Source organism: Clostridium sp. DJ247, from assembly GCF_014231265.1.
Genome location: NZ_JABAIW010000004.1, coordinates 57,672 through 157,351, shown reverse-complemented (window position 1 = coordinate 157,351; position 99,680 = coordinate 57,672). Strand labels below are relative to the sequence as shown.

Here is a 99,680-nt window from a genome sequence, read left to right as displayed (position 1 = left end):
CTTTAGACTAATTAAAAATATTTAACGTGACGAAACATGGTAATATATCCTGGAGTATAAGTTAAATTTCGGGCGTGATTATCTATGCAATAATTATTTTTAGTGTTTAAAGTGTCTTATCCCTGTGAATACCATGGAGATACCATGTTTATTACATCCATCTATGGAATCCTGATCCCTCATGGAACCACCAGGTTGAATTATAGCTTTTATTCCGTATTTAGCAGCCTCTTCAACTATATCTCCAAATGGGAAATAAGCATCTGAAGCAAGAACTACTCCATCTCCTGCTCTCTGCATAGCATCACAAGCTGGCCATATTCTGTTAACCTGTCCTCCGCCTATACCTTTTGCCATTCCGTCTTTAACTACAACTATGGCATTTGATTTAACATACTTACATACTTTCATTCCGAATAATAAATCCTGCATTTCTTTTTCAGTTGGAACTTTTTCTGTTACTACCTTTAATTCATCTACTAATTTGTCGTCTGCAGATTGAACAAGAATTCCTCCATCCACTTTTGCAAGTTCTATGTTGCTTACAGGTTTTACAGCACATTTTATAACTCTCAAATTCTTTTTAGCTTTTAAAACTTCTAAAGCAGCTTCATCAAATTCAGGAGCTATAACTATTTCAAGGAATATTTTAGCAAGCTCTTCTGCAGTTTTCTTATCTACAGTTCTATTAAATGCTACAATTCCTCCAAATATTGAAGTTTTATCACATTCAAAAGTTTTTAAATAAGTATCATATACGTTATCTCCTATAGCTGCGCCACAAGGAGTATTGTGTTTTACTGCACAACAAGCAATTTCTTCAAACTCATTAACAACTTTCCAAGCTATATCCATATCTTTTATATTGTTATAGGATAACTCTTTTCCATTTAGTTGTTCAAAATCCTTCATAGCTCCACTTTCAACTGTTGATGTATAGTAAGCTGAACTTTGATGAGGATTTTCTCCATATCTAAGATCCATAGATTTCTTATAGGAAATAGTTAAATATTCAGGGTATTCCTCTTCTAATAGGAAATTACTGATTGCAGCATCATAAGCGGACATAAGATTAAACACTTTACCCGCAAGCTTTTTCCTTGTATTAAAATCTACATCTCCATTTTCCTTAATTTGATTAATAGTATTTTCATAGTCATTTACATCTGTAAGTACTATTACATCTCTGAAATTTTTAGCAGCAGCCCTGATCATTGTAGGTCCGCCAATATCTATAAACTCAACTTTTTCGTCAAAAGCCAAGTCTTCTTTTACCTTTTCAAAAAAAGGATATAAATTTACTACAACTAAATCTATTGGTTTTATATTCTTTTTTTCAATGGTTTCCATATGTTTTTCGTTATCTCTTATAGCTAAAATTCCACTGTGTATATTAGGATGTAGAGTTTTCACTCTTCCATCAAGTATTTCTTCAAATCCAGTTATATCTGAAACCTCTACTACTTTTAATCCATTTTCAATAAGATATTTGTAAGTTCCTCCAGTAGAAACTATTTCAACTCCCATATTAGATAAAAAACTAGCCAACTCTAGTACTCCAGTTTTATCAAATACGCTAATTAAGGCACGTCTTATCACTCTATATACCTCCACATTTTAATAATCTTTATGATACTTACACTTTGTTAGCTTTCTTTATATTATTGCTCAATTAGTACAGTTCTTCCTAAAACCTTAACTTTACCTTGCATAATAAGCTTAATAGCTTCTGGAAGAGCTATATGTTCTTGCTCCAGAACTCTACTTTGCAATGTTTTAGGAGTGTCCTCTGCATAAACCGGTGCAGTTTTTTGAATCAATATAGGTCCACTATCTGTCCCCGAATCTACAAAATGTACAGTACATCCACTTACTTTTACACCATACTCTAAAGCTTTTTCATGAACCTTCAAACCATACATACCAGCACCACAAAATGCTGGTATTAATGATGGATGAATATTTATAATTCTATTTTCAAATTTATTAATTAATTCACCTTTAAGTATAGAAAGCCATCCTGCACAAACTATTAAATCTACTTTTCCGTAAAGCAGCTTTAAAATTTCATCAGAAATGTTATCTTTATATTCCTTTCTATCAAATACATAAGCAGCTATATTACTTTTTTTAGCTCTTTCCAAAGCATAAACATCATGCCTATCGCTTATGACAGCTTCAATAGAACATCCTGATAAATATCCACTGTTAACTGCATCTATTATGCATTGAAGATTTGTTCCGCCACCCGATACAAGAACAGCTATTTTAAACATACTTCCTTGGCTCCTTTTTTCACATATCCAATTTTATAAGCTTTTTCACCTAAGTTGTTTAATTCTTCAATAACTTTATTTGCATCATCTTCTTTAACGCATAAAACAAATCCAATACCCATATTATAAGTGTTAAACATGTGTGTTTCTTCTACGCCTAAACTCATTATATGCTTAAGTATAGCTGGAATCTCAAAGCTATTCTTATCAATAACTGCAGTAAAATCTTCTTTAAACATTCTTGGTATGTTTTCAAAGAATCCGCCACCTGTGATATGAGCCATTCCTCTTATTTCAAACTTTTCTAGAATATTCAATATAGGTTTAACATATATTTTTGTTGGAGTTAGTAATACATCTGACATTTTTCTTCCATCAAATTCATCTTCTAAATTGGTTACAAGCTTTCTAATTAATGAATATCCATTACTATGAGGACCACTTGAAGCTAAACCTATCAGCGTATCCCCTTCTTGAATCTTGCTTCCATCTATAATCTCATCTTTTTCCGCTACTCCTACTGCAAAACCAGCTATATCATATTCACCTTCTGGATAAAATCCTGGCATTTCAGCAGTTTCTCCTCCAATTAGAGCACAGTTTGCTTGAGTACATCCTTCTGCTACACCTTTAACTAAATCAGCTGCAACCATTGCATCAAGCTTACCACAAGCTATATAGTCAAGAAAAAATATAGGCTTAGCTCCATGACATAGTATGTCGTTAACGCACATAGCAACACAATCAATACCAACAGTATCATATTTTTTTGTTTTAAAAGCAAATTCTAGCTTTGTTCCTACGCCATCAGTACCAGAAACAAGCACAGGATTTTTATAACTACCAAGTTCAAACATCCCTGCAAAACTTCCAAGACCATTTAATACTCCTGGTATAAATGTTTTAGCTGCATGTTGTTTTATAAGATCTACTGATTTATATCCTTCTTCTATATTAACTCCAGAATCTTTATATGTTACCATTCTTTCACCCCTAATTTTTATCAATTGTTATTCTAAACGATTCTTTGATACTTCCATTGGTGCTGATACTGGATATACACCACCGAAGCATCCAACACAAAAACCTTTATCTTTATTTAAAGACTCTAATAATCCGTCGATGCTTATATATCCAAGACTATCTGCGCCTATTTCTTGTCTTATTTCTTCTAATGTTGAATTAGCTCCAATAAGTTCGTTTCTATATCCAGTATCAAGACCAAAGTAACATGGATACTTTACAACTGGTGATGATACTCTAAAGTGGACTTCTTTTGCTCCAGCTTTTCTTAGAGAATCCACCAATCTTCTACTAGTAGTTCCTCTTACTATGGAGTCATCTATAATAACTACTCTTTTACCATCTATATTAACCTTTAGTGGATTAAGCTTTACTGAGACTGCTCTCTCTCTCAATTCTTGAGATGGAGCTATAAAGGTTCTTCCTACATATTTATTTTTTACAAAGCCTACATCATATGGTATTCCAGATGCCTCAGCATATCCAACTGCTGCACTGATTCCTGAATCTGGAACGCCAATAACCACATCAGCTTCTGCTGGGCATTCCTCATACAGTTTTTTACCAGCTCTTACTCTAGAATTATGCACATTTATGCTATCAATAGTACTATCTGGTCTAGCAAAATAAATGTATTCAAAGGCACAAGTCTCACATTTAGTTCTCTCAGCAAAGTTTATAGACCTAATTCCTTCTTTGTCTATAATTACAATTTCTCCTGGATCTACATCACGTACAAATTCTGCACCTACGGAATCTAGAGCACAGCTTTCCGAACATAATATATAACTATTGTTTATCTTTCCTATACATAGGGGTCTTATACCATTAGGATCACGTACACCTATAAGCTTATCTTCAGTCAGGATTACAATTGCATAAGAACCTTTTACAGCTTGTATTGAATCTACTACGGCACTTTCTATTCCTTTTTTTGCCCCTCTAGCTATAAGATTTAAAATTACTTCTGAGTCTATAGAGGTTTGGAATATACATCCACCATCTTCTAAAAGTTCTCTGATTACATCTGCATTTACAAGATTACCATTATGTGCAATAGCAATACTTCCTAGCTTATATTTTACAATTATAGGTTGAGCATTATTTACAGTACTTGAACCTGTAGTTGAATATCTTACATGTCCGATGGCTGCTGTTCCTTTTAGGTCACTTAGAATTTTCTCATCAAAAGCATCTGTTACTAAGCCCATATCTTTATGACATTTTAACTCTTTACCATCTGATACAACTATACCAGCACTCTCTTGACCTCTGTGCTGGAGAGCATATAAACCATAGTATGTTATAGATGATACGTCTAAATTATCTTCTGAAAATATTCCAAAAACTCCACATTCATCTTTAATCTTATCTTCTTCGAAATCTAACGATAGAAGGTCATAGTTTTTATTTTTTAAGCTGCTCATTAACAACCTTTCCTTTCTGAAGAACTATTTTTAATACATAAAATCTCTAAAAATATAATACCATATTCTTAATTTTTAATTCTTAGTTCTTATAGATTATTTGCTTATTCTATTAAGAATTTCTATATAAGCTTCTTTAACATCTCCAAGATCTCTTCTAAATCTATCCTTATCTAGCTTTTCATTAGTTTCTGCATCCCAGAATCTGCAAGTATCTGGTGATATTTCGTCTGCAAGTAGAATTTCTCCATTAAATCTTCCGAATTCTAACTTAAAGTCAATTAGTTTTATACCTTGTTTTAAGAAGAATTCTTTTAAAACGTCGTTAACTTTTGCAGTCATATCGTAAATGACTTTAAGTTCTTCAAAAGTTGTTGCTCCTATACCCACTGCATGATAGTCATTGATTAATGGATCTCCTAAGGAATCATCTTTGTAGCTTAATTCAAAAACTGTTGTCTTAAGTTCAGTTCCTTCAGCAAGCCCTAATCTTTTTGCCATACTTCCTGCAGCTACGTTTCTAACAATAACTTCTAATGGAACTATCTCAACTTTCTTACATAACTGTTCTCTGTCATTTAGTTTCTTCTCAAAATGTGTTTTTACTCCACTTTTCTCTAAAAGTTCAAACAACGCAGATGTTATAGCGTTATTTAATTCTCCTTTATCTTGAATCTGACCTTTTTTTTCTCCATTGAATGCTGTAGCATCGTCTTTATAATAAACTATTACTTTATCTTTATCATCAGTAGCATAAATTTTTTTTGCTTTTCCTTCGTACATCATTTCTCTTTTTTCCATTTTATAATTCCACTCCTTCTTCATTTTCCTTTATGAATTTTTCTTTCATATCAACTCTGAAATTATTTAATTTTTCTTTTAGTTCTGGATATTTTATAGATAATATTTGAACTGCAAGCATACCAGCATTATAACTGTTGTTTATACCAACTGTTGCAACAGGAATTGATTTAGGCATTTGAACTATGGATAACAAAGAGTCTAACCCCTCTACTGCAGCGTTAATTGGAACTCCAATAACAGGAAGAGTTGTGTGAGAAGCAATAACACCTGGAAGATGAGCGGCTAACCCTGCTCCTGCAATTACACATTCATATCCTTCTTCTTCGATATTTCTAATAGTTTCCATAAGCTTTTCTGGAACTCTATGTGCTGATAATACAAATGCTTTATATTCTATAGAGAATTCCTTTAATGCATTGGCAGCACCCTTCATCTTTTCTGTATCTGATTTACTTCCAAAAATAATAGCAACTTTCATATACAATCCTCCTAAACTTTAATCTATCCATTTACTAGCAGCCGTAAGATTACTACTTTTAAATACTGCTGTATGGTAACACCTATTTTATTATAATATAAAAAGTTTCGCTAGATTTCCATGGAGAATCCGATAGCAAAACTCATATAGCATGTTTAATGTAGTCAATTATATAATTGACTACTAACATCTTCAGATTCACCCATAGACAGAAAATTTACGGTTTCCTAGTAGAGACTCCTAAACCTTATTATTAGGATTATATGGATGTAATATTTATTTATCGTGCATTTTTATGTTAACATATCATCTTCAACAAATCAATATATTTTCCTCATTTAATATATTATCATTCGTTTAGATTAAAATAATAACGTGGTATTTTATTATTATTATTCGTGTTTACATAAATCATTTAATATATTTTCTTTGATATAGCTAATGTTTATCTTATTAAATGCTATATAGTTCTAATAAACATATGATATAATTGGAATAAAATTAAATAAAAGAACATAATTATAAATTTTATTATTAGTATTTATTATATTATTTTATCTATTCTACTAATTTGGAGAAATAATTGAACGAAAAGAGAAGGAGTATGGTGATTGTTCATGAAAATAGTTTGTATAGGCGATAGCTTGACATTTGGATATGGTGTACCTAGAAAAAATTGTTGGGTAGAGCTTATTAAAAATAAATTGAATATAGATATATTTAATAAAGGTATAAACGGAGATACTACTACCGGAATGCTTTCAAGATCCTATAAAGATATACTTCAATTAAGTCCGACTCACGTTATAATTCTAGGAGGGGATAACGATTTTCTAGGAGGTCGTTCTTTAGAGCTTGTAGAAAGAAACATTGAAGAATTAGTAAAAGAAGCCATTCAAAGCAATATTGTCCCTATTATTGGTATACAACCACCTATAGATACATATATAGCAGAAAAAAAATGGAGTAATAGTATTAACTACAATATTGTTAACACTAACATCAAAGACTATAGGCAATGGATACTTTCTTTTACCGCTGCTAATAATTTAAATTCTATAGATTTTTATGATTGTTTTATCAAAAGCCTTGAGCTAGTAGACTCAAAAGATATATATATAGATGGTCTTCACCCAACAGTTCTCGGACATAAATTAATGGCTGATTGTGTAATTAATACTTTTAATGAAAAAAGAATACTATAAGAATATAGAATCCTATAGTATTCTTGAGTAAGCTTTTAACATATAATATTTTACAAATGCTGGTACTTCTCGAATGTATCCCTTTATTTCATGAGCTTTATAATCTTTTACAAAAACCCCTGAATAACTAGCATTTATATTTTGTTCCTTCGCCATTAATGATGCCCTTTTTAAGTGAAACTTATTAGATACTATTACAGCAGTATTTAGATTTTTTTCTTTCATTATTATTTTCGAATTTATTAAATTTGCCATAGTGGAGCTTGATTTATCTTCTACTAATATCTTAGACTGATCCATACCTTTAGATATTAAATATCTTCTCATAGCTTCCGCTTCCGAAATATCTTCTCCTGGACCTTTACCCCCAGATACTATTATATATTTACCATAGCCTTTATTATATAACTGCAATGCATGCTCTGTTCTCCAAACTAAAAATGGGCTAGGAACTGTTCCATATACACTACACCCAAGCACAATTATGCAATCGGATTTTTGTGCTTTAGAAGATTCACCAAAATAAATAATATTAAAAAGAATATATGTAGTAATTACTACTAATAGAAAAAAAATAAAATTAAGCATTTTAGAAAGTTTACTCATAACTTAACCATCCTAATTTTTAATAATGGTATAATGTTAAATTATATTGCTATGGTATTCAACCTATTTATTATATTTTTAATTGAATGTTAACATTATAAAAATATAGCTATCCGCCGTTAAGATTTAACTTATACTCCGGAATATGATACCAATTCTTAGTCATGCTAAATACTTTTTAATGAGTCTAAGGTTCTGATTTCAGAAAAACCTTAGATTGTTTGAGAGAAGCGAGTTTATCGAAGGTTCTTAGGTTTTCTAAAACACGAACTTTAGAATGATTAAAAGTTTTTAACGTGCTGAAGTTTGGTAACATATCTCGGAGTATAATTTCAGTTTTGCCAGTGGATCTCTGTACAATGCAAATACAAATGAGCAGTATGAATGAAATTCATACTGCTCATGCAATAAACTATATATTATTCAGGTAATAAAGTAAATCTTAGTATAAACAATAAAGCTAATACATATACAATTGGATGCACTTCCTTTTGTTTTCCAGTAACTACTTTTACTATAGGATAGAAGATTATTCCCGCAGCTATACCGTTCGCTATACTAAAACTGAAAGGCATGATAGCGATAGTAAAGAATGCTGGTAATGCTTCAGTAAAGTCGTCAAAATTTATCTTTGTTACAGCTCCCATCATAAGAACTCCGACTATAACAAGAGCTGGTGCTGTTGCTTCTGGTGGAACTACTCCAACAACCCCTCCAAAGAATAATGCTAGTATAAATAGCACCCCTGTTGTAAAGGAAGTAAGTCCAGTTCTTCCTCCTTGTGATATTCCTGATGTAGATTCTACGTATGTTACTACAGTACTCGTACCAAGGATTGAACCAGCAGTTGTAGCTATCGCATCTGATAATAGAGCCTTATTCATATTTTTAACTCTTCCATTTTTTTCTAACATTTTAGCCTTTTGAGCTGTTCCTACTAATGTTCCTATAGTATCAAATAAATCAACTAAACTAAATGTTATAACAACCATAACCAAACTTGCAAAAGCTCCAACCATACCAGCTTCACCTAATCTTAATAGACCTTTGAAATCAAGAGCAAAGAAAGTTGGTGCTAATGATGGTGGTGCACTAAATACATTTATTCTCTCAAGATGAGTTATTCCAAAAGGAATACCTATAATAGTAGTAATTATAATTCCTAATAATATTGAAGCTCTAGCTCCTCTTGACATTAAAATTCCTGTAACTACTATACCAATAAGAGTTACTAATGCATGTGGATCAGTAAATCTTCCAAAACTAACCAATGTAGCCGGACTACCTACAATTATTCCTCCACTTTTAAGACCTATAAGGGCTATAAATAGACCTATACCGCCTGATATTGCAAGCTTAAGATTATGTGGAAGTGCATCTACTATCTTTTCTCTTATAGCTGTTACTGTAATAATAATAAATATTATTCCTGATACGAAAACTGCTGCTAGTGCTTGTTGCCATGTATAACCTAAAGTTAAACATACACTATAGGTAAAGAATGCATTAAGTCCCATACCAGGTGCTTGTGCAAATGGTAGATTAGCATATAATGCCATTACAAAAGTACCAATCGCTGCTGATATACATGTTGCAGCAAAAACTGATGCTACAACGGGGTCATTTACGGCTGATAGTCCAGCCTTAACTGCTGCATCACCCAATAACCCCTTAGAGTTCATACCAGCTTGCATTAAGATATTAGGATTTACAAAAATTATATATGCCATAGTTATAAATGTAGTAATTCCTGCTAATATCTCTGTTTTTGGTGTTGTGTTATTTTCTGTTAGCTTAAAAAATGAATCTAAGAATGATTTCCTTGTATTTTCTGGCTTTTCCTTCTGTGAATACATTTTAAAATTCCTCCTAATAAATAAAAAAGTCCTAAAATATGTTATCACTATTCTAAAATATAATCAATATATTTTATCTTTATTTAACATTATTGTTCTTATTGATATTTACTATTAACGTTTTTTTTGCAACCATATTCGATTCAGTGCGAACATTACTTTCAAACTATTTTATATATTAAAAATAGTTTACAAAGTACAAATTGTTAAAACTAACAGAATTTTATCAATATAGTAGTTTCAATATCATTATAATATCTTTTTCATTTTCATTAGCTTAAATAAAGCGAAACTTAAATCAGATGGGGTTTTGACCCCACCTGATTCTTAGTTGAACGAATCCTGGGACGTAGCCGCTCTTTACTCTTAGTTAAGCAGAGAACCAAAATCTGTGATTTTGTGCCAATCGGTTAATCAGACATACAAAATCTGCGATTTTGATATGGTCGCTTACTCTGTGAGTACTCCTCCGAAGAGGAGTTTCATATAAAGATAAGAGTATTAGAGCGGGTAGTCGTTGGATAAATTTTAATTCTCTTATTTATTATTCATTATTTATTTATTATTTATACAATATAAAAATATTAAAAGAATTATTAGTACAAGAAACGGAAGTGCAAATATAATTTTAAATATAACACCTATTATAGCAAGCACAACTGCGAAAAATATTACTATACCTACTAGCGGAAGTACTACTATACCAACTATAGAAAGAACTACATATACTATAAATCCTATCATAGCTAAAGTAATTAAGGTAAACATCATAAATCCCCCCTGATTTTATATTGATTTAGTGAGTCCATTATAATTTTCTGTTCTTTCAAACTAATATCGTATACTTTAAAAACCTCTCTGTCTAGTTCAAGTTGTAAATTATTAATTTTTTCATTTGAAAGTTCTTTTTTACTATAACTTATCACTTCTGACATGATTATATCAACTAGTCCTTCTATATTCTTTTGCATTTTAAGACTACAGCATTTAATAGGTATCCTATCTAAACTGTATTTTTTTATTTGAGGAGTAGAATTTAAGTTTGTTATTAGATAATTCAAATAGTACCATTCCATTAACTTTGAATTTATTATACCCAATATATATTTATAAGAGAATTCATTACTCAAGTTTATTACGCCATAAAGAGACTGCTCTATTATATAACCGCTGCTGTCTAGAGTAGCTATTAATCTATTTCCAGTTTTTCTAATTAATATCTTTAGTGGACATGCAAGTTTCGAAATATCTTTTGTGCCCCCTATTATATTTTCAGAAGAAAACTCATAATAATAATTTTCTAAAACCTTAAACCTTTGAATATTTTCTCCCTTTAATATTTTCACTTGGGAATCACTTATTTTTTCTTTTGTTATCTTTTTAGTACTACCTATAAAACCCGTAAAAGTTGTTGTTATATCTCCAAGAAACTTGATTTTATCTTCAATCTTATCCTTAAGTAATTTATAACAATCACTATTACCCTGTGTAAACTCATAATTAGCGTTTAATAAATATTTTTTTTGATGAAGAAAATATATCTCTTTATTATGTATTCCTAACTGCATCTCATTATTCTCTTTATATTCTTTCTTAGCTATGAAAATCATGGTATCAGTATTTATCTTAGGAAACACTACTTGAAAAACTATATTTAATATACTATATTTTTTCAAAATTTCCTCTCTTAGTGATTTATACTGAAGATTTTTAGAAAATCTATCTGGTATTATAAATGCAACTATTCCTCCAGTTCTTAATAGTTGAAAAGCCCTCTTTATAAAGTATTCGTATAAATTAGGTAAGTATAGATTTCCATTATACTTATTAACATAATAACTTACTAACTGACTTTCAATATTTTTACTATGTTTCCTACTTAGTGATACCCAAGGCGGATTTCCTATAACATAGTCATATTTATTTCTCCAAAAATTACATTTTTTTATTAAATTGTTTAGTTCACTTTCATTTAGTTTTATTTCTTTACTTTCACTATTTATATCCCTATATTTACACCTAAACATGCCATCATGGCTTTTTATAACCTCATCCCAATCATAATCTTCTTCCCACTTTATTAGACTATCACAGCAGATTATATTAGTTTTTATACTTAGCTGATTATTTTGTTTAAGTAGTAAGCTCATTACAGTTAAATCAACTGCATTTTTATCAATGTCAGCTCCATATATACAGTTTTTTATTATATGATAATGAATATTTTCTTTTTTCCAGTAATCTTCTCCCTTTAATACTAGTGTTCCTCTATATGTTTCTATAAAATACTCTTCACTGCTGTATATCTGTCTAAGAATCTCAATTTTTTCAGTGAATTTTTCTGTAAGCACATCGTAAACCTTGTTTAAAAAATACCCACAACCACAAGCTGGATCTAATATTTTTATAAAAGGATTTTCAATAATATCTGCACATTTAATAGTACTCTCTACCATGTAATCCACAATATATTCTGGTGTATAGAAACTTCCATAAACTTTACGTTTAACTGGATCCATGTTAACTTCATATTCTTTCGATTCTAACTCTATGTTTCTGTTGTATATAAACATTTTGATACCTTTCCTTGAAGATTAATTATAATGAATTTTCTCAATTATTATATTTTAACATACATTTATTAAAAGTATAAATTTTTTTTACAAGGAAACTATATACAATATGAAAGGAGGTGGAGAACTGATTTCTGTAGTGTTAACCCTAGTAGTTGAATCCTGTAATACTACCGTTCTATTTAGTAAATAGAATGAAAAACTATGCGAAAATCAATTTTTCATGGTATTAGAAATCAGGATATGAGATGCATAGAGAAAGTAAAAAAGCCACAAAACCACAAAATAAAAAACTATCAAAACCAGACATAATTTATGAAGAAGAAATGGAAAAAAAGCCACCTAAAAGTGCTCTAGATATTGATAGAATAAGTAACTCATAAAAATTCCCCTCAGGATACCTGAGGGGAATTTAAGTTTGAGTATAGAATAAGTTTCACTTTAAGCATCTGAAAAATCTTTTAATGGTTTTAACACTTATTCCACAAAAATGTTATACGTAGTTAACATTTTTGTCATTAAAATGACACAATATAAAATTATTATAAGTATATAGAAACTATTTAATGTTAGGAGGAATAATTTATGGATAACTTTAATAATAAAAATAATGAAACATATGAACTTATCACTGGAAGCTCTGATTTCCAGAAAGAAAATGTGGTTAATACTAATTATATAGATGTGAATAAATCCTATGACAAAGAATCAAATAAGAAAAGTAAAGTACTTTCGTATGTAATTATAGGATTAATTTGCAGTATAGTAGGAGGAACTGCTTCCACTGCTGCTTCTTTATATTTATTGCCTAAATCTCAATTGTTTAAAGATACTCCTTTATATCAAAGTATAGCTCAAAACCAATCGGCTTCTTCTTTTAACGCCTCACCTATGGTTTCATCTACTGGTGCGTTAACGGTTTCTGAAATAGCAAAAAAGGTTGGCCCTGCGGTAGTAGGTGTATCCGTTAAAAGTGCTGCTCAATCTGATTCCTTTGGCTTTAGTCAAAGAGCTGAAGAAGGAATTGGATCTGGTATAATAATTAATGAAGATGGATATATTCTAACAAATTATCATGTAATAAATGGAGCTCAACAGGTTAGTGTAATACTTAATAATAAAAAGGAAGTATCTGCTAAAATAATAAACTATGATGCCGAACTTGATTTAGCCATAATAAAGGTAACTGAAAATATAAAAATGCCAGCTGTAGCGGAGCTTGGAAGCTCAAAGGACCTTCAGGTTGGCGATTCAGTAGTAGCAATTGGAAATCCTTTAGGGAAGGAATTATTAGGTTCTGTAACAACAGGAGTTATAAGTGCTACAAATAGAGAAATACAAGTGGGTAATACTAAACAAACCCTTCTTCAAACCGATGCAGCTATTAATCCAGGAAACAGTGGTGGTGCTCTTGTAAATTCTGCTGGTCAAGTAATAGGAATAAATTCTGCTAAAATGGGTGGTAATGGTGTTGAAGGTCTTGGTTTCGCTATACCTATTGATATAGTAAAACCTAAAATCAACGGGTTACTTAAACCTATTTTAAAGATAGGAATTACAGGTAGAGACATAACTTCTGATCTATCAAAACAATACTCTATACCTGAAGGAGTATACGTAGTTCAAGTACAAGAATTCAGTGCTGCTGAAAAAGCAGGACTTCAAACCGGTGATATAATTAAAAAATTTGATGGCAAATCTATTATATCAGTAAATGACATAAATAAAATTAAATCCCAGCATAAGTCTGGTGATGAAATAAATCTAGATATAGTTAGAAATGGTAATCAAAAGACCCTTAAATTAAAACTTTCTGAATAGTATTTTTATATAGATACCCATGCCCCAAATTTAACATCTCTAGACAAAAAACACTGAAGTATAATTCTCTAACACTTCAGTGTTTTTATTTACTGCGCGAAAACCAACACTCATGAATTTTATCTGGCCAGCGAGATAACCCAAAACTGTCTTTGTTATATCTAATTATTTCTTTATAGTTTCTATGTAACGATTTATTTCTCACATATATATTCCAGCTTTCAGAGTAAGCTGTCAGTATATTTTTTAATTTATCCGAATGTTTGCTTTCAAATTCGTAGTTATCAAGTATAGATAAGATATCTTTATAATTTTCAATATCTTTCATAAGCATTGATCTAATTTCTTCTATAAATAGGTAATTCTGGTTAACTTCAAGCAAATTTTCTACCTGTTTTATAACAAGCTCGTATATAGCATTTATTAAATCATTATAAAATTCGTTTTTGCTATTTTTACTTTTCTTAAATCTATTATTCTTAGTGTTTTTATATTTATTTAATCTACCTTCGATTAAATTTATTTCCTCTGATGTAAAACCATATGCTTCATATAGATGATAATTGGCATCTTTAATATATTTATTGAGTAACAAATTTAAGCTTATTTGTTTTTCTTTTGCAGCCTTATAGTTATGAATAATTTTTTCATAATTATTTTTAGATAATCCCTGATTAAATTCAATATTTTTTATTTCATACTTTATACTAATTATTTTCTTTACAATATCTTCAAAGTTTTTGTTACCTATAAGTTTTTCATTTATAGGAAGTTTTTCTACATCATAATGTTGTATATATGGATATGCTTCTGGATTAGTTATCAAAACTTCTTTAAAATAAAAATTACATATATTTGACTGAACCTGCCCAAGAATATTATAAACTTTATTTTTTTCTGAAGGTATTATTAAGTATGCAGATTGTTCTGCTAATATCCCCTTCTCATCTAAACTTGCTACTATACTACTACCTGTTTTTCTTAGTAGAATTTTAGGATATTCCTTATGTTTCTTTAAGTCTTTTGTTCCACCGAAAATTTCCACATTATTTATGTCACAATATCTTCTATCATGCTGTATTATATATTCTCCTAAATCACGTCCTATAACAATTCTATTTTCATTATGCAAAAAATCTTGACTAAAGCATTGATTCTTATTCTTTATCATCATTCCTACATGTATGTTTGATAAATTCCTAAGTGGTTTAGATAGGTTATCTATTTTTTTTACTACTCTTCTATATTCATCCTTTGTAATAATATTTACTACAGACCTTTTATCTTTAATTAAATTACTTTGATTTATTTTAGTGAGACAGTAATTCTTTTCATTAACATAATTTAACTTAATACTTATATCATGAGTATTATCATACGTACACCTTTTTCCTATATATAAAGCAGTTCCCACAATTGCATCCTTGAATACTTTGTTTGAAAACTGTGTTATATTGGTAACTTTTAGGTTACTTATTAGTTTCTTTCTGGATTTAGTATAACTACTAGAAAAGAAATATCTATCTGGAACTATAAAACTATGAGTTCCATTCTCTTTAAGTTTTTTTAGCACTCTTTCTATAAGTAAATAAAATACGTTTTTTTTATATCCTATAGTTCTATAGTTATTAACAATATAGCTCCAATAATTTTTATTTAAATTAGATTGGAGCAGTACTACGTAAGGTGGGTTACCAATTATAAAATCAAAACTGTTATTCCAAAAATCTTTTAATTCAATAATTTTGTTACAAATATCTTTGTAGTCTAATCTCCCTATATTATTATAAACGGAATATCGCTCTATAGCTTTTTCATCAGTAAAATTCGATATTTCCTCCCATTTTATCAAGCTATCACCTTGAACTATATTCATACATATGGGTGCCTTTGACAAATCCTTACGTAGTAGATTCTTCTTGACAATTTCGATAGCTGCAGCATCTATATCTGCACCATATAAGCAGTTCTTTAAAATATGATAGTGAAGGTTATCCTTAATCCAGTAATCATATCCTTTTACCTCTATGGGTGTATAGTTATTTTTTTCTGCTACATCCAGTAAATATATATTGTTAGAATATTTTTCTCTCAAAATTTCTAGGTTATCTAGAAATTTTTCCTTTAAGATGTCATATGCTCTTGTTAAAAAATACCCTGCTCCACAGGATGGATCTAACAATTTTACCCATGGATTTTCTACTATATCAATTTTCATAACAGTATTCATAAGCATATAGTCTACTATAAAATTTGGAGTATAGTACATACCTATTGATTTCCGAACTTTTTTATCAGTTAACTTTTCGTACATTTCACCTAACTGATTTCTATAAAGATTTAAATAGGACTTCTTCATAGATGCTGTTCCTCCAAAAGTTATTACGCAGATTTTTTCTTATTAATAACTAATAAAAATGCTATAGAAACTATAATTCCTAAAACACTTATAAGTTGAGCCACTCTTATGCTTCCAAACATCAAACTGTCTGTTCTTAATCCCTCTATAAAGAATCTTCCAAGAGAGTATAGTCCAATATAAGTAAGAATAACGGAACCTTTTTTTACTCCTTTTCTTAAAATATACACTAATATTATACAAACACATAGATCCCAAATAGACTCATAGAGAAATGTAGGGTGATAATATATACCGCCTATATTCATACCTTCCTGTATAAACTTTGGAAAACGCTGAATAAATTCATATGATACCGGTCCGCCATGTGCTTCTCCATTAAAGAAATTTCCCCAGCGTCCTACAGCCTGCCCTAATATTATTGAAGGCGCCGCTATATCTGCCGCTTCTATAAAATCTATTTTCTTATACTTCGTATATAAATATGCTGCAGCTAATCCAAATAATACACCCCCATGTATGGCAAGTCCTCCTTGCCTTATATTAAATATATCTATTAAGTTATCCTTATAATCATTGAATTGAAAAACTACATAATAAACTCTTGCACCTATTACAGCAGCAGGAAAAGAAACTAAAAATGTATCAATTAGTGTGTCAAAATTATAGTCTTTGGCTTTAGAATTCAAATTTGCTAAAGATAAGGCTAGAATAACTCCAAAAGCTATAATTATACCATACCACCTGACTTCAAATCCATTTATTGAGAAAGCAATTGGATTCACTTTCCTCACACTCCTTTACTTTATGAAATAATAGTATTATATCATTAAATATGTATTAATACAAAGGTTTATAAAAAACAAAAAAACACCAAGGTTAAACCTAGTGTTTAATAGTAACGACTAAACCTATAAGCCGAGTTCTGTATTTGACAATCATCTATCTAGGTCCATTGTTACCAATGAACTCAAGCGATACTACCCGGAAGCGGAGTGGGCCACCCCTTAAATGCTTCCCTATTTGATCTTGCTCCAGATGGGGTTTACATAGCCGCAAAGTCGCCAATGCGCTGGTGAGCTCTTACCTCGCCTTTCCACCCTTACCGAAAATATATTCGGCGGTATATCTCTGTTGCACTTTCCTTCAGGTCACCCTGACTGGGTATTACCCAGCACCCTGCCCTATGGAGCTCGGACTTTCCTCTCCTGTATTTATACAGCAGCGATTGTCTGGTTTACTCGCAAGTATTATAATAACATACTAAAGATGAAATTGCAAATATAATTTTTTATATTTCTATTTAGCATGTTTTAAGTTCTTCATACTATTATAATAAAGAATTCTTCCACAGTTATCACAGAAAACTATCTCCTTGCATTTATTAATGCTATCTATAGTAATAGCTGAAACCTTTATTCTACACTCTGAGCATGCTCCATCTTTAAGTTTTGCTGCCCCAGTTCCTCTAAGCTCTGAAATGCTATTATATTCTTTCATGAGCTTTTCTGGAATAAGCTTTTCTAACTTTTCTATATTACTTTCTGCTTTCCTTATATCTTCTTTTGCCTTATTAATCTTTTTACTACTAGTTTCTTTATAACTATTAAAGTTATCTCTTAACTCTGAAAGCTTTGCTCTTAGATTTTCTCTTTCAAATTGCAGCTCTTCCTCTTTCTCTAGAAGTTCTAAGCTTTTATCCTCTAATTCTTTTATAGAACACTTTTTATTTTTAATTTCTCTTTGTATTTTTTCTATTAACTTGTAGTCTTTTATAACTTCATTATAAAGTCTAAACTCACATCCATCTATATATTTTTTAATGTTGTTTATATCAGTAATTATACTTTCAATGGAGGCTCTTATCTCCTTTAATTTATTTTCTTTTATACTAAATTCTGCTTTTTCTTTTTCAAATTCATGTTTGATTTTTTTTAGTAAATATATATACGAGCCGTTTTTTAATACCTTGTTACATTCCTTTATAACTTTTTGGTTATCCTGGATTTCAATAAGCATATTTAACACGCTCATGTTTTATTCCTCCTCATAATTATTTATTAGATTATTAGACTCTACTAGGTAAAATGCTAAATTTATGTATTAAATAATGCGAGGTAAAATTTATATATATATAAATTTTACATTCTCTACATTAAATTTATATTAAGTTTTGGTTATAAAAAAATAGAAATAAGTTTATAAACCTATTTCTATTTAATCTTATAGGGATTTCTATTACACTCTGATAGAAATACAGAGTTACTAAATCCCATTGATTCTATTTTATTTTTCAACCATTTTGCAACAATTTCCATAGCAGGCCATTCAGTTCCAAAATGTCCAGCGTCAATAACTGCTACACCTTCTTCTTGAAAATCACTAACATAATGATATGTAGTATCTCCTGTAATTATGCAATCAGCTCCTAATCTCTTAGCTGCATTAAAATAATCCTGACCACTACCATTTATTACTGCAACCTTTTTTACATTCATGTCTTCATCACCAGAGTACCTTATATAAGGAATATGTAGACGATTTTTAATTATATCACATAGCTGACTCAAAGTTACAGCTTCATCAAGTACTGCAATTCTACCTATTCCTGTATCTTTGTCTGAGTCATCCCTTTTATCAGCTAACTCAATTGTTTTAAAGTTATTAAACCATAATAGCTCCATAATAATATGGTTTATACCACCAACTACAGAGTCTAAGTTTGTATGACTAGAGTACACGTTTATATTATTTTGTATAATTTTAATTATTTTCTTGCCTAATAAAGTATCAGTAGTTATATTTGATGGCTTTCTAAATAAAATTGGGTGATGTGTAAATATTAAATTGCATCCTTTTTTACTAGCCTCTTCTATAACTTCTAAAGTACAGTCTAATGCAACAAGTATAGAGGTTACTTCACATAAACTATCCCCTACCATAAGCCCTACATTATCGTAACTTTCTTTAAATTTTGAAGGAGCATGCTCTTCCATTATTCTATGAATATCTTTTACTCTTAAATTCATCTAATAAATCCTCCAATCTTAGGATGTTTCGTTTAAGCTCCAGCTTTCTTTTATTTGCTATTTCTGTATCTTCATTTATATTGTTTAATATCTTTCCATATTTATTTAATTTAGACTTAATATATTCTTCTAAAAGAGGGTGTTTTTTTTCTACAAGAATCTTTCCAATCTCATAAAAAACTTCGTTAACATTTTCACTGTTAAGTCCATATGTTATCTTTATTATTTCGTAAAACCGACCTTCATCAATGCATAACTCTTCATCAACTATTTTATACCCTTTTTTATAAACATATTCTCTTAGAACTTCTGGATTTTGAACAGGCTGAAGTATAGCAAATTCAGCTTTTCTAAATACATCTTCACTTTCTTCTAATATATTACTTATTAGATTTCCGCCCATACCAGCTATTACTATTCCCTGTACCTCCCCAGGCATTATAGTAGTAAGCCCTGGTCCTAATCTACACTGAACTTTATCTTGTACATTCTCAAGTTCCACGTTAAACTTCGCCTTTTTTACTGGGCCTTTATTTATATCTGATGCTATAGCTCTGCGGCATATATGATTTTTTACTAAATATATTGGTATATAACCGTGATCTGTTCCAATATCTGCAATACAGTCACAACTATCTACCATTGCTACAATATTTTTAAGTCTTAAGCTAAGCTCCATTAGAATATTCCCCATTCCTTAAAATTATTTTATCAAGTTTTATTACCTAAATGTCACTAATATCCTAATTTGCATTATAAGAAAAACTGTAGATAATATTAAAGGTATATAAATAAACTTGTATGCTGATTTTCTATCATATCTTGCACAAAAATAAGCGGCATAATACATACAAAAAAGTACAGCCATATTTAGTATACCATAAAACATATGTTTAAACGCAAATTGCTTTCCTGTACCAAATTTAATAGCAATAAATTGGGAATTAAAGCTCAAAGGCATCATAGGTGGCAGCTTGTGGTATAGATAAAGTACTATAGGATTTAATGTTACTAACAGCGTTATTATAGTAACAATTATAAGGGGGATGTAAAATCTTTTATCCTTGTAAATGTTTATTCCCTTATTGATTTTGTAATCCCAATTCAAATAACTGATATTATTCTCGTTTAGTTTCTTTTCAAAGTCATCTATATTTTCTGGAGATATTCCATAGCTAGTTTCATCGGTTTTAATATAGATAACATTTTTTGTAGAAGTTACAAACATATAAGTATTTCCTATTTTATCAATTATAGATCTTCCTATAGCAAAATTATTTTTGCCATATCCTGAAAGCCTTACCCCTTTTATATATCCAAAATCTCTTCTATATCCCTGTATGCAATTAAAAGGAATTTTTATTTTCTTTAATCCCAATACACTAGTAATATATAAATTATCCTTGTCCATAAAAAAGCTTAAAGAACTATAAATAAGTATATAGTAAATCTGGTATATATTAAATATAACTATAGCTACCTTAAGGAGTATTGATATCTCATAGGAGTTTATTAGGAAAAATAATGCGATTAACAACGTATTGTATAAAATAGTTATACCCAGTATAGAATATATTCCTAATCCTTTTGTAGATTTATAAGTTTCCACATCATCACCTTCCCATGATAATTATAACATACTTTATATTAGGATATTAGTTTGAAAAGTTATATTTTTTTAACTTTGATCTATCTAATGTGCTATGCTTTTCACCATATGACAAAAGCACCTTGTCTCTGGTGCTTTAATCTAAATAATCCTTTAGCTTTTTACTTCTGCTCGGATGTCTAAGTTTTCTTAGTGCCTTAGCTTCTATTTGTCTTATTCTCTCTCTAGTAACATTAAACTCTTTTCCAACTTCCTCAAGAGTTCTCGCTCTTCCATCATCTAATCCAAATCTCAATCTTAATACTTTTTCTTCTCTTGGTGTCAGAGTATCTAGAACATTTATAAGTTGTTCTTTCAACATAGTAAATGCTGCTGCTTCAGCTGGAGCTGGTGCCTCATCATCCGGTATAAAATCACCAAGATGGCTATCTTCTTCTTCACCAATAGGAGTTTCTAAAGACACTGGCTCTTGTGCTATTTTCATTATTTCTCTTACCTTATCTACCGGCATTTCCATAATTTTAGCTACTTCTTCTGGTTGAGGTTCTCTACCTAATTCTTGTAAGAGCTGTCTTGACACTCTTATTAGCTTATTTATAGTTTCAACCATATGAACAGGTATTCTTATAGTTCTTGCTTGGTCTGCAATAGCTCTTGTAATTGCCTGTCTTATCCACCATGTAGCGTAAGTACTAAACTTGTAACCTTTTCTATAATCAAACTTTTCAACTGCCTTTATAAGTCCAAGGTTTCCTTCTTGAATAAGATCAAGGAAAAGCATTCCTCTACCAACATATCTTTTTGCTATACTTACAACAAGTCTTAAGTTAGCTTCAGCTAGTTTCTTTTTAGCTGCTTGATTTCCATCCTCTATTTTTTGAGCTAATTCAATTTCTTCTTCGGGAGAAAGTAGTGGAACTTTACCTATTTCCTTCAAATACATTCTAACTGGATCATCTATAGCAATACCTTCTGGAACCGATAAATCCAAATCTTTTTCGTCTACTTCTACATCCTGAATATCTCCAATAACTTCAATTCCCATAGATTCTAGTACTTCATATATTTTTTCTATCTGTTCCGGACTTAAATCTATTTCATCTAATTCGTCCATGATTTCTTTATAAGTTAAAGTGCCAGTCTTTTTTCCCTTTTCCAAAAGTTTCTTGACTATTTGCATCTTTGCACTTTTATCTTTCATTATTTTGCCTCCTTCAACCATTACTGCATACCACCTATCCTTTTCTGTATTTCTATAAGTTCCTGTGCTAGTTTCAAGGACTCATCAAGCCTTCCTTCTAATTCGCACTGTTTAATTTTATTCATAATATTTTTTTTAGACTCCTCTAGCTTGTATTTTCGTATCATTTTTATACAATCATCTAATACACTTTTATAGTCATGTTCCCCCTGCACTAAATCTGTTTCCATTATATTTATCCATTCTTTAGACGTATCTATATCATTGCATTTATATTCTATATGCTTTTCTTTCTCAGCTATTTCTTGCTTATTAGCTTCTAAAATGTACTCGTATATCTTCATATGACTTTCTAAAGCCATATGTTCTTTTTTAACTATACCTAATGCATATTCAAAAGCTTTATTATCAATAACCATAAGCTTTAAAAGTGTTCTCTCAGCCTTTAAATATGCAGGGTCTAAATATAATTTTTGTCCAAAAACCTGATCAATATTCATATTTTCATCTTTTTTTGCAATTTTTTGAATTTTATTATTTAACATGTCATATAAGGCCTGATCTCTTATTTTTGTATCCTCTGATAGTCTTTTTAGATAAATTTCTCTCTCTATAGGATCTAGACCTACTACTATTTCTAGAGCTTTTTCTGCAAACTTTGCAAGTTCATTTGCATTTTTTAAATCTATGCCCTCCCTGAGTTTATTTATCTTATAATCTATCAATGGAAGTGCTTCATCAATGAGTTTTAAAAAAGCATCTCTTCCATTATTTCTTATAAATTCATCAGGATCTTTGCCCTGAGGAACCGTAAGAACTCTCACATCCAATTCAACCTTCTTTAATATATCAAGTCCTCTTAAAGTAGCTGCCTGCCCTGCAATATCAGAATCATATGAAATTATAACTTTATCAGCATATCTTTTAATAAGTCTTGCCTGGTTGATTGTAAGCGCTGTTCCTAGCGAAGCTACTACATTAGTTATTCCATATTGATGAAGTGATATACAATCCATATATCCTTCTACTATTATTAATATTCGAGAACCATTACCTTTTATTGCAAAATTTAGACCATAAAGATTTATTCCCTTTTTAAATAAAAGAGTTTCTGGTGAATTTAAATATTTAGGCTTTGAGTCATCTAATACTCTACCTCCAAAACCAATAACTTTACCTTTATAATCAAATACAGGAAACATAACTCTATTTCTAAATCTATCATAATAAGATCCCTTTGGGCTTTTAATTATAAGCCCAACATTAAGCATATCTAACTCTGTAAAACCTTTTTTCTTTAAATAGTTTAATATACTATCCCATCTGTCCACAGAATAACCAAGTCCAAATCTTCTAATTATATTCTCAGTTATACCTCTATTTAGTAGGTATCTCTTTCCACTGCTATTCTCTTTCAAGCAGCTAAAGAAATATCTAGCAGCCTCTATATTTACTTTATATAATCTTTCAACGTTCTCTCTATATGTATTATTCTTATCTCCATCTAATTCTAATTCTATGTTAACTCTATCAGCTAAAAACCTTACTGCTTCTGGAAAGTTAAGATTCCTAGTTTTCATAATAAAAGTTATAACGTTGCCTGCTTCACCACATCCAAAACACTTATATATTTGCTTATCCGCAGAAACACTAAAGGATGGAGTTTTTTCATGGTGAAAAGGACATAATCCTAAGTAGTTTCTTCCGCCTCTTTTTAATTTTACACTTTCAGATATTACATCTATTATATCATTTTCCTCTTTTATTCTTTGGATGACATCTTCCGATATCAATAATTATTCCCACCTATCTTTCTTAGTTATTGTTTCACTAGAAATAAATATATTCGACATAAAATTCTACATTCCTTCTGCAAAATTAAATATTTTTATTTTTAGTTTGCAATATATATTTATATTCTTTATAATTGTTGAATATCCTTCAATAACTAAATTTTTATATAATATTTATTTTATCTTAAAAATGTATGACAATTTTTATAATCTTAGTAAACAGTACACTTGTTATTTTACCCATTTACTTAAAAAAATTATTCCTAATATATAACTATTTTAGGTACATATATATTGTTAAATGTTATTAAACAATAGTCATCACTCATACCAGAAATATAGTCAGCAACCCCTCTATATAGGCCCTCTTTTTCAACAATACTTATATAAAACTCTGGCATTTCTTGAGGATTTTTTAAAAAATAACCAAAAACTTGCTCTAATATAAATTTTGCTTTATCTCTTTCTGCTTTTAGAACTTTTCCTAGATATATATTTTTGAACATAAAACTTCTAAGTTCTGATAAAGCATCCCCAATCTCATCACTTAATGATATTCTAACTATACCTTTATTGATATTGTGTAAGGTTGTATATATGCAGTCTTTTACTAAAGTACCTATTCTTTTTCCTTCCGTATCACCTAATAATTTTATTAGGTGACTTGGTAGTTTTTCTTTTCTTAACAATCCTGCTCTTATTGAATCATCTATATCATGATTGACATAAGCTATTTTATCGCTATACCTTACTACTTGCCCTTCCAAAGTAAATGCTTGTGCTGTAGAATTTGAAAAGCCACTGTGATGTAAAATTCCATCTAAAACTTCTTTAGTCAAATTCAGTCCCAATCCCTGCTCCTCTATTTTAGTTAGGATTCTTATACTATTTTCATTGTGCTTAAAACCAGCTGGAAGTAATTTATCTAGTACTTCCTCACCATTATGAGCAAAAGCAACATGTCCTATATCGTGACCTAATGCAATAGCTTCTATCAAATCCTCATTTAATCCAATTCCCTTACCTATAGTTTTAGCTATTTGGGTTACTTCATCATCCTCCTCAGAGATACTTCTTCCTTTTGTACTCGAAGAGAAGGCTGCTTGTGATATTAACATTATCTTTTCATTATTCTCTATCTTTTCTCTTAAAATCATATAAATCACCTTATAAGATTATTCTATATACCTATACAAAACTCCTTTTTTTAATGTATATTGTAGTAGATTTTATAATATTATATATGGAAATAGGTTTTTGAGGAGTGTTTTCAATGCCTTATGCGGCTAAGGAATATAGTTTAGATTTATTATCTGAAGAAAATATAAAAAAATACGTTTTACCTGAGTATAATCTGGAGAATTCTCAGTTAACTAGAATAAAATTTAAAGATACAGATAAACAAAGAGCTGTGTATAAATTAGATTATCTGAATAATACTTATTGCTTGAAAAAGGTTTACTTCTCAAAAGAAGAATTACTCTTCATTTATTCAGCAATAGAATGGTTACATAGGAATAATATATGTGTTCCTAAAATCCTTCCTACTAAGGACAGGGGAAGATTTGTTGAATATAATAACATGCTATTTATACTAACACCATGGATAAACGGAGTAAAGTGCAGCTATGATAAAAAAGAACATGTATTGGCTTCTATAAATAACTTATCTCATATGCATTATGTATGTAAAAATTTCAATCCCATAAATGAAAGTAAGATAAGAAAAGGTGAAGAAGATATTCGTTATTCGGTAACTAAACACTTTCAACAACTACTTTCCTGCTCAAATTCTGCTTTTAAATATGGCGATAGGTTTTCAAAACTATTTTTACAACACTTTGAAACAAACTTACTACTATCTGAAATTTCTGTACGTGTTTCTTCTAGTATAAATGTTAGAAATTTAAGTCTTTCATTATGCCATTTAGATTATGTTAACAAAAATATACTATTTGATTCTAATAATAAAGTATGGGTTATCGATTTTGATAAATGTTGTATAGATTATTGTACACATGATATATCATACTTCTTAAGAAGACTATTAAAAAGAGAAAAGACTAATTGGGATTTAGATCTTGCATTACAATGTCTTAATGTATATGAGAATACCAACATACTCAATTTAGATGAATATAAATATATTCTTGCTTATTTATCTTTTCCACAAAAGTTTTGGAGGATATCAAGAGATTATTACAATAACATGGTAAAGTGTAATCACAATTCCTTTTTCTATTTGCTTGAAAAAGCTACTCAAGCAGATAAAGAACACTTAGATTTTATCCTGAAGTTAGGAAAATTCATAGAAAATAGATTTCAGATTAGAATAACTTAGCTATAGACAACCACGCCCGAAATTTAATTTATACTCCGAGATATATTACCATGTTTCGTCACGTTAAATATTTTTAATTAGTCTAAAGCTCAAATTTGATAAAAATCTAAGAACTTTGATAAACTCGCTATGCTCAAACATATCTAAAGTTCTAAGATTTTTTATCAAATTTTCGCTAAGAATAATAAAAAATATTTAAATGTGACTTCAACATTGGTAATATATCCCTACGCATAAATTAAATTTAAGTTGAAGTTATCTATATAGACTAAAAAACTCCTATGATTTTACTCATAGGAGCTTTTTAGCCTACTTTCTTGGATTTTTAACTTCTGCCTGTGCTGCTGCAATCCTAATAGACCAACCCACTTTTTTAGTATTATGATACACTTTTTTGTTATACATGAGAACTCTGTTTTTATTGTATCTATATCCGAATAATCAAAATATGTATCTAATAAACTTAATGAAAAATTCCTTCCTTATTATTATACATGTATTTTCTTCACCCCTAATATAATAGCTTATAACATGTCCTATTATTTAAAAATTATCTTAGTGCCTTTAACTTATCTTCTATTCCTTTTAGTTTTGAGGAAAATGTATTGTATTTCATGATTTCTAACTATTACGTAACATAGTATTAATAATTTACCATATAGTAAAACGTGAAAGTACTACAATGGATACCCACGAAATAATATTCTTTCCAATCCAGAACGACTCAGATTTTCCCATATTACCATTCCAACATCTAAAATTTCCTCTCGAGCTTCCTCACAGCTTATATCATTTTTGCCTATCATCCATTTCTCGGGGACCCAATTTAACAGTATGATTTATTAGCCCAGAAGAATGTCTCTCTTCCATTGGCTCTTCAAACCAAGTTCATCAACCCGGGCTAAAAAATCCTCATATCTTAACAATTGATCCAAGTTACCTTGCAGATTTTAATGATGCAGGGATATACACTCAAACAATGTCTTCATATGATGAGGTTAATCAAAGTGCTTCATGGTTGCAATACAAAAATGTAATTTCTATAACCGGATTAATTTTCAAACTGATTTTAGAAAGAACCGATTAAATCTCCTCACCATTAAACTGATTAAAATATAAATTATAGTAAAACCCTTTCTTTTCCAAAAGTTCCTCATGGCTACCGCGTTCCACAATTTCGCCATTGTTAATGACCACTATAAGGTCAGCGCTTTTTATAGTAGAAAGCCTATGGGCAATCACAAAGCATGTTCGATTTTTCATTAAATTTAACATTGCTTCCTGTATCTTACGTTCAGTACGGGTATCAACATTGGACGTAGCTTCGTCCAGTATCAAAATGGAAGGATTTGCGAGTATAGTACGTGCGATGGCTAGCATTTGTTTCTCTCCTTGGCTCAGGTTGTTAGCATTCTCCGATAATTCTGTATCGTAGCCGTGGGGGAGACGCCTGACGAACTCATGGGCGTTTGCTAATTTTACGGCTTCGGTGATTTCATCATCCGTAGCGTTGAGCCTGCCATAACGGATATTTTCTTTTACAGTACCTGCAAAAAAATAGGTGTCCTGAAGCACAATCCCTAAAGCTGAACGCAGAAAACTACGCTTAATCTTCTTTATATCTATGCCGTCGATGGCAATGTTTCCACTGCCGATGTCGTAAAAGCGTGATAGAAGGTTGATAATAGTCGTTTTGCCCGCTCCAGTGGGACCTACTAGTGCAATTGTTTGACTTGGTTTTGCATAAAGGTTCACATTCTTTAAAACATGCCTTTCCACTGCGTATCCAAAACTTACATCCGTAAGCGTTACGCTGCCACGTAAATCGTCTATAATCACTGCGTCGTTGCTGTCCTCCGGCTCCGTTTCTTCATCTAGGACTTCAAATACCCGTTCCGCACCCGCCACTGCAGAGAGGATCATGTTGAATTGCTCTGCAAGCTTCAAAAGAGGCCAGGTAAATTGCCTCGAATATATCGTAAAACTGGCAATTATACCCACTTCAAAATACCCCCTTAAACAGAGTATGCCGCCTATTGCAACTAATAGCACATAACTGATGTTATTCAGCATATTCATTACCGGCCCCATGATCCTCGAATATATTTGCGCCCTTATGCCCACTTTGTTAAACTCGTCATTAATTTTTTCAAAGGCATCGATTTCGATATTCTCATGGGAAAAGACCTTGACAGCATGATGTCCAGAAATATTTTCCTCGATTTTACCATTTAATTCACCTAATGTCTTTTGATTTTTTTCAAAATATTTAAGGGCGGGCTTGGTAATCATTTTTGTTGTTAACATCACCATTGGAATCATAATAAATGAAACCAGCGTTAAAAGAGGATTGATGTACAGCATAAATGCTAATGTGCCAACAACTGTGACAACGCTCGATACAATTTGCGCAATGCTCGTGTTCAGCATATTACTGACATTATCAATATCGTTTGTTACCCGGCTCATAATTTCGCCGTGTGTTTTAGAATCAAAAAAACGCAGGGGCAATTTCTGGAGTTTGGCAAACAAATCTCCACGAATATGCGCCGCGGTGTCTTGAGCGATATAAGCCGAAATATACGTTTGCAAATAAGAAAGCAGACTAGAAATTAAGTATACAACCGTTAGCAGCGTTAGAATTCCGAACAGGCCGGAAAAATCCGATTTCAAGATATAATCATCAATGGCGATACCTATCAAATACGATCCCCACAGACCAAACAGCGTAGAAATCACAATGCACAACACTATAAATATAAGTAAACTCTTTTTCAAATAACCCCATAATCTTTTTACGGTATTGTTCAGATTTTTTAGTTTTTGAGCCGACGTTATCATACCGGGACCTACCATTCTAAGGCCACCCGACCCCGAACCCCTATTTGATTTATCCTGCCTTTTGTCACTCATTTACCAACACCTTCTCTTTCTCTTGGGATGAATAGATGTCTCTGTATACCTCACTGGTATACAAAAGATGCTGGTGACTGCCAATAGCCGTTATCGCTCCGCCTTCCAACACAATTATTTTATCCGCTTTAATAACGGAAGAAATGCGCTGCGCGATGATAAATTTCGTACAATTACCAAATTCATTCCGCATAGCCTTTTGCAGCCGGGCTTCGGTTACTGTATCCACAGCACTGGTAGAATCGTCCAATATCAATATCTCAGGCTTTTTTAATAATGCCCTTGCTATTGCCAAGCGTTGCTTCTGACCGCCTGACAAATTGATGCCTGCCTGCTTTATTTCAGTATTATATCCGTTTTCTTGTTGTAGAATGAACTCATGGGACTGTGCTATTCTTGCCGCTTCTTCCACTTCATTGTCCGTGGCGTCTGGGTTTCCCCATTTTATATTTTCTTTAATGGTACCTTTAAACAATATGGATTGCTGTAATACAAAGCCGATCCGTTTTCTGAGGCTTTCAAGGTCATATTCCCTAACATCCAGGCCGTTTACCAGTACAGCGCCCTCCGACACATCATAAAGCCTGGGTATCAGACTTACTAGCGTAGTTTTTCCCGCACCAGTCTGCCCTAATATCCCTACTGTTTCACCTCTTTTTACAGAAAAGCTGATGTTTGTAAGCACCGGATTCCCTGTTGATTCGGGATAGCGAAACAAAACGCTTTTAAACTCCACTTCGCCGTGTCCCGTGACCCTGGCGGAAGGAGCAGCTGGGCTAATAATATCAACTTTTGTATCTAATACCTCATTAATTCGGTCGGCAGACACCTTGCCCCTTGATATGCTGACGATCATATTACTTAACATTGCCACGGAGGCAAGTATCTGCGTTAAATAATTGATATACGCCATTATAACTCCTACGCTGACCGAGCCGCCACTTACGCGCATACCTCCGAACCATAGTACCGCAACAATGGACAAATTCATAATTGTCATGGAAGCCGGAGACAGAACTATAGCCACCTTGATAGTTTTGAAACTGATTGCTTTTAAATCTTTATTTGCGGCTCCAAACTTCTCTTTCTCCAGAGTCTCTCGCATAAAAGCTTTCACGACACGGACACCCGCCAAATTTTCCCGAACAACGAGGTTCAGCCGGTCAAGTTTTTCCTGGGAGGCCTTAAACAACGGAAGTCCTTTTATAATAGTTACAATCAAAATCAAAATTATAAAAGGTATGATAACCCAAAAGATAGAAGCAAGCTCTTTATTCAAGCTGTATGCCATAACAATACCGCCAATAATTAACAGCGATGCACGTACCATCATACTCAACAGTGTCATAACAATCTGCTGTATCTGCGTGACATCGTTAGTTAGACGAGTTATTATCGAAGCGTTAGAAAGTTTATCCACATTAGTGAAAGACAGACCCTGCACTTTCTTAAACAGTGCGGAACGTACATCCCTGCTAAAATACTGCCCGGCAAGCGTTGAAAAAATAATGCCGCCCATACCGCTTGCAACTCCTATAAGAGATATTATCACCATGTATACACCCATTTTGAGTACATAATCAAAATCCCTGTTTACAATGCCTACATCAACGATGTCGGCCATAAGCCGGGGCAGATATATATCCATTAGCACTTCTAATAACATGAATAAAGGAGCCGCTATTATATATGGCAGATAAGGTTTTAAAAATCTTACTAACTTTAGCAAATTAAATTCTACCCCCTAATCCTGTCTGAGTTTCCACGAAAATGCGAACTCCTTAAAATCAATGGTCTGAGGAAGCTAGAAGAGTGTTCTCCCACTACGCGCAAAATAAATGGAATGTAATTAGCATCTCGCCCTGAACAGTTTACTTTGCTACTTTAATCTTCCATTTTCTGTGTTAAACTGATTTCTTGTTCCGAATTGATATTCGAAGCAACAATATCTATTATTTTTTCATAGATAAATAATGAATCAATCTTTTGTGACATCTATTATGACCTCCCTATTATAATCGTAGATTTTTTTAGCTTAATATTACTTAAAGTTTCGACAAAGTTAAAATAGATGAAAGAACATGCGAAAGCACCATGAGGGAGAATTTGAGAACTGCCATTTTCTGCGCCTGATGATAAAATTTTTAATTTAATTAACTCAAAAATGCTTTTTACAACTAGTCTTATACCTCGGACACTCAGCATACGTGTCATTGAACTTTCCCAATATCAGCTTCCTCTCTGATTACGTCGTTAGCTCCAGCTCCTCTATCTTACTTTCCGCCCTCTCTGTTATCTGCTCTAGGATCTTTATATAATGATCCAGAATCCTTCTGGCGCTTTCTTGCCTATACAGTGCCGTACAATATTCTAACTCCACCGCTAACTCATCATATTCATATATATTAAAAGATAAATCAGATTTCGATATCTTGCTTCCTGTATTTATGTATTCAATTTCAATTCCTTTTAACTCATATCGCACTTCCTCATTGTTCTGCAATACTAGCATTACATCAAAAAGCGGGGTCCTCGCCATATCCCGATTAACGTTTTACTGCCTCGTATATACCCAATTTTTATATAAAATCACCGCCAAAACCAATACAGTATATTTTTAATCATTTTATTACATTTATTCCATTATAACATTAATTTTTAGTTTTATCACCAATTTTCTAGATAATAAGTGTTCCATAATTAGACTATAAAAACTGTTCTAAAATATCCTATTTTTATCTAAAAAAATATTTCAGAACACAAATTTAATATAAAAAAGAGATATTGCACCTAAAATCAGTTTTTTGATTTTAAGCAACAATATCTCTTACTTTTTCCTAGTATTTATAGCTAAAAACACCTAACGTATAAGTTATTTTAATCTATATTTATACTACTTTATGGGTACTAAGCTTTATCTTGGATTCTTAACCTGAGCTTGAGCAGCAGCAAGTCTAGCTACGGGTACCCTGAACGGAGAACAGGACACATAATCTAAACCTATGCTGTGACAGAATTCAACGGATGATGGATCTCCACCATGCTCACCACATATTCCAAGGTGAATATCTAATCTGGTTTTTCTTCCTAGTTCAGCAGCTATTTTAACTAGCTTACCCACTCCATTTTGATCTAATTTTTGAAATGGATCGAATTCATATATTTTCTCATTATAATAATCTTTTAAGAATTTGCCAGCATCATCTCTTGAAAAGCCGAAGGTCATCTGTGTTAAATCATTGGTACCAAATGAGAAAAACTGTGCCTCTTTGGCTATTTCATCCGCTGTAACAGCAGCTCTAGGTACTTCAATCATAGTACCGACTAAATACTCCATATCTATTTCAGCTTTAGTTATTATTTCATTAGCAACTCTTACAACTATATCTTTAACAAATTTTAATTCTTTTACTTCCGCAACAAGGGGTATCATTATTTCGGGAACTATATTATATCCCTTTCTTCTTCTAACATCTATTGCTGCTTCTATTACAGCTCTAGTTTGCATTTCAGCTATTTCTGGATAGGATACAGCTAATCTGCATCCTCTATGACCCATCATTGGATTAAATTCATGTAAAGATTGAACAGTTTCCTTAAGCTCTTCAAAGGATATACCCATTTCTTTAGATAAGTCTCTTATATCTTCATCTTCATGAGGCAAAAATTCGTGCAATGGTGGATCTAGAAATCTAATTGTAACAGGTCTTTCCTCCATAGCTTCATAAATTCCTATGAAGTCTTCTTTTTGCATTGGCAATAATTTTTCCAGTGCCTTTATTCTTTGCTGCTGTGTCTTTGAAAGTATCATTTCTCTAACTGCTGTAATTCTATCCTCATCAAAAAACATATGCTCAGTTCTACATAAGCCTATACCTTCTGCGCCGAATTTTATAGCTTGTTCCGCATCTTTAGGAGTATCTGCATTAGTTCTAACCTTCATTGTTCTTATTTCATCAGCCCAATTCATAAATACTCCAAAATAACCACCGATTTCAGGTGAAACCGTTTTAATTGCTTGGCCATAAACATTGCCTGTACTGCCATCTAAGGATATATAATCTCCCTCTTTATATATCTTTCCCCCAACTTCAAATATTTTCTGATTTTCATTTATTCTTATTTCTCCACAGCCAGCTACGCAGCACGTTCCCATACCTCTAGCTACAACTGCCGCATGTGAGGTCATTCCTCCTCTTACAGTAAGGATACCCTCAGCCGCTACCATACCTTCTATATCTTCTGGTGAAGTTTCAAGTCTTACTAAGATAACCGTTTCACCTTGTTCGTGATGTTCTTTTGCTTCTTCAGCCGTAAAATATATTTTACCACAAGCAGCTCCTGGAGATGCTGGAAGCCCTTTAGCTATTACTTGTGCATTTATTATCTCTTCTTGATCAAAATTTGGGTGCAAAAGGGAATCTAGTTGCTTAGGGTTAACATTAAGCATTGCTTCTTCTTTAGTTATAAGACCTTCTTCAACCATATCTACAGATATCTTTAATGCAGCTTGAGCAGTTCTTTTTCCGTTTCTTGTTTGAAGAAAGTATAGCTTACCCTGCTCAATTGTAAACTCCATATCCTGCATATCCTTATAATGCTTCTCTAATCTATTCGCTATGTCAATAAATTGTTTATAACAGTTCGGTAAATCCTGCTGCATTCTTGTTATTGGTAAGGGAGTTCTTATTCCAGCAACCACATCTTCACCTTGCGCATTTATTAAATATTCCCCAAATATTTCTCGTTCACCTGTAGCTGGATTTCTTGTAAATGCAACTCCTGTTCCTGATGTTTCTCCCATGTTTCCAAATACCATAGACTGTACGTTAACAGCTGTTCCCCAATCGCTAGGTATATCATTTAATCTTCTATAAACTATAGCTCTTGGATTATTCCAAGATCTAAATACTGCTGTAACAGCTTCACGAAGTTGTTCCCTAGGATCTTGTGGAAATTCTTTTGCAAGTTCTTTTTTATATAAATTTTTAAACCTCTTAACTATATCTTTCAAATCTGAAGCATTTAAATCAGTATCAAATTTAACATTTTTGGACTCCTTAACTTCGTCAAGTATATCCTCAAAATTTCTCTTCTCTATCCCCATAACAACATCTGAGAACATTTGAATAAATCTTCTATATGAATCATATGCAAATCTATCATTATTAGTTAACTTTGCTAACCCTTCTACTGTTTCATCGTTCAAGCCTAAATTTAAAATAGTATCCATCATTCCAGGCATTGAAGCTCTAGCTCCTGATCTAACTGAAACCAGTAAAGGATTTTCAACACAACCAAGCTTTTTGCCTGTGATATCTTCAACTTTAGTTAATGTTGAGTATACCTGACCAATAATGTCTTCTGATAAGACTTTTCCATCTTCATAGTATTTTATACATGCCTCTGTGGATATAGTAAATCCTTGTGGCACAGGTATACCTAAATTAGTCATTTCCGCAAGGTTTGCACCCTTGCCTCCAAGTAGATTCTTTAAGCTTGCATTGCCTTCATTAAAGAGGTAAACATATTTTTTACTTTCCATACAAGTAACATCCCCTTTTTATAGTATTTAATATATATGTCAACGGATATTTCTATCCGTTTACTTAACCTGTTCCACCCATCTTTACAAATAGTCTAGTTATATTAGTTTTAGAAACCTTACCAATAATCTTAAGAACTTCTCTATCACCAACAATTGATTTTTCTATAACTGGTAAGCTATCAACTTCATGTTCCATAATTTTTTGCGCCGCGGAATAAGCCGTATCTTCTTTTTCTACAAATATTATATTAGGCATTCTTGTCATTATAATGCCCACTGGTACTTTATGCATATCAGTTCCACCCATAGCTATTTTGAGGAAATCTTTTCTAGAAACAGCCCCAGTTAAAACTCCAGAATTTTCTACAAATAAAGTTCCTACATCATTTAGAAACAAATGCACTATAGCGTCATATACAGTAGTGTTTTCATCAACAACTACTGGGTTTGACATGATATCCTTTACTATAACGTTTCTTACATAATCATAAATTATGCTATAAGAGGGTTTTTGTGAATATATATAACCTACTTTTGGCTTTGCCTCCAATATACCTGTCATGGTAAGTATAGCCAAATCCGGTCTTAATGCAGCTCTTGTAACGCCTAATTTTGATGCTAATTGTTCACTAGTTATCGGTTCATGTTCTTTCACAAACTGTATTATCTGTTCTTGTCTTGGTGTTAACTTAATAACGTTCACCCTCTCTCTTCAGTAAATTTTGTAACATAAAATTTTAGTAACTTTTAGTTTTTATATTTATATATGGTTATTATAACACTATATTCATATTAATAGTATAGCACTTTTACTTATTAATTTTCCACAGTTTTCATTTCATACTTTATATTTATATTATTACAGTAAATAAAATAGAAGAATTTAATTTACTTATAAACACTACAAAAGCCAGCAATTTGTTAAATAAATGCTGGCTTTTGTTATATCAAATATAGATAATGTTATTTATATTCATTATTATTATCTGATTTTTCATTATCAATGTCTTCAAATTTTACAGTATATTGATAGGTATTTTCTCCACTTTTTTCATCTTTATTTGTAAACTTTTCTTTTACAGATGTGGCTACATCTACTACCTTTTCTTTCATGTCTTTTACAGTATCCTTCACACTACTTTTTATAATTTTGTTAACCACTTCTACAGTACCATCATCCTTAGTTATTTCAATTGTAACTTTTGTAAATACAGCTGTTAAAATACCTATAGCTATTAGAGGAGGATATATAAGAGCTGTTAAAGTAGCTGCTATACCTGCGTTAACCGGAATATCAACTATAATTTTTTCATCTTTTTTGATTCTTATTCTATTTACATTTCCCTTTTTAACTAAATCTTTTAGCCAATCTAAGAACTCATCTTTTGTAGTATAAAGGTTATCTTTTGTAGTTTTATTATTTTGTTCTATATATATTAATGCATCAACTACATTCCCATTACACGCTTCTAAAGCCTCTTTGGCTTCAGTATAGCTTACACCTGTTCTTTCTCTTATAATATCAATTTTTTCTAAAGTAATTTCTTCACTCATTTCTTTCACTCCTTTTATTGTTAATTATTATAATAAATTAAAAATCTATTCACATTATCTTTCAGGTACATTAAAATTTGATAGGAAATTAAGTGTATCTAGACTTTTAGGTTTTCTAAAATAATTCTGAGATATAACTAATGATAATACCTTATATAACTCATTTTTTGTTTCTTCTGAAAGAGAAACTCTATAAATATTTTCCAAAGGAATTTTTAATAAATATTTAAGTGCATTATATGCAGTAAAACTAACATTCATACCATTAATTTTCTCACATTCATTGCAAACTCCGCCTGAATATTGGATGCTTATATAGTTGGATGAATTTATTTTCTTCTTACAAATACTACAGTTATCCATATTAAAACCATATCCTGTTAACTGTAAAATTTTCGCTTCAAATGCACGAGCTAAAGTTTCTATATCCACTGCATTATTTTTTATTAGGTAAAAAGCTGTAATTAGGCACTTAAATAATTCTCTATTGCTTTCCTCATCCTGCGTACATATATCTATAAGCTCACAAAAATAAGAGGCATAGGTTAATGTTTCTAAATCATTTAGTAAGGTCTGAAAGGAATCTATTATTAAACTTTCATTTATTGAGTAAAGACTTTTTCCTTTATAAACTACATAGTCTCCATAACAAAATTGCAACGTGGTAGTAAAAAGATTACTCTTATTTTTTTTTGCTCCTTTTGCAATGGTTGATATTTTTCCCAACTTTTCACTAAAAAGCCATACAAGTTTGTCTGACTCTTTAATATCTTGAGTTTTAATTACTATAGCTCTAGTTTTAAAAATTGACAGAAAATCATCCCCCAATTCTAATAAATATGCCTGTATTTATTATACCCTTATTTAAAAATAAGTTTCTATATTTTTTTATTTATATCCAAGTTCTTTCAAAATACTAGGACTATCTCTCCATTCTTTTTTCACTTTTACCCAAAGTTGAATATAAACTTTTGTTCCTAAAAGTTTTTCTATGTCTTGTCTGGCATATGTAGAAATTTTCTTTAACATAGTTCCATTTTTTCCTATTATTATTCCTTTATGAGAATCTTTTTCGCATAGAATAGTACCTTCTATATGATAAATGTTCTTATCATCTTTTTTCATAGTTATAATCTCTACTGCTATACCATGAGGCACTTCTTCTGATAAAAGTCTTAGGGCTTTTTCTCTTATTGTTTCAGCTACAATAAATCTTTCCTGTTGATCTGTAATCATATCTTCTGGATAATACATCGGTCCAGTTGGAATCTGCTCTACCATAAGCTTCTTCAATTCTTCTACATTTTTACCATTTAATGCAGATATGGGTATAATTTCTTTAAAATCAAAAATCTTTGAATAATTATTTAATGTTTCTGCTACCTTTTCTGGTGTATTTTCATCTATTTTATTAACAATTAAAAAAACTGGTACACCACATTCCTTTAATTGCTCTAATATGTATATATCTCCTCTGCCGATTTCTACTTCAGGTGTAGTTAAAAATAAAATAAGATCCACTTCTTTTATTGAATCTTGAGCAATTTTAACCATATACTCACCAAGCCTATGTTTAGGTTTATGAATACCAGGAGTATCCACGAATACTAGCTGGAAATCTTTTTCTGTTAATATAGTCTGTATATTATTTCTTGTAGTTTGAGGTTTACATGATACTATTGATAGTTTTTCTCCCATTATTGAATTTAACAATGTTGACTTACCAACATTAGGTCTTCCTATAATTGTTACGAACCCTGATTTAAACATATGTTCTCTCCTTACTTTTCTAGGTCTTTTTTAGTAAAAGCTCCTGGTAAAATTTCTTCTAATGATTTAACTATATATTCATTTTCGTTTTTCGCTAATATTATTTTTGTATGCTCTGAAGAAAACTCAGCTATAACCTGCCTACATATACCACATGGATATGTGTAATCATTTTGGATTCCTATTATAGCAATGGCCTCTATTTCCTTATGTCCCTCTGAAACTGCCTTAAATATAGCTGTTCTTTCTGCACAATTTGTTGCACCATAAGATGCATTTTCTATATTACATCCATTATAAATAGTACCATCCTCTACAAGTACAGCTGCTCCAACTCTAAAATTAGAATATGGTACATAAGCATTCTTTCTCCCATCAAGGGCTGCAATAATCAATGATCTATAATCCATTATTATTCCTCCGCAATAAATTTTTATCCATTGGCTCCCAGCCGTAACACTTTCTCTCCTATAACATAAGATGTCCTAAGTAGTGTAAATAAATTATAGCATTATTTTCATTCATTGCAATATTTTAATTTTACCCAAATATTCTGAAAAGTAATACCGTTATTAGTGTACCAAATATTGCTCCGGCAATAACTTCAATGATAGAGTGTACCTCTGAATCTACTCTGCTTTGTGCTACAATAAAAGCCAACAAATAACTTAAAAGTACTATGGTTATTTGTCCCGTTGTAAGAGCTATAGTAGTTGCTATAGAGAAAGCTATAGCACTATGACCACTTGGCATCCCACCCTTTAGAGGTGTTCCTTCTCCAAAAACTGCTTTAATAACTATAGTAGTTATACTTACAATAGCTAAGATTATGAAAATAGTATAGGGACTTGTTGTCTTAACCTTTTTTATTAATATAAAATTTATATATTTGAGCTTATCTGAAAATATTATATATCCTACAAAAAGTGCATTAATAGCGGTTATTAATACACCTCCCGCAGCTACATTTTTTGCTAATTTAGCTAAGGGGTGATAATAATTAGTTGTGGCATCTACTGCAAATTCTATTGCGGTATTTAATAATTCTGACATAATAACCATACTTATCGTTATTGTTATTGCTAATAATTCTATTTTACTTAGATCATAAAAAAAACATGCAGTCAAGACCAGTAAAGCCGCAATCATATGTATTCTCATGTTTCTTTGAGTTCTAACTGCATATATTATACCTTCAATAGCATAATTAAAGCTATCCAACAATTTTTTCATTTTCATAATAACATCACCACTTTAAAAATAATCAATTTTATCTTACCAGTTGAAATTTTTCTAAAATCTCCTCTTCCCTTCTTCTCATAACAGATTTTTCTTCTTCCTCCATATGATCATACCCTAAAAGATGCAAAATAGAATGTACTATAAGATATGAGGCTTCTCTTAAAAAGGAATGTCCAAATTCAATACTTTGTTCTTTTGCTTTCTCTAAAGAAAGTGCTATATCACCTAATACTAGGCTTCCATCATCAAAATCACTTTCAGCAAATTCATGTCCTTCATAAGCCTCTTTAAACACCTTTCCTGTTGGGAATTCTAACATAGGAAATGACAGAACATCAGTAACTTTGTCTATATTCCTGTTTTCTTTATTTATTTCTTTAATCTCTTGGTTATCTACAAATATTATACTTACTTCACAAGGGATATTTACATTCTCTTGTTGAAGTGAGTGTTCAACCACCTTAACTATGGTATTTTCTAATTCATCTGTAACCTGAATTTTATTTTGTCTGTTATCTATAAGAATCATCTGTTATTCCTCCAAATTTTATTGATTTGATTTAAAACAGTAAACTAACATTAATTTTTTCTAATGTTAACTAAAAATATTCAATATTTAGTTAACATTATGCTTATTTAATATTAGGACTGTTTATTTGCCCGTTTATCTTCAGGATACTCTATTCTCTGATGGTAAATCCCTGTTAACACCTTTAAAAATGCTTGTCTAATTTTATTTATATCTTTTAATGTTAAATCACAGTTATTAAGTTGTTCTTCATTTAGTCTATCTTTTATAATACTATTTACCATTTCTTCAATCTTTTCATGGGTTGGCTCACTTATAGACCTTACAGCAGCTTCAACACTATCTGCTAACATTATTATACCTGCCTCTTTGCTCTGAGGAATTGGTCCAGGGTATCTAAAATCTTCTTCATTTATGTCTTCTGGTTTGTCACTTGAATTTTTACATGTTACGTAAAAATATTTAGCTAGTGAAGTACCATGGTGTTGTTCTATAACATCTCTTATAACCTTAGGTAGTTTGTACTCCTTTGCTAATTCCACACCATCTTTAACGTGTGATATTACTATAAGAGCACTTAAGTTAGGTGTTATTTTTTTATGCGGGTTATCAGCTCCTAACTGATTTTCCTTGAAAAAATATGGTCTTTTTATCTTGCCTACATCATGGTAATAGGATGAAACTCTTGCTAATACTGGATTACCTCCTACTGCTTCAGCAGCCACCTCTGATAGGTTCCCAACTAAAATACTGTGATGATAGCTTCCCGGTGCCTCGATAAGTAATCTCTTTAATAATGGATTATTAGGATTAGATAACTCTAGCAATTTAATTGTAGTAACAATATCAAAGATACTTTCAAAGATAGGTAAAAATCCAATAGTCAAAATACCTGATAATATACTTGCTACTAGAGTAAACATAGATTTTTTTGTTACATCTATACCATTGTTGCTGAGTAAAAATCCTAATGAAAATGTAAATATAACATTTATAACAGCAATAAATAGACAGGAATATAAAATATCGTTTCTTTGCTGCATCTTTTTTAATATTATAGCTCCAACAATTACGTTAATAATTGCTAGTACAGTTATTTCTATGTTAAATTCTACTGCACCACTAATAAATATGCAGTTTAACATATTTATAGTTAACGATGCCTTGTAGTTTGTTAACAAAGAGAAAATCATAGGTATGCATGCTAATGGTATTAAAAACGGTGATATTATAGCAAATGTCCTAGCCAATAGCACAAATATACAACTAAATATGTTTATCATTATCAATTTACTGTTGTTATTATATAAATCTTTGTGATATCTGGATAAATAAAACCATTGCAGAAATAATATTAAAAGTATTAGAATTCCTAAGCTAATATATATATACCATTCAAAATGAAAATCATTGTTAAGTAATCCCAAACTTTTCAATATTTCTATTTGATATTTTGTTACAGGTTCCCCTTCTTTTACAATTGTTTGTTCCTTCTTTATCATAACAGGCGGAACCTTTTTTATTGCATCTTTTCTTAACTCTTCAGTCTTAACTTTATCATAAAAAAAGTTAGGAGTAATTTGAGAATAGGCTATAGCAGTAGCTATATCTCTTAATGATTTTGGAATCTGAGAACTATTTACCTTTAAAAGTATATTTTCTTGAGCCCTTTTAATATCTTCAATGTTATCTTTTTGACTGTTATCACTTATATTGCTGTTATCATAAAGGTCAGTCATGGTTTTGCTTAAAAATTCTTGTATTATTTTCAAATCATCTTTGTTTAACTTTACTAAGTTTAAGTAATCATCATTAGATAATCCTATTTCAACTACACTTTTTAACTTTTTCACCTTATCAGTATCTTCAATAGTTAACGCTTTAACCTGAAGTACACTGGTAAAAAATGAGTTGATTTTATTTATGGTTTCCGTTTTAATCTCTGTTTTTTTATTATACTGTATTGGCACAGAATCTATCTCCTGTTGAATCCTAGCCTCAGTAGATAACTCATCCTTTACTTCCCTTGGAGCTTTGATGTCAATCTTAGCAATATCGCCTTCTTTTAAACTATACTTTTTTGTTACTAAGGAAGTTACCAGTACTGAATAAATAAATATAAAAGTCAAAATAAAAATTAATATCTTATTACTTTTTTCTTTCCCATAAAAATTCTTTAGTGATAGTTTTTTCATTATAAACCACCTTTTATCTTTGTGTTTCCTGAACTTGTTCAGGTATAGCTATATTCTCCTCTGCTACTACTAGTACTCTTACAGTATACACATCTCCTGCTTCCGAATTCACTATTTTATCAATAATTTTAACAGATTTATCTAAATTTCCACATATTTTTAAATAAAGCTCGTTAGCAGTATCATCTACAACTTTTTTAGGGTCTTTTTGAGTGTTAGTTTCTTTTACTTCGTAAAAAAAATCTCTTTTTATAAAAAGTTTATTATCTTCTATTTTATCATATTTATTAAATTTGTTTATAGATTTTTTTAGATATATTTTTTTTCCTTTTATGTCTATATATATATTTTCTACTTTATTTCCTGTTCTTTCTCTCTTTATTTCATTAATTTTAACATCCTTGCTTTCCTCGTAAAATGTCCTACATATTACATCGCCTTCAGCATGTACAGCATATACAGATCCTTCCTTCCCTTGTTCACCTTTCACAAGAAGTTGTCCCTTTCTAACCATATCACCTTTTTTAACTACAGCCGTACCTGCCTTTGTATATACTCTTAATACTTCACCATCTTTTTGCGCTATTAAATTACGCTGAGCATCCTCTGTGACAATGGTAGGCGGTGACTGCCTTTCTGCTGCAGAGACTTTCAGTTTGGATCCTTCTACTCTAACTCTAACCCACAGTATATTTTCATTATCCTTTAAGAGCTTTTCTTCAATATTGTAAACATTTATGTTTTTTTTATTTATTCCAGGTATTATTCCAAAGGAGTTTAATTGTTGCCTTATTTCATATGGTGATAAATTATGTTCCACATTAATTTCTATACCCCATATAAAAGTGGACAGATAATATATTACTCCAACAAATAATATTATTCCACCTGCTAAAGCCACTCTTTTTTTCAACCTTATTAAAAAAAATGCTAACCCCCTTCTATCAACTACCTTTATCTTTGTTTTTGTTTTTTTAGCTATGTCTTCAATTTTACTATAATCCTTTAAATTAATTTCCATAGTCATAGTTGTAATATTTTTCTTTTTAATATTTTTTATACGAATATCATTTTTCCACATCAGGTTAACAAATTTCTCAGGTATAAGTGATTGAATCTCTATAGTAATTATTCCACTCTTATATTTTGTAAAATTAATTTTACTCATTTCCCTCATATACTATAGATTTGAACTTTCCACCAATTGTTATGGTACTTCCCCCCATAAACAATATTTCAAATCTATTACCTTGTATAGATATTAGTCCTACACCTGAATTTACTTTTACCTGATCTTCTTCAAAGAGTACTACACCTTTATGATTTTCTATTATGATCTCATTCTCACCAGTAACAGTGATTTTTGGCATATTTAAAATTATATCCCTAGGTAAATCTAATTTATTAGCAATACTTTCTTTTACATCATATAATTTATCCTTCACTTTATCACCTCTAAAAATTCTTTCATACTAATCTATGAAAAATAAATTTAATAAATGACAAAATAAAAAAGGTTGAGATATCTCAACCTTTTATTTATCTAAATGTTGCTTTACAATCTGACTCACAAGCTTACCATCAGCACGCCCTTTGGTTTTAGGGGTAACCAAAGCCATAACTTTCTTCATATCTTTCATGCTACTTGCTCCCACTTCATCGACTGCCTTACGAACAATTTCGGAAATTTCCTCTTCGCTTAACTGCTGAGGAAGGTAACCTAACAAGATTTCTATTTCAGCTTTCGCCTTATCAACTAAATCCTGTCTGTTTCCTTTTTCATATTCCAGCATAGCTTCACGTCTCTGTTTTATTTCCTTTGCCAAAATCTCAATAATTTGGTTATCATCAAGTACTTTATTATCAGTTTTTTCAACTAATAATACAGCAGACTTCGCCATGCTTATTGTATTTGCTCTAAATTTGTCTTTTTGCTTTAAAGCTTGCTTCTAGTCTTCCTGCATTGTTTCTTTAAGAGACATTACTTAGTACCCTCTTTCAAAGATTCTATTTAAACTTTCTCTTTCTTGCAGCTTCAGATTTCTTTTTTCTCTTCACGCTTGGTTTTTCATAGTGTTCTCTTTTTCTAACTTCTGAAAGAACACCAGCTCTAGCACATTTTCTCTTAAATCTTCTTAATGCACTTTCTATAGTTTCGTTTTCTCCAACTCTTATTTCTGACATATTTATCCCTCCCTCCGCTAGCTCAATTTAATTTTAAAAATTAAATACAGCCAATGTAGGTCACATAGCACATTGTTTATTATACAACATACATTTAGACACTGTCAACAATTTCATTATATATACTTAATACATAACGTAAAATATATATGAGTTAACCTGGAGGCCACTTCAATGATCTGCCACCTAACAAATGAAAATGTATATGTCCAACTGTTTGCCCACCATCTTCCCCACAGTTTGTAACAATTCTATAACCATTTTCAGAAAGCCCTAAGTCTTTAGCAATTTTTTTAGCAATTATAAAAATATGTGCTATTATTTTTGAATTTTCTTCACTAATATCATTCAAGCTGCTTATATGTTCTTTAGGTATTATTAAAACATGTATAGGAGCAGCAGGACTTATATCTTTAAAGCTTAATACTATATCATCTTCATATACTTTTTCACATGGTATTTGACCTTTTATTATCTTGCAAAAAATACAATCTTCCACAGTTTCACCTCCTGACTTTATATTATTCAATATTGTACGGAAATATCCTTCTAACCTAGAACATATTCTTTAATATTTTAAAGTGTTACATATACTACGTTTAGATCATAGTTCCTTCTATGAATTCCTCCTTTACTTGTGAAAGACTTGTTTTTACTATTTTTTCTTTAATATTTTCATTACTTTCACATACTACTTTTATGTAGTTAGGAGTATAACCTTCATAAGTTTTTTCTAGTCCATTATGTTTTTGTTCATACAGTACATCCATATTTCTACCTACAAACTTATTCATAAATTCATTTTCCAGCTGTCTGTCTAGCGCAATAAGTATACTACTTCTTTCATCTTTTATCTTACCATTAATTTGATCTTTCATTTCTGCGGCTCTTGTGCCTGTCCTTGGGCTATATTTAAATACATGCATCTTTGATAACTTTATATGCTGTAAAAACTCATAAGTAGTATTAAACTCTTCATCAGTTTCCCCTGGGAAACCAACTATTATATCTGTAGTAATAGAAACATCCTTTATATTTTTTCTTAAATCTTCAACAATCTTCTTATACTCATCTGTAGTATATCTTCTATTCATTCTTTTTAATGTATCATCACATCCACTTTGTAAGGATAAATGAAAATGTGGACATAATTTATTTAAACTGCTAATTTTCTCTATGACGCCTTCTGTGAAAAACTGTGGATCAATTGAACCTATTCTAACTCTCTCTATTCCATGAATCTTGTCTATTTCCTCCAGCATTCGTACTAAATTCCATTCTCCTTCTAAATCTAATCCATAGGATGCTATGTGTATTCCTGATAGAATAATCTCTTTAAAGTTATTATTGGCTAATTCCTTAACTTCCTTTAACACTTTTTCAGGTTCTTTACTACACACTGCCCCTCTAGCAAAGGGAATTAAACAATATGAACAAAATCTGTTACAACCATCTTGAATTTTTATAAAGGCCCTAGTTCTATCCTGATATTCGTTTATATTTAAATCTTCAAATTCACTATTTTTAAGAACATCTTCAACTTTAATAATCTGCTTATTTTCTTCTCTAGCTCTATTTACCCAGTAAACTATATCCCCTTTGTTCCTAGTTCCAAGTATTACATCTACACCTTCTATCTTAGATATCTCATCAGGTGCTATTTGAGAATAACAACCAACTACAGCTATTATGGAGTTTTCATTTTCTCTTCTAGCTCTATTTATCATCTGTCTAGATTTTTTATCCCCCATATTAGTTACTGTACATGTATTTATAACATATACATCTGCAAAATCCTCAAAACTTGATAGCTCATATCCTTCTCTTACGAATTTTTCTATCATAGCCTCAGTTTCATATTGGTTAACTCTACACCCTAAAGTAGTAAAAGCAACTTTCATTAAACTATTCCTCCTAAATCACCTAGTTCATACATAATTAAAGAAACACAAACAAAGCCTGCTGTCTCTGTTCTTAGTATTCTAGGTCCCAATGTTACTATATATGCTCCTATATCTTGCAATTTTTTAATTTCATCTGGCTCAAAGCCACCTTCTGGGCCAATTATTATTCCCACTTTTTTAACGTTATTTTCGCCTATACTACTTACTAAGCTTTTTATTCCGTGACCTTTTTCATTTTCATAAGGAACAATAACTAAATCCATTTCTTTTATAATATCTACTAGCTGCTCAAACTCTAAGGGGGTATTTATTTTAGGTATTAAACTTCTCTTACATTGCTTACAAGCTTCCAATGCAATTCTATTCCATCTATCTAACTTTTTAAACTCTCCTAGTTCATTCTTAACTACTACTCTTTCTGTAACTATTGGTGTTATTTCCTTCACGCCTAGCTCTGTTGCCTTTTGCACAATTAAATCCATCTTACTTGATTTTGGTAACCCTTGAAAAAGATATATTTCTATATTACTTTCATTGTTTATATCTAACTTTTTTAAGCACTTTGCAATAACCTGTTTCTTGTTTATTTCCTCTATTTGTGATAAAAATTCTTCACCCTCACAATTATTTATGCTTATTTCGCTGCCAATTTCAAGTCTTAGAACCTTGTATATATGTTTTACATCATCACCTTCAATATATGCTATATTATCAATTATGTTATTCTTTGGCACAAAAAATTTATGCATGATATACCACCTTTTAAAATTTCCAATTTACTTATTCTTCGCTACAATACATACCCATTCGCCATCAGTATTTACTTCTTCTATTAAAAATCCACTTTTACTAAGTTTATCAACTACATGGTCTTTCCTATCCTTTATAATCCCTGATGATATAAAATACCCTCCTTCTACAATGAAATTTTTAACACTGTCTGTAAGAAATATTATTATATCAGCAATTATATTAGCAACTATAATGTCAGCTTTACCCTCTACTACTTCCATAAGATCTCCATGAAGAATTTTTATATTGTTTAAGTGGTTGTATTTAACATTTTCTTCAGCAGACTTTACTGCTACAGGATCTAAATCTACTCCTATAGCTTCTTTTGCTTTAAGCATAGCTGCTGCTATAGACAAAATTCCTGAACCTGTACCTATATCAAAAACCCTAGATTCAGGCTTAACATACTTTTCTAAAGCCTTAATACACATTCTTGTTGTTTCATGAGTTCCTGTTCCAAAGGCCATACCAGGATCAAGTTCTAACACTAACTCATCATCTTTCTTCTCATAGCTCTCCCATATAGGCTTTACAACTATTTTTTCTCCAATTTTTGTTGGCTTATAATACTTCTTCCAGTTATTTTCCCAATCTTCCTCGCTAACTTTACCGGCAGTTACTAATCCCTGTCCTTTATCTATACCATATTGTTCTAAATTATTTACACTGTCTTTTATGTACTGTAGGTATTCATCAAACTTTTCATCTTGTTTATAATATCCCTTTACAATTGCTCCTTCTTTTACTTCTAAAAGTGTTTCATCAAAATAGTCCCAATCTCCAGGATTTTTTTTCTTAAATTCTATATCTTCTGGGTCTTCTATAGAAACCCCTTTTACACCAGTATTATATAATATTCCTGACACAGCTTCCACAGCTTCGCTACTTGTAACAATTGTCACTTCTATCCATTCTTTATCCATATAATCAACCTCCACGTTGCTTTTATAAACTCAGTTATTATTATAACCTACTTAATCTAATAATCTATTAAATAATATAGTATGCTATAAAAAAACTTTGTTTCCTTGTACAAGGAAACAAAGTTTTAGTTACTTGAAAGTATCTTTTAGCTTATCCATGAAAGATTTTTTACCACTTTCTTCTTCTGGTAGCTCACCGCTAGCTTCCATAAACATTAATAAAGCTTCTTTTTGTTTCTGATTTAGACTTTTAGGAACATCAACTATTATATTTACATATTGATCGCCTCTACCATGTCCATTTATCTTTGGAACACCTTTTCCTTTTAATCTAAATATAGTACCTGGTTGGGTTCCTGATGGTACATCATATTTAACATCCCCATCAACTGTTGGAACCTTTAGTTCTGTACCAATAGTAGCTTTTGAAAAACTGATATGAGTATCTATATATATGTCGAAGCCTTTTCTTTTGAATACATTATGTGGTGCTACTCTAAGGCTTATATATAAATCACCAGCTGGACCACCATTGTTACCATGATCTCCTTGCCCTCTTAAAGGCATTACGTTTCCAGTATCTACTCCCGCTGGAACATTTATCTTTATCTTTCTTTGTTTTCTTATCTTACCTTTACCTTTGCACTCAGTACAAGGATCTGTTATTACATTACCTTTTCCCGCACACTTATCACAGGTACTCATACTTACAAAGTTTCCTAATGGAGTATTCCTTTGAGTTCTTACTTGACCTGTTCCACCACATTTATCACAAGTTTTTGGATGACTGCCATGTTTTGCACCTGTTCCATTACATTTTTCACAGTTTTCATTTCTTGTTACGCTAATTTCTTTTTCAGTTCCAAAAACTGCTTCTTCAAAGGTTAAATTTAATGTATATTCTAAATCTGATCCTTTTTCAGGACCATTTCTTCTTTTTCTTCCTGCCCCAGAGAATCCACCACCAAAGAAAGATTCAAATATATCACCGAAGCCACCAAAGCCTCCCCCCTCAGAGAAATCGAATCCCCCAAAGCCACCTTCATAGCCTGATCCATTAAAATCAGCAGTACCAAATTGGTCATAGCGAGATTTTTTTTCTGGATCTGAAAGCACCTGATAAGCTTCATTTAGCTCTTTAAATTTTTCCTCTGCTTCCTTATCACCTGGGTTTCTATCTGGATGGTACTTAAGGGCTGACTTTCTAAATGCCTTCTTTATATCTTCTTCACTTGCACTTCTATCTACTCCAAGTATTTCATAATAATCTTTTTTTGCCATCCTAATTATTTCACCACCTATATATAAGTATGATAACTAAGAACTAAAAAAGTTTTAATTCCAAAGCTTCAAAACTTATTACTTTATGTTTAGTTTTATACTTAAAATTAAGGAAGGATATATACCCTCCCTTAAGCATTTCAATATATATTATACACACTTTCTTTTAAAGCGTGAAGAAGAAAAAATTACTTATCATCTTCAACTTTAAAATCAGCATCTACTACATTATCATCTTTTTTTGTATCTGTGTTTTCTCCACCCATGTTATTTGGATCAAATCCAGCACCAGGTGCTCCTTGTTCACCAGCAGCTTGATATATCTTTGATGATATTCCATAGAATGTTTGAGTTAAATCTTCAGTAGCTTTCTTTATAGCCTCTAAATCTGTACCATCCTTAACTGCGTTAACTGCTTTAATTTTATCTTCTATAGTAGCTTTATCTTCTGCTGAAACCTTATCTCCTAAATCCTTTAGTGTTTTTTCTGTTTGATAAACAACTTGGTCAGCATTATTTTTAACTTCTATTGAATCTTTTCTCTTTTTGTCTTCTTCAGCAAACTTTTCAGCTTCTTTTACTGCATTATCTATTTCATCACTTGATAAATTTGTTGATGCAGTAATTGTAATGTTAGCTTCTTTTCCTGTTCCCTTATCTTTTGCTGATACATTAACTATACCATTAGCATCTATATCAAAAGCAACTTCTATTTGAGGAATTCCTCTTGGAGCAGGAGCTATTCCTGATAGAGTAAATCTTCCTAAAGTCTTGTTATCTGCAGCCATTTGTCTTTCACCTTGAACAACGTGAATTTCAACAGAAGTCTGACCATCTGCAGCAGTTGAGAATACTTGACTCTTTTTAGTTGGTATAGTTGTGTTTCTTGTGATTAGAGCAGTAGCAACTCCACCTAATGTTTCTATTCCAAGTGTTAATGGTGTAACATCTAGAAGTAATATGTCTTTTACATCTCCAGTTAGAACACCAGCTTGTATAGCTGCACCTACAGCAACACATTCATCTGGATTAACTCCCTTTGATGGTTCTTTTCCTGTAAAATTCTTAACAGCCTCTTGAACTGCTGGAATTCTTGTTGAACCACCAACAAGTACAATCTTATCTATCTGATCAATTGTAAGACCAGCATCATTTAACGCTTTTCTCATTGGTTCAATAGTTCTTTCAACTAAATCATGTGTTAACTCATTAAATTTAGCTCTAGTTAAATTTATATCTATATGCTTTGGACCTGTTGCATCTGCAGTTATAAATGGAAGATTTATGTTGGTTTGAGTTGAAGCTGATAACTCAATCTTAGCTTTTTCTGCTGCTTCTTTTAATCTTTGTAGAGCCATCTTATCATTTCTTAAATCTATTCCATTTTCCGCTTTAAAGGTATCAGCTATATAGTTCATTATTTTTTCATCGAAATCATCTCCACCAAGACGTGTATCACCATTTGTAGATTTAACTTCAAATACACCATCACCTAATTCTAGGATAGATACGTCGAAAGTACCACCACCAAGGTCATATACAAATATTTTTTGGTTAGTATCCATTTTATCTAAACCATAAGCAAGTGATGCTGCAGTTGGTTCGTTTATTATTCTTAATACTTCAAGTCCTGCAATTTTACCAGCATCTTTTGTAGCCTGTCTTTGGCTGTCATTAAAGTAAGCTGGAACTGTTATAACAGCTTGAGTTACTTTTTCTCCAAGATAAGCCTCTGCATCAGCTTTGATTTTTTGAAGTATCATAGCTGATATTTCTTGAGGAGTATATTCTTTTCCATCTATACTTTCTTTATGGTTTGTTCCCATATGTCTTTTTATTGATATTATTGTTTTATCTGGATTTGTTATTGACTGTCTTTTTGCAACTTGACCTACAAGTCTTTCTCCATTTGCTTGGAATGATACTACTGATGGAGTTGTTCTTGCACCTTCTGCATTTGCTATAACTACTGGTTCTCCACCTTCCATAACTGCTACACAAGAGTTAGTTGTTCCTAAGTCAATACCTATTACTTTTGCCATGTTAATATACCTCCTAGTATTTAAAATGTATTCTGATTTAGTAATTAAAGATTGTTTTTATATCATATGAAACTCATTTGCCTTAAAAATTTTTTAACGTTAAGTTACATTTAGTAAACAAAGTTTTTTGTTTAAGTATAATATTCTAAGCTAAAAATTACTATGTTGTATTAGTTAATTTGCAACTTTAACCATACTGTATCTTAAAACTTTATCACCTCTTTTATAACCTTTTTGAAATACTTCAACTATTTGATTCTTTCCATACTGTTCATCATCTATATGCATTACAGCATTATGAAGATGTGGATTGAACTCACCAGAAGATTCTATTTCTTCAACATTTAATTTTTCCAGTGAAGTGTTAAATTGCCTTAAAGTCATTTCTATTCCTTTTTTCAAGTCGTCAATATTTCCATCTACAGATACAGCTCTTTCTAAGTTATCAAGAATAGGAAGTATTTGTGTTAATACATCTTCACAAGCATCCGTATATATGCCTTCTTTTTCTTTTACTGTTCTTTTTCTAAAGTTTTCATACTCGGCTGCTGTTCTAGCTAATCTATCTTTCAAGGCTTCATTTTCATCTTTTACTTTAATATTTTCTTGTCTTAATCCCTCTAATAAGGATTGTAAAACATCTATAGAATTTTCACCTTCTTCTGCATCCATCTTTTCATTTACGGTATCCTCATTTAAAGATTGTTCTTTTTCTTCATTATTGATTTTCTCAGAATTAGATTCTGCAGATTTAGAATTTTGTATATCTTCCTGAGTGCTGCTTTCTATAGGCTCTTCAATCTTTTTATCCTCGTCGTTGAACATTTCAACAAACCCTCCAATCTAGCATTTATAAATTGTTTATTTGTTTTAAAATGAATGTTATCTATCATCATAATATATATGATTTAACATGATGTTAAGTTCTTTAACCACATTAGATAATATAGATATAACTTTTGAGTATTGCATTCTAGTAGGTCCTATTATACCTATTTCACCTATAGGTTTATCCTTCAAATTATAAACTGCCGAAACCACACTACAATCCTCGGCACCTTCAGTATAATTTTCTGTACCTATTTTTACGGAAATACTTGATTCACCATTTAACAAACTATTTATTTTATCTTTGTTATCTAACAATGATAAAAAATCTTTTGCCTTATCTATGTCCTTAAATTCCGGGTAATTAAGCATATTCACTGCACCTTCTGTATAAATTTCATTAGTGTTTCTATTACTTAAGCTCTCATACAATACCGGTATTATAGCACTGAATATATCTTCATGACCTTCCAAGTCCTTTCTAAGGTTATTTATAACCTCAAGGTTTATTTGGTCACAGTTTAGATTTCTTAGCCTAGCATTCAATATATTACTTAGCTTAACCAATAAATCAGGACTTACATTTTTTCCAACTCTTATAATATTGTTTTTTATTATACCACTACCTGTTATTATTACCAATAAAATATTATTAGAGTCTATGTTTATAAGCTGTATATGCTTTATATAGCTTGTGTTTAAAGAAGGTGTTTTTACTATACATGTAAGTTTTGTGAGCTCAGATAACAAAGATGTAGTCTGTCTTATTATCTTATTTATTTCAAATAATGCTGAATCAATAATTAGTTCCTTAATTGCATACTGCTCTTCTACTGTTAAATTTGGTATTTGCATTAGTCTATCTACATACAACCTATAACCTTTATTGGAAGGTCTTCTACCCGCAGAACTATGCGGTTGCTCTAAATATCCCATGTCTTCTAAGTCAGCCATTTCATTTCTTATAGTAGCTGAACTAATACCTAAATCATACTTTTTTGCTATGGTTCTGGATCCCACAGGCTCAGCTGTATTTATATAATCATTTATTATAGCCTGAAGTATTCTTATCTTTCTTTCATCCATTTCCATAATATCACCTCTTTATTAGCACTCAGTGTTATTGAGTGCTAATTGCTATGATTAAAAAATATCACTCATAATTTTATTTGTCAACCTCACTTAAATCAGTTTATTAAGTTATATAAAATAATTTTCTTAATTATATTCAAAAGCTTATCTTTTTCTTCGTTTTTCTCTTAAAATCGCATTATGATTTTATATTAACTTAAAATAAAATCGCACATTATACTGTTAGATACCTCTATTCCTCTGGCACTTAAATATAATCTATTATTTTTTCTAACTATCATGCCATTATCTAAATATGTTTTTATTACACTTTCATAAACTTCAAAAATATCTTTGTTAAATCTATTTTGAAACTCCTCAATAGAAATACCATTTATTTTTCTTAGCCCCATAAACATAAATTCTTCCATATCATCTTTTATTGAATTCTTATGCTTATCTAATTTTATATCTTTATACGAATTAATAACCTTTATATATTCTTCTATATTTTCAGTTTTTCTATACCTATAACCATCTATATACGAATGTGAAGCTGCTCCACACCCTATATAATTGCCTAAATTCCAATATACTAGATTATGTTTGCATTCTTTTTCTGGCATTGCAAAGTTTGATATTTCATACTGATTATATCCATTTAATCTTAAAAAATTTACTGCGTACCTATACATTTCCCTTTCTACTTCTTCACTTGGCAAACTCAGACTTCCGTTGTGATACATCTTTTCAAAAGGTGTACCCTCTTCAATTATTAAACTATAACAAGAGATATGTTCTGGAGACAATGCAGCAACATTTTCTAAAGTTCTTTTCCAGCTATCCAAGCTTTGATTAGGTAACCCAAACATTAAATCTATATTTATATTGTTAAAGCCTAATTCCCTAGCTAGCTTATAACCATGAATAAATTCCTCAACAGTATGTATTCTTCCTATGTCTTTTAAAGTTGAGTTATCCCAAGCTTGAAGTCCTATACTAAGTCTATTTACTCCTAGTTTCTTTAAATACATAAGTTTTTCGGCACTAAAGGTTCCTGGATTTCCTTCTACGGTAAATTCTAACTCATTACTTTTATATAAGTTATCTATAGATTGACCTATATTTTCCCAAGCCTCTAAAGATAAATAGGTGGGAGTACCCCCACCTACAAATATGGTATTAACTTTTCTATGACCAATACTTTCTATATCTTTAGCTAAAGCCTTTGAATAATCTATCATAAGTCTTTCTTTTCCACAGAATGACGGAAAATCACAGTATAAACACTTTTGTTTACAAAAAGGGATATGAATATATAAAGCAGTTTCTTCAGATTTTTTAGTAACACCATATTTTTTATCCATAAAAACACCAACTATTCAAATAATATATTTCAGCATTTTAATCTTCTGTTTTTAACACAGCCATAAATGCCTCTTGTGGAACTTCAACAGAACCTACCTGTCTCATTCTCTTTTTACCTTCCTTCTGCTTTTCTAGAAGCTTTTTCTTTCTACTTATATCTCCTCCGTAGCACTTAGCTAAAACGTCTTTCCTCATAGCTTTTACTGTTTCTCTAGCTATAACTTTTCCTCCTACAGCTGCTTGAATAGGTATTTCAAACATCTGTCTTGGTATTATTTCTTTTAGCTTTTCAGCTATAGACCTTCCTCTATCATATGCTCTCTCCTGAGGAACTATCATAGACAATGCATCTACTACATCTGCATTTAAGAGTATATCTAATTTCACTAATTTAGCCTCTTTGTAGCCTGCTAATTCGTAATCCAAAGAAGCATATCCTCTACTCCTAGACTTTAAAGCATCAAAAAAATCATATATTATTTCATTTAATGGTATTTCATAATTTAGAGTAACTCTAGTAGTATCTATATATTGCATGTCTTTAAAGGTTCCACGTCTATTTTGTGCAAGATCCATAACCGCTCCTACATAATCAGAAGGAGTAATTATTGCTGCTTTCACTATAGGTTCTTCCATATATTTTATTTCCGTTGGGTCTGGAAGATTTGTTGGATTTGTAAGCTCAATAACAGACCCATCATTTTTTCCAATCTTATATATAACAGATGGTGCTGTTGTTATAATTTCTAAATTAAATTCTCTTTCTATTCTTTCCTGTATAACATCCATGTGTAGAAGACCTAAAAATCCGCATCTAAATCCGAATCCCAAGGCTATAGATGTTTCTGGCTCGAAAGCTAAGGCAGCGTCATTTACCTGTAACTTTTCTAAGGCTTCTTTCAATTCTCCATATTTTGCACCATCTACAGGGTAAATACCACTATAAACCATAGGAACTGCTGGTCTATAGCCTTCTAATGCTTCAGATGCAGGTCTTTTTGCTTCTGTTACCGTATCACCCACACGAGCATCTCTTACATTCTTAATAGAGGCTGTAAAATATCCAACATCACCAGCTTTAAGTTCTGGTATAGACATATATCTAGGTACAAATATTCCCGTTTCAGCAACTTCATACACCTTCCCTGTTGCCATAAGCTTTATCTGTGTGCCTGGCTTTATAGTTCCTTCTTTAACCCTTATATGACATACAACACCTCTATAACTATCATAATAAGAGTCGAATATAAGTGCTTTTAGTGGATCATTTTCATCGCCAGTAGGTGCTGGCACTTTTTCAACTACAGCTTCTAATACATCTTCAATATTTAAACCAGTCTTAGCAGAAACCATTGGGGCATCACTAGCTTCTATACCAATAATATCCTCAATTTCCTTTTTTACCTCATCTGGTCTTGCACTAGCTAAATCTATCTTATTTATTACAGGAACTATTTCTAAATCATGATCTAAAGCAAGATAGCAGTTAGCTAAGGTCTGCGCCTGTATTCCTTGAGTAGCATCTACTACAAGTATTGCACCTTCACAAGCCGCTAAGCTTCTTGAAACTTCATAATTAAAATCTACATGTCCCGGAGTATCTATTAGATTTAAAATATACTCTTCACCGTTTGGCCTTTTATAAACAAGCCTTACAGCTTGTGATTTAATAGTTATTCCTCTCTCCTTTTCTAGCTCCATATTATCAAGTACCTGTGAGTCCATCTCTCTTTCCGTAAGGGTACCTGTTTTTTCTATTAATCTATCTGCAAGTGTAGATTTACCATGATCTATATGAGCAACTATTGAAAAATTTCTTATATACTTTTGTCTTTCGCTCTGCATATGATTTTACCCTCCATTATTAATTACAATTTAAAAGATTTGCACAACCTTGCAAATCTTAGTATTATCTCACTATATAAATAGCCATAGTACATTATAACATAAGAGCATTACAGTGAAAAGTACATTGTATGTAAGTTATTTTACTCTATTTTGAAATACCTCCCTAATCTGATCTTCCATACTTTTATATACTTGAGAAGTCCTATTCATAACACTATTTACACTATTATGTATACTACTTTCTATATTATTAAATAATCTCACAGAGCCATTTTTTACATTTATAAAAACTTTTTGGTTTACATATAATGAATAATCATTTATATCTACTGTAAAATCAAAAGGAGACAAATTATAATTTATCTTTAGTGCAGACCTGTCTTTTATAAACTTAGGCAAGCTTCCACTGATAACTATAAACCCATAAAATACTATCATTAAACAGATGAAAGTAATTAATAGAATACCCTTAATTTTGCTTTTTACCATAAAAAAGCACCCCCTAATAGGAATTAAAAACTCTTATTTTACCTATCATTAAGGATGTGCTTTTTTATATTTTTTATTCAATTTCTCGTAATATTTTACAATAAGTTTTATTTATTTAAGACCTCAGCTATGATTCTAGCAAGATATTTTGCAGATGCTTTTGCCTCTTCACTGGTATTAATATCTGCACCTACTTCTATTAAAACAGCATTGTTGCTTCTATCTTGATTAAAATATCTAGTACCATAATTATAATATATAACACCTTTGCAAAAACCAGGAAATAACTTATTAGAGACATCCATTATCTTATTGGCCAGTGCCATATTTTTTTCAAAATGAGGATTTTTTCTAGACATAACTAACGCAAAGGTTGCTACATTTTCCCCATTCATTTTTATTGTAACAGCTTTTTTATTTTCAACTGAATCTCTATGCATATCTATTATCAATCTAAAATCTTTATATTCACTTAAATATTTATCTAAAGTTACCACTGATCTAGCATAACTCTGGTTATAGGCTTCTGCATTATGAACTGTTTTATCATTTATTGATGATATACCATAATTAGACTGAAGTTCATTAATTAATGCATCACCAACAGCCACAACATTCTGAGTATTATCAAAACTATCTGGTTTTCCAGGTTTATAACTTTCTGTAGTATGAGTATGATATATCAATACTTCAGGTTTATTAGCATTAATAGTCTTCTTCAGCTTAGGGTCATATACATTTACAACTTTGTTTTCTAAGCTTAAATCCTGAGTATTATTTGAATTTATATTTCCATCAATCTTTGATATTTGCTTATCATCTAACTTAAAATGATTAAAACTCACATTCACCGAACTACCGTTATCTCCATTATTAGGTCCAATAAAAGCTATTTCTCTGTTAAGCACGGACAAAGGATTATTTAAATCTAAACCAACCATACTTAACATAAAGCGAGTTATAGTAAAATTACTCTCTGCCATATCATCTTCGTTGAAAGCAGTAGCCTTAATCACAGGCATAGCATAATTTAACAGCTGAACATATAACATATTTCCCTTTGTATTACTGTTATAAGAGTTTGCCCTAACCATACAAGGTAAAATAATCACTAAAATTAAGCTTATCATTAAAGTACAAGCCTTTACTTTAAAATCATTATTTACATTTACCTTATTTATCTTTCTGTAGTTCAATAATTGCACCGCTATGAACTAATTCAAAGCAGTTTCCCCCCTCTCATGTAAATCTACTTATGGTAGTGTTAATCCACATTAGATTTATATGAGAGGTCTCTTAAATTTATTACTTAATATAAACTAAATTTCCGATTTTAAGCCCTACTTATAGTTCGAAAGTGGAAGTTTAACTTATACGTAGGGATATGTTGACAAAACTGAAAGCACATTTAAAAACTTTTTTATCAGTCTTAGCGAAGTGTTTTAGAAAATCTTAGAACCTTATATATGTTTGAGTGCAGCGAGTTTATATAAGGTTCTTAGATTTTCTTAAACACGAACTTTAGACTGATTAAAAGTTTTTAACGTGCTGAAGTTTGTCAACATATCCGGTCGTATAAGTTAAATTTTAACCGTGCACCACACTAACTAAGAAATCTATTTATGTCTTCCAACTCTAAGGCTGGTTGAAGAGCTATATTTATGCCATTAGCAATAACCTTAGAGACGGAGTCTATAACCAAGTCTACCTCTTTAGGTGTTACCATGAGATTTCCCACGTACGGATCTAATATTTCCTGAATCATTCTCTGTTTTTCGTCTTTATTTATAGATTTTAGCATATTATAAAATTGTCCCCCCTGCTTTGACTGAGTTATCATTTGATCTAAAACCATATCTATAGTGTCATTTGCCATAGTTGCCGCATCTACAACCGTTGGCACCCCAATAGCAATAACAGGTATACCTAACCTTTCTTCACTTATCTCCATTCTCTTATTTCCTACTCCTGACCCTGGTGAAATCCCAGTATTTCCTATTTGTATAGTAGAATTTACTCTCTCCATTTTTCTTGAAGCCAATGCATCTATACATATTATTAAATTGGGTTTGATTTTATCTACAACACCTTTTATAATTTCTCCGGTCTCTATTCCAGTTAACCCTAAAACTCCTGGAGCTATAGCACATACTGGTCTTATTCTTTCATCAATTTGATCTGGTACAAGTTGTTTTAAATGCCTGGTTACCATAAGCTTAGATACAACTTTAGGACCTAATGCGTCTGGAGTTATGTTCCAATTTCCTAATCCAACTACTAATGCAGTCATACTATCATCAATTTTAACCATATCAGACAGAGTTTTTCCTAAAGCTCTACTAACCTCATCCATAGTTTCCCCATCATAATGAGTAAAGCGAGGCATATCAATAGTTATATATGTACCTTTTGGCTTTCTCATCATTTTCTCCCCAATGTCATTTGTTATTTTAACACTGGTTATCTTTATATCTCCTTCCTGACTTTCTTCTACTTCCACTCCAGATATATCCCCATTGTTTTCTTTTTGATAAATCTCTTTAGCTTCTACTGCCAGATCTGTTCTTATACTAATCATAACTTCACTCTCCTAATAACAAATTAATTTGTTATTAGGTTTTCCTTAATTTATATTCATATTCCCCTTTAAATAACAGGAAATATAATGTTTACATCAAAGTTCAAAACATAATTTAATTTCATTTCTATTAATTATAATGTTTAATTAAAATTATGCTTGAAGTACACAAAGTTTAATGCTATAATATCATTTGTTGAATAAATGAGACTCACTAGCGAATTTCCCCAAAGCTGTTGAGACCCTATAAAAATATAAGGGGGTGAAACTATGGCAAATATAAAATCAGCTAAGAAAAGAATAAAAGTTACTGAAACTAAAACTCTTCAAAACAAAATGATCAAATCAGCATTAAAAACTGTTATAAAGAAATTTTTAGTTGCTGTTGAAGGTGGCAATGTTGAAACAGCTAAAACTGCTTTCGTATCTGCTGTTAAAGCGTTAGATATGGCTGCTTCAAAGGGCGTATTACATAAAAATAAAGCAGCAAGAAGCAAATCAAGATTAGCAGCAAAATTAAATAACCTAAGCGCTTAATAAATGAACCGGTTATATGTTAACCGGTTATTTATTTTATCTGATAACTACCCGCTCTAATACTCCCATCTTTATATGAAACCCCATCTGATTCAAGTTTCACTTTATTCTTCTTACCCTGCTATTGCATTTATAATTAACAGTTCCAGTTCTGTTTTTTCATTTAAAGATGAGCTCTTCATTTTTTGTTCTGTATTGATACAAAGCTCTAGTGCATGTTGTATTTGCCTTAATGTAAATTTCTTACTTTGTTTTATAAGCATATCTACTGCATATTCAGACCTTACATTAAATCTACCTAATTCTTTTATAATTTCTTGTTTATTCTTACCACACTGTATTCCAAGTTTTACTCTAAACAATAAGTTAAACTGTCTTTCAACCATATTCAAAATATAAGGAATCTTTTCACCTCTATATATAAGTTCATTCATAACTTCTAAAGCTTCTTTAACTTTCTTATGCGATATAGGATTAACTAAATCAAAAATATCGTCATCACTACTTTTTAAGAATAAACTTTTGATATCTTCCTTTGTTATATCTCTATCATCTACATAACAGCAAAGCTTTTCTACCTCATTTTCAATACTGCTCAAGTTATTTTCTTCCATTAAATCACAGAAAATTTTTAATTCTATTTTCCCTATATCTTTATTTCTAATTTCGAAAAAATTCTTTACTTTGTTTTCTAATTGTAGGCCTTTTATTTTATCAGCCTTAACTACAGAAACTTTCTTATCCAGTTTATTTATTCTTTTCCCTGGTTTATCACGCTTACTTTTAAATACATCATATATTATAAGCACACAATGTTCAGGAATCTTATCTACATAGTTAAGTATTTCATTGAATGCTTTATCGCTTGAAAGTTTACTGTTTCCACTCTTTTCATCCTGAATAAAAGCAGCTCTATATATAAGCACTACCTTTTTTTCACTCATGAAGGGTAAGGTTTGACAAGCATTAACTATTGTATCAAAGCTTTCTACGGAATTACCATCAAATTTTACATAATTTAATTCCATAAAATTTTTATCTATAACTTTGTTGACAATAGAACTTACCCCTTCTTTTATTAACTGTTCATCACTACCGCATAATACATAACAGTTCTCTATTTTGTTCTGCTTTATATTTTGTTGAAGAGCAAATATATCTATCATTTTTAACACCTCTCACTATAAGCAAGCTACTATATATGGAATTTTCCAGTGAAAACTTAAATTATACTCCGGAATATGATACCAATCGTTAGTCAGGATTGGTATCATATCCCTACGTATAATTTAAGTTTTCAACTCATTCAATTTCACTTTATCTTTAACATTCTATTGAACATTATAACATATAAAGAGCCACTGTTATTATTTATATATCCTACTTTATTTAAAGAATTATTTGGAATATTATTTTTAAAAGCTTCACTGGTATAATCAGATTTAATTACACTTATCTCCTTATAATTTTTATAATTCTTTAAGAATATATTACTTTCGCCAAGGACTTTTTGTTTAACATTTTTATCTTTATAATTCTGTTCTAAAACCTTTATGTAAAAATTTCTATCTATTTTTACTAAAGTATCTGCATCAGGATTAGTAACAATTCTTTTTATATCCATTTCATCTTTAAGACTAATAACCTCCTTGGCTGAACTTATGTCATAATTACATATCATGGTACTTTGATTTTTATATTTTACAGTAACACCCTCTCCTCCATGAAACCTTGTATAATATATAAATGGAACAAAACTATAACTGTTCAGTACAAATGAAAAAAGAATAAATACAGGAAGATACTTATATTTTTCATATCCATATTTATACATAATAAAACTAAAATAAACTAATACAAAAGCTATACCTTCAAAGTAACCTAGATAGCTGGTACTAGGTGATAAATCTAATAGTAGATAGTTAGCACCTTCTAATGCCGTTAAAATTAAATTTAAGGCTTTTGAAAATAAAATAAATACAGGTTTTATAGAACACATTAATAAAGTTATGTTTCCTAATATAACTAAAACAGAATACATAGGTAGTAATAAAGTATTTCCCAGTATAAAACCAGCACTAAAATTTTGAATTGTAAATGCCGTATATGGTATGGTAAATACCTGAGAACTAAGTGTTATACCTAAACTTTCACTTAGCTTAACAGGGAGCTTATACATAACTCTTACCATTCTTTTATAATATATTAATATTCCTAAGGTTGCTAGAAAGGATAGTCCAAATCCTATATTCGCCGCATAAAAAGGTTTATTTAACAGTATTATTAAAGCTGCCAAACTCAGTGAAGATATAGGATCATAATTTTTACATAGTTTTTTTGAAAACTTAAATACTAATATCATTATAAATGCTCTTAAAGTTGCAGCTTGAATTCCAGTAAAAATTAAATATAAAAAAGAAACTAATATAGAAATTTTCAATCCCAAAAACATTTCTAATATTTTATAAATAATTGCCATATGAAAACCAGAAACACTAACAGCATGATATACACCTAACTTTTTAAATTCTTCCTTTTGACTTTGGGAAAGATAGCCTGTATCTCCATAACACAGTGCCATTATAAGTGCCGACTTTTCCTCTCCTAGCTGTTGTTGAAAAGAATAGTGTATATTTTTCTTAATACTATAAAAATAACTAACAAAGTCTTTATTTAAACTTTCATATTTTAGCACATTATATTTTCCAATAATTCCTCTTGAATATTGCTTGTTATAATCAAATTTTCCATATGCTTTAATTTTTTTACCTTCCTCTAACTTATTTATTTTACCGCTTATTATCAGCTTTCGTCCTTTATATTCACCAAGCCAGTTATAGCCAAATTTTTGTGTTATTCTTACTTCTATGATATTAGGAACCTCTATGCTAAAATACAATTGAAAACTTATTATTGCTGTTAAGAAAAAAACTATACTTATAGCAAATACTCTTTTATCTAGAGTAAAAAAAAGTACTGCAAAAAAAGATGCAGCAATAACCGCACCTATAAAAACATTTTCCTGCAATATTAACATGAAAATACAAGACACAAAAAATGAAATTGCGTAATACACCAGGGGTTTTACCACTTTAAGTCACCTCCTTTTGCTATTCTAACCAAACAGCAAAAGGCTTAATCCTAGTAGTCATTTTTATCAAATTTATTAAATAAATTTATTACAAACCATATTAATATAAAAATCCCTATGCCTTTTAAATACTTTATGTTATATATAACTACTTTGCCATAAAAAAATAATATAATTGCAATCTGCAGCATTAGGTTAAGTAGTATTAACAAATTAGTTTTAACATTTTTAAAAAACAGCTTGTTTGAAAAACTATAAATAAAAATTATAATTCCTAAATTTATTATAGTAAAAGCACATGCTTGTGCCAGTTCTAGACCTTTGTTATACATTAGTATAAACGTAAAAAACCCACCTAAGCCTATAAAACTTCCATTAAAAATAACAAAAGGAAGTCTTTGTTTTATAAAGTTTATATTTATTGGAGAATTAAAGCAATAGGCCGTTTCTTCTTCATATTGAAAAATTAAAGCTAAAGACGATAGTATCATTATAAAACTGTTTATCCAAAATGTTTCTATTATTATATAGGGCACCTCATATCTTCCGGCATAGATAAGAGTTAAAAATATAACCATAGAAACACTACAAGTAAAAATATATGCAATAATTTTTTTCATAGTGCTTACTATTTTTCTTGAATCTTCAACCATATTAAGTAACTTCATAAAATCTATATCTAATAAAAATATATCTGATAACTTCTTTACAATACTACTAACAGAAGTAGTTATTCCAATATCAGCCGTTTTTAACGCTGGTAAATCTGTGAGTTTCATCCCCGTTAAAGCTGTCACATATCCATAACTTTTTAATGCTTTTATTATTTTGATTTTGTTTCTTGAGGTTATTCTTGAAAAAATTCCTACTTTGTTACCTATACGTTGGAACTCTTCATCATTCATATTATCGATTTCTACTCCTGATAATATTTCTTGAAGTCCTGATACAGTTCCAATTTTCTTACCAATAGCAAAAGCTGTAAGCTTGTTATCTTCAGTTAATATAATGGGTCTTATACACAACTCCTTGCATTTTTTTATAGAGTCTAAAGCATCTTCCTTAAGGGTATTTTCAAAACCTACCAATCCAACAAATACTAAATGGCTCTCTATATTTTCTTTAAGACTAGGCTCATAATTAAAATTCCTATAAGCAAATCCAATTACAGATAGGCAATCATTAGACATACTTAGATCTGCATTTTTTATAGCTTCTACGTCTTCATCGGTTATTTCCATCTCAATACCATTTTTCATTACATGAGTACAACGTGTTATCAGTGAATCCACGGCACCTTTAATATTAGCTCTATAATTCTTGTCAATCTTATTTACTGATGTCATTATTCTTCTTTCAGTATCAAAAGATATATTTATTACCCTTTGATGTTCCATATCTAATTTTCTTTTATCTATTCCATTTTCAAAACCAAATCTTACTAAAGCAATTTCCATTAAATCATCCTTAGAATTTTTTAATATACCTAAATTAAACTTTGTATCATTACAAAGTAATCCTATATTCATTATTCTATATAGGTTTTCATTTTCATCCCCACTTATACCACTCTTTAACATGCTATCTTTGGAACCTATATACATTCCATTACTATATATTTTACTTACCTTCATTTCGTTACCTGATAAAGCTCCAATTTTATCAGTGCAAATAGCAGATATAAAGGATAACTTTTCAATTGTAGTTAAATCTTTAAAAATAATATTCTTTTTCCTCATAATTTTATTTAAAACTAACGAAGCAATATAAATACAAATTATTACTCCAAAGGGTATTACACTTAGTATATAAGTACTTGAACGCTTAGCAATATATTGCCATTGATCCTTTGCCGATATACTTAATCCAATATCAAAGCATAAGCAAATAACAGAAGCTAATACAAATATATTAAGTAATTTGTTAACTCTTTTATTTAACGAATTAATGCTATGTTTTTCTTCTAAAAATAACCTAGTTATATTAGATATCTGAGTATTCATACCTATAGCAATAACTACACCTGTACCACTACCATTAACAACCACTGATGCTTTAAACAAAATATTTTTCATATCTGAAAGAGCTATTTCTTTATCCTCTATCTTAGTCTCATATTTTTCTGAAATAAACTTTTCTCCTGTTACTGAAGTTTCATTAACTTTTAAATCATTACTTTCCACAACTCTTAAATCAGCTGGAACACTTTCTCCTTTTGATACAATTACTATATCTCCTACTACTAACTCATTAATAGGTATGCTTAATATCCTACCGCCTCTTATAACTCTAGCTAAACCCATATTTAGTTTGTGTAGCTCTTTTAAATCCTTTTCTTTATTATACTCATCTAATGCAGTACAAAAACAGTTTATACCAACTACTAATAAGAATATAAGACCTAAAGAAAATTCCCTAAAAAACAAAAAAAATATGGCACCTATAATAATCATTATTAACCATAGTTCTCTTAGCTGTTTAATTGTTAGCAGTACAATACCTCCTATCTTAGGGATATTTATTATATTGCTTCCATATCTATCTCTACTTGCAACTACTTGTCTTTCGTCCAATCCAGAGTATACATTACTTTCTAGCATTTTCACTACTTCTATCCACGGACTATTATACCACTGAACCATATCATTCACCTTTCTACAACAATGTAATAATTGTAAAGATTTATTTTAATATAATATTCAAATGTTAGCACTATATAGATAATCACGCCCGAAATTTAATTTATACGACCGGATATATTGCCATGTTTCGTCACGTTAAATATTTTTAATTAGCCTAAAGCTCAAATTTTCGCTAAGACTAATAAAAAAATATTTAAATGTGACTTCAACATTGGCAATATATCCCTACGTGTAAACTAAATTTAAGTTGTGGGTATCTATATTTTATTACACTTATAAACTTAATTAATTATATATACTCTAAATAATCGTAATAAAACAAATATACTTTAATAATATTAGAAATTAAGGTATTTATAATCAATAATTAAAAAGCCGTTAACGAATATGTGTAATTGTTCGTTAGCGGCTTAAATAGCTTTAAAAGATTATATTTTTTTCTCTTGAAATCTTTTTTACTACTTTTCTCTTTTCTTTATCAGTAAAATATTTAGTATTATACTCTAAAACAAGACCACAATGTTTACACTCTATCTTTACTGTATTTATATAATTTTCTTCTTCAGATTCGTAATTATTTTCTCTTGAATATACTTCGTAGCTTTGGATTTCACCTAGAATTGCCCATTCTGAACTATTGCACATTAAACATCTTATTTTACTTTTCTTAAGGCCTTCGTTAAGCTCATTAGTTTCATTGAATTCGTCAACTTCATAAGCTTCGTTAGATTCATGTACTTCGCTATTTTCACTAAGTTTTTCATATTCTAAGTTTTCATCGTTATTTTTATTTTCCATAAAAAACCACCTCTACTACTAAAATATTCTTAATAGTAGAATTGTGCTCATAACAATATGTAATAGATATTATTATATTAATTATTTATGATATTAATGATGTGAAAAATCAAATATTTTATTTACAAAAATTTTTTATTTCTTCTTTCCATACTAAATATCCACTTCCGTTTAGATGTATTCCTCCAGTAGTATACTTAGGATTTAGCTTATTACCTGATACAGTAAATAAAGAGTACAAATCTACATACTTCACCTGTAATTTTTCACAAAGAGACTTTAATGCTGAGTTTAGGTTAACTATTTCTTCATCCTTTGTGTTAGTTTTAAATATATCTTTATTTATAGGTAATACACTATGAACATATATTTCTATATCAGGAGAATCCTTCTTAATTTTACTTAATATTTTTTTATAATCAATAATTATAGCTTCAGTAGTCCTTCCTTTGCCTATATCATTTATTCCTAACATTATAAATACTTTTTTTGGCTTTGCTTCTGTTATTTCATCTAATCTATTTAATACACCGTATGTAGTATCTCCACTTATACCTCGATTTTTAATTAATGGGTTGTTAAACAATTCATCCCATTCACAAATATCTATTAAGCTATCCCCTAAGAATATTATTTGTTTTTTGTTATTTTGTAAGCTTTTAAAAGTAGTAACCCTATCTATATAATAATCTGAGTATTTCTTAGGATCTAAGTTTATGTTATTACTGCCTCGAACAATTTCTGATGCTGTGTTTCTGTTAAATATAATATATAGAAGTAAAACTATAGTTATAATAATTGTATTCTTTCTTACCAACTCTAAGATATATCCTCCTTGAAATATAATTTTAGACTTAATACAATTATATTTTTTCCAAGAAAACAGTTTTTAATAACTTTTAATTAATTTTTAAAGCCTACTGTTTTGATAACTGTCTAATTTTAGTTATTTTATGTTAGCCAAAAGCTTCCTCTGAGTAAAACTGAATTTTAGTACCGTCTCTGTATATTAACTGAAGTTCGTAGACCTTCTTCATATCAATATCCTTGTATTTAACATTTTCTACATCTTCATATTCAATCTGAAAATGTGCCTTTTTATCTACTATACTTATATGTCTCTCTTGAATATAGCTATCACTAACTTTACTTTCACGAATTCCTTCTGAAAATTTTATAGCTTCTGGCTGCATGCTGATTAAACAACTGCAGTAATTTGAGTTCATTTTAATTACTATTTTTTTACCTATTAAGGAATTTAAAATTTCTTCGATTTGCTCACGTGTCATAATATCCCCCCAGTAGTATTCATATTCCACACTTTAAAACATTATCCTTGAAAACTAAAATATGTTAGTAATTCTTCACGTAGGTTATATTACATTATGGAGTAAAATTTCTTTATATTCAATATATTTAATGTTAAAATTATTATAATCTATAAATATATTAACAAATATCTTTGCAACATGTTTCAAAGGTTTTTACCATAGAGGATTTTAAATTGGTGGATTATGAGCCAGTAAAGCCCAATTTAAAATTTGAACTAGAAATATAGGAGAAGCATTTATGATAAATTTAATTGCAGCAGTAGCTAAAAATAACGGCATAGGCAATAATAATTCTCTGCTATGTCACATAAAGCAAGACCTACAGTATTTTAAAAGAGTTACTAAAGAGCATACTGTGGTCATGGGATACAATACCTATGAGTCATTACCAATTAAGCCACTGCCTGATAGAACTAACGTAGTAGTTACTACTAAGAACATTGAGATTGATGGAGTAACTGTGGTACACAGCATAGATGAAGTAATGTCACTAGAGGGAGAAGTATTCATTTGTGGTGGAGCTTCTATATACGAGCAAATGCTGCCATATGCAGATAAACTATATATTACGCACATTTTTCAAGAATTTGACTCTGATACATTCTTTCCTGATATAGACGAAAATGTGTGGGAGCTAGAGAAAGCAACCTTTACTAAAGAGAATATTACTCACAAATATCCTCATATATTTGCCATATACAAAAAGTCCTCACGGTAATCCCGTTGAGGACTTTTCTCTTTATAATTGAGGGCTCGTGTAAAGTTATAGTGAGATTGGTGGATTATAGAATTTATATTCTGAAATAATAACTTCATACTACTAATCCTATCATATTCCAAAATTTTAAAAACATCAGAAACATTACCACTGATATAGTATATATGGTGAACAAAGGAATTAAACTTGTCAGTAGTCCGAAGTGGAAAAACTGTTTAATATTTAATCGCTAGTTTATTTCCAGAGTTAAGTCTAAGACTTTAGTAAGAATATCAATCATATTATCAGTATCTTTTTCAGTGACTATTAAAGGTGGCATTAATCGAATAATTGAAGGTCTTGGTGAATTTAAAATCAGCCCTTCTTGTAAGCATTTATCAACAATTTCAGTTCCTTTGCTGCTTGGAAGATCAAATGCAATAAGTAATCCCTTACCCCTTATATTTTTTAGTTTATACTTATCTTTTAATTCATCTAACTTTCTTAATATATAAGCTCCTTGCATTTTTGCATTAAAAGATAACTTTTTGTTGATAACTTCGTTGACTACAGCCATTCCTACAGCCATTCCTAATGGTTGAGCTGAATAAGTTCCACCTTGGTCACCAGGTTCAAATATATTTAGCTTTTCTTTGGTTAATAATGCAGATAGTGGATAACCTCCTCCTATACCTTTAGCAAGCGTCATTATGTCAGGTTCAATTTCATAATGTTCATAAGCAAATAAATTCCCTGTTCTCCCGATGCCTGTTTGAACTTCATCAAAAATCAGTAGTATTCCATGCTCCTTACATATATGGCTTATAGTTTCAATATAAGCTTTCTCTGCTTCATTTACTCCACCTTCTCCTTGAATAGGTTCTAGCATAATTGCACATGTTTTTGAGGTTATGGAAGCTTTTATAGCATCTATATCATTTAGTGGTACATGCTTAAACCCTGGAACCTTTGGTTCATATAAATTCTCCCAGATTGTTTTACCAGTTGCAGACATTGTAGCAAGTGTTCTTCCGTGAAAACTATTAATCGTAGTAATTATTTCATAAGCACCATTAAGAAATTTTTTTCCATATTTTCTTGCAAGCTTAATAGCACCCTCATTTGCTTCAGAACCACTATTGGAAAAAAATACCCTATCAAAGCAGGAGTTATCTGTAAGTAGCTTTGCAAATTGAAGCATCGGTTTATTATAAAATGAAGGACTAGCATTTATTAGTGTTTTAGCTTGTTTCATCATAACTTCGTTAACAATATCAGGACAATGTCCAAGACAGTTAACAGCCCAACCGCCTATGAAATCAAGATAGCATTTTCCTTCAGTATCCCATAAGTACATACCTTTTCCACGTTCCATTACAATATTTGGTCGATTTGTAGTAAACAATACTGAATCTCCTAATTTATTGATAAGTTCGTCGGTATAATTTACGTCTATTTGTTCCATTAATATCAGCACCTTTCATAAATTTATTGTTTAAGGCAATTTAGATAATTTATACAATTTAGACAATTTAATAGATTATTGTATAATTATACATTGATTTTAATAAATATGCAATATATTAATCTAAAAATATGTCATTAGATCTGGAGCTATTTGATTGAGAGAGCTTCTACTATAATTGTATGATAATTATTATAAGGTAGAGCCGACAAAGAGTTCAGTAGAGTTTTATTATAGAACCACACATTCATTAAAAAAAATCTCTACATAAAAATAAAAAAGCCTTGAAAGAATCATAAAAATCCTCTCAAAGCCTGTAATTTCAATGGCGGGAATATGTGGGAATCGAACCCACCCGTCGTGGTCTTAGCACGGCAACACGGTTTTGAAGACCGGCAGGTACACCAGCACCTATCTACCCCCATATTTTTATTTATCTTCTAGTAATAACAAGTAAATGACTTATATAAATACTAGGTTTGTATCTTAACTTTATAAGCAACCATTTCGAGGTCTCACTTCATACCAAAACATTTTACGATATTAAATGCAGCATGTCAAGCAAATGAATGGCCTATTTAATATAATACCCTTTTATCTTCCATCCTTTTAGTTAACTTTATACTATCAAAATTCTCCATTAGGGCTATTGCATATTTTCTACTTGTATTTAATTCATCTTTAAAATCACCTATAGATATGCTTCCACTGCTTTTTATAAACTTTATAACAAATTCTTTTGCTTCATCATAATGCTGTTTTAGAAAAAAGCAATCTTCAGATACCTTTATAAGATCTCCCTCATCTAATAAAGCTTCAAATACCATTTTAAAATTCTTAGTATCATTTTCTACTGCTTGAAGCTCGCTATATTTTGGTGGTGAAAATTTAGAAACCATAAATTCCTTTATAATTTTTTCCCTAATAGATTTTTGTTTTTCATTATAAATTATTGTAAAATTACTTAAGGAAACTAAATTTCCATGAATCTTTATCTTATTATTTTCTTTTAAAAATTCTAATATTTCATCATATATTTTTTGCTTAATTACTTTTCCAAATACTTTATTCTTTAACTCTTCTTTTGATATACCTAGTTTTAGTGGATTTTCTCTATGATATATTTCTAGCATAGTTGCTAGCTGCTGAGTTTTGTCTGCTAAAAATTCACTATGTATATACACAGTTCTGTCTCCCTCACCAAAACTTACTATTTTATTATCTTCTATTAATCTTTCAAGTTCTAATTTAATATTTTCCTCATTTTTTCCTAAAGCTTTCAATATATCTAAAGTATTAGGATATTTCTCACTTAGTTTTTTTATGGTGTTTTCAATTATATTTTCAGTTTTTCCACTTTCTTTTATTTTTAATTCTTCAATATACTTAAGGTCAAATCTTTTTGTTTTTTTGGCAACAGGATTGATTATTGCTCCTCCACCTATAGTAAACATAGGTGAGTAGCTTCTCACTACAAATCTATCGTTTCTTTGTGCAGTTATAGGCTTTTCTAGTCTCAATTGTACATACCCCTCTTCTCCGGGATTAAGCTCTTCTTTGTCTAGTAATACTATCCTACACATAATTTCATTAGTGCCATGATACAACCTTATTCTTTGCCTATTTTTTAATGGTTTATCTGCACTTTTTAAATAGTAAAACTTACAATCTATCATTAGTGATGCTTCCATTAAATTTTGTGATGAGATCACATCTCCTCTTTTTACATCATCAACTTTTATATTTGCTATATTAATTGCACATCTTTCACCAGCTTCAGCTAGTTTCACGTTCTCTTCATGTACTTGTATCCCCCTAACTTTGGTTACAATATTTGAAGGATATACTTGAATTGTCTGACCTTCTCTAATAGTTCCGCTTAATACTGTTCCTGTTACTACAGTTCCAAATCCACTTATTGAAAAAACTCTATCTACAGGAAGTCTAAAATGACCTTGAGTATCTTTTGCTTCTATATCTTCAGTTAACTTGTCTATAGATTTAACTAATAAATCCAGTCCTTTCTTAGTTTTTGATGAGACTGGATAAATAGGTGCATTTTCAAGAAAGGTTCCTGTAAACTCACTTATTATATCCTGTTTTATCATAGTTAACCATTCTTCCTCTACTAAGTCGCACTTTGTAATTACTATTATACCTTTTTTTATATTTAAAAGCTGAAGGATTTCAAGATGTTCCCTAGTTTGAGGCATTATACCTTCATCTGCTGCAATCACTAATAAAACTAAATCTATACCACTTACACCTGCAAGCATATTCTTAATAAATTTCTCATGTCCTGGAACATCTATAATACCTGCCCTTTTTTCCGAATTTATATCAAAAAATGTAAAGCCTAAATTTATTGATATACCTCTTTCCTTTTCTTCTCTCAAAGTATCCGTTTCTCTACCCGTTAAGGCTTTTATTAACGTAGTTTTCCCATGATCTATATGCCCTGCAGTTCCAATTACAATATGTTTCACACTATCACCTACTTTAAACTAATCATATACTAAGCAATTTATCTTTTTATAATGTTCAAGACTTGAAATTTAACTTATACGTAGGGATATGCTGCCAAAACTGAAGACACATTTAAAAACTTTTTTATCAGTCTTAGTGAAGTGTTTTTTGAAAATCTTAGGAGCTTTGATATGTTTGAGGTACGAGTTTATCAAAGCTTCTTAGATTTTCAAAAACACGAACTTTAGACTGATTAAAAGTTTTTAACGTGCCGAAGTTTGGCAGCATATTCCGGAGTATAAGTTAAATTTCAGGCATGGTTATCTATATATAGGGGTTTAAGACTTGAAATTTAAACTATTCAGAGTCAAGCTTTATAAAAGCATCAACTATTATGTCAAAGTCCTTATCCAATATTGTTCTTAAATCTATATTTATTGCGTTATCTGCTATTCTTATAATTATAGGTATTGTATTTTTTCTCAGCTTTTTTTCCAGATCTTGCGGTGAAAGCTTTTCACATTGAACTTTGATTACATAGGTTGGAATTTTCTCCACAGGCATTGATCCACCACCAACCATAGAATAATCTTCCTGTATTTCAAAGTTAAACCCCTTAACTTTATTCTGTAATGTTCTTTTAAGTCTTTGTGCTCTTTTTTTATGTTCTTCCTTATGACTTAATATCATATAAAGAGTTGGTATATTTTTTACAGCTTCTTCTTCACTTAGGTAATATTTTAGCGTACCTTCAAGTGCAGCTAGTGTCATTTTATCTATTCTAAGAGCTCTCGTAAGTTGATTTTTTTTCATTTCATCAATGTATTTTTTCTTTCCTACAATTATTCCTGCTTGTGGTCCCCCAAGCATTTTATCACCACTAAAGGTTACTACATCAGTACCTTTTTTTATGCTTTCTTGAACTGTAGGCTCATATGCAAATCCATATTTTGAAAAATCAACAAAAGTTCCACTTCCTATATCCTCAATTAGTGGAATATCATATTTTTTCCCTAGTTTAACCAAATCTTCAGATAGTACTTCTTCTGTGAAGCCAATAATTTTAAAATTAGATGTATGTATTTTAAGTAATACTCCTGTATTTTCATTTATACTATTTTCATAATCATATAAATGAGTTCTGTTCGTAGTTCCGACTTCCACCAGTTTCGCTCCACTGAAGGCCATAACATCTGGCACTCTAAATGATCCACCTATTTCTACTAATTGTCCACGTGATACTATAGCTTCCTTGTTCTTACATAATGTATTCAATACTAACATTACAGCTGCAGCATTATTATTAACAACCATTGCAGCTTCAGCACCAGTAACAGTTTTGATAATCTGTTCTACATGGCTGTACCGTGAACCTCTTTCACCTTTTTTCAAATTATACTCAAGATTACTATAACTTTCTGCTACATTTTTCACATTTTCCAGAGCTTTTTCCGCTAATAATGATCTCCCTAGGTTAGTATGAATAACTACCCCAGTGGCATTTATAACTCTTTTAAGATTTGATTCTTTTTTTTCCTCTAGTATATATATATAATCACTTAGTATATGTTTTTTTTCAAATTCATGTATTTCATCATTTAGTATTGACTCTCTATATTTTTCCACAGCCGTCCTTAAAGAATCTATTATGATGTTTCTTGCAGTAATTTTCATTTCATCCTTTACAATTTGCTCACTCAAAAGTTCATCAATCTTAGGTAATTTTCTAAGTAATTCCTTTGTCTCCACCTTTATACCCCATCAACTATTCAACTATAATATATTTATTTTCTTTTTGTATAATAACGTCTCCTATAATAGAAGCTTGTAATTCAGTACTAGAAAGTTCTTCAATAATTTTTTTGCTATGTTCCTTAGAACATGTAATCATCAATCCACCGGATGTCTGTGGATCAAATAATATATCCTTCATCCATTCAGGTGTATCAAAAAACTCATACTTATTCTTAAGATATTCTCTGTTAGAATATGCCCCTGCTGGCACTATTCCCATTTGTGCATATTCCTTAGCCTCTTCTATATAAGGTATTTTATCTTTATAAAACTTTAATGTTACACCAGAAGATGATGCCATCTCGTATCCATGTCCCATGAGTCCAAAACCAGTTATATCTGTACAGGCAGTAATATCATAGTTAACCATTACTTCTGCAGCATATTTATTTAGAGTACGCATAATGTTAACAGCTTTACTATACGCTTCTTTAGATGCTATTTCACCTTTTATAGCTGTATTTATTATCCCCACACCTAAAGGTTTAGTTAATATAATTTCATCTCCAACCTTGCAGCCATAATTTTTTAATACTTTATTTGGGTTAACCATTCCCATAACAGATAACCCATACTTAGGTTCGTTATCATCAACAGTATGACCTCCTATAACTACTGCACCAGCTTCAATTACCTTATCTGCTCCACCCTTTAGAATTTCTCCTAAAATATCTATAGATAAACATGATGGAAAACACACAATGTTTAGTGCTAAGGTTGGTTTTCCCCCCATGGCATAAACATCACTTAAAGAATTTGCTGCTGCAATTTGACCAAATACATATGGATCATCTACAACAGGAGTAAAAAAATCTAGTGTCTGAATTACTGCCATACTATCATTTAATTTATAAACAGCTGCATCATCAGAAGTATCGATACCTACTATAAGATTTTTATCTTCAACCTTAGGTAGTTTATCTAATATTTTCGAAAGGGTTTCCGGCCCTATCTTAGCCGCTCATCCCGATGTTCTTGTTAGCTGAGTTAATCTTTTTTTCTCCACCTTATTCCCTCCCTTGTTAAAAGTATATAATTTCATTTTATTATATACTAATTAAATTAATTTTTAAACAACCACTATAGCTAATCGCAACTTAAATTTAACTTATACGTAGGGGTATATTAACAATGTTGAAGTCACATTTAAATATTTTTCTATTAGTCTTAGCGAAAATTTGAGCTCTAGACTAATTAAAAATATTTAACGTAACGAAACATGGTAATATACCCCGGAGTATAAGTTAAATTTCGGGCATGGTTATACATCTATCTTATATCAATCTTATCTTTTAATTTTTCTAGTGTCTTATCTCCAATCCGCCCTACTTTCTTTAAATCCTCAATAGATGCAAATTCACCATTTTTTTCTCTATACTCTATTATTTTTTGAGCTGTTACATCGCCAACTCCTGGTATTGTCTTTAATTCTTCCTTTGATGCTCTATTTATATTTACCTTACCATCCTGTGACACACCACTATTGCCACTGCTAGCTACTACTCCATTATGCTTATCATCTGTGTTCTTTTCCACATATAAATAATCTTCATCTTTTAGTTTTTTAGCTAAATTTAGCTTATATTGATTAGCCTCTTCAGTAAACCCTCCTGAGGCTTTAATTAAATCTTCAACTCTACTGTTTTCTTTTAGTTTATAAACCCCTGGCTTCTTAACTTCACCATTTATGTACACCGTAATATCCTTGCTATCCTTACTATCTTTGCTTTCTTTACTATCTTTACTCTCTTTACTCTCTATGGTTGTAGCTTCATTAAAAACCTCTTTTGCATCCGTGTATTTTGATGGCTTTGATATAATATATCCAGTTACTAAAAATATAATAAATATAATTAATACTACTATAGATCCTATAATTTTTTTCTTATCTTTCATTTTTGCCTCCAAAAAAATTTAAATATTACTTATAACTTAAATTATTGACAGCTTTTTTAAAATTCTGTCGCATCTCTGAGTTTTTTTTGATATAATTATGATTAAGAATGTCAAGGAGGCAAAAATGAAAAGATTAATAATACTTATACTATCTTTTACTCTTTTGTTTTTAAATATTGTTTCTTCTACAACTTATGCTAAAGATAACCCACCAGAAGTATCTGCCGATAGTGTTGTTTTAATGGATAGTAAAACTGGTGAGATTCTATATGAAAAAAATCCTGATACTGCTTATCCTCCTGCTTCTACAACTAAGTTAATGACAGCATTACTGACTTTAGAGAAAACAAATTTAGATGATACTGTAACTGTTGGTAAAAATCCCCCTTTTGTTGATGGTAGTAAAATATACCTATTTGAAGGTGAAAATATAAAAATTCGAGATTTACTTTATGGATTAATTCTTGCTTCTGGTAATGATTGCGCAGAGGCCTTAGCTGAATATATAAGTGGTTCTATGGACAATTTCGCAGTGGAAATGAATAAACGAGCCCTAGAGTTAGGGGCTAAAAATACTAATTTTGTTAATCCTAGTGGACTATATGATGCAAACCATAACTCTTCTGCTAAAGATTTAGCTTTAATAATGAGAGAGTTATCAAAAAATCCTGAGTATACAACAATTGCAACTACTAGCTCTTATAAGATACCTCCTACAAATAAATCTGCAGCTGAAAGACCTTTGTGGAACGAAAACAAATTAATACAAAAAACTTCAAGTCTTTATTATTCAGGTTGCCTGGGTGGTAAAACTGGTTATACTGTTCAATCTTCACATTCATATGTGGCTACTGCTACAAGAAATAATCAACAATTAATAGTAGCCTTGGTTCATGATAAAAATAAAACTTTTTTTCCAGATTCAATAAAATTATTTGACTATGGATTTAATAATTTTCAGCTTACTCGTTTATTCTCCAAAGGTGATTTGGTTACCACATATAATAACAATGACTTAAAAATCCCTTTACTTGCAGCATCAGATTTTTACTATGTTAAAGAAAAAAATAACGCTGCCACACCAAGCTATAGCTTAGATAGCCAAAATCTTTCTAAGGAATTTTTTAAGTCTGGAGATATAGTTGCAAATGCTAACGTATCAATTAATAATAAGAATATAGGCAGTCTAAAATTAATGAGCGGAAGTGATCATGAGTTGAAGCAGATTATTCAATCTACTGCCTTTCAAAGTAATTATTTAAGACCAGAATACTTAGTTCCTATTGGACTAGTTGTATTAGGCCTATTAGCATTGTTAATAAAAAAATTAAGAACTGATGATAACATTTGTTAACCCATCAGTTCTTTATCTTTTCTATTAACTGCTGCATATCTTCTGGAATTCCTGTTTCCAACTCTAATAATTTTCCAGTTCTCGGATGAGGAAACTTTAATCTATATGCGTGGAGAGCTTGCCTTTTTATAAACTTTTCATCACCTTCTATGCCATACAATATATCACCATATAAAGGATGACCTAAATGTGTTAAATGTACTCTTATTTGATGAGTTCTTCCTGTTTCTAAAGTGAGTTTTACTAAATCTCCACCTTTAAAACTCTCTATTACCTTAAAATGTGTTATGCTTTCTTGCCCTCTCGCATCCACTACTCTCTGTATACTATCACCCTCTGGTCTATATATTGGAAGGTTAATAATTCCCTCTTTCTCTGCCATATTTCCATGAATCACTGCTAAATAACTTTTTTCAAACTCTTCTTTATTCATATCTCTAGCTAATGCCATATGTGAATATTGATTTTTAGCTACTATTATAAGTCCTGATGTATCCATATCTAGCCTACTCACAAGCCTTACAATACAATTTTCATTGTTTTCTCTAAAATGATATATAAGTCCATTAGCTAAAGTTCCTGTAGGATAGCTTTTAGTAGGGTGTACTACTATTCCAGGTTGTTTATTCACTACAATAACATCACTATCCTCATAAACTACATCTATATGTATCTGTTCAGGTTCTATATTTTGGCTTTCCTCTTTTACAATATCAAAAGTAATTTTATCATTAGCCTTAAGTACATAGTTTAACTTAACTACCTTTCCATTAACAGCAATTCTTCCACTTAAAGCCGCTCCTCTTACAAGCCTACTTGACAGGTTCTGAACCCCTCTTAAATACTCTCTAAGCTTCAGCCCCTGCTGCTCATCATTAACCTCAAATACAAGCTTATTCTCCTGCATAACTTATCCTTTCTTATACCTATATAAGGTTTCTTGATTAAAATTTAACTTACATGGATTATCGATTATTGCCTATCATAAGCTAATTTTTTTCTATGTTAACCTCTATTTATGGTTCAGAGTTGAAATTTAACTTATACGCAGGAATATGCTGCCAAAACTGAAGCACATTTAAAAACTTTTTATCAGTCTTAGTGAAGTGTTTTAGAAAACCTTAGAACCTTATATATGTTTGAGCATAGCGAGTTTATATAAGGTTCTTAGATTTTCTTAAACACGAACTTTAGACTGATAAAAAGTTTTTAACGTGCTGAAGTTTGGCAGCATATTCCGGAGTATAAGTTAAATTTCAACTCTGAACCATAAATAGAGGTTAACATAGAAAAAAATTAGCTTATGATAGGCAATAATCGATAATCCATGTAAGTTAAATTTTAATCAAGAAACCTTATATAGGTATAAGAAAGGATAAGTTATGCAGGAGAATAAGCTTGTATTTGAGGTTAATGATGAGCAGCAGGGGCTGAAGCTTAGAGAGTATTTAAGAGGGGTTCAGAACCTGTCAAGTAGGCTTGTAAGAGGAGCGGCTTTAAGTGGAAGAATTGCTGTTAATGGAAAGGTAGTTAAGTTAAACTATGTACTTAAGGCTAATGATAAAATTACTTTTGATATTGTAAAAGAGGAAAGCCAAAATATAGAACCTGAACAGATACATATAGATGTAGTTTATGAGGATAGTGATGTTATTGTAGTGAATAAACAACCTGGAATAGTAGTACACCCTACTAAAAGCTATCCTACAGGAACTTTAGCTAATGGACTTATATATCATTTTAGAGAAAACAATGAAAATTGTATTGTAAGGCTTGTGAGTAGGCTAGATATGGATACATCAGGACTTATAATAGTAGCTAAAAATCAATATTCACATATGGCATTAGCTAGAGATATGAATAAAGAAGAGTTTGAAAAAAGTTATTTAGCAGTGATTCATGGAAATATGGCAGAGAAAGAGGGAATTATTAACCTTCCAATATATAGACCAGAGGGTGATAGTATACAGAGAGTAGTGGATGCGAGAGGGCAAGAAAGCATAACACATTTTAAGGTAATAGAGAGTTTTAAAGGTGGAGATTTAGTAAAACTCACTTTAGAAACAGGAAGAACTCATCAAATAAGAGTACATTTAACACATTTAGGTCATCCTTTATATGGTGATATATTGTATGGCATAGAAGGTGATGAAAAGTTTATAAAAAGGCAAGCTCTCCACGCATATAGATTAAAGTTTCCTCATCCGAGAACTGGAAAATTATTAGAGTTGGAAACAGGAATTCCAGAAGATATGCAGCAGTTAATAGAAAAGATAAAGAACTGATGGGTTAACAAATGTTATCATCAGTTCTTAATTTTTTTATTAACAATGCTAATAGGCCTAATACAACTAGTCCAATAGGAACTAAGTATTCTGGTCTTAAATAATTACTTTGAAAGGCAGTAGATTGAATAATCTGCTTCAACTCATGATCACTTCCGCTCATTAATTTTAGACTGCCTATATTCTTATTATTAATTGATACGTTAGCATTTGCAACTATATCTCCAGACTTAAAAAATTCCTTAGAAAGATTTTGGCTATCTAAGCTATAGCTTGGTGTGGCAGCGTTATTTTTTTCTTTAACATAGTAAAAATCTGATGCTGCAAGTAAAGGGATTTTTAAGTCATTGTTATTATATGTGGTAACCAAATCACCTTTGGAGAATAAACGAGTAAGCTGAAAATTATTAAATCCATAGTCAAATAATTTTATTGAATCTGGAAAAAAAGTTTTATTTTTATCATGAACCAAGGCTACTATTAATTGTTGATTATTTCTTGTAGCAGTAGCCACATATGAATGTGAAGATTGAACAGTATAACCAGTTTTACCACCCAGGCAACCTGAATAATAAAGACTTGAAGTTTTTTGTATTAATTTGTTTTCGTTCCACAAAGGTCTTTCAGCTGCAGATTTATTTGTAGGAGGTATCTTATAAGAGCTAGTAGTTGCAATTGTTGTATACTCAGGATTTTTTGATAACTCTCTCATTATTAAAGCTAAATCTTTAGCAGAAGAGTTATGGTTTGCATCATATAGTCCACTAGGATTAACAAAATTAGTATTTTTAGCCCCTAACTCTAGGGCTCGTTTATTCATTTCCACTGCGAAATTGTCCATAGAACCACTTATATATTCAGCTAAGGCCTCTGCGCAATCATTACCAGAAGCAAGAATTAATCCATAAAGTAAATCTCGAATTTTTATATTTTCACCTTCAAATAGGTATATTTTACTACCATCAACAAAAGGGGGATTTTTACCAACAGTTACAGTATCATCTAAATTTGTTTTCTCTAAAGTCAGTAATGCTGTCATTAACTTAGTTGTAGAAGCAGGAGGATAAGCAGTATCAGGATTTTTTTCATATAGAATCTCACCAGTTTTACTATCCATTAAAACAACACTATCGGCAGATACTTCTGGTGGGTTATCTTTAGCATAAGTTGTAGAAGAAACAATATTTAAAAACAAAAGAGTAAAAGATAGTATAAGTATTATTAATCTTTTCATTTTTGCCTCCTTGACATTCTTAATCATAATTATATCAAAAAAAACTCAGAGATGCGACAGAATTTTAAAAAAGCTGTCAATAATTTAAGTTATAAGTAATATTTAAATTTTTTTGGAGGCAAAAATGAAAGATAAGAAAAAAATTATAGGATCTATAGTAGTATTAATTATATTTATTATATTTTTAGTAACTGGATATATTATATCAAAGCCATCAAAATACACGGATGCAAAAGAGGTTTTTAATGAAGCTACAACCATAGAGAGTAAAGAGAGTAAAGATAGTAAAGAAAGCAAAGATAGTAAGGATAGCAAGGATATTACGGTGTACATAAATGGTGAAGTTAAGAAGCCAGGGGTTTATAAACTAAAAGAAAACAGTAGAGTTGAAGATTTAATTAAAGCCTCAGGAGGGTTTACTGAAGAGGCTAATCAATATAAGCTAAATTTAGCTAAAAAACTAAAAGATGAAGATTATTTATATGTGGAAAAGAACACAGATGATAAGCATAATGGAGTAGTAGCTAGCAGTGGCAATAGTGGTGTGTCACAGGATGGTAAGGTAAATATAAATAGAGCATCAAAGGAAGAATTAAAGACAATACCAGGAGTTGGCGATGTAACAGCTCAAAAAATAATAGAGTATAGAGAAAAAAATGGTGAATTTGCATCTATTGAGGATTTAAAGAAAGTAGGGCGGATTGGAGATAAGACACTAGAAAAATTAAAAGATAAGATTGATATAAGATAGATGTATAACCATGCCCGAAATTTAACTTATACTCCGGGGTATATTACCATGTTTCGTTACGTTAAATATTTTTAATTAGTCTAGAGCTCAAATTTTCGCTAAGACTAATAGAAAAATATTTAAATGTGACTTCAACATTGTTAATATACCCCTACGTATAAGTTAAATTTAAGTTGCGATTAGCTATAGTGGTTGTTTAAAAATTAATTTAATTAGTATATAATAAAATGAAATTATATACTTTTAACAAGGGAGGGAATAAGGTGGAGAAAAAAAGATTAACTCAGCTAACAAGAACATCGGGATGAGCGGCTAAGATAGGGCCGGAAACCCTTTCGAAAATATTAGATAAACTACCTAAGGTTGAAGATAAAAATCTTATAGTAGGTATCGATACTTCTGATGATGCAGCTGTTTATAAATTAAATGATAGTATGGCAGTAATTCAGACACTAGATTTTTTTACTCCTGTTGTAGATGATCCATATGTATTTGGTCAAATTGCAGCAGCAAATTCTTTAAGTGATGTTTATGCCATGGGGGGAAAACCAACCTTAGCACTAAACATTGTGTGTTTTCCATCATGTTTATCTATAGATATTTTAGGAGAAATTCTAAAGGGTGGAGCAGATAAGGTAATTGAAGCTGGTGCAGTAGTTATAGGAGGTCATACTGTTGATGATAACGAACCTAAGTATGGGTTATCTGTTATGGGAATGGTTAACCCAAATAAAGTATTAAAAAATTATGGCTGCAAGGTTGGAGATGAAATTATATTAACTAAACCTTTAGGTGTGGGGATAATAAATACAGCTATAAAAGGTGAAATAGCATCTAAAGAAGCGTATAGTAAAGCTGTTAACATTATGCGTACTCTAAATAAATATGCTGCAGAAGTAATGGTTAACTATGATATTACTGCCTGTACAGATATAACTGGTTTTGGACTCATGGGACATGGATACGAGATGGCATCATCTTCTGGTGTAACATTAAAGTTTTATAAAGATAAAATACCTTATATAGAAGAGGCTAAGGAATATGCACAAATGGGAATAGTGCCAGCAGGGGCATATTCTAACAGAGAATATCTTAAGAATAAGTATGAGTTTTTTGATACACCTGAATGGATGAAGGATATATTATTTGATCCACAGACATCCGGTGGATTGATGATTACATGTTCTAAGGAACATAGCAAAAAAATTATTGAAGAACTTTCTAGTACTGAATTACAAGCTTCTATTATAGGAGACGTTATTATACAAAAAGAAAATAAATATATTATAGTTGAATAGTTGATGGGGTATAAAGGTGGAGACAAAGGAATTACTTAGAAAATTACCTAAGATTGATGAACTTTTGAGTGAGCAAATTGTAAAGGATGAAATGAAAATTACTGCAAGAAACATCATAATAGATTCTTTAAGGACGGCTGTGGAAAAATATAGAGAGTCAATACTAAATGATGAAATACATGAATTTGAAAAAAAACATATACTAAGTGATTATATATATATACTAGAGGAAAAAAAAGAATCAAATCTTAAAAGAGTTATAAATGCCACTGGGGTAGTTATTCATACTAACCTAGGGAGATCATTATTAGCGGAAAAAGCTCTGGAAAATGTGAAAAATGTAGCAGAAAGTTATAGTAATCTTGAGTATAATTTGAAAAAAGGTGAAAGAGGTTCACGGTACAGCCATGTAGAACAGATTATCAAAACTGTTACTGGTGCTGAAGCTGCAATGGTTGTTAATAATAATGCTGCAGCTGTAATGTTAGTATTGAATACATTATGTAAGAACAAGGAAGCTATAGTATCACGTGGACAATTAGTAGAAATAGGTGGATCATTTAGAGTGCCAGATGTTATGGCCTTCAGTGGAGCGAAACTGGTGGAAGTCGGAACTACGAACAGAACTCATTTATATGATTATGAAAATAGTATAAATGAAAATACAGGAGTATTACTTAAAATACATACATCTAATTTTAAAATTATTGGCTTCACAGAAGAAGTACTATCTGAAGATTTGGTTAAACTAGGGAAAAAATATGATATTCCACTAATTGAGGATATAGGAAGTGGAACTTTTGTTGATTTTTCAAAATATGGATTTGCATATGAGCCTACAGTTCAAGAAAGCATAAAAAAAGGTACTGATGTAGTAACCTTTAGTGGTGATAAAATGCTTGGGGGACCACAAGCAGGAATAATTGTAGGAAAGAAAAAATACATTGATGAAATGAAAAAAAATCAACTTACGAGAGCTCTTAGAATAGATAAAATGACACTAGCTGCACTTGAAGGTACGCTAAAATATTACCTAAGTGAAGAAGAAGCTGTAAAAAATATACCAACTCTTTATATGATATTAAGTCATAAGGAAGAACATAAAAAAAGAGCACAAAGACTTAAAAGAACATTACAGAATAAAGTTAAGGGGTTTAACTTTGAAATACAGGAAGATTATTCTATGGTTGGTGGTGGATCAATGCCTGTGGAGAAAATTCCAACCTATGTAATCAAAGTTCAATGTGAAAAGCTTTCACCGCAAGATCTGGAAAAAAAGCTGAGAAAAAATACAATACCTATAATTATAAGAATAGCAGATAACGCAATAAATATAGATTTAAGAACAATATTGGATAAGGACTTTGACATAATAGTTGATGCTTTTATAAAGCTTGACTCTGAATAGTTTAAATTTCAAGTCTTAAACCCCTATATATAGATAACCATGCCTGAAATTTAACTTATACTCCGGAATATGCTGCCAAACTTCGGCACGTTAAAAACTTTTAATCAGTCTAAAGTTCGTGTTTTTGAAAATCTAAGAAGCTTTGATAAACTCGTACCTCAAACATATCAAAGCTCCTAAGATTTTCAAAAAACACTTCACTAAGACTGATAAAAAAGTTTTTAAATGTGTCTTCAGTTTTGGCAGCATATCCCTACGTATAAGTTAAATTTCAAGTCTTGAACATTATAAAAAGATAAATTGCTTAGTATATGATTAGTTTAAAGTAGGTGATAGTGTGAAACATATTGTAATTGGAACTGCAGGGCATATAGATCATGGGAAAACTACGTTAATAAAAGCCTTAACGGGTAGAGAAACGGATACTTTGAGAGAAGAAAAGGAAAGAGGTATATCAATAAATTTAGGCTTTACATTTTTTGATATAAATTCGGAAAAAAGGGCAGGTATTATAGATGTTCCAGGACATGAGAAATTTATTAAGAATATGCTTGCAGGTGTAAGTGGTATAGATTTAGTTTTATTAGTGATTGCAGCAGATGAAGGTATAATGCCTCAAACTAGGGAACATCTTGAAATCCTTCAGCTTTTAAATATAAAAAAAGGTATAATAGTAATTACAAAGTGCGACTTAGTAGAGGAAGAATGGTTAACTATGATAAAACAGGATATAATAAGTGAGTTTACAGGAACCTTTCTTGAAAATGCACCTATTTATCCAGTCTCATCAAAAACTAAGAAAGGACTGGATTTATTAGTTAAATCTATAGACAAGTTAACTGAAGATATAGAAGCAAAAGATACTCAAGGTCATTTTAGACTTCCTGTAGATAGAGTTTTTTCAATAAGTGGATTTGGAACTGTAGTAACAGGAACAGTATTAAGCGGAACTATTAGAGAAGGTCAGACAATTCAAGTATATCCTTCAAATATTGTAACCAAAGTTAGGGGGATACAAGTACATGAAGAGAACGTGAAACTAGCTGAAGCTGGTGAAAGATGTGCAATTAATATAGCAAATATAAAAGTTGATGATGTAAAAAGAGGAGATGTGATCTCATCACAAAATTTAATGGAAGCATCACTAATGATAGATTGTAAGTTTTACTATTTAAAAAGTGCAGATAAACCATTAAAAAATAGGCAAAGAATAAGGTTGTATCATGGCACTAATGAAATTATGTGTAGGATAGTATTACTAGACAAAGAAGAGCTTAATCCCGGAGAAGAGGGGTATGTACAATTGAGACTAGAAAAGCCTATAACTGCACAAAGAAACGATAGATTTGTAGTGAGAAGCTACTCACCTATGTTTACTATAGGTGGAGGAGCAATAATCAATCCTGTTGCCAAAAAAACAAAAAGATTTGACCTTAAGTATATTGAAGAATTAAAAATAAAAGAAAGTGGAAAAACTGAAAATATAATTGAAAACACCATAAAAAAACTAAGTGAGAAATATCCTAATACTTTAGATATATTGAAAGCTTTAGGAAAAAATGAGGAAAATATTAAATTAGAACTTGAAAGATTAATAGAAGATAATAAAATAGTAAGTTTTGGTGAGGGAGACAGAACTGTGTATATACATAGTGAATTTTTAGCAGACAAAACTCAGCAGCTAGCAACTATGCTAGAAATATATCATAGAGAAAATCCACTAAAACTAGGTATATCAAAAGAAGAGTTAAAGAATAAAGTATTTGGAAAAGTAATTAAGCAAAAAATATATGATGAAATATTAGAATTTTTAAAAGAAAATAATAAGATAAAGATTCATGGAAATTTAGTTTCCTTAAGTAATTTTACAATAATTTATAATGAAAAACAAAAATCTATTAGGGAAAAAATTATAAAGGAATTTATGGTTTCTAAATTTTCACCACCAAAATATAGCGAGCTTCAAGCAGTAGAAAATGATACTAAGAATTTTAAAATGGTATTTGAAGCTTTATTAGATGAGGGAGATCTTATAAAGGTATCTGAAGATTGCTTTTTTCTAAAACAGCATTATGATGAAGCAAAAGAATTTGTTATAAAGTTTATAAAAAGCAGTGGAAGCATATCTATAGGTGATTTTAAAGATGAATTAAATACAAGTAGAAAATATGCAATAGCCCTAATGGAGAATTTTGATAGTATAAAGTTAACTAAAAGGATGGAAGATAAAAGGGTATTATATTAAATAGGCCATTCATTTGCTTGACATGCTGCATTTAATATCGTAAAATGTTTTGGTATGAAGTGAGACCTCGAAATGGTTGCTTATAAAGTTAAGATACAAACCTAGTATTTATATAAGTCATTTACTTGTTATTACTAGAAGATAAATAAAAATATGGGGGTAGATAGGTGCTGGTGTACCTGCCGGTCTTCAAAACCGTGTTGCCGTGCTAAGACCACGACGGGTGGGTTCGATTCCCACATATTCCCGCCATTGAAATTACAGGCTTTGAGAGGATTTTTATGATTCTTTCAAGGCTTTTTTATTTTTATGTAGAGATTTTTTTTAATGAATGTGTGGTTCTATAATAAAACTCTACTGAACTCTTTGTCGGCTCTACCTTATAATAATTATCATACAATTATAGTAGAAGCTCTCTCAATCAAATAGCTCCAGATCTAATGACATATTTTTAGATTAATATATTGCATATTTATTAAAATCAATGTATAATTATACAATAATCTATTAAATTGTCTAAATTGTATAAATTATCTAAATTGCCTTAAACAATAAATTTATGAAAGGTGCTGATATTAATGGAACAAATAGACGTAAATTATACCGACGAACTTATCAATAAATTAGGAGATTCAGTATTGTTTACTACAAATCGACCAAATATTGTAATGGAACGTGGAAAAGGTATGTACTTATGGGATACTGAAGGAAAATGCTATCTTGATTTCATAGGCGGTTGGGCTGTTAACTGTCTTGGACATTGTCCTGATATTGTTAACGAAGTTATGATGAAACAAGCTAAAACACTAATAAATGCTAGTCCTTCATTTTATAATAAACCGATGCTTCAATTTGCAAAGCTACTTACAGATAACTCCTGCTTTGATAGGGTATTTTTTTCCAATAGTGGTTCTGAAGCAAATGAGGGTGCTATTAAGCTTGCAAGAAAATATGGAAAAAAATTTCTTAATGGTGCTTATGAAATAATTACTACGATTAATAGTTTTCACGGAAGAACACTTGCTACAATGTCTGCAACTGGTAAAACAATCTGGGAGAATTTATATGAACCAAAGGTTCCAGGGTTTAAGCATGTACCACTAAATGATATAGATGCTATAAAAGCTTCCATAACCTCAAAAACATGTGCAATTATGCTAGAACCTATTCAAGGAGAAGGTGGAGTAAATGAAGCAGAGAAAGCTTATATTGAAACTATAAGCCATATATGTAAGGAGCATGGAATACTACTGATTTTTGATGAAGTTCAAACAGGCATCGGGAGAACAGGGAATTTATTTGCTTATGAACATTATGAAATTGAACCTGACATAATGACGCTTGCTAAAGGTATAGGAGGAGGTTATCCACTATCTGCATTATTAACCAAAGAAAAGCTAAATATATTTGAACCTGGTGACCAAGGTGGAACTTATTCAGCTCAACCATTAGGAATGGCTGTAGGAATGGCTGTAGTCAACGAAGTTATCAACAAAAAGTTATCTTTTAATGCAAAAATGCAAGGAGCTTATATATTAAGAAAGTTAGATGAATTAAAAGATAAGTATAAACTAAAAAATATAAGGGGTAAGGGATTACTTATTGCATTTGATCTTCCAAGCAGCAAAGGAACTGAAATTGTTGATAAATGCTTACAAGAAGGGCTGATTTTAAATTCACCAAGACCTTCAATTATTCGATTAATGCCACCTTTAATAGTCACTGAAAAAGATACTGATAATATGATTGATATTCTTACTAAAGTCTTAGACTTAACTCTGGAAATAAACTAGCGATTAAATATTAAACAGTTTTTCCACTTCGGACTACTGACAAGTTTAATTCCTTTGTTCACCATATATACTATATCAGTGGTAATGTTTCTGATGTTTTTAAAATTTTGGAATATGATAGGATTAGTAGTATGAAGTTATTATTTCAGAATATAAATTCTATAATCCACCAATCTCACTATAACTTTACACGAGCCCTCAATTATAAAGAGAAAAGTCCTCAACGGGATTACCGTGAGGACTTTTTGTATATGGCAAATATATGAGGATATTTGTGAGTAATATTCTCTTTAGTAAAGGTTGCTTTCTCTAGCTCCCACACATTTTCGTCTATATCAGGAAAGAATGTATCAGAGTCAAATTCTTGAAAAATGTGCGTAATATATAGTTTATCTGCATATGGCAGCATTTGCTCGTATATAGAAGCTCCACCACAAATGAATACTTCTCCCTCTAGTGACATTACTTCATCTATGCTGTGTACCACAGTTACTCCATCAATCTCAATGTTCTTAGTAGTAACTACTACGTTAGTTCTATCAGGCAGTGGCTTAATTGGTAATGACTCATAGGTATTGTATCCCATGACCACAGTATGCTCTTTAGTAACTCTTTTAAAATACTGTAGGTCTTGCTTTATGTGACATAGCAGAGAATTATTATTGCCTATGCCGTTATTTTTAGCTACTGCTGCAATTAAATTTATCATAAATGCTTCTCCTATATTTCTAGTTCAAATTTTAAATTGGGCTTTACTGGCTCATAATCCACCAATTTAAAATCCTCTATGGTAAAAACCTTTGAAACATGTTGCAAAGATATTTGTTAATATATTTATAGATTATAATAATTTTAACATTAAATATATTGAATATAAAGAAATTTTACTCCATAATGTAATATAACCTACGTGAAGAATTACTAACATATTTTAGTTTTCAAGGATAATGTTTTAAAGTGTGGAATATGAATACTACTGGGGGGATATTATGACACGTGAGCAAATCGAAGAAATTTTAAATTCCTTAATAGGTAAAAAAATAGTAATTAAAATGAACTCAAATTACTGCAGTTGTTTAATCAGCATGCAGCCAGAAGCTATAAAATTTTCAGAAGGAATTCGTGAAAGTAAAGTTAGTGATAGCTATATTCAAGAGAGACATATAAGTATAGTAGATAAAAAGGCACATTTTCAGATTGAATATGAAGATGTAGAAAATGTTAAATACAAGGATATTGATATGAAGAAGGTCTACGAACTTCAGTTAATATACAGAGACGGTACTAAAATTCAGTTTTACTCAGAGGAAGCTTTTGGCTAACATAAAATAACTAAAATTAGACAGTTATCAAAACAGTAGGCTTTAAAAATTAATTAAAAGTTATTAAAAACTGTTTTCTTGGAAAAAATATAATTGTATTAAGTCTAAAATTATATTTCAAGGAGGATATATCTTAGAGTTGGTAAGAAAGAATACAATTATTATAACTATAGTTTTACTTCTATATATTATATTTAACAGAAACACAGCATCAGAAATTGTTCGAGGCAGTAATAACATAAACTTAGATCCTAAGAAATACTCAGATTATTATATAGATAGGGTTACTACTTTTAAAAGCTTACAAAATAACAAAAAACAAATAATATTCTTAGGGGATAGCTTAATAGATATTTGTGAATGGGATGAATTGTTTAACAACCCATTAATTAAAAATCGAGGTATAAGTGGAGATACTACATACGGTGTATTAAATAGATTAGATGAAATAACAGAAGCAAAGCCAAAAAAAGTATTTATAATGTTAGGAATAAATGATATAGGCAAAGGAAGGACTACTGAAGCTATAATTATTGATTATAAAAAAATATTAAGTAAAATTAAGAAGGATTCTCCTGATATAGAAATATATGTTCATAGTGTATTACCTATAAATAAAGATATATTTAAAACTAACACAAAGGATGAAGAAATAGTTAACCTAAACTCAGCATTAAAGTCTCTTTGTGAAAAATTACAGGTGAAGTATGTAGATTTGTACTCTTTATTTACTGTATCAGGTAATAAGCTAAATCCTAAGTATACTACTGGAGGAATACATCTAAACGGAAGTGGATATTTAGTATGGAAAGAAGAAATAAAAAATTTTTGTAAATAAAATATTTGATTTTTCACATCATTAATATCATAAATAATTAATATAATAATATCTATTACATATTGTTATGAGCACAATTCTACTATTAAGAATATTTTAGTAGTAGAGGTGGTTTTTTATGGAAAATAAAAATAACGATGAAAACTTAGAATATGAAAAACTTAGTGAAAATAGCGAAGTACATGAATCTAACGAAGCTTATGAAGTTGACGAATTCAATGAAACTAATGAGCTTAACGAAGGCCTTAAGAAAAGTAAAATAAGATGTTTAATGTGCAATAGTTCAGAATGGGCAATTCTAGGTGAAATCCAAAGCTACGAAGTATATTCAAGAGAAAATAATTACGAATCTGAAGAAGAAAATTATATAAATACAGTAAAGATAGAGTGTAAACATTGTGGTCTTGTTTTAGAGTATAATACTAAATATTTTACTGATAAAGAAAAGAGAAAAGTAGTAAAAAAGATTTCAAGAGAAAAAAATATAATCTTTTAAAGCTATTTAAGCCGCTAACGAACAATTACACATATTCGTTAACGGCTTTTTAATTATTGATTATAAATACCTTAATTTCTAATATTATTAAAGTATATTTGTTTTATTACGATTATTTAGAGTATATATAATTAATTAAGTTTATAAGTGTAATAAAATATAGATACCCACAACTTAAATTTAGTTTACACGTAGGGATATATTGCCAATGTTGAAGTCACATTTAAATATTTTTTTATTAGTCTTAGCGAAAATTTGAGCTTTAGGCTAATTAAAAATATTTAACGTGACGAAACATGGCAATATATCCGGTCGTATAAATTAAATTTCGGGCGTGATTATCTATATAGTGCTAACATTTGAATATTATATTAAAATAAATCTTTACAATTATTACATTGTTGTAGAAAGGTGAATGATATGGTTCAGTGGTATAATAGTCCGTGGATAGAAGTAGTGAAAATGCTAGAAAGTAATGTATACTCTGGATTGGACGAAAGACAAGTAGTTGCAAGTAGAGATAGATATGGAAGCAATATAATAAATATCCCTAAGATAGGAGGTATTGTACTGCTAACAATTAAACAGCTAAGAGAACTATGGTTAATAATGATTATTATAGGTGCCATATTTTTTTTGTTTTTTAGGGAATTTTCTTTAGGTCTTATATTCTTATTAGTAGTTGGTATAAACTGTTTTTGTACTGCATTAGATGAGTATAATAAAGAAAAGGATTTAAAAGAGCTACACAAACTAAATATGGGTTTAGCTAGAGTTATAAGAGGCGGTAGGATATTAAGCATACCTATTAATGAGTTAGTAGTAGGAGATATAGTAATTGTATCAAAAGGAGAAAGTGTTCCAGCTGATTTAAGAGTTGTGGAAAGTAATGATTTAAAAGTTAATGAAACTTCAGTAACAGGAGAAAAGTTTATTTCAGAAAAATATGAGACTAAGATAGAGGATAAAGAAATAGCTCTTTCAGATATGAAAAATATTTTGTTTAAAGCATCAGTGGTTGTTAATGGTAGTGGTACAGGTGTAGTTATTGCTATAGGTATGAATACTCAGATATCTAATATAACTAGGTTATTTTTAGAAGAAAAACATAGCATTAATTCGTTAAATAAAAGAGTTAACAAATTACTTAATATATTTGTATTAGCTTCTGTTATTTGCTTATGCTTTGATATTGGATTAAGTATATCGGCAAAGGATCAATGGCAATATATTGCTAAGCGTTCAAGTACTTATATACTAAGTGTAATACCCTTTGGAGTAATAATTTGTATTTATATTGCTTCGTTAGTTTTAAATAAAATTATGAGGAAAAAGAATATTATTTTTAAAGATTTAACTACAATTGAAAAGTTATCCTTTATATCTGCTATTTGCACTGATAAAATTGGAGCTTTATCAGGTAACGAAATGAAGGTAAGTAAAATATATAGTAATGGAATGTATATAGGTTCCAAAGATAGCATGTTAAAGAGTGGTATAAGTGGGGATGAAAATGAAAACCTATATAGAATAATGAATATAGGATTACTTTGTAATGATACAAAGTTTAATTTAGGTATATTAAAAAATTCTAAGGATGATTTAATGGAAATTGCTTTAGTAAGATTTGGTTTTGAAAATGGAATAGATAAAAGAAAATTAGATATGGAACATCAAAGGGTAATAAATATATCTTTTGATACTGAAAGAAGAATAATGACATCAGTAAATAAGATTGACAAGAATTATAGAGCTAATATTAAAGGTGCCGTGGATTCACTGATAACACGTTGTACTCATGTAATGAAAAATGGTATTGAGATGGAAATAACCGATGAAGACGTAGAAGCTATAAAAAATGCAGATCTAAGTATGTCTAATGATTGCCTATCTGTAATTGGATTTGCTTATAGGAATTTTAATTATGAGCCTAGTCTTAAAGAAAATATAGAGAGCCATTTAGTATTTGTTGGATTGGTAGGTTTTGAAAATACCCTTAAGGAAGATGCTTTAGACTCTATAAAAAAATGCAAGGAGTTGTGTATAAGACCCATTATATTAACTGAAGATAACAAGCTTACAGCTTTTGCTATTGGTAAGAAAATTGGAACTGTATCAGGACTTCAAGAAATATTATCAGGAGTAGAAATCGATAATATGAATGATGAAGAGTTCCAACGTATAGGTAACAAAGTAGGAATTTTTTCAAGAATAACCTCAAGAAACAAAATCAAAATAATAAAAGCATTAAAAAGTTATGGATATGTGACAGCTTTAACGGGGATGAAACTCACAGATTTACCAGCGTTAAAAACGGCTGATATTGGAATAACTACTTCTGTTAGTAGTATTGTAAAGAAGTTATCAGATATATTTTTATTAGATATAGATTTTATGAAGTTACTTAATATGGTTGAAGATTCAAGAAAAATAGTAAGCACTATGAAAAAAATTATTGCATATATTTTTACTTGTAGTGTTTCTATGGTTATATTTTTAACTCTTATCTATGCCGGAAGATATGAGGTGCCCTATATAATAATAGAAACATTTTGGATAAACAGTTTTATAATGATACTATCGTCTTTAGCTTTAATTTTTCAATATGAAGAAGAAACGGCCTATTGCTTTAATTCTCCAATAAATATAAACTTTATAAAACAAAGACTTCCTTTTGTTATTTTTAATGGAAGTTTTATAGGCTTAGGTGGGTTTTTTACGTTTATACTAATGTATAACAAAGGTCTAGAACTGGCACAAGCATGTGCTTTTACTATAATAAATTTAGGAATTATAATTTTTATTTATAGTTTTTCAAACAAGCTGTTTTTTAAAAATGTTAAAACTAATTTGTTAATACTACTTAACCTAATGCTGCAGATTGCAATTATATTATTTTTTTATGGCAAAGTAGTTATATATAACATAAAGTATTTAAAAGGCATAGGGATTTTTATATTAATATGGTTTGTAATAAATTTATTTAATAAATTTGATAAAAATGACTACTAGGATTAAGCCTTTTGCTGTTTGGTTAGAATAGCAAAAGGAGGTGACTTAAAGTGGTAAAACCCCTGGTGTATTACGCAATTTCATTTTTTGTGTCTTGTATTTTCATGTTAATATTGCAGGAAAATGTTTTTATAGGTGCGGTTATTGCTGCATCTTTTTTTGCAGTACTTTTTTTTACTCTAGATAAAAGAGTATTTGCTATAAGTATAGTTTTTTTCTTAACAGCAATAATAAGTTTTCAATTGTATTTTAGCATAGAGGTTCCTAATATCATAGAAGTAAGAATAACACAAAAATTTGGCTATAACTGGCTTGGTGAATATAAAGGACGAAAGCTGATAATAAGCGGTAAAATAAATAAGTTAGAGGAAGGTAAAAAAATTAAAGCATATGGAAAATTTGATTATAACAAGCAATATTCAAGAGGAATTATTGGAAAATATAATGTGCTAAAATATGAAAGTTTAAATAAAGACTTTGTTAGTTATTTTTATAGTATTAAGAAAAATATACACTATTCTTTTCAACAACAGCTAGGAGAGGAAAAGTCGGCACTTATAATGGCACTGTGTTATGGAGATACAGGCTATCTTTCCCAAAGTCAAAAGGAAGAATTTAAAAAGTTAGGTGTATATCATGCTGTTAGTGTTTCTGGTTTTCATATGGCAATTATTTATAAAATATTAGAAATGTTTTTGGGATTGAAAATTTCTATATTAGTTTCTTTTTTATATTTAATTTTTACTGGAATTCAAGCTGCAACTTTAAGAGCATTTATAATGATATTAGTATTTAAGTTTTCAAAAAAACTATGTAAAAATTATGATCCTATATCTTCACTGAGTTTGGCAGCTTTAATAATACTGTTAAATAAACCTTTTTATGCGGCGAATATAGGATTTGGACTATCCTTTCTAGCAACCTTAGGAATATTAATATATTATAAAAGAATGGTAAGAGTTATGTATAAGCTCCCTGTTAAGCTAAGTGAAAGTTTAGGTATAACACTTAGTTCTCAGGTATTTACCATACCATATACGGCATTTACAATTCAAAATTTTAGTGCTGGTTTTATACTGGGAAATACTTTATTACTACCTATGTATTCTGTTTTAGTTATATTAGGAAACATAACTTTATTAATGTGTTCTATAAAACCTGTATTTATTTTATTTTCAAAAGCCTTAAATTTAATTTTAACGGCATTAGAAGGTGCTAACTATCTACTATTAGATTTATCACCTAGTACCAGCTATCTAGGTTACTTTGAAGGTATAGCTTTTGTATTAGTTTATTTTAGTTTTATTATGTATAAATATGGATATGAAAAATATAAGTATCTTCCTGTATTTATTCTTTTTTCATTTGTACTGAACAGTTATAGTTTTGTTCCATTTATATATTATACAAGGTTTCATGGAGGAGAGGGTGTTACTGTAAAATATAAAAATCAAAGTACCATGATATGTAATTATGACATAAGTTCAGCCAAGGAGGTTATTAGTCTTAAAGATGAAATGGATATAAAAAGAATTGTTACTAATCCTGATGCAGATACTTTAGTAAAAATAGATAGAAATTTTTACATAAAGGTTTTAGAACAGAATTATAAAGATAAAAATGTTAAACAAAAAGTCCTTGGCGAAAGTAATATATTCTTAAAGAATTATAAAAATTATAAGGAGATAAGTGTAATTAAATCTGATTATACCAGTGAAGCTTTTAAAAATAATATTCCAAATAATTCTTTAAATAAAGTAGGATATATAAATAATAACAGTGGCTCTTTATATGTTATAATGTTCAATAGAATGTTAAAGATAAAGTGAAATTGAATGAGTTGAAAACTTAAATTATACGTAGGGATATGATACCAATCCTGACTAACGATTGGTATCATATTCCGGAGTATAATTTAAGTTTTCACTGGAAAATTCCATATATAGTAGCTTGCTTATAGTGAGAGGTGTTAAAAATGATAGATATATTTGCTCTTCAACAAAATATAAAGCAGAACAAAATAGAGAACTGTTATGTATTATGCGGTAGTGATGAACAGTTAATAAAAGAAGGGGTAAGTTCTATTGTCAACAAAGTTATAGATAAAAATTTTATGGAATTAAATTATGTAAAATTTGATGGTAATTCCGTAGAAAGCTTTGATACAATAGTTAATGCTTGTCAAACCTTACCCTTCATGAGTGAAAAAAAGGTAGTGCTTATATATAGAGCTGCTTTTATTCAGGATGAAAAGAGTGGAAACAGTAAACTTTCAAGCGATAAAGCATTCAATGAAATACTTAACTATGTAGATAAGATTCCTGAACATTGTGTGCTTATAATATATGATGTATTTAAAAGTAAGCGTGATAAACCAGGGAAAAGAATAAATAAACTGGATAAGAAAGTTTCTGTAGTTAAGGCTGATAAAATAAAAGGCCTACAATTAGAAAACAAAGTAAAGAATTTTTTCGAAATTAGAAATAAAGATATAGGGAAAATAGAATTAAAAATTTTCTGTGATTTAATGGAAGAAAATAACTTGAGCAGTATTGAAAATGAGGTAGAAAAGCTTTGCTGTTATGTAGATGATAGAGATATAACAAAGGAAGATATCAAAAGTTTATTCTTAAAAAGTAGTGATGACGATATTTTTGATTTAGTTAATCCTATATCGCATAAGAAAGTTAAAGAAGCTTTAGAAGTTATGAATGAACTTATATATAGAGGTGAAAAGATTCCTTATATTTTGAATATGGTTGAAAGACAGTTTAACTTATTGTTTAGAGTAAAACTTGGAATACAGTGTGGTAAGAATAAACAAGAAATTATAAAAGAATTAGGTAGATTTAATGTAAGGTCTGAATATGCAGTAGATATGCTTATAAAACAAAGTAAGAAATTTACATTAAGGCAAATACAACATGCACTAGAGCTTTGTATCAATACAGAACAAAAAATGAAGAGCTCATCTTTAAATGAAAAAACAGAACTGGAACTGTTAATTATAAATGCAATAGCAGGGTAAGAAGAATAAAGTGAAACTTGAATCAGATGGGGTTTCATATAAAGATGGGAGTATTAGAGCGGGTAGTTATCAGATAAAATAAATAACCGGTTAACATATAACCGGTTCATTTATTAAGCGCTTAGGTTATTTAATTTTGCTGCTAATCTTGATTTGCTTCTTGCTGCTTTATTTTTATGTAATACGCCCTTTGAAGCAGCCATATCTAACGCTTTAACAGCAGATACGAAAGCAGTTTTAGCTGTTTCAACATTGCCACCTTCAACAGCAACTAAAAATTTCTTTATAACAGTTTTTAATGCTGATTTGATCATTTTGTTTTGAAGAGTTTTAGTTTCAGTAACTTTTATTCTTTTCTTAGCTGATTTTATATTTGCCATAGTTTCACCCCCTTATATTTTTATAGGGTCTCAACAGCTTTGGGGAAATTCGCTAGTGAGTCTCATTTATTCAACAAATGATATTATAGCATTAAACTTTGTGTACTTCAAGCATAATTTTAATTAAACATTATAATTAATAGAAATGAAATTAAATTATGTTTTGAACTTTGATGTAAACATTATATTTCCTGTTATTTAAAGGGGAATATGAATATAAATTAAGGAAAACCTAATAACAAATTAATTTGTTATTAGGAGAGTGAAGTTATGATTAGTATAAGAACAGATCTGGCAGTAGAAGCTAAAGAGATTTATCAAAAAGAAAACAATGGGGATATATCTGGAGTGGAAGTAGAAGAAAGTCAGGAAGGAGATATAAAGATAACCAGTGTTAAAATAACAAATGACATTGGGGAGAAAATGATGAGAAAGCCAAAAGGTACATATATAACTATTGATATGCCTCGCTTTACTCATTATGATGGGGAAACTATGGATGAGGTTAGTAGAGCTTTAGGAAAAACTCTGTCTGATATGGTTAAAATTGATGATAGTATGACTGCATTAGTAGTTGGATTAGGAAATTGGAACATAACTCCAGACGCATTAGGTCCTAAAGTTGTATCTAAGCTTATGGTAACCAGGCATTTAAAACAACTTGTACCAGATCAAATTGATGAAAGAATAAGACCAGTATGTGCTATAGCTCCAGGAGTTTTAGGGTTAACTGGAATAGAGACCGGAGAAATTATAAAAGGTGTTGTAGATAAAATCAAACCCAATTTAATAATATGTATAGATGCATTGGCTTCAAGAAAAATGGAGAGAGTAAATTCTACTATACAAATAGGAAATACTGGGATTTCACCAGGGTCAGGAGTAGGAAATAAGAGAATGGAGATAAGTGAAGAAAGGTTAGGTATACCTGTTATTGCTATTGGGGTGCCAACGGTTGTAGATGCGGCAACTATGGCAAATGACACTATAGATATGGTTTTAGATCAAATGATAACTCAGTCAAAGCAGGGGGGACAATTTTATAATATGCTAAAATCTATAAATAAAGACGAAAAACAGAGAATGATTCAGGAAATATTAGATCCGTACGTGGGAAATCTCATGGTAACACCTAAAGAGGTAGACTTGGTTATAGACTCCGTCTCTAAGGTTATTGCTAATGGCATAAATATAGCTCTTCAACCAGCCTTAGAGTTGGAAGACATAAATAGATTTCTTAGTTAGTGTGGTGCACGGTTAAAATTTAACTTATACGACCGGATATGTTGACAAACTTCAGCACGTTAAAAACTTTTAATCAGTCTAAAGTTCGTGTTTAAGAAAATCTAAGAACCTTATATAAACTCGCTGCACTCAAACATATATAAGGTTCTAAGATTTTCTAAAACACTTCGCTAAGACTGATAAAAAAGTTTTTAAATGTGCTTTCAGTTTTGTCAACATATCCCTACGTATAAGTTAAACTTCCACTTTCGAACTATAAGTAGGGCTTAAAATCGGAAATTTAGTTTATATTAAGTAATAAATTTAAGAGACCTCTCATATAAATCTAATGTGGATTAACACTACCATAAGTAGATTTACATGAGAGGGGGGAAACTGCTTTGAATTAGTTCATAGCGGTGCAATTATTGAACTACAGAAAGATAAATAAGGTAAATGTAAATAATGATTTTAAAGTAAAGGCTTGTACTTTAATGATAAGCTTAATTTTAGTGATTATTTTACCTTGTATGGTTAGGGCAAACTCTTATAACAGTAATACAAAGGGAAATATGTTATATGTTCAGCTGTTAAATTATGCTATGCCTGTGATTAAGGCTACTGCTTTCAACGAAGATGATATGGCAGAGAGTAATTTTACTATAACTCGCTTTATGTTAAGTATGGTTGGTTTAGATTTAAATAATCCTTTGTCCGTGCTTAACAGAGAAATAGCTTTTATTGGACCTAATAATGGAGATAACGGTAGTTCGGTGAATGTGAGTTTTAATCATTTTAAGTTAGATGATAAGCAAATATCAAAGATTGATGGAAA

Annotated in this window: 83 protein-coding genes, 2 tRNA genes, 1 other RNA gene, 1 pseudogene and 1 riboswitch (1 of these 88 only partly in view); of the genes and pseudogenes, 22 read left to right on the top strand and 65 right to left on the bottom strand. The window is 30.5% G+C overall.

The genetic code is table 11. The annotated features are described in order from the left end of the window. Nucleotides 1-99: 99 nt before the first annotated feature. The 6 genes from purH to purE form a co-directional block, all read right to left on the bottom strand. Nucleotides 100-1,599 carry a bifunctional phosphoribosylaminoimidazolecarboxamide formyltransferase/IMP cyclohydrolase gene (gene purH / locus HGI79_RS03275; protein ID WP_185649169.1) on the bottom strand — a complete coding sequence of 500 codons (1,500 nt, stop codon included), beginning with the start codon at nt 1,597-1,599 and terminating at the stop codon, nt 100-102. Nucleotides 1,600-1,661: 62 nt separating this feature from the next. Beyond that, nucleotides 1,662-2,276 (bottom strand): phosphoribosylglycinamide formyltransferase, encoded by a 615-nt coding sequence (gene purN, locus HGI79_RS03270; RefSeq protein ID WP_185649170.1) that lies wholly within the window; start codon nt 2,274-2,276, stop codon nt 1,662-1,664. Then, complete coding sequence (gene purM, locus HGI79_RS03265) at nt 2,264-3,259, bottom strand: phosphoribosylformylglycinamidine cyclo-ligase (protein ID WP_185649171.1); 996 nt, start codon at nt 3,257-3,259, stop codon at nt 2,264-2,266. The genes purN and purM overlap by 13 nt, the downstream gene beginning before the upstream one ends. A 27-nt stretch (nt 3,260-3,286) precedes the next feature. Beyond that, complete coding sequence (purF, locus tag HGI79_RS03260; protein WP_185649172.1) at nt 3,287-4,726, bottom strand: amidophosphoribosyltransferase; 1,440 nt, start codon at nt 4,724-4,726, stop codon at nt 3,287-3,289. 96 nt (nt 4,727-4,822) lie between these two features. Further along, nucleotides 4,823-5,527 carry a phosphoribosylaminoimidazolesuccinocarboxamide synthase gene (purC, locus tag HGI79_RS03255; RefSeq protein ID WP_185649173.1) on the bottom strand — a complete coding sequence of 235 codons (705 nt, stop codon included), beginning with the start codon at nt 5,525-5,527 and terminating at the stop codon, nt 4,823-4,825. Nucleotide 5,528: 1 nt separating this feature from the next. After that, the gene (gene purE / locus HGI79_RS03250; RefSeq protein WP_185649174.1) at nt 5,529-6,008 is read right to left on the bottom strand and encodes a 5-(carboxyamino)imidazole ribonucleotide mutase; all 480 of its coding nucleotides are present in this window, start codon (nt 6,006-6,008) and stop codon (nt 5,529-5,531) included. Nucleotides 6,009-6,193: 185 nt separating this feature from the next. Next, a riboswitch (purine riboswitch) is annotated at nt 6,194-6,295 on the bottom strand. Between the two features lie 330 nt (nt 6,296-6,625). Between purE and HGI79_RS03245 the strand changes: the two genes are divergently transcribed. Beyond that, on the top strand, nt 6,626-7,213 hold the full coding sequence (locus tag HGI79_RS03245) for a GDSL-type esterase/lipase family protein (RefSeq protein WP_185649175.1): 588 nt from the start codon (nt 6,626-6,628) through the stop codon (nt 7,211-7,213). Between the two features lie 12 nt (nt 7,214-7,225). Here the strand turns inward: HGI79_RS03245 and HGI79_RS03240 are convergent, their stop codons facing one another. The 4 genes from HGI79_RS03240 to HGI79_RS03225 all read right to left on the bottom strand — a co-directional run bounded on the left by HGI79_RS03240 (nt 7,226) and on the right by HGI79_RS03225 (nt 12,248). Further along, on the bottom strand, nt 7,226-7,819 hold the full coding sequence (locus HGI79_RS03240; RefSeq protein ID WP_185649176.1) for a YdcF family protein: 594 nt from the start codon (nt 7,817-7,819) through the stop codon (nt 7,226-7,228). 419 nt (nt 7,820-8,238) lie between these two features. Further along, entirely contained in the window at nt 8,239-9,675 is a 1,437-nt protein-coding gene (locus tag HGI79_RS03235; RefSeq protein WP_185649177.1) for an NCS2 family permease, read from the bottom strand. 555 nt (nt 9,676-10,230) lie between these two features. Further along, a complete protein-coding gene (locus HGI79_RS03230; protein ID WP_185649178.1) occupies nt 10,231-10,446 on the bottom strand; it encodes a hypothetical protein in 216 nt (71 codons plus the stop codon). Beyond that, complete coding sequence (locus tag HGI79_RS03225) at nt 10,443-12,248, bottom strand: Eco57I restriction-modification methylase domain-containing protein (protein ID WP_207725688.1); 1,806 nt, start codon at nt 12,246-12,248, stop codon at nt 10,443-10,445. Before HGI79_RS03225 ends, HGI79_RS03230 begins: the two co-directional genes overlap by 4 nt. Before the next feature lie 248 nt (nt 12,249-12,496). On the opposite strand from HGI79_RS03225, the gene HGI79_RS23150 reads away from it, so the two are divergent. Further along, complete coding sequence (locus HGI79_RS23150) at nt 12,497-12,631, top strand: hypothetical protein (RefSeq protein ID WP_278046679.1); 135 nt, start codon at nt 12,497-12,499, stop codon at nt 12,629-12,631. A 202-nt stretch (nt 12,632-12,833) separates the two neighbouring features. Next, nucleotides 12,834-14,069 (top strand): S1C family serine protease, encoded by a 1,236-nt coding sequence (locus HGI79_RS03220; protein WP_185649179.1) that lies wholly within the window; start codon nt 12,834-12,836, stop codon nt 14,067-14,069. An 85-nt stretch (nt 14,070-14,154) separates the two neighbouring features. On the opposite strand, the gene HGI79_RS03215 is transcribed toward HGI79_RS03220, so the two are convergent. From HGI79_RS03215 to HGI79_RS03170, 10 genes are all read right to left on the bottom strand, one after another. Beyond that, on the bottom strand, nt 14,155-16,428 hold the full coding sequence (locus HGI79_RS03215) for an Eco57I restriction-modification methylase domain-containing protein (RefSeq protein ID WP_185649180.1): 2,274 nt from the start codon (nt 16,426-16,428) through the stop codon (nt 14,155-14,157). Nucleotides 16,429-16,451: 23 nt separating this feature from the next. Next, a complete protein-coding gene (gene lgt, locus HGI79_RS03210; RefSeq protein ID WP_185649181.1) occupies nt 16,452-17,213 on the bottom strand; it encodes a prolipoprotein diacylglyceryl transferase in 762 nt (253 codons plus the stop codon). A 113-nt stretch (nt 17,214-17,326) separates the two neighbouring features. After that, nucleotides 17,327-17,672, bottom strand: an RNA gene (gene rnpB, locus HGI79_RS03205) — RNase P RNA component class A. Nucleotides 17,673-17,727: 55 nt separating this feature from the next. Next, on the bottom strand, nt 17,728-18,462 hold the full coding sequence (locus HGI79_RS03200; protein ID WP_185649182.1) for a zinc ribbon domain-containing protein: 735 nt from the start codon (nt 18,460-18,462) through the stop codon (nt 17,728-17,730). A 179-nt stretch (nt 18,463-18,641) separates the two neighbouring features. Then, nucleotides 18,642-19,457, bottom strand: coding sequence for a Nif3-like dinuclear metal center hexameric protein (locus HGI79_RS03195; RefSeq protein WP_185649183.1), 816 nt, complete (start codon nt 19,455-19,457; stop codon nt 18,642-18,644). Further along, nucleotides 19,429-20,136, bottom strand: a complete 708-nt coding sequence (locus HGI79_RS03190; RefSeq protein WP_185649184.1) for a class I SAM-dependent methyltransferase — start codon at nt 20,134-20,136, stop codon at nt 19,429-19,431. Before HGI79_RS03190 ends, HGI79_RS03195 begins: the two co-directional genes overlap by 29 nt. Nucleotides 20,137-20,178: 42 nt before the next feature. Then, the gene (locus HGI79_RS03185; RefSeq protein WP_185649185.1) at nt 20,179-21,066 is read right to left on the bottom strand and encodes a PH domain-containing protein; all 888 of its coding nucleotides are present in this window, start codon (nt 21,064-21,066) and stop codon (nt 20,179-20,181) included. 136 nt (nt 21,067-21,202) lie between these two features. Further along, entirely contained in the window at nt 21,203-22,288 is a 1,086-nt protein-coding gene (gene rpoD, locus HGI79_RS03180) for an RNA polymerase sigma factor RpoD (protein ID WP_185649186.1), read from the bottom strand. Next, a complete protein-coding gene (gene dnaG / locus HGI79_RS03175) occupies nt 22,288-24,060 on the bottom strand; it encodes a DNA primase (protein ID WP_185649187.1) in 1,773 nt (590 codons plus the stop codon). Before dnaG ends, rpoD begins: the two co-directional genes overlap by 1 nt. Nucleotides 24,061-24,323: 263 nt before the next feature. Beyond that, on the bottom strand, nt 24,324-25,217 hold the full coding sequence (locus HGI79_RS03170; protein WP_185649188.1) for an HD domain-containing protein: 894 nt from the start codon (nt 25,215-25,217) through the stop codon (nt 24,324-24,326). Nucleotides 25,218-25,333: 116 nt separating this feature from the next. Between HGI79_RS03170 and HGI79_RS03165 the strand changes: the two genes are divergently transcribed. Further along, nucleotides 25,334-26,401 (top strand): CotS family spore coat protein, encoded by a 1,068-nt coding sequence (locus HGI79_RS03165; RefSeq protein ID WP_185649189.1) that lies wholly within the window; start codon nt 25,334-25,336, stop codon nt 26,399-26,401. Nucleotides 26,402-27,484: 1,083 nt separating this feature from the next. On the opposite strand, the gene HGI79_RS03160 is transcribed toward HGI79_RS03165, so the two are convergent. The 29 genes and pseudogenes from HGI79_RS03160 to gpr (HGI79_RS03020) all read right to left on the bottom strand — a co-directional run bounded on the left by HGI79_RS03160 (nt 27,485) and on the right by gpr (HGI79_RS03020) (nt 59,460). Next, nucleotides 27,485-29,257, bottom strand: coding sequence for an ABC transporter ATP-binding protein (locus HGI79_RS03160; RefSeq protein WP_241428129.1), 1,773 nt, complete (start codon nt 29,255-29,257; stop codon nt 27,485-27,487). Nucleotides 29,258-29,306: 49 nt separating this feature from the next. Continuing rightward, on the bottom strand, nt 29,307-31,043 hold the full coding sequence (locus HGI79_RS03155) for an ABC transporter ATP-binding protein (RefSeq protein ID WP_185649191.1): 1,737 nt from the start codon (nt 31,041-31,043) through the stop codon (nt 29,307-29,309). A 516-nt stretch (nt 31,044-31,559) separates the two neighbouring features. Next, nucleotides 31,560-31,853 (bottom strand): condensation domain-containing protein, encoded by a 294-nt coding sequence (locus HGI79_RS03150; RefSeq protein WP_185649192.1) that lies wholly within the window; start codon nt 31,851-31,853, stop codon nt 31,560-31,562. Nucleotides 31,854-32,228: 375 nt separating this feature from the next. Further along, a complete protein-coding gene (gene ppdK, locus HGI79_RS03145) occupies nt 32,229-34,859 on the bottom strand; it encodes a pyruvate, phosphate dikinase (protein ID WP_185649193.1) in 2,631 nt (876 codons plus the stop codon). Between the two features lie 64 nt (nt 34,860-34,923). Beyond that, nucleotides 34,924-35,565, bottom strand: a complete 642-nt coding sequence (locus tag HGI79_RS03140; RefSeq protein WP_185649194.1) for a helix-turn-helix transcriptional regulator — start codon at nt 35,563-35,565, stop codon at nt 34,924-34,926. Nucleotides 35,566-35,825: 260 nt separating this feature from the next. After that, complete coding sequence (locus HGI79_RS03135; RefSeq protein ID WP_185649195.1) at nt 35,826-36,416, bottom strand: DUF4342 domain-containing protein; 591 nt, start codon at nt 36,414-36,416, stop codon at nt 35,826-35,828. 54 nt (nt 36,417-36,470) lie between these two features. Beyond that, complete coding sequence (gene recO / locus HGI79_RS03130; RefSeq protein WP_185649196.1) at nt 36,471-37,244, bottom strand: DNA repair protein RecO; 774 nt, start codon at nt 37,242-37,244, stop codon at nt 36,471-36,473. Between the two features lie 60 nt (nt 37,245-37,304). Beyond that, entirely contained in the window at nt 37,305-38,186 is an 882-nt protein-coding gene (gene era, locus HGI79_RS03125) for a GTPase Era (RefSeq protein WP_185649197.1), read from the bottom strand. A gap of 11 nt (nt 38,187-38,197) precedes the next feature. After that, nucleotides 38,198-38,596 (bottom strand): cytidine deaminase, encoded by a 399-nt coding sequence (locus HGI79_RS03120; RefSeq protein ID WP_185649198.1) that lies wholly within the window; start codon nt 38,594-38,596, stop codon nt 38,198-38,200. 130 nt (nt 38,597-38,726) lie between these two features. After that, the gene (locus HGI79_RS03115; RefSeq protein ID WP_185649199.1) at nt 38,727-39,425 is read right to left on the bottom strand and encodes a diacylglycerol kinase; all 699 of its coding nucleotides are present in this window, start codon (nt 39,423-39,425) and stop codon (nt 38,727-38,729) included. Nucleotides 39,426-39,456: 31 nt separating this feature from the next. Then, complete coding sequence (gene ybeY / locus HGI79_RS03110) at nt 39,457-39,957, bottom strand: rRNA maturation RNase YbeY (protein ID WP_185649200.1); 501 nt, start codon at nt 39,955-39,957, stop codon at nt 39,457-39,459. A gap of 113 nt (nt 39,958-40,070) precedes the next feature. Further along, nucleotides 40,071-42,152, bottom strand: coding sequence for an HD family phosphohydrolase (locus HGI79_RS03105; protein ID WP_185649201.1), 2,082 nt, complete (start codon nt 42,150-42,152; stop codon nt 40,071-40,073). A gap of 13 nt (nt 42,153-42,165) precedes the next feature. Then, nucleotides 42,166-43,329: a sporulation protein YqfD gene (yqfD, locus tag HGI79_RS03100; RefSeq protein ID WP_185649202.1), complete on the bottom strand. Its 1,164-nt coding sequence runs from the start codon at nt 43,327-43,329 to the stop codon at nt 42,166-42,168. Then, nucleotides 43,313-43,597: a sporulation protein YqfC gene (gene yqfC / locus HGI79_RS03095; RefSeq protein WP_185649203.1), complete on the bottom strand. Its 285-nt coding sequence runs from the start codon at nt 43,595-43,597 to the stop codon at nt 43,313-43,315. Before yqfC ends, yqfD begins: the two co-directional genes overlap by 17 nt. A 90-nt stretch (nt 43,598-43,687) precedes the next feature. Beyond that, nucleotides 43,688-44,134: pseudogene (locus tag HGI79_RS03090) on the bottom strand (GatB/YqeY domain-containing protein). Between the two features lie 25 nt (nt 44,135-44,159). Continuing rightward, complete coding sequence (rpsU, locus tag HGI79_RS03085) at nt 44,160-44,336, bottom strand: 30S ribosomal protein S21 (protein WP_066618478.1); 177 nt, start codon at nt 44,334-44,336, stop codon at nt 44,160-44,162. Nucleotides 44,337-44,490: 154 nt separating this feature from the next. Next, nucleotides 44,491-44,835: a histidine triad nucleotide-binding protein gene (locus tag HGI79_RS03080; RefSeq protein ID WP_185649204.1), complete on the bottom strand. Its 345-nt coding sequence runs from the start codon at nt 44,833-44,835 to the stop codon at nt 44,491-44,493. Nucleotides 44,836-44,935: 100 nt separating this feature from the next. Continuing rightward, complete coding sequence (gene mtaB / locus HGI79_RS03075; RefSeq protein ID WP_185649205.1) at nt 44,936-46,237, bottom strand: tRNA (N(6)-L-threonylcarbamoyladenosine(37)-C(2))-methylthiotransferase MtaB; 1,302 nt, start codon at nt 46,235-46,237, stop codon at nt 44,936-44,938. Next, on the bottom strand, nt 46,237-46,989 hold the full coding sequence (locus HGI79_RS03070; protein ID WP_185649206.1) for a 16S rRNA (uracil(1498)-N(3))-methyltransferase: 753 nt from the start codon (nt 46,987-46,989) through the stop codon (nt 46,237-46,239). Before HGI79_RS03070 ends, mtaB begins: the two co-directional genes overlap by 1 nt. A gap of 27 nt (nt 46,990-47,016) precedes the next feature. Continuing rightward, complete coding sequence (gene prmA, locus HGI79_RS03065) at nt 47,017-47,955, bottom strand: 50S ribosomal protein L11 methyltransferase (protein WP_185649207.1); 939 nt, start codon at nt 47,953-47,955, stop codon at nt 47,017-47,019. Nucleotides 47,956-48,084: 129 nt separating this feature from the next. Continuing rightward, nucleotides 48,085-49,236 (bottom strand): molecular chaperone DnaJ, encoded by a 1,152-nt coding sequence (gene dnaJ, locus HGI79_RS03060; RefSeq protein WP_185649208.1) that lies wholly within the window; start codon nt 49,234-49,236, stop codon nt 48,085-48,087. 188 nt (nt 49,237-49,424) lie between these two features. Then, entirely contained in the window at nt 49,425-51,278 is a 1,854-nt protein-coding gene (dnaK, locus tag HGI79_RS03055) for a molecular chaperone DnaK (RefSeq protein ID WP_185649209.1), read from the bottom strand. A gap of 174 nt (nt 51,279-51,452) precedes the next feature. Then, nucleotides 51,453-52,103: a nucleotide exchange factor GrpE gene (grpE, locus tag HGI79_RS03050; RefSeq protein ID WP_185649210.1), complete on the bottom strand. Its 651-nt coding sequence runs from the start codon at nt 52,101-52,103 to the stop codon at nt 51,453-51,455. 57 nt (nt 52,104-52,160) lie between these two features. After that, nucleotides 52,161-53,198, bottom strand: a complete 1,038-nt coding sequence (hrcA, locus tag HGI79_RS03045) for a heat-inducible transcriptional repressor HrcA (RefSeq protein ID WP_185649211.1) — start codon at nt 53,196-53,198, stop codon at nt 52,161-52,163. Nucleotides 53,199-53,389: 191 nt separating this feature from the next. Continuing rightward, the gene (gene hemW / locus HGI79_RS03040; RefSeq protein ID WP_185649212.1) at nt 53,390-54,544 is read right to left on the bottom strand and encodes a radical SAM family heme chaperone HemW; all 1,155 of its coding nucleotides are present in this window, start codon (nt 54,542-54,544) and stop codon (nt 53,390-53,392) included. A gap of 37 nt (nt 54,545-54,581) precedes the next feature. Continuing rightward, nucleotides 54,582-56,390 (bottom strand): translation elongation factor 4, encoded by a 1,809-nt coding sequence (gene lepA / locus HGI79_RS03035; protein ID WP_185649213.1) that lies wholly within the window; start codon nt 56,388-56,390, stop codon nt 54,582-54,584. Between the two features lie 138 nt (nt 56,391-56,528). Next, on the bottom strand, nt 56,529-56,882 hold the full coding sequence (locus HGI79_RS03030) for a hypothetical protein (RefSeq protein ID WP_185649214.1): 354 nt from the start codon (nt 56,880-56,882) through the stop codon (nt 56,529-56,531). A 107-nt stretch (nt 56,883-56,989) separates the two neighbouring features. Next, complete coding sequence (locus tag HGI79_RS03025) at nt 56,990-58,078, bottom strand: stage II sporulation protein P (protein ID WP_395939497.1); 1,089 nt, start codon at nt 58,076-58,078, stop codon at nt 56,990-56,992. 407 nt (nt 58,079-58,485) lie between these two features. Next, nucleotides 58,486-59,460 carry a GPR endopeptidase gene (gpr, locus tag HGI79_RS03020; protein ID WP_185649215.1) on the bottom strand — a complete coding sequence of 325 codons (975 nt, stop codon included), beginning with the start codon at nt 59,458-59,460 and terminating at the stop codon, nt 58,486-58,488. Nucleotides 59,461-59,730: 270 nt separating this feature from the next. Here gpr (HGI79_RS03020) and rpsT (HGI79_RS03015) point away from each other — a divergent pair, with 270 nt between their 5' ends. Continuing rightward, entirely contained in the window at nt 59,731-59,997 is a 267-nt protein-coding gene (gene rpsT, locus HGI79_RS03015; protein WP_185649216.1) for a 30S ribosomal protein S20, read from the top strand. A gap of 113 nt (nt 59,998-60,110) precedes the next feature. Here rpsT (HGI79_RS03015) and holA (HGI79_RS03010) read toward each other — a convergent pair whose 3' ends face one another. The 6 genes from holA (HGI79_RS03010) to HGI79_RS02985 all read right to left on the bottom strand — a co-directional run bounded on the left by holA (HGI79_RS03010) (nt 60,111) and on the right by HGI79_RS02985 (nt 67,817). Beyond that, nucleotides 60,111-61,163 carry a DNA polymerase III subunit delta gene (gene holA, locus HGI79_RS03010; protein WP_185649217.1) on the bottom strand — a complete coding sequence of 351 codons (1,053 nt, stop codon included), beginning with the start codon at nt 61,161-61,163 and terminating at the stop codon, nt 60,111-60,113. Between the two features lie 146 nt (nt 61,164-61,309). Further along, nucleotides 61,310-63,034 (bottom strand): ComEC/Rec2 family competence protein, encoded by a 1,725-nt coding sequence (locus tag HGI79_RS03005; RefSeq protein WP_185649218.1) that lies wholly within the window; start codon nt 63,032-63,034, stop codon nt 61,310-61,312. 104 nt (nt 63,035-63,138) lie between these two features. Beyond that, nucleotides 63,139-65,730 (bottom strand): HAD-IC family P-type ATPase, encoded by a 2,592-nt coding sequence (locus HGI79_RS03000; RefSeq protein ID WP_185649219.1) that lies wholly within the window; start codon nt 65,728-65,730, stop codon nt 63,139-63,141. 420 nt (nt 65,731-66,150) lie between these two features. After that, a complete protein-coding gene (locus HGI79_RS02995; RefSeq protein WP_185649220.1) occupies nt 66,151-66,528 on the bottom strand; it encodes a hypothetical protein in 378 nt (125 codons plus the stop codon). A 118-nt stretch (nt 66,529-66,646) separates the two neighbouring features. Further along, nucleotides 66,647-67,345 (bottom strand): GDSL-type esterase/lipase family protein, encoded by a 699-nt coding sequence (locus tag HGI79_RS02990; RefSeq protein ID WP_207725690.1) that lies wholly within the window; start codon nt 67,343-67,345, stop codon nt 66,647-66,649. A 139-nt stretch (nt 67,346-67,484) separates the two neighbouring features. Then, nucleotides 67,485-67,817 carry a hypothetical protein gene (locus tag HGI79_RS02985; protein ID WP_185649221.1) on the bottom strand — a complete coding sequence of 111 codons (333 nt, stop codon included), beginning with the start codon at nt 67,815-67,817 and terminating at the stop codon, nt 67,485-67,487. 280 nt (nt 67,818-68,097) lie between these two features. Between HGI79_RS02985 and HGI79_RS02980 the strand changes: the two genes are divergently transcribed. Next, nucleotides 68,098-68,577 (top strand): dihydrofolate reductase, encoded by a 480-nt coding sequence (locus HGI79_RS02980; protein WP_185649222.1) that lies wholly within the window; start codon nt 68,098-68,100, stop codon nt 68,575-68,577. A gap of 229 nt (nt 68,578-68,806) precedes the next feature. Here the strand turns inward: HGI79_RS02980 and HGI79_RS02975 are convergent, their stop codons facing one another. The 6 genes from HGI79_RS02975 to HGI79_RS02950 form a co-directional block, all read right to left on the bottom strand. Continuing rightward, a complete protein-coding gene (locus tag HGI79_RS02975; RefSeq protein WP_185649223.1) occupies nt 68,807-70,021 on the bottom strand; it encodes an acetylornithine/succinylornithine family transaminase in 1,215 nt (404 codons plus the stop codon). Nucleotides 70,022-70,347: 326 nt separating this feature from the next. Next, a tRNA-Sec gene (locus HGI79_RS02970) sits at nt 70,348-70,444 on the bottom strand. Between the two features lie 155 nt (nt 70,445-70,599). Then, nucleotides 70,600-72,507: a selenocysteine-specific translation elongation factor gene (selB, locus tag HGI79_RS02965; RefSeq protein WP_185649224.1), complete on the bottom strand. Its 1,908-nt coding sequence runs from the start codon at nt 72,505-72,507 to the stop codon at nt 70,600-70,602. Between the two features lie 337 nt (nt 72,508-72,844). Continuing rightward, complete coding sequence (gene selA, locus HGI79_RS02960) at nt 72,845-74,236, bottom strand: L-seryl-tRNA(Sec) selenium transferase (protein ID WP_185649225.1); 1,392 nt, start codon at nt 74,234-74,236, stop codon at nt 72,845-72,847. 16 nt (nt 74,237-74,252) lie between these two features. Beyond that, complete coding sequence (gene selD / locus HGI79_RS02955; RefSeq protein WP_395939498.1) at nt 74,253-75,287, bottom strand: selenide, water dikinase SelD; 1,035 nt, start codon at nt 75,285-75,287, stop codon at nt 74,253-74,255. A gap of 263 nt (nt 75,288-75,550) precedes the next feature. Next, on the bottom strand, nt 75,551-76,177 hold the full coding sequence (locus HGI79_RS02950) for a ComEA family DNA-binding protein (RefSeq protein WP_185649227.1): 627 nt from the start codon (nt 76,175-76,177) through the stop codon (nt 75,551-75,553). Nucleotides 76,178-76,301: 124 nt separating this feature from the next. On the opposite strand from HGI79_RS02950, the gene HGI79_RS02945 reads away from it, so the two are divergent. Next, nucleotides 76,302-77,531: a D-alanyl-D-alanine carboxypeptidase family protein gene (locus HGI79_RS02945; RefSeq protein ID WP_185649228.1), complete on the top strand. Its 1,230-nt coding sequence runs from the start codon at nt 76,302-76,304 to the stop codon at nt 77,529-77,531. A gap of 4 nt (nt 77,532-77,535) precedes the next feature. Here the strand turns inward: HGI79_RS02945 and HGI79_RS02940 are convergent, their stop codons facing one another. Beyond that, nucleotides 77,536-78,438, bottom strand: coding sequence for an RluA family pseudouridine synthase (locus HGI79_RS02940; RefSeq protein WP_185649229.1), 903 nt, complete (start codon nt 78,436-78,438; stop codon nt 77,536-77,538). Nucleotides 78,439-78,913: 475 nt separating this feature from the next. Here HGI79_RS02940 and HGI79_RS02935 point away from each other — a divergent pair, with 475 nt between their 5' ends. Next, the gene (locus tag HGI79_RS02935; protein ID WP_185649229.1) at nt 78,914-79,816 is read left to right on the top strand and encodes an RluA family pseudouridine synthase; all 903 of its coding nucleotides are present in this window, start codon (nt 78,914-78,916) and stop codon (nt 79,814-79,816) included. Between the two features lie 4 nt (nt 79,817-79,820). Here HGI79_RS02935 and HGI79_RS02930 read toward each other — a convergent pair whose 3' ends face one another. Next, nucleotides 79,821-81,050, bottom strand: a complete 1,230-nt coding sequence (locus tag HGI79_RS02930; protein WP_185649228.1) for a D-alanyl-D-alanine carboxypeptidase family protein — start codon at nt 81,048-81,050, stop codon at nt 79,821-79,823. A 124-nt stretch (nt 81,051-81,174) separates the two neighbouring features. Between HGI79_RS02930 and HGI79_RS02925 the strand changes: the two genes are divergently transcribed. The 6 genes from HGI79_RS02925 (at nt 81,175) to HGI79_RS02900 (ending at nt 88,545) form a co-directional block, all read left to right on the top strand. Then, nucleotides 81,175-81,801, top strand: coding sequence for a ComEA family DNA-binding protein (locus HGI79_RS02925; RefSeq protein ID WP_185649227.1), 627 nt, complete (start codon nt 81,175-81,177; stop codon nt 81,799-81,801). Nucleotides 81,802-82,064: 263 nt separating this feature from the next. After that, entirely contained in the window at nt 82,065-83,099 is a 1,035-nt protein-coding gene (gene selD, locus HGI79_RS02920) for a selenide, water dikinase SelD (protein ID WP_395939498.1), read from the top strand. A gap of 16 nt (nt 83,100-83,115) precedes the next feature. Further along, a complete protein-coding gene (gene selA / locus HGI79_RS02915) occupies nt 83,116-84,507 on the top strand; it encodes an L-seryl-tRNA(Sec) selenium transferase (protein WP_185649225.1) in 1,392 nt (463 codons plus the stop codon). Between the two features lie 337 nt (nt 84,508-84,844). Continuing rightward, on the top strand, nt 84,845-86,752 hold the full coding sequence (gene selB, locus HGI79_RS02910) for a selenocysteine-specific translation elongation factor (protein WP_185649224.1): 1,908 nt from the start codon (nt 84,845-84,847) through the stop codon (nt 86,750-86,752). A 155-nt stretch (nt 86,753-86,907) separates the two neighbouring features. Further along, a tRNA-Sec gene (locus tag HGI79_RS02905) sits at nt 86,908-87,004 on the top strand. A 326-nt stretch (nt 87,005-87,330) separates the two neighbouring features. Beyond that, nucleotides 87,331-88,545 carry an acetylornithine/succinylornithine family transaminase gene (locus HGI79_RS02900; RefSeq protein WP_185649223.1) on the top strand — a complete coding sequence of 405 codons (1,215 nt, stop codon included), beginning with the start codon at nt 87,331-87,333 and terminating at the stop codon, nt 88,543-88,545. A 229-nt stretch (nt 88,546-88,774) separates the two neighbouring features. On the opposite strand, the gene HGI79_RS02895 is transcribed toward HGI79_RS02900, so the two are convergent. Then, the gene (locus tag HGI79_RS02895; RefSeq protein WP_185649222.1) at nt 88,775-89,254 is read right to left on the bottom strand and encodes a dihydrofolate reductase; all 480 of its coding nucleotides are present in this window, start codon (nt 89,252-89,254) and stop codon (nt 88,775-88,777) included. 280 nt (nt 89,255-89,534) lie between these two features. Here HGI79_RS02895 and HGI79_RS02890 point away from each other — a divergent pair, with 280 nt between their 5' ends. The 6 genes from HGI79_RS02890 (at nt 89,535) to holA (HGI79_RS02865) (ending at nt 97,241) form a co-directional block, all read left to right on the top strand. Beyond that, a complete protein-coding gene (locus tag HGI79_RS02890; RefSeq protein WP_185649221.1) occupies nt 89,535-89,867 on the top strand; it encodes a hypothetical protein in 333 nt (110 codons plus the stop codon). A 139-nt stretch (nt 89,868-90,006) separates the two neighbouring features. Continuing rightward, on the top strand, nt 90,007-90,705 hold the full coding sequence (locus tag HGI79_RS02885; protein WP_207725690.1) for a GDSL-type esterase/lipase family protein: 699 nt from the start codon (nt 90,007-90,009) through the stop codon (nt 90,703-90,705). A gap of 118 nt (nt 90,706-90,823) precedes the next feature. Then, complete coding sequence (locus HGI79_RS02880) at nt 90,824-91,201, top strand: hypothetical protein (RefSeq protein WP_185649220.1); 378 nt, start codon at nt 90,824-90,826, stop codon at nt 91,199-91,201. A gap of 420 nt (nt 91,202-91,621) precedes the next feature. Continuing rightward, a complete protein-coding gene (locus HGI79_RS02875; protein WP_185649219.1) occupies nt 91,622-94,213 on the top strand; it encodes an HAD-IC family P-type ATPase in 2,592 nt (863 codons plus the stop codon). A 104-nt stretch (nt 94,214-94,317) separates the two neighbouring features. Continuing rightward, nucleotides 94,318-96,042, top strand: coding sequence for a ComEC/Rec2 family competence protein (locus HGI79_RS02870; protein WP_185649218.1), 1,725 nt, complete (start codon nt 94,318-94,320; stop codon nt 96,040-96,042). A 146-nt stretch (nt 96,043-96,188) separates the two neighbouring features. Beyond that, nucleotides 96,189-97,241 (top strand): DNA polymerase III subunit delta, encoded by a 1,053-nt coding sequence (gene holA, locus HGI79_RS02865; protein ID WP_185649217.1) that lies wholly within the window; start codon nt 96,189-96,191, stop codon nt 97,239-97,241. 113 nt (nt 97,242-97,354) lie between these two features. On the opposite strand, the gene rpsT (HGI79_RS02860) is transcribed toward holA (HGI79_RS02865), so the two are convergent. Continuing rightward, nucleotides 97,355-97,621, bottom strand: a complete 267-nt coding sequence (gene rpsT / locus HGI79_RS02860; protein WP_185649216.1) for a 30S ribosomal protein S20 — start codon at nt 97,619-97,621, stop codon at nt 97,355-97,357. Nucleotides 97,622-97,891: 270 nt separating this feature from the next. Here rpsT (HGI79_RS02860) and gpr (HGI79_RS02855) point away from each other — a divergent pair, with 270 nt between their 5' ends. Next, on the top strand, nt 97,892-98,866 hold the full coding sequence (gpr, locus tag HGI79_RS02855) for a GPR endopeptidase (protein ID WP_185649215.1): 975 nt from the start codon (nt 97,892-97,894) through the stop codon (nt 98,864-98,866). 407 nt (nt 98,867-99,273) lie between these two features. Further along, nucleotides 99,274-99,680: the beginning of a stage II sporulation protein P gene (locus HGI79_RS02850; protein ID WP_395939497.1), read on the top strand. Its footprint extends 682 nt past the window's final position; only the first 407 of its 1,089 coding nucleotides appear in the window; its start codon is at nt 99,274-99,276; the stop codon falls past the right edge of the window.

Excerpts from the sequence above, each read along its gene's own strand:
- dnaK (WP_185649209.1), bottom strand. The coding sequence starts at position 51,278 with ATGGCAAAAGTAATAGGTATTGACTTAGGAACAACTAACTCTTGTGTA.
- HGI79_RS02995 (WP_185649220.1), bottom strand. The coding sequence starts at position 66,528 with ATGGAAAATAAAAATAACGATGAAAACTTAGAATATGAAAAACTTAGT.
- era (WP_185649197.1), bottom strand. The coding sequence starts at position 38,186 with ATGTTTAAATCAGGGTTCGTAACAATTATAGGAAGACCTAATGTTGGT.
- HGI79_RS03135 (WP_185649195.1), bottom strand. The coding sequence starts at position 36,416 with ATGAGTGAAGAAATTACTTTAGAAAAAATTGATATTATAAGAGAAAGA.
- HGI79_RS03220 (WP_185649179.1), top strand. The coding sequence starts at position 12,834 with ATGGATAACTTTAATAATAAAAATAATGAAACATATGAACTTATCACT.
- HGI79_RS03230 (WP_185649178.1), bottom strand. The coding sequence starts at position 10,446 with ATGATGTTTACCTTAATTACTTTAGCTATGATAGGATTTATAGTATAT.
- rpsU (WP_066618478.1), bottom strand. The coding sequence starts at position 44,336 with ATGTCAGAAATAAGAGTTGGAGAAAACGAAACTATAGAAAGTGCATTA.
- grpE (WP_185649210.1), bottom strand. The coding sequence starts at position 52,103 with ATGTTCAACGACGAGGATAAAAAGATTGAAGAGCCTATAGAAAGCAGC.
- dnaJ (WP_185649208.1), bottom strand. The coding sequence starts at position 49,236 with ATGGCAAAAAAAGATTATTATGAAATACTTGGAGTAGATAGAAGTGCA.
- HGI79_RS03165 (WP_185649189.1), top strand. The coding sequence starts at position 25,334 with ATGCCTTATGCGGCTAAGGAATATAGTTTAGATTTATTATCTGAAGAA.
- hemW (WP_185649212.1), bottom strand. The coding sequence starts at position 54,544 with ATGGATAAAAAATATGGTGTTACTAAAAAATCTGAAGAAACTGCTTTA.
- yqfD (WP_185649202.1), bottom strand. The coding sequence starts at position 43,329 with ATGAGGGAAATGAGTAAAATTAATTTTACAAAATATAAGAGTGGAATA.
- HGI79_RS02950 (WP_185649227.1), bottom strand. The coding sequence starts at position 76,177 with ATGAAAGATAAGAAAAAAATTATAGGATCTATAGTAGTATTAATTATA.
- HGI79_RS02895 (WP_185649222.1), bottom strand. The coding sequence starts at position 89,254 with ATGATAAATTTAATTGCAGCAGTAGCTAAAAATAACGGCATAGGCAAT.
- HGI79_RS03005 (WP_185649218.1), bottom strand. The coding sequence starts at position 63,034 with ATGTTAATATTGCAGGAAAATGTTTTTATAGGTGCGGTTATTGCTGCA.
- HGI79_RS03245 (WP_185649175.1), top strand. The coding sequence starts at position 6,626 with ATGAAAATAGTTTGTATAGGCGATAGCTTGACATTTGGATATGGTGTA.
- HGI79_RS02975 (WP_185649223.1), bottom strand. The coding sequence starts at position 70,021 with ATGGAACAAATAGACGTAAATTATACCGACGAACTTATCAATAAATTA.
- lepA (WP_185649213.1), bottom strand. The coding sequence starts at position 56,390 with ATGCAGAGCGAAAGACAAAAGTATATAAGAAATTTTTCAATAGTTGCT.
- HGI79_RS02890 (WP_185649221.1), top strand. The coding sequence starts at position 89,535 with ATGACACGTGAGCAAATCGAAGAAATTTTAAATTCCTTAATAGGTAAA.
- HGI79_RS02925 (WP_185649227.1), top strand. The coding sequence starts at position 81,175 with ATGAAAGATAAGAAAAAAATTATAGGATCTATAGTAGTATTAATTATA.
- HGI79_RS02870 (WP_185649218.1), top strand. The coding sequence starts at position 94,318 with ATGTTAATATTGCAGGAAAATGTTTTTATAGGTGCGGTTATTGCTGCA.
- HGI79_RS03115 (WP_185649199.1), bottom strand. The coding sequence starts at position 39,425 with ATGAAAATGAAAAAATTGTTGGATAGCTTTAATTATGCTATTGAAGGT.
- HGI79_RS03150 (WP_185649192.1), bottom strand. The coding sequence starts at position 31,853 with ATGGCGAGGACCCCGCTTTTTGATGTAATGCTAGTATTGCAGAACAAT.
- HGI79_RS02900 (WP_185649223.1), top strand. The coding sequence starts at position 87,331 with ATGGAACAAATAGACGTAAATTATACCGACGAACTTATCAATAAATTA.
- HGI79_RS03160 (WP_241428129.1), bottom strand. The coding sequence starts at position 29,257 with ATGGTAGGTCCCGGTATGATAACGTCGGCTCAAAAACTAAAAAATCTG.
- HGI79_RS03235 (WP_185649177.1), bottom strand. The coding sequence starts at position 9,675 with ATGTATTCACAGAAGGAAAAGCCAGAAAATACAAGGAAATCATTCTTA.
- HGI79_RS02985 (WP_185649221.1), bottom strand. The coding sequence starts at position 67,817 with ATGACACGTGAGCAAATCGAAGAAATTTTAAATTCCTTAATAGGTAAA.
- HGI79_RS02945 (WP_185649228.1), top strand. The coding sequence starts at position 76,302 with ATGAAAAGATTAATAATACTTATACTATCTTTTACTCTTTTGTTTTTA.
- HGI79_RS02980 (WP_185649222.1), top strand. The coding sequence starts at position 68,098 with ATGATAAATTTAATTGCAGCAGTAGCTAAAAATAACGGCATAGGCAAT.
- HGI79_RS03215 (WP_185649180.1), bottom strand. The coding sequence starts at position 16,428 with ATGAAGAAGTCCTATTTAAATCTTTATAGAAATCAGTTAGGTGAAATG.
- ppdK (WP_185649193.1), bottom strand. The coding sequence starts at position 34,859 with ATGGAAAGTAAAAAATATGTTTACCTCTTTAATGAAGGCAATGCAAGC.
- purN (WP_185649170.1), bottom strand. The coding sequence starts at position 2,276 with ATGTTTAAAATAGCTGTTCTTGTATCGGGTGGCGGAACAAATCTTCAA.
- HGI79_RS03170 (WP_185649188.1), bottom strand. The coding sequence starts at position 25,217 with ATGATTTTAAGAGAAAAGATAGAGAATAATGAAAAGATAATGTTAATA.
- HGI79_RS03195 (WP_185649183.1), bottom strand. The coding sequence starts at position 19,457 with ATGAATTTAAGAGTAAAAGATATTCATAGAATAATGGAAGAGCATGCT.
- HGI79_RS02880 (WP_185649220.1), top strand. The coding sequence starts at position 90,824 with ATGGAAAATAAAAATAACGATGAAAACTTAGAATATGAAAAACTTAGT.
- HGI79_RS03120 (WP_185649198.1), bottom strand. The coding sequence starts at position 38,596 with ATGGATTATAGATCATTGATTATTGCAGCCCTTGATGGGAGAAAGAAT.
- purF (WP_185649172.1), bottom strand. The coding sequence starts at position 4,726 with ATGAGCAGCTTAAAAAATAAAAACTATGACCTTCTATCGTTAGATTTC.
- HGI79_RS03190 (WP_185649184.1), bottom strand. The coding sequence starts at position 20,136 with ATGGAGCTTAGCTTAAGACTTAAAAATATTGTAGCAATGGTAGATAGT.
- HGI79_RS03200 (WP_185649182.1), bottom strand. The coding sequence starts at position 18,462 with ATGAGCGTGTTAAATATGCTTATTGAAATCCAGGATAACCAAAAAGTT.
- gpr (WP_185649215.1), top strand. The coding sequence starts at position 97,892 with ATGATTAGTATAAGAACAGATCTGGCAGTAGAAGCTAAAGAGATTTAT.
- ybeY (WP_185649200.1), bottom strand. The coding sequence starts at position 39,957 with ATGATTCTTATAGATAACAGACAAAATAAAATTCAGGTTACAGATGAA.
- holA (WP_185649217.1), top strand. The coding sequence starts at position 96,189 with ATGATAGATATATTTGCTCTTCAACAAAATATAAAGCAGAACAAAATA.
- HGI79_RS03225 (WP_207725688.1), bottom strand. The coding sequence starts at position 12,248 with ATGTTTATATACAACAGAAACATAGAGTTAGAATCGAAAGAATATGAA.
- prmA (WP_185649207.1), bottom strand. The coding sequence starts at position 47,955 with ATGGATAAAGAATGGATAGAAGTGACAATTGTTACAAGTAGCGAAGCT.
- HGI79_RS02940 (WP_185649229.1), bottom strand. The coding sequence starts at position 78,438 with ATGCAGGAGAATAAGCTTGTATTTGAGGTTAATGATGAGCAGCAGGGG.
- mtaB (WP_185649205.1), bottom strand. The coding sequence starts at position 46,237 with ATGAAAGTTGCTTTTACTACTTTAGGGTGTAGAGTTAACCAATATGAA.
- purM (WP_185649171.1), bottom strand. The coding sequence starts at position 3,259 with ATGGTAACATATAAAGATTCTGGAGTTAATATAGAAGAAGGATATAAA.
- HGI79_RS03030 (WP_185649214.1), bottom strand. The coding sequence starts at position 56,882 with ATGGTAAAAAGCAAAATTAAGGGTATTCTATTAATTACTTTCATCTGT.
- rpsT (WP_185649216.1), top strand. The coding sequence starts at position 59,731 with ATGGCAAATATAAAATCAGCTAAGAAAAGAATAAAAGTTACTGAAACT.
- purE (WP_185649174.1), bottom strand. The coding sequence starts at position 6,008 with ATGAAAGTTGCTATTATTTTTGGAAGTAAATCAGATACAGAAAAGATG.
- holA (WP_185649217.1), bottom strand. The coding sequence starts at position 61,163 with ATGATAGATATATTTGCTCTTCAACAAAATATAAAGCAGAACAAAATA.
- rpsT (WP_185649216.1), bottom strand. The coding sequence starts at position 97,621 with ATGGCAAATATAAAATCAGCTAAGAAAAGAATAAAAGTTACTGAAACT.
- HGI79_RS03070 (WP_185649206.1), bottom strand. The coding sequence starts at position 46,989 with ATGCATAAATTTTTTGTGCCAAAGAATAACATAATTGATAATATAGCA.
- HGI79_RS02875 (WP_185649219.1), top strand. The coding sequence starts at position 91,622 with ATGGTTCAGTGGTATAATAGTCCGTGGATAGAAGTAGTGAAAATGCTA.
- HGI79_RS03240 (WP_185649176.1), bottom strand. The coding sequence starts at position 7,819 with ATGAGTAAACTTTCTAAAATGCTTAATTTTATTTTTTTTCTATTAGTA.
- rpoD (WP_185649186.1), bottom strand. The coding sequence starts at position 22,288 with ATGGTTGAAGGAGGCAAAATAATGAAAGATAAAAGTGCAAAGATGCAA.
- HGI79_RS02935 (WP_185649229.1), top strand. The coding sequence starts at position 78,914 with ATGCAGGAGAATAAGCTTGTATTTGAGGTTAATGATGAGCAGCAGGGG.
- HGI79_RS23150 (WP_278046679.1), top strand. The coding sequence starts at position 12,497 with ATGCATAGAGAAAGTAAAAAAGCCACAAAACCACAAAATAAAAAACTA.
- purC (WP_185649173.1), bottom strand. The coding sequence starts at position 5,527 with ATGGAAAAAAGAGAAATGATGTACGAAGGAAAAGCAAAAAAAATTTAT.
- HGI79_RS03000 (WP_185649219.1), bottom strand. The coding sequence starts at position 65,730 with ATGGTTCAGTGGTATAATAGTCCGTGGATAGAAGTAGTGAAAATGCTA.
- gpr (WP_185649215.1), bottom strand. The coding sequence starts at position 59,460 with ATGATTAGTATAAGAACAGATCTGGCAGTAGAAGCTAAAGAGATTTAT.
- HGI79_RS03105 (WP_185649201.1), bottom strand. The coding sequence starts at position 42,152 with ATGAAAAAACTATCACTAAAGAATTTTTATGGGAAAGAAAAAAGTAAT.
- HGI79_RS02930 (WP_185649228.1), bottom strand. The coding sequence starts at position 81,050 with ATGAAAAGATTAATAATACTTATACTATCTTTTACTCTTTTGTTTTTA.
- hrcA (WP_185649211.1), bottom strand. The coding sequence starts at position 53,198 with ATGGAAATGGATGAAAGAAAGATAAGAATACTTCAGGCTATAATAAAT.